93 protein-coding genes and 2 pseudogenes (2 of these 95 cut by a window edge) are annotated in these 115,343 nt (G+C 74.1%); 67 read left to right on the top strand and 28 right to left on the bottom strand.

Features of this window, described 5'->3' with window-relative positions:
- Nucleotides 1–159, bottom strand: partial view of a 50S ribosomal protein L28 gene (rpmB, locus tag B124_RS03690; RefSeq protein ID WP_180929172.1) — the 5' portion only. 27 nt of this gene lie to the left of the window's left edge; the window shows 159 of its 186 coding nt (coding positions 1–159); it begins with the start codon at nt 157–159; the stop codon falls past the left edge of the window.
- Between the two features lie 238 nt (nt 160–397).
- On the opposite strand from rpmB, the gene B124_RS03685 reads away from it, so the two are divergent.
- Nucleotides 398–2,197: a DAK2 domain-containing protein gene (locus B124_RS03685; protein ID WP_496501153.1), complete on the top strand. Its 1,800-nt coding sequence runs from the start codon at nt 398–400 to the stop codon at nt 2,195–2,197.
- Between the two features lie 47 nt (nt 2,198–2,244).
- Here the strand turns inward: B124_RS03685 and B124_RS03680 are convergent, their stop codons facing one another.
- A complete protein-coding gene (locus tag B124_RS03680) occupies nt 2,245–5,508 on the bottom strand; it encodes a tetratricopeptide repeat protein (protein ID WP_496501152.1) in 3,264 nt (1,087 codons plus the stop codon).
- Nucleotides 5,505–7,436: an HSP90 family protein gene (locus B124_RS03675; protein WP_496501151.1), complete on the bottom strand. Its 1,932-nt coding sequence runs from the start codon at nt 7,434–7,436 to the stop codon at nt 5,505–5,507. The genes B124_RS03680 and B124_RS03675 overlap by 4 nt, the downstream gene beginning before the upstream one ends.
- 162 nt (nt 7,437–7,598) lie before the next feature.
- Here B124_RS03675 and recG point away from each other — a divergent pair, with 162 nt between their 5' ends.
- The 8 genes from recG to mutM all read left to right on the top strand — a co-directional run bounded on the left by recG (nt 7,599) and on the right by mutM (nt 15,160).
- Nucleotides 7,599–9,869, top strand: a complete 2,271-nt coding sequence (gene recG / locus B124_RS03670; RefSeq protein WP_496501150.1) for an ATP-dependent DNA helicase RecG — start codon at nt 7,599–7,601, stop codon at nt 9,867–9,869.
- A 201-nt stretch (nt 9,870–10,070) separates the two neighbouring features.
- A complete protein-coding gene (gene rsmD, locus B124_RS03665) occupies nt 10,071–10,646 on the top strand; it encodes a 16S rRNA (guanine(966)-N(2))-methyltransferase RsmD (RefSeq protein ID WP_496501149.1) in 576 nt (191 codons plus the stop codon).
- Between the two features lie 70 nt (nt 10,647–10,716).
- Entirely contained in the window at nt 10,717–11,196 is a 480-nt protein-coding gene (gene coaD, locus B124_RS03660) for a pantetheine-phosphate adenylyltransferase (protein WP_496501283.1), read from the top strand.
- A gap of 24 nt (nt 11,197–11,220) precedes the next feature.
- Nucleotides 11,221–12,399 (top strand): F0F1 ATP synthase subunit B, encoded by a 1,179-nt coding sequence (locus tag B124_RS03655; RefSeq protein WP_496501148.1) that lies wholly within the window; start codon nt 11,221–11,223, stop codon nt 12,397–12,399.
- A 117-nt stretch (nt 12,400–12,516) separates the two neighbouring features.
- Complete coding sequence (locus B124_RS03650) at nt 12,517–13,197, top strand: YceD family protein (RefSeq protein ID WP_496501147.1); 681 nt, start codon at nt 12,517–12,519, stop codon at nt 13,195–13,197.
- A gap of 2 nt (nt 13,198–13,199) precedes the next feature.
- Complete coding sequence (rpmF, locus tag B124_RS03645) at nt 13,200–13,373, top strand: 50S ribosomal protein L32 (protein WP_018844671.1); 174 nt, start codon at nt 13,200–13,202, stop codon at nt 13,371–13,373.
- Between the two features lie 18 nt (nt 13,374–13,391).
- Complete coding sequence (gene rnc / locus B124_RS03640) at nt 13,392–14,297, top strand: ribonuclease III (RefSeq protein WP_496501146.1); 906 nt, start codon at nt 13,392–13,394, stop codon at nt 14,295–14,297.
- Between the two features lie 8 nt (nt 14,298–14,305).
- Nucleotides 14,306–15,160 (top strand): bifunctional DNA-formamidopyrimidine glycosylase/DNA-(apurinic or apyrimidinic site) lyase, encoded by an 855-nt coding sequence (mutM, locus tag B124_RS03635; RefSeq protein ID WP_496501145.1) that lies wholly within the window; start codon nt 14,306–14,308, stop codon nt 15,158–15,160.
- A gap of 28 nt (nt 15,161–15,188) precedes the next feature.
- Here mutM and B124_RS03630 read toward each other — a convergent pair whose 3' ends face one another.
- Nucleotides 15,189–16,142, bottom strand: a complete 954-nt coding sequence (locus tag B124_RS03630; RefSeq protein WP_496501144.1) for a CAP domain-containing protein — start codon at nt 16,140–16,142, stop codon at nt 15,189–15,191.
- Nucleotides 16,143–16,474: 332 nt separating this feature from the next.
- Here B124_RS03630 and B124_RS03625 point away from each other — a divergent pair, with 332 nt between their 5' ends.
- From B124_RS03625 to ftsY, 4 genes are all read left to right on the top strand, one after another.
- Nucleotides 16,475–16,756, top strand: a complete 282-nt coding sequence (locus tag B124_RS03625; protein ID WP_496501143.1) for an acylphosphatase — start codon at nt 16,475–16,477, stop codon at nt 16,754–16,756.
- Between the two features lie 288 nt (nt 16,757–17,044).
- Nucleotides 17,045–17,245, top strand: coding sequence for a hypothetical protein (locus tag B124_RS03620; protein ID WP_018839639.1), 201 nt, complete (start codon nt 17,045–17,047; stop codon nt 17,243–17,245).
- Nucleotides 17,246–17,487: 242 nt separating this feature from the next.
- Nucleotides 17,488–21,060, top strand: a complete 3,573-nt coding sequence (gene smc, locus B124_RS03615) for a chromosome segregation protein SMC (protein WP_496501142.1) — start codon at nt 17,488–17,490, stop codon at nt 21,058–21,060.
- A 204-nt stretch (nt 21,061–21,264) separates the two neighbouring features.
- A complete protein-coding gene (gene ftsY, locus B124_RS03610; protein WP_496501141.1) occupies nt 21,265–22,485 on the top strand; it encodes a signal recognition particle-docking protein FtsY in 1,221 nt (406 codons plus the stop codon).
- Nucleotides 22,486–22,542: 57 nt separating this feature from the next.
- On the opposite strand, the gene B124_RS03605 is transcribed toward ftsY, so the two are convergent.
- Nucleotides 22,543–23,232, bottom strand: a complete 690-nt coding sequence (locus tag B124_RS03605) for a bifunctional DNA primase/polymerase (protein ID WP_496501140.1) — start codon at nt 23,230–23,232, stop codon at nt 22,543–22,545.
- A gap of 413 nt (nt 23,233–23,645) precedes the next feature.
- Between B124_RS03605 and nsdA the strand changes: the two genes are divergently transcribed.
- The 22 genes and pseudogenes from nsdA (at nt 23,646) to B124_RS03495 (ending at nt 47,593) form a co-directional block, all read left to right on the top strand.
- Nucleotides 23,646–25,172: a transcriptional repressor NsdA gene (gene nsdA / locus B124_RS03600; protein ID WP_496501139.1), complete on the top strand. Its 1,527-nt coding sequence runs from the start codon at nt 23,646–23,648 to the stop codon at nt 25,170–25,172.
- A gap of 263 nt (nt 25,173–25,435) precedes the next feature.
- On the top strand, nt 25,436–26,767 hold the full coding sequence (locus tag B124_RS03595; RefSeq protein ID WP_496501138.1) for an ammonium transporter: 1,332 nt from the start codon (nt 25,436–25,438) through the stop codon (nt 26,765–26,767).
- The gene (locus B124_RS03590; RefSeq protein WP_496501137.1) at nt 26,764–27,102 is read left to right on the top strand and encodes a P-II family nitrogen regulator; all 339 of its coding nucleotides are present in this window, start codon (nt 26,764–26,766) and stop codon (nt 27,100–27,102) included. Before B124_RS03595 ends, B124_RS03590 begins: the two co-directional genes overlap by 4 nt.
- Nucleotides 27,103–28,347: 1,245 nt before the next feature.
- Nucleotides 28,348–30,828 carry a [protein-PII] uridylyltransferase gene (locus tag B124_RS03585; protein WP_496501282.1) on the top strand — a complete coding sequence of 827 codons (2,481 nt, stop codon included), beginning with the start codon at nt 28,348–28,350 and terminating at the stop codon, nt 30,826–30,828.
- Between the two features lie 99 nt (nt 30,829–30,927).
- Entirely contained in the window at nt 30,928–32,475 is a 1,548-nt protein-coding gene (gene ffh / locus B124_RS03580) for a signal recognition particle protein (RefSeq protein WP_496501136.1), read from the top strand.
- A gap of 78 nt (nt 32,476–32,553) precedes the next feature.
- Nucleotides 32,554–33,981 carry a proline--tRNA ligase gene (gene proS, locus B124_RS03575; RefSeq protein WP_496501135.1) on the top strand — a complete coding sequence of 476 codons (1,428 nt, stop codon included), beginning with the start codon at nt 32,554–32,556 and terminating at the stop codon, nt 33,979–33,981.
- 229 nt (nt 33,982–34,210) lie between these two features.
- Nucleotides 34,211–34,801: a hypothetical protein gene (locus B124_RS03570; protein WP_496501134.1), complete on the top strand. Its 591-nt coding sequence runs from the start codon at nt 34,211–34,213 to the stop codon at nt 34,799–34,801.
- 354 nt (nt 34,802–35,155) lie between these two features.
- Nucleotides 35,156–35,626 (top strand): 30S ribosomal protein S16, encoded by a 471-nt coding sequence (gene rpsP, locus B124_RS03565; RefSeq protein ID WP_496501133.1) that lies wholly within the window; start codon nt 35,156–35,158, stop codon nt 35,624–35,626.
- A 2-nt stretch (nt 35,627–35,628) separates the two neighbouring features.
- Nucleotides 35,629–35,868 carry an RNA-binding protein gene (locus B124_RS03560; protein WP_027771538.1) on the top strand — a complete coding sequence of 80 codons (240 nt, stop codon included), beginning with the start codon at nt 35,629–35,631 and terminating at the stop codon, nt 35,866–35,868.
- A gap of 165 nt (nt 35,869–36,033) precedes the next feature.
- Complete coding sequence (gene rimM, locus B124_RS03555) at nt 36,034–36,621, top strand: ribosome maturation factor RimM (protein ID WP_496501132.1); 588 nt, start codon at nt 36,034–36,036, stop codon at nt 36,619–36,621.
- The gene (gene trmD, locus B124_RS03550) at nt 36,618–37,427 is read left to right on the top strand and encodes a tRNA (guanosine(37)-N1)-methyltransferase TrmD (protein WP_496501131.1); all 810 of its coding nucleotides are present in this window, start codon (nt 36,618–36,620) and stop codon (nt 37,425–37,427) included. Before rimM ends, trmD begins: the two co-directional genes overlap by 4 nt.
- Nucleotides 37,428–37,562: 135 nt before the next feature.
- Complete coding sequence (rplS, locus tag B124_RS03545) at nt 37,563–37,910, top strand: 50S ribosomal protein L19 (RefSeq protein ID WP_047018333.1); 348 nt, start codon at nt 37,563–37,565, stop codon at nt 37,908–37,910.
- A gap of 46 nt (nt 37,911–37,956) precedes the next feature.
- A complete protein-coding gene (gene lepB / locus B124_RS03540; protein ID WP_496501130.1) occupies nt 37,957–38,682 on the top strand; it encodes a signal peptidase I in 726 nt (241 codons plus the stop codon).
- Nucleotides 38,683–39,001: 319 nt separating this feature from the next.
- Nucleotides 39,002–39,950, top strand: a pseudogene (lepB, locus tag B124_RS03535) (signal peptidase I).
- Nucleotides 39,862–40,995, top strand: coding sequence for a signal peptidase I (gene lepB / locus B124_RS03530; RefSeq protein ID WP_496501129.1), 1,134 nt, complete (start codon nt 39,862–39,864; stop codon nt 40,993–40,995). Before lepB (B124_RS03535) ends, lepB (B124_RS03530) begins: the two are co-directional and overlap by 89 nt.
- Nucleotides 40,996–41,304: 309 nt before the next feature.
- On the top strand, nt 41,305–42,063 hold the full coding sequence (gene lepB, locus B124_RS03525) for a signal peptidase I (protein WP_496501128.1): 759 nt from the start codon (nt 41,305–41,307) through the stop codon (nt 42,061–42,063).
- Nucleotides 42,060–42,377 carry a DUF2469 domain-containing protein gene (locus B124_RS03520; RefSeq protein ID WP_018839619.1) on the top strand — a complete coding sequence of 106 codons (318 nt, stop codon included), beginning with the start codon at nt 42,060–42,062 and terminating at the stop codon, nt 42,375–42,377. The genes lepB (B124_RS03525) and B124_RS03520 overlap by 4 nt, the downstream gene beginning before the upstream one ends.
- A 117-nt stretch (nt 42,378–42,494) precedes the next feature.
- Entirely contained in the window at nt 42,495–42,857 is a 363-nt protein-coding gene (locus B124_RS03515) for a YraN family protein (protein WP_496501127.1), read from the top strand.
- Nucleotides 42,857–44,479 (top strand): YifB family Mg chelatase-like AAA ATPase, encoded by a 1,623-nt coding sequence (locus tag B124_RS03510; RefSeq protein WP_496501126.1) that lies wholly within the window; start codon nt 42,857–42,859, stop codon nt 44,477–44,479. The genes B124_RS03515 and B124_RS03510 overlap by 1 nt, the downstream gene beginning before the upstream one ends.
- A complete protein-coding gene (dprA, locus tag B124_RS03505; RefSeq protein WP_496501125.1) occupies nt 44,476–45,858 on the top strand; it encodes a DNA-processing protein DprA in 1,383 nt (460 codons plus the stop codon). Before B124_RS03510 ends, dprA begins: the two co-directional genes overlap by 4 nt.
- Nucleotides 45,859–46,177: 319 nt before the next feature.
- Nucleotides 46,178–46,987, top strand: a complete 810-nt coding sequence (gene whiG, locus B124_RS03500) for an RNA polymerase sigma factor WhiG (protein ID WP_496501124.1) — start codon at nt 46,178–46,180, stop codon at nt 46,985–46,987.
- A gap of 51 nt (nt 46,988–47,038) precedes the next feature.
- Complete coding sequence (locus B124_RS03495; RefSeq protein ID WP_496501281.1) at nt 47,039–47,593, top strand: TetR/AcrR family transcriptional regulator; 555 nt, start codon at nt 47,039–47,041, stop codon at nt 47,591–47,593.
- Between the two features lie 41 nt (nt 47,594–47,634).
- Here B124_RS03495 and B124_RS03490 read toward each other — a convergent pair whose 3' ends face one another.
- Complete coding sequence (locus B124_RS03490) at nt 47,635–48,354, bottom strand: murein hydrolase activator EnvC family protein (RefSeq protein WP_496501123.1); 720 nt, start codon at nt 48,352–48,354, stop codon at nt 47,635–47,637.
- Nucleotides 48,355–48,950: 596 nt separating this feature from the next.
- Between B124_RS03490 and rpsB the strand changes: the two genes are divergently transcribed.
- The 5 genes from rpsB (at nt 48,951) to B124_RS03465 (ending at nt 53,578) form a co-directional block, all read left to right on the top strand.
- Entirely contained in the window at nt 48,951–49,967 is a 1,017-nt protein-coding gene (gene rpsB / locus B124_RS03485) for a 30S ribosomal protein S2 (RefSeq protein WP_496501122.1), read from the top strand.
- A gap of 45 nt (nt 49,968–50,012) precedes the next feature.
- Entirely contained in the window at nt 50,013–50,846 is an 834-nt protein-coding gene (tsf, locus tag B124_RS03480) for a translation elongation factor Ts (protein WP_496501121.1), read from the top strand.
- Nucleotides 50,847–51,129: 283 nt separating this feature from the next.
- Nucleotides 51,130–51,921, top strand: coding sequence for a UMP kinase (pyrH, locus tag B124_RS03475; RefSeq protein ID WP_496501120.1), 792 nt, complete (start codon nt 51,130–51,132; stop codon nt 51,919–51,921).
- A 98-nt stretch (nt 51,922–52,019) separates the two neighbouring features.
- Complete coding sequence (frr, locus tag B124_RS03470; protein ID WP_496501119.1) at nt 52,020–52,577, top strand: ribosome recycling factor; 558 nt, start codon at nt 52,020–52,022, stop codon at nt 52,575–52,577.
- 71 nt (nt 52,578–52,648) lie between these two features.
- Nucleotides 52,649–53,578, top strand: coding sequence for a phosphatidate cytidylyltransferase (locus tag B124_RS03465; RefSeq protein WP_496501118.1), 930 nt, complete (start codon nt 52,649–52,651; stop codon nt 53,576–53,578).
- Nucleotides 53,579–53,852: 274 nt separating this feature from the next.
- Here the strand turns inward: B124_RS03465 and B124_RS03460 are convergent, their stop codons facing one another.
- The 4 genes from B124_RS03460 to B124_RS03445 form a co-directional block, all read right to left on the bottom strand.
- Entirely contained in the window at nt 53,853–53,978 is a 126-nt protein-coding gene (locus B124_RS03460; protein ID WP_496501117.1) for a hypothetical protein, read from the bottom strand.
- Between the two features lie 13 nt (nt 53,979–53,991).
- Nucleotides 53,992–56,205, bottom strand: a complete 2,214-nt coding sequence (locus B124_RS03455; RefSeq protein WP_496501280.1) for an autotransporter — start codon at nt 56,203–56,205, stop codon at nt 53,992–53,994.
- 72 nt (nt 56,206–56,277) lie between these two features.
- Nucleotides 56,278–57,990: an RNA polymerase sigma factor gene (locus tag B124_RS03450; protein WP_496501116.1), complete on the bottom strand. Its 1,713-nt coding sequence runs from the start codon at nt 57,988–57,990 to the stop codon at nt 56,278–56,280.
- Nucleotides 57,991–58,033: 43 nt separating this feature from the next.
- Entirely contained in the window at nt 58,034–59,287 is a 1,254-nt protein-coding gene (locus B124_RS03445) for an alginate lyase family protein (RefSeq protein ID WP_496501115.1), read from the bottom strand.
- Between the two features lie 419 nt (nt 59,288–59,706).
- Here B124_RS03445 and rlmN point away from each other — a divergent pair, with 419 nt between their 5' ends.
- From rlmN to B124_RS03425, 4 genes are all read left to right on the top strand, one after another.
- Entirely contained in the window at nt 59,707–60,825 is a 1,119-nt protein-coding gene (rlmN, locus tag B124_RS03440) for a dual-specificity RNA methyltransferase RlmN (protein ID WP_496501114.1), read from the top strand.
- 162 nt (nt 60,826–60,987) lie between these two features.
- On the top strand, nt 60,988–62,040 hold the full coding sequence (locus B124_RS03435; RefSeq protein ID WP_496501113.1) for a thiamine ABC transporter substrate-binding protein: 1,053 nt from the start codon (nt 60,988–60,990) through the stop codon (nt 62,038–62,040).
- Nucleotides 62,041–62,141: 101 nt separating this feature from the next.
- Nucleotides 62,142–63,746, top strand: coding sequence for an ABC transporter permease (locus B124_RS03430; RefSeq protein ID WP_496501279.1), 1,605 nt, complete (start codon nt 62,142–62,144; stop codon nt 63,744–63,746).
- Nucleotides 63,746–64,786 carry an ABC transporter ATP-binding protein gene (locus B124_RS03425; protein WP_496501112.1) on the top strand — a complete coding sequence of 347 codons (1,041 nt, stop codon included), beginning with the start codon at nt 63,746–63,748 and terminating at the stop codon, nt 64,784–64,786. Before B124_RS03430 ends, B124_RS03425 begins: the two co-directional genes overlap by 1 nt.
- Nucleotides 64,787–64,977: 191 nt before the next feature.
- Here B124_RS03425 and B124_RS03420 read toward each other — a convergent pair whose 3' ends face one another.
- The 6 genes from B124_RS03420 to B124_RS03395 all read right to left on the bottom strand — a co-directional run bounded on the left by B124_RS03420 (nt 64,978) and on the right by B124_RS03395 (nt 71,557).
- Nucleotides 64,978–66,081: an LOG family protein gene (locus B124_RS03420; protein WP_496501111.1), complete on the bottom strand. Its 1,104-nt coding sequence runs from the start codon at nt 66,079–66,081 to the stop codon at nt 64,978–64,980.
- Nucleotides 66,082–66,090: 9 nt separating this feature from the next.
- Nucleotides 66,091–67,257 (bottom strand): serine hydrolase domain-containing protein, encoded by a 1,167-nt coding sequence (locus B124_RS03415; protein ID WP_496501110.1) that lies wholly within the window; start codon nt 67,255–67,257, stop codon nt 66,091–66,093.
- 152 nt (nt 67,258–67,409) lie between these two features.
- Nucleotides 67,410–68,657: a hypothetical protein gene (locus tag B124_RS03410; protein ID WP_496501109.1), complete on the bottom strand. Its 1,248-nt coding sequence runs from the start codon at nt 68,655–68,657 to the stop codon at nt 67,410–67,412.
- A complete protein-coding gene (locus B124_RS03405) occupies nt 68,639–69,487 on the bottom strand; it encodes an ABC transporter ATP-binding protein (RefSeq protein ID WP_496501108.1) in 849 nt (282 codons plus the stop codon). The genes B124_RS03410 and B124_RS03405 overlap by 19 nt, the downstream gene beginning before the upstream one ends.
- A 187-nt stretch (nt 69,488–69,674) precedes the next feature.
- Nucleotides 69,675–71,078 carry an aspartate aminotransferase family protein gene (locus tag B124_RS03400; protein ID WP_496501278.1) on the bottom strand — a complete coding sequence of 468 codons (1,404 nt, stop codon included), beginning with the start codon at nt 71,076–71,078 and terminating at the stop codon, nt 69,675–69,677.
- A 5-nt stretch (nt 71,079–71,083) separates the two neighbouring features.
- The gene (locus B124_RS03395; protein WP_496501107.1) at nt 71,084–71,557 is read right to left on the bottom strand and encodes an Lrp/AsnC family transcriptional regulator; all 474 of its coding nucleotides are present in this window, start codon (nt 71,555–71,557) and stop codon (nt 71,084–71,086) included.
- A gap of 256 nt (nt 71,558–71,813) precedes the next feature.
- On the opposite strand from B124_RS03395, the gene B124_RS03390 reads away from it, so the two are divergent.
- The 4 genes and pseudogenes from B124_RS03390 to B124_RS03375 all read left to right on the top strand — a co-directional run bounded on the left by B124_RS03390 (nt 71,814) and on the right by B124_RS03375 (nt 76,512).
- Entirely contained in the window at nt 71,814–73,244 is a 1,431-nt protein-coding gene (locus tag B124_RS03390) for a gamma-aminobutyraldehyde dehydrogenase (RefSeq protein WP_496501106.1), read from the top strand.
- Nucleotides 73,245–73,421: 177 nt separating this feature from the next.
- The gene (locus tag B124_RS03385; RefSeq protein WP_496501105.1) at nt 73,422–74,516 is read left to right on the top strand and encodes a hypothetical protein; all 1,095 of its coding nucleotides are present in this window, start codon (nt 73,422–73,424) and stop codon (nt 74,514–74,516) included.
- 17 nt (nt 74,517–74,533) lie between these two features.
- A pseudogene (locus tag B124_RS03380) lies at nt 74,534–75,324 on the top strand (aldehyde dehydrogenase family protein); the annotation flags it as partial.
- Nucleotides 75,325–76,512, top strand: a complete 1,188-nt coding sequence (locus tag B124_RS03375; protein ID WP_496501277.1) for a polyamine ABC transporter substrate-binding protein — start codon at nt 75,325–75,327, stop codon at nt 76,510–76,512. It begins immediately after the preceding pseudogene.
- Here B124_RS03375 and B124_RS03370 read toward each other — a convergent pair.
- From B124_RS03370 to B124_RS03360, 3 genes are all read right to left on the bottom strand, one after another.
- The gene (locus B124_RS03370) at nt 76,445–77,617 is read right to left on the bottom strand and encodes a DUF6531 domain-containing protein (protein ID WP_496501104.1); all 1,173 of its coding nucleotides are present in this window, start codon (nt 77,615–77,617) and stop codon (nt 76,445–76,447) included. The two genes, B124_RS03375 and B124_RS03370, sit on opposite strands and share 68 nt — an antisense overlap.
- Before the next feature lie 250 nt (nt 77,618–77,867).
- Nucleotides 77,868–78,563, bottom strand: a complete 696-nt coding sequence (locus B124_RS03365; RefSeq protein ID WP_496501103.1) for a glycerophosphodiester phosphodiesterase — start codon at nt 78,561–78,563, stop codon at nt 77,868–77,870.
- Entirely contained in the window at nt 78,560–79,597 is a 1,038-nt protein-coding gene (locus B124_RS03360; RefSeq protein WP_496501102.1) for an adenosine deaminase, read from the bottom strand. Before B124_RS03360 ends, B124_RS03365 begins: the two co-directional genes overlap by 4 nt.
- Nucleotides 79,598–79,698: 101 nt before the next feature.
- Here B124_RS03360 and B124_RS03355 point away from each other — a divergent pair, with 101 nt between their 5' ends.
- On the top strand, nt 79,699–80,112 hold the full coding sequence (locus B124_RS03355) for a DUF4190 domain-containing protein (RefSeq protein WP_496501101.1): 414 nt from the start codon (nt 79,699–79,701) through the stop codon (nt 80,110–80,112).
- A gap of 973 nt (nt 80,113–81,085) precedes the next feature.
- On the opposite strand, the gene B124_RS03350 is transcribed toward B124_RS03355, so the two are convergent.
- From B124_RS03350 to B124_RS03340, 3 genes are all read right to left on the bottom strand, one after another.
- Nucleotides 81,086–81,919 carry a phosphatase PAP2 family protein gene (locus B124_RS03350; RefSeq protein ID WP_496501100.1) on the bottom strand — a complete coding sequence of 278 codons (834 nt, stop codon included), beginning with the start codon at nt 81,917–81,919 and terminating at the stop codon, nt 81,086–81,088.
- On the bottom strand, nt 81,916–83,274 hold the full coding sequence (gene gabT / locus B124_RS03345; protein WP_496501099.1) for a 4-aminobutyrate--2-oxoglutarate transaminase: 1,359 nt from the start codon (nt 83,272–83,274) through the stop codon (nt 81,916–81,918). Before gabT ends, B124_RS03350 begins: the two co-directional genes overlap by 4 nt.
- A gap of 221 nt (nt 83,275–83,495) precedes the next feature.
- On the bottom strand, nt 83,496–84,380 hold the full coding sequence (locus tag B124_RS03340) for a sigma-70 family RNA polymerase sigma factor (RefSeq protein ID WP_496501098.1): 885 nt from the start codon (nt 84,378–84,380) through the stop codon (nt 83,496–83,498).
- A 478-nt stretch (nt 84,381–84,858) separates the two neighbouring features.
- Between B124_RS03340 and B124_RS03335 the strand changes: the two genes are divergently transcribed.
- Complete coding sequence (locus B124_RS03335) at nt 84,859–86,898, top strand: hypothetical protein (protein WP_496501097.1); 2,040 nt, start codon at nt 84,859–84,861, stop codon at nt 86,896–86,898.
- Nucleotides 86,899–87,149: 251 nt separating this feature from the next.
- Nucleotides 87,150–89,030, top strand: a complete 1,881-nt coding sequence (locus B124_RS03330) for a helix-turn-helix domain-containing protein (RefSeq protein WP_496501096.1) — start codon at nt 87,150–87,152, stop codon at nt 89,028–89,030.
- Nucleotides 89,031–89,084: 54 nt separating this feature from the next.
- Here the strand turns inward: B124_RS03330 and B124_RS03325 are convergent, their stop codons facing one another.
- Nucleotides 89,085–89,441: a phospholipase D-like domain-containing protein gene (locus B124_RS03325; RefSeq protein WP_496501095.1), complete on the bottom strand. Its 357-nt coding sequence runs from the start codon at nt 89,439–89,441 to the stop codon at nt 89,085–89,087.
- 375 nt (nt 89,442–89,816) lie between these two features.
- On the bottom strand, nt 89,817–91,265 hold the full coding sequence (locus B124_RS03320; protein ID WP_496501094.1) for an aldehyde dehydrogenase family protein: 1,449 nt from the start codon (nt 91,263–91,265) through the stop codon (nt 89,817–89,819).
- 281 nt (nt 91,266–91,546) lie between these two features.
- On the opposite strand from B124_RS03320, the gene B124_RS03315 reads away from it, so the two are divergent.
- From B124_RS03315 to B124_RS03280, 8 genes are all read left to right on the top strand, one after another.
- Complete coding sequence (locus B124_RS03315) at nt 91,547–93,523, top strand: acyl-CoA dehydrogenase family protein (RefSeq protein WP_496501093.1); 1,977 nt, start codon at nt 91,547–91,549, stop codon at nt 93,521–93,523.
- Between the two features lie 223 nt (nt 93,524–93,746).
- Entirely contained in the window at nt 93,747–94,721 is a 975-nt protein-coding gene (locus tag B124_RS03310; RefSeq protein ID WP_496501092.1) for a sulfite exporter TauE/SafE family protein, read from the top strand.
- A gap of 17 nt (nt 94,722–94,738) precedes the next feature.
- A complete protein-coding gene (gene dxr, locus B124_RS03305; RefSeq protein ID WP_496501091.1) occupies nt 94,739–96,007 on the top strand; it encodes a 1-deoxy-D-xylulose-5-phosphate reductoisomerase in 1,269 nt (422 codons plus the stop codon).
- Nucleotides 96,008–96,041: 34 nt separating this feature from the next.
- Entirely contained in the window at nt 96,042–97,358 is a 1,317-nt protein-coding gene (locus tag B124_RS03300; protein ID WP_496501090.1) for a M50 family metallopeptidase, read from the top strand.
- Nucleotides 97,359–97,605: 247 nt separating this feature from the next.
- Nucleotides 97,606–98,760, top strand: a complete 1,155-nt coding sequence (ispG, locus tag B124_RS03295; RefSeq protein WP_496501089.1) for a flavodoxin-dependent (E)-4-hydroxy-3-methylbut-2-enyl-diphosphate synthase — start codon at nt 97,606–97,608, stop codon at nt 98,758–98,760.
- 62 nt (nt 98,761–98,822) lie between these two features.
- A complete protein-coding gene (locus B124_RS03290) occupies nt 98,823–99,668 on the top strand; it encodes a GNAT family N-acetyltransferase (RefSeq protein ID WP_496501088.1) in 846 nt (281 codons plus the stop codon).
- Nucleotides 99,669–99,814: 146 nt separating this feature from the next.
- A complete protein-coding gene (locus B124_RS03285) occupies nt 99,815–100,348 on the top strand; it encodes a GNAT family N-acetyltransferase (RefSeq protein ID WP_496501087.1) in 534 nt (177 codons plus the stop codon).
- A 94-nt stretch (nt 100,349–100,442) separates the two neighbouring features.
- Nucleotides 100,443–102,158 carry a proline--tRNA ligase gene (locus B124_RS03280; RefSeq protein WP_496501086.1) on the top strand — a complete coding sequence of 572 codons (1,716 nt, stop codon included), beginning with the start codon at nt 100,443–100,445 and terminating at the stop codon, nt 102,156–102,158.
- A 118-nt stretch (nt 102,159–102,276) separates the two neighbouring features.
- On the opposite strand, the gene B124_RS03275 is transcribed toward B124_RS03280, so the two are convergent.
- From B124_RS03275 to B124_RS03260, 4 genes are all read right to left on the bottom strand, one after another.
- Nucleotides 102,277–104,241 (bottom strand): penicillin-binding transpeptidase domain-containing protein, encoded by a 1,965-nt coding sequence (locus B124_RS03275; RefSeq protein WP_496501085.1) that lies wholly within the window; start codon nt 104,239–104,241, stop codon nt 102,277–102,279.
- A 96-nt stretch (nt 104,242–104,337) separates the two neighbouring features.
- Nucleotides 104,338–105,258: an aminoglycoside phosphotransferase family protein gene (locus B124_RS03270; RefSeq protein WP_496501084.1), complete on the bottom strand. Its 921-nt coding sequence runs from the start codon at nt 105,256–105,258 to the stop codon at nt 104,338–104,340.
- A 42-nt stretch (nt 105,259–105,300) separates the two neighbouring features.
- Nucleotides 105,301–105,777: a DUF4439 domain-containing protein gene (locus tag B124_RS03265; protein WP_496501083.1), complete on the bottom strand. Its 477-nt coding sequence runs from the start codon at nt 105,775–105,777 to the stop codon at nt 105,301–105,303.
- Nucleotides 105,778–105,870: 93 nt separating this feature from the next.
- The gene (locus tag B124_RS03260; protein WP_496501276.1) at nt 105,871–106,389 is read right to left on the bottom strand and encodes a hypothetical protein; all 519 of its coding nucleotides are present in this window, start codon (nt 106,387–106,389) and stop codon (nt 105,871–105,873) included.
- Nucleotides 106,390–106,525: 136 nt separating this feature from the next.
- Here B124_RS03260 and rimP point away from each other — a divergent pair, with 136 nt between their 5' ends.
- From rimP to B124_RS03220, 8 genes are all read left to right on the top strand, one after another.
- Nucleotides 106,526–107,026, top strand: a complete 501-nt coding sequence (rimP, locus tag B124_RS03255; RefSeq protein WP_496501082.1) for a ribosome maturation factor RimP — start codon at nt 106,526–106,528, stop codon at nt 107,024–107,026.
- Between the two features lie 2 nt (nt 107,027–107,028).
- On the top strand, nt 107,029–108,015 hold the full coding sequence (gene nusA / locus B124_RS03250) for a transcription termination factor NusA (RefSeq protein ID WP_496501081.1): 987 nt from the start codon (nt 107,029–107,031) through the stop codon (nt 108,013–108,015).
- A gap of 219 nt (nt 108,016–108,234) precedes the next feature.
- Entirely contained in the window at nt 108,235–108,525 is a 291-nt protein-coding gene (locus tag B124_RS03245; protein WP_496501275.1) for a YlxR family protein, read from the top strand.
- Nucleotides 108,526–108,686: 161 nt separating this feature from the next.
- Entirely contained in the window at nt 108,687–111,686 is a 3,000-nt protein-coding gene (gene infB / locus B124_RS03240) for a translation initiation factor IF-2 (protein WP_496501080.1), read from the top strand.
- Between the two features lie 99 nt (nt 111,687–111,785).
- On the top strand, nt 111,786–112,082 hold the full coding sequence (locus B124_RS03235; RefSeq protein ID WP_496501079.1) for a DUF503 domain-containing protein: 297 nt from the start codon (nt 111,786–111,788) through the stop codon (nt 112,080–112,082).
- Between the two features lie 24 nt (nt 112,083–112,106).
- Complete coding sequence (rbfA, locus tag B124_RS03230; protein WP_496501078.1) at nt 112,107–112,652, top strand: 30S ribosome-binding factor RbfA; 546 nt, start codon at nt 112,107–112,109, stop codon at nt 112,650–112,652.
- Nucleotides 112,649–113,551: a tRNA pseudouridine(55) synthase TruB gene (gene truB / locus B124_RS03225; protein WP_496501077.1), complete on the top strand. Its 903-nt coding sequence runs from the start codon at nt 112,649–112,651 to the stop codon at nt 113,549–113,551. Before rbfA ends, truB begins: the two co-directional genes overlap by 4 nt.
- Before the next feature lie 205 nt (nt 113,552–113,756).
- Nucleotides 113,757–115,343: the 5' end (the start) of a trypsin-like peptidase domain-containing protein gene (locus B124_RS03220; protein WP_496501076.1), read on the top strand. It continues 2,361 nt past the right edge of the window; 1,587 of the gene's 3,948 nt are visible here — the first part of the coding sequence; it begins with the start codon at nt 113,757–113,759; the stop codon falls past the right edge of the window.

Genomic DNA, 115,343 nt, shown 5'->3' with positions numbered 1-115,343 from the left:
GCACGAGGTGCAGGCGTTGAGGCGCTTCGGCGTTCCCCCGACCACGGCGCGCACCCGCTGGATGTTGGGGTTCCAGCGGCGGCGGGTGCGGCGGTGCGAGTGGGAGATGCTGTTGCCGAAGCCCGGCCCCTTGCCACAGACGTCGCAGTTGGCAGCCACGGGTCACTCCAAGCTTCTGATGCACGTACGGATGGATCCCGGCAGCGCGCCCTTCTCCCGCGGAGGGAGCAGGTCGGCCGAGCCGGGGAAGGAAGGCCCGGTACGGGACCGGGCAACCTGTGCAGCATACTACGGCGCTTCCCGGCGGAGGAAATCACCGGTCCAGCGGCTACGCTGCGGCTACACCGTACCCGGCCGTGCCGTCGTCCGTTCCGAGAGGTCCGAGGGGGTTCCGCAGGTGCTCGACGCCGCTTCCGTGCGGGCCTGGTGCGCCCTGGCCCTGGAGGCGCTGGGCCGCGGCCGGGAGGAGATCGACGCGGTCAACGTCTTCCCGGTCGCCGACGGCGACACCGGGACCAACCTGTATCTGACGGTGGAGTCGGCGGCGCAGGCGGTGGACGCGGTCCACGGGGCGTTCACGGCGCCGGGCGCGACCCCCGGCGCGGGTGGCGGCGGCGGGCAGCCGGCGGTGGCGGACGTGCTGCGGGCGATGGCGCACGGGGCGCTGATCGGGGCGCGGGGCAACTCGGGGACGATCCTGGCGGAGCTGCTGCGGGGGCTGACGAGCGCGGTGGTGGCGGCCGGCGGGGACGCCGGGTCCGGGGCTGGGCCTGAGTCCGGGGCTGGGTCTGGATCCGGGTCCGGGCCCGGGGCCGTTGCCGGTGCCGCGGACGGGGAGTTGCTGGCCGTTGCGCTGCGGCGGGGCGCGGACGCGGCGCGGGCCGCGGTGGAGCATCCCGTCGAGGGCACGATGCTGACGGTCGCCGACGCCGCCGCCGCGGCGGCCGAAGCGGCGGCGGAACCGGCGGCGGAATCGGCTGCCGAGGGCCGCGCGGCGCGGGCGGCGCAGGTGGCGCGCGGTGCGTACGACGGCGCCCGGGAGGCGCTGGCCGCGACGACCGGGCAGTTGGACGTGCTGCGCCGGGCGGGCGTCGTGGACGCCGGGGGCCTGGGTCTTGTGGCGGTGCTGGGCACGCTCGCCGACGCCCTGAGCGGCGCCGCCCGCCCCACAGAGCTGGGGCCCGACGGACCGGCGGGCCGCGGCCCCGGAACCCGCCGGACTGCCGCCCGCCACGACGGCGGCGCGTGCGCGGTGCCGGGCGGGGGCGGGCCCGCGTACGAGGTGATCTACCTGCTGGAGGCCGACGACGACGCCGTCGCCCGGCTCCGGCCGCGGCTCGACGGGCTCGGCGACTGCCTCGTGGTCGTCGGCGGCGACGGGCTGTGGCGGGTGCACGTGCACGTCGACGACGCCGGTGCCGCGGTCGAGGCGGGCGTCGAGGCCGGGCGCCCGTACCGCATCCAGATCACCAGTCTCCCGGCCGATGCCGCCGCCCCCGCGCCCCCGGACGAGGCCGCCGACGGCGGCGAGCCCGCGGGCCGGGCGGTCCTCGCCGTCGTGCCGGGCGACGGGCTGGCGGCGCTGTGCGCGCAGGCGGGTGCCGCGGTGGTGACCGTACGGGAAGGGGAGCCGCCCGCGAGCGGGGAGCTGGCGGAGGCGCTGCGGCGGACGGGCGCGCGGGAGGTCGTCCTGCTGCCGAACGACGCGGAGTTGCGGCACACCGCCGCGGTGGCGGTGGCCCAGGTGCGTACCTCCGGCGTGCGCGCGGCCTTCATCCCCACGCGCGCGGCGGTGCAGGGGCTGGCGGCGCTGGCGGTGCACGACCCCGGGCGGCGGTTCGACGAGGACGTGGTCTCCATGACGGCCGCGGCCGGCGCCACGCGGCACGCGGAGCTGGCGGTCGCGGAGCAGGAGGCGTGGACGACGGCGGGCATCTGCCGCCCCGGCGACGTGCTCGGGGTGGTGGAGGGCGACGTGGCGGTGGTCGGCAGCGGCCTCGCCGAGACCGCGGAGGCGGTGCTGGACCGGATGCTGGCGGGCGGCGGCGAACTGGTCACCCTGGTGCTGGGCCCGGACCTGCCACCGGGCTTCGGCGCGCGTCTTGAGGCGCACGTACGGAGCGGGCATCTGGCGGTGGACACGGTGGTGTACGACGGCGGGAGCCAGTCGGCGCCGCTGCTGATCGGGGTGGAGTAGCGGGCGCGGGGACGCACGCGGCGCTCCGCTCCGGGGCCCGGCGGCCCTCAGCGCTCCGCGTAGTCCAGCAGCGCCTGGGCCTCGTCGCGGCGGGACTTGGCGGTCTCGGTCTCGGCGCCCCCGTCCGGGTACGCGGCGAGCACCGCGCGGGCGCGCCGCGCCGCCGCCTCCCGGCGGCCGAGGTCGGTCTCCAGCCAGGCGGCGAGCAACTGGGCCCCGGTGTGCTCGTCGAGGCACTCGGGGCCCAGCTCGGCGAAGCCGGCCACGGCGCGTAAGACGTGGCTCAGACCCTCTTCGTACGCGGCACGCGCGGTGGCGGCGGCGGCCTCGTCGGGGTCGTGCGGAGTGCTGTCGGAGGCGGCGGTGATGAGGTCGCCGGTCTGCCGGTGCGTGGTGGCGAGTTCGGCGAGCAGCACGTCGCGACGCCCGCCGCGGACCGGGGCACCGGCGGCGGACGCACCGCCCGCCGGGCCGTCCGGCGCGGGTCCGGCGGCCGTGGCGGTGCCGGCTGTGTCCGGGTCGCTGGCCGTGGCCGGTCCTCCCTCTGCTGTTCCGGGACCGTCCGCCGACGTGGCTGGATTGCGTCGGTCGCCCGGCTCGGCCGTCGTCGCCAGGGCCGCCGCCAGCTCCCGTTCCGCCGCCGCCATCAGCGCCCGCCCCGCCGCCGCCCCCGACCCGCCCGGCCGGAGCGCCAGCCACGCGCGGGCCCTGACCGTGCGGCTCAGCGCCGGGACGTCGCCCAGCTCCCGCCACAGCGCGCCCGCGCGCTCGTACGCGCGGTCGGCCTGGGCGTCGAGCTCCGCCGCGTTCAGCGCCTGCGCGGCCAGCGTCGCGAGCATCGCGTGGTCGCGGGCGCCGTCGTGGTCCCAGCCCGCGGCGATCGCCGCGGCCAGCACGTACTGCTCGGCCGCCTGCTTGTGCTCCCTGAGCTGCCCCATGGCGTCACCCAGCCACCAATGGGTCTGGACCATTGATCGTTCGCCGTGCAGCGCCGGGTTCAGGTCGGCGAGCGCGTCCTCCAGCACCGCCGCCGCCTCCGCCGAGCGGCCGAGGCGGAGCAGGGTGCCGCCGAGGTGGTGGCGGGCCCAGGCGCCCATGGCGTCGGAGTCGCCGGCCTCGTCGGCCCAGAGGGCGGCTTCGAGCAGGTGCTCGGCGCCTTCGGCGTCGCGGCCGGTGTTGCACAGGATGTCGGCGAGCTGCAGGTGCAGGCCCGCCTGCCCGGCGGGGCGGGCGGGCCCGGCGCTGTGCGCCAGCGCCCCGCGCACGGCGCGCTCCGCGGTCTCGCGGTCGCCGAGCCGGGAGGCGATGCCGGCCAGCGCGGACTGGGCGCGTACCGCGTGCCAGGGGACGCCGGCGGCGGTGTACCCGGCGATGGCCTGCTCGTACAGCGCGGCGGATCGTTCCGTCTCGCCGTGCCGGTCGGCGAGTTCGGCCTGGAGCTGGTACGCCTCGGCGGCCCGGCCGGCGACGTGCGGGTCGTCCGGGTACGGCGCGGCGAAGGCCAGCACCGCGGCCACCGCTTCGGCGGCGGTACGGGGAGCGTCCACGGGCGCGGCAGCGCCGGTCCCGCCGGGCGGCGGATCCGTCCGCACGGAACCGATCCCCCGCCCGGCCGGTGCCGCGCCGTCGCCGTGCCTGGCGTGGATACGGGCCCGGCAGATCAGCGCCGTCGCCGCCTGGGCGGCCGTGGCGCGGCCCTCGGTGTGCAGCGCCAGCGCGCGGGCGCAGGGCTCCGCCACCGCCGCCAGGGCCTCGTCCGTACGGCCCGCGCGGGCGAGGGCGAGCGCCGCGCGGGCGCGCGCGGCCGCGGCCTGGCCGGGGTCGTCCGCGGCCTCGAACAGCCCGGCCGCCGTCCGGAACAGGGCCGCGGCCTCGCCGGGTTCGGTGTCCGGGGCCATCGCGCGGTGGGCGGTGACCTCCGCGCGGTCGCGCGGGGGCAGTTCGGTGCCTTCCTGTGCCGCCGCGTGCGCGGCGTCCGCCCAGGCCCGTACCGCGTCGGGGTGGCGGGCCGCCGTCCGCTCCCGGGCCGTGCCGAGTAACTCCGCCACCCCGGGCCGTACGGCCGCCGTCCCGGCCGCTGCCTGTGCGGCGGGCTCCGCCACTGCCTCTGCCCCGGGCTGTGCCGCCGGCCGGGCCGCGGGCGCCGCGCCCCGTCGCGCGCGCAGCCCCAGCGGCAGCCGGTCCACCAGCGGCTTCCGGGTCATCCGCTCGCGTACGCCTCCCGACACCGCCGCCGTGCCGTTGCGCGCGTCGAAGCGGCCCGCCAGCGCCAGCGCCTCCCGCTCCGCGTACGCCCTCAGCTCCGCGGCAGTCCACTCCCGGCCCGCCCCGCCGACGCCCGGCGGGCCCACCACCCGCTCCCCGCCCAGGCCCAGCACCGCCAGCCGCCGCGTCAGCAGCGCCGTCACCGCCAGGTACGCCATCAGGCTCGACGGCTCACCCCGGGCCGTCAGATACGCCGGGCGCTCCGCCAGCAGCTCAAGACCCCGCGCCTCGTTGCCCGTCAGCGCGCAGAACTCCACGTGCCGCGCGAACGCGGACCGCATGCTCTCCATCCGCCGCACCAGCCGGTGCCCGCGCAGATGGGCGGCCCGCGCCTCGTCGGCGCGGCCCAGCCGCAGCAGCGGCAGCAGCGACTCCGCGAGCGTGGCGTGCGGCTCGTGCGCGCAGGCGTGCACGCCGTCGAGCACCGGCCGCCACAGCTCCAGCGCCGCGGCGTCGTCGCCGTGCCCGGCCTCCCAACTGCCCTGGCCGCGCAGCTCGCAGGCGTGGCAGTCGCTCGTGGCGTCGCGCTCCGCGGCCCGCCAGGCGGCGTACGCGCGGGCGGCGCGCGCGTCGTCGCCGACGTGCTCCGCGATGTGGTACTCCGCCTGCCGCACGGCGCGTTCGCTGTGGCCCGCGAGACGGTAGCGGCGCTCCATCTCGGCGAGCCACTTCTCCATCGCGGCCAGCGGGATGTGCGGCTGGTCGGTCATCCCGGAGGAGACCCACTTGAACATCCAGAAGAGCTGGTGGGCGTCCTCCTCGCCGAAGTCCTCGGGACGCTCGTCCCACATGCGCAGCAGCCGCGCGAAGGGGACGAACATCTTGTCCTGCTCGGAGCTGAAGTTGTACGTCTGCAGCAGGTGGATCAGGCTCTCGACGACGAACGCGGCCTGTCCCGTGCGCTCCGCCTCGGCGAGCAGCCGCTCCGCGCCGGCGTTGCGGCCGGGGCCCTCGGGCTCCTGCGCGTTGTCGTGCATCGCCCGGCGGAACGCGTAGATGTCGGCGGGAGGCCCGGCGGGGGAGGGGGCAGGGGCACCGGCGCTCATCTGCCGTCCTCCCCCGTGTCCTCCCCCGCGTCTTTCCCGGAGTCCCCGCGTGCGCCGCGGTCGCCGCCGCCGGGGTCCGCATCCCCCGGCGGGTGCACGGCCCACTCCAGCAGACCGGCGAACGCCCGGTTCAGCAGCGCCGAGTCGGCCGGCCGCAGCGGGCGCTGCGCCATCAGCAGCGCCTGCCCGTACAGCGCCTCGATCGCGCTGCCGGCCAGCTCGGGGGCGCCCAGGGCGCTGATCCGGCGCACCAGCGGACTGCGGTGGTTGAGGACGAGCCGGGCGCGCGGCGTGCCGCCGCGCAGGCTGCCGAGGATGCCGGCCCACAGCTCGTCGGCCTGCTCCTCCTCGTCCGCGCGGGCCCGTTCGTGCCGGGCGGCACGGTCGTCGAGGTGGAGCGCGGGCACCGTCAGCGGGTGGAAGGCGCGGAGTACGACGTCGCAGGCGAGCGGGTCGAGGCGGGCGCGGGCGACGCCGAGGAAGCCGGACAGGGCCAGCTCCTCGGCCGGGTCGACGGTGTCCAGGTGCGCGGTGACGGTGTCCGGGTCCAGCTCGGCGACCGCGGCCCCGGGGCGCACCCGGGGGAGCAGCTCGACCAGCTCCGCGTCGTAGGTGTAGCCGCCGTTGACGACGCCGATGCCCTGCGCGGAGGCGATCGGCGCGACCTGCCGGAACTCCTCCACGCTGCGGGTGAAGTGCACCACCGGGTGGCGCTGCGCGAACTCCGCCAGGGACACCTGCCCGTCCGTGGTCTCGAACGGCAGCCACGGCAGCATCGTGCGCAGCATCTCCTCGTCGTGCCTGGCCAGCGACTTCACGCCCAGGTGGTGCACGGACAGGAACTGCGTGAGCCGGTCCGGGTCGCCGGCGGCCAGCGACGTCAGCCAGTCGCGTACGGCGCCGCCGAGCGCCTCGCGTACGGCGAGGAGCGTCTCGTCCTCGTACAGCGCCTCGCGCGAGGCGGTCGGGCGCAGGCTGTCGGTGTCGACGACGCAGCGGACGAAGAACGCCCAGTCGGGCAGCAGCCCTTCGGCACGCGCGGTGAGCAGCATGCCCTTCAGATGCACCCGGTGCCCGGCGCGCTGGGCGGGGCTGACGGCGGACGGCAGCACGTACGCCACCCCGCGCACGCCCGCGAGCGGCACGTCCAGCTCGACGGCGTCGAGCGGGGTGAAGCCGAAGACGTCGCGGCAGTGGCCCGCGAGCGCCACCCGGCGGGCGGCCGGGCTCGGATACGGGCGGTCCCAGACGGCGGGCAGCTCGGTGACCGGCGTCTCGCCGACGCGCACGTCGTACGGCAGGAGCGAGCCGAAGTCGCGGGCGAGGTCCGCGACGCGCGCGGGCTCGAACCACTCGGTGCAGCCGGGCCGCGGCGTCAGGTGCACGGTGGTGCCGGGCTCGGGGCGGGCGGCCGGGGGGAGGGTCCGTACCGTGTACGAACCGTCGTCGGCGGCCGTCCACTCCACCGGCGGCGCCTCGGGATCACGGGCCGACCTGCTGACCACCCGGATCCGCTCGGCGACCAGGAAGCAGGCCAGCAGGCCGATGCCGAACTGGCCCAGGAACCCGGCCCGCGCCGACTCCAGGTCCCCGGTGCGCTTGGAGCTGCGGCCGATGGTGGCGAGCAGCTCGTGCACCTCCGCCTCGGTGAGCCCCACGCCGCTGTCCTCGACCCGCAGGCCGGCGGCCGGGCCGCCGTGGTCCCCGGGCGCGCCGCCGGCCCGGGGCCCGGCGTACAGCCGGATCCGGTCCGGTGCGCCCGCGTCGGCCACGCGGCGGGCGGTGACGGCGTCGACGGCGTTCTGCAGCAGCTCGCGCAGGTAGACCCGCGGGCTGGAGTAGAGGTGGTGGGAGAGTAAGTCCACCAGGCCGCGCAGGTCGACCTGGAAGGTGTGGGACGCGGTGTGCGCAGCGTTCTCAGGTGTCATCACGAGAGCGCCGGCGGGGGGCGGACAGCGGCGCGGGTCGGGCGATCCCGATCAGTATCGGCGATCGCGAGCGGCAGTTCGGGGCGGACCATCGTAGGAGGGGTGGGCCCCGGTTACCAGGGCTTGCCGCGCTCTGTCGGCCCGATGGTGTGCAATGGACGCGTGTCCGTGCTGGAAGAGCCCCTGAAAACGACCGTCGGCGACCGGACCGCCAAGGCCATGGCGGAGCACCTGGAGCTGCACACGGTCTCAGACCTGCTGCACCACTACCCCCGGCGGTACGCCGAGCGCGGCGAGCTGACGCGGCTGGCCGACCTGGAGACCGACGAGCACGTCACGGTCGTCGCGCAGGTGGAGAAGGCCGCCATGCTCGGTACGGGCCGGGGGCGCCGCCTCGAAGTGGTCATCACCGACGGCAGCGGCCGGCTCACCCTGGTGTTCTTCGGGCGCGGCGCGTACCACCCGCAGAAGGAGCTGCTGCCCGGCCGGCGCGCCCTCTTCGCCGGCAAGGCCACCGTCTTCAACCGCAGACGCCAGCTCGCCCACCCCGACTACAAGCCGCTGGCCGGCCAGGACGACGCGGGCGACGGTGCCGCGGCCGACGAGTGGGCGAACAAGCTCCTCCCGCTCTACCCGGCGTGCCGGCAGCTCGCGTCCTGGCAGCTCCAGCAGGCCGTCGACACGGTGCTGGACGGCCTGGAGGCCACGGACTGGGCGGGTGTCGCCGACCCGCTGCCCGCGGCGCTGCGGACCGAGCGCGGGCTCGTACCGCTGCGTGAAGCGCTGCTGAAGGTGCACCGGCCGAAGACCAAGGCCGACCTGTGGGCGGCGCGCGAGCGGCTGAAGTGGGACGAGGCGTTCGTCCTCCAGGTCGCCCTGGCCCGGCGGCGGCACGCGGACGGGCAGTTGCCCGCGGTGCCGCGCGTGGCGCCCGCCACGGGGCTGCTCGCGGACTTCGACGCCCGGCTGCCGTTCACCCTCACCGAAGGGCAGCGGCGGGTCTCCGCCGACATCTTCGCCGACCTGGCCACCGACCACCCCATGCACCGGCTGCTCCAGGGCGAGGTGGGCTCCGGCAAGACGCTCGTGGCGCTGCGCGCGATGCTCGCCGTCGTGGACGCGGGCGGACAGGCGGCGTTGCTCGCGCCGACCGAGGTGCTGGCCCAGCAGCACCACCGGTCGATCACGGAGATGATGGGCGAGCTGGCCGAGGCCGGCCTCCTCGGCGGCGCCGAGCACGGTACGAGGGTCGAGCTGCTCACCGGCTCCTCCGGTGCGGCGGCCCGCCGCCGGGCGCTGCTCGACCTGGCCACCGGCGAGGCCGGGATCGTCGTCGGGACGCACGCGCTGATCGAGGACAAGGTGCACTTCCACGACCTGGGCCTGGTCGTCGTCGACGAGCAGCACCGCTTCGGCGTCGAGCAGCGGGACGCGCTGCGCGCCAAGGGCAACCGCGGGGACGACAAGCGCACGCCGCACCTGCTGGTCATGACCGCCACGCCCATCCCGCGCACGGTCGCCATGACGGTCTTCGGCGACCTGGAGACCTCCGTGCTCGACCAGCTCCCGGCCGGGCGTTCGCCGATCGCCAGCCACGTCGTGCCGGCGGCCGACAAGCCGCACTTCCTCTCCCGCGCCTGGGAGCGGGTGCGCGAGGAGGTCGAGGGCGGCCACCAGGCGTATGTCGTCTGCCCGCGCATCGGCGACTCCGCGGAGGAGACGGAGACCGGGGGCGGCAAGGGCGCGAAGGGTTCGAAAGGCGAGAAGGGCGCGGAGGGAGCCCCCTCGCCCGAGGACGAGGCGGAGAAGCGGCCCCCGCTGGCGGTCCTCGATGTCGCCGCGCAGCTCTCCGCCGCCTCCGGGGCGCCGCTGGCCGGGCTGAAGGTCGAGGTGCTGCACGGGCGGATGCAGCCGGACGCCAAGGACGACGTGATGCGCCGGTTCGCCGCCGGCGACGTGGACGTGCTGGTCGCCACGACCGTCATCGAGGTCGGCGTCAACGTCCCCAACGCCACCGCCATGGTCATCATGGACGCCGACCGCTTCGGCGTCTCCCAACTGCACCAGTTGCGCGGCCGGGTCGGCCGCGGCGCCGCCGCCGGGCTGTGCCTGCTGGTCACCGAGATGCCGGAGGGCACGCCGGCCCGGAGCCGGCTGGACGCGGTCGCCGCCACGCAGGACGGCTTCCGGCTCTCCCGTATCGACCTGGAGCAGCGCCGCGAGGGCGACGTGCTGGGGGAGGCGCAGTCCGGGGCCCGCTCCAGCCTGAAGATGCTCGCGGTCATCGACGACGAGGACGTCATCGCCGAGGCCCGGGACGCCGCGGCGGCGATCGTGGCGCAGGACCCGGAGCTGGCCGCGTACCCGGAGCTGCGCGGCGCGCTGGCGAGCCTGCTGGACGACGAGCGGGAGCAGTTCCTCGACAAGGGCTGAGACGGGACCTGAGACGGGACCTGAGAGGGGGCCTGAGAGGGGGCCTGAGGCAGGGGCTGCGGCAGGACCGGGAGCCTGCGGCCGGAGCGGTGCCGGGCTGTGACGGCCCCGCCGCCCGCCGGCCACCGGGCGGCACCGCGGCCGTCACCCCGGAGGCATATCGTGGGAGGGACCGCGCCCGTGAGGACAAGGACAGCAGCCATGACCCGCGTGATCGCCGGCACCGCCGGCGGGCGGCGCCTGGCCGTGCCGCCCGGCACCGGCACCCGGCCCACCTCCGACCGCGCCCGCGAGGGTCTCTTCTCCACCTGGCAGACCCTGCTCGGTCCGCTCGACGGCCTGCGCGTCCTCGACCTGTACGGGGGCTCAGGCGCCGTCGGCCTGGAGGCGCTGTCCCGCGGCGCCGGGCACGCGCTGCTCGTCGAGGCCGACGCCCGCGCCGCCCGCGTCATCCGGCAGAACGTCCGCGCCCTCGGCCTGCCCGGCGCCGAGGTGCGCGCCGCCCGCGCCGAACAGATCGTCGCCGGACCGCCGCCGGAGGACCCGTACGACGTGGCCTTCCTCGACCCGCCGTACGAGGTGGGCGACGCCGGGGTGGGCGAGATCCTCGTCACACTCCGTGCCCGCGGCTGGCTGTCGGCGGGCGCGCTCGTCACCGTGGAGCGCAGCACCCGAGGCGGTGAATTCCCCTGGCCCGACGGGTTCGAGGGGCTGCGGGCCAGACGCTACGGCGAAGGCACGCTCTGGTACGGTCGCGCCGCCTCACCGCCCTCATGACATCCCCACCACCACCGAGCCGACTGGCACCGACACCCTCATGACCGGAACCGAGAGCGAGGAACCTCCGTTGCGCCGCGCCGTCTGTCCGGGGTCCTTCGACCCCATCACCAACGGACATCTCGACATCATCGCCAGAGCCTCGAAGCTCTACGACGTCGTGCACGTCGCCGTGATGATCAACAAGTCGAAGAAAGGGATGTTCACCGTCGAGGAGCGGATGGACCTCATCCGCCAGTGCACGGCGGAGTACGGCAACGTGGAGGTCGAGAGCTTCCACGGCCTCCTCGTGGACTACTGCAAAGAGCGCGACATCCCCGCCATCGTCAAGGGGCTGCGCGCCGTCAGCGACTTCGACTACGAGCTGCAGATGGCCCAGATGAACAACGGCCTGTCGGGGGTGGAGACGCTCTTCGTCCCCACCAACCCGACCTACAGCTTCCTCTCCTCCAGCCTGGTCAAGGAGGTCGCCACCTGGGGCGGCGACGTATCCCACCTCCTGCCCCCGGTTGTCAACCAGGCACTTGTCGAACGCCTCACCAACTCCTAGCCGGGCGCCGTAGAGTCTGTCCCCATGGACGTGCAGAGGAAGCTCGACGAGATCGCGGAGGCCCTCCAGGGCGCGCGGTCCATGCCCATGTCGGCGTCGTGCGTGGTCAACCGCGCCGAGCTGCTCGGCATGCTGAACGAGGTGCGCGAGGCCCTGCCCGGGTCGCTCGCCCAGGCGCAGCAGTTGCTCGGCGGGCGCGAGCAACTGGTCGAGGAGGCACACCGCGAAGCCGAGCAGATCCTCGAAGGGGCGCAGAACCAGCGCAGCGCGCTGATCTCCGACACCGAGGTCGCCCGGCACGCCCAGGCCGAGGCCGACCGGATCCTCGGCGAGGCCCGCCAGGAGGCCGAGCAGATCAGCGCCGAGGCCGACGACTACGTCGACAGCAAGCTGGCCAACTTCGAGGTCGTCCTCACCAAGACCATCGGCTCGGTCGACCGCGGCCGGGACAAGCTGCTGGGCCGCGCCCCCGGCTACGACGACCCGCAGGGCTTCGACGCCGGCCAGGACGAGGGATTCGAGGCGGCGCCGGAGCGCAGCGCGGACCCGCAGGAGCAGCGCAGGCGCGCGGACACGTACGTGGAGGCGCAGTTCCAGGCGTTCCAGTCGGTGCTCACCAAGACCCTGGAGGCGGTCGGCCGCGGCCGGCAGAAGCTCCAGGGCGCGCGGCCCACGGACCAGCTCGGCGAGACCTTCGGGCAGCCGGGCCAGGGGCACGCGGGCACGACGGACGAGAACTACCTCGCGGAGCTGGCCGAGCTCGCCGACCCCCCGGCGCACCGCCCCGGCGGCGCACCGGAGCCCGCGATCCCGCAGCAGCCCGCCCAGCAGCCCCCGCACGCCGTCCCGCAGCCCGCCGCGGCCTACTACGACCCCGCCGCCGCGCAGGGCTACGCCCAGTCCGGCTACCCGCAGCCGGAGCAGCCGGACTACCCGCAGGACTACGGCCAGGGCTACCAGCAGGGCTACGAGCAGCCCGACCCCGGCTACGGCTGGCCGCAGCAGGCCGGGCAGCCGGAGCAGCCCGGGGCCGGCGCGTACGCGGACGGCGGGCAGCAGATGCCGTACGGCCAGAGCGAGGCGCACCTGCCGCAGCAGGGCGGCTACACCCCCGCGCCCGCCGCGCTGGACGAGACGAGCCTCTTCGACACCAGCATGATCGACCTGGAGCAGCTCAGGCAGTACGACGACCGCGGACGCTGAGCCGCCGGGAGTCCCCGCCGGGGCCCGGTCGCGGACGGACGCCCGGATTGGGTCTTGGGCGGGGTCTCAAGTATTCTGGACCCTCGCCCCATCGCGCCGCGCCCGTCCCTGCCCGTCATGTGCAGGGTGCACGAAAGCAGGAAAGCCCTGAAAGCCCATCCGGACCACCGCGCCCCGCTCGTGTTCGACACACGGGACCTGGGCCGCCGTCCCGGTACGCTCAAGCGGCTGACCCGCACCGTGCCGGCGCCCAAGGACCTCGGCAACGAGGTGGTGGGCGTGCCGGAGGGCGACCCCGTCGAGCTGGAGCTGCGGCTCGAGTCCGTGATGGAGGGCGTGCTCGTCACGGGTACCGCCCGGGCACGGGCGGCGGGCGAGTGCGTAAGGTGTCTGGAGCCGCTCGGGCAGGAGCTCGAAGTGGACTTCCAGGAGTTGTACTCCTACCCGGAGACCGACGCCCGGGGCCGGGTGGCCCGCGGCGGCGGCTCCGGCGCGGACGCCGAGGAGGCGGACGCGGAGGAGGAGACGCTGTACCTCGAGGACGACATGCTCGACCTCGAACCGGAGCTGCGCGACGCGGTGGTGCTCGCACTGCCGCTGCAGCCGGTGTGCCGGGAGGACTGCCCGGGCCTGTGCCCCGACTGCGGGGCGCGGCTCGCGGACGACCCGGACCACCGGCACGACGTCGTCGACGCCCGGTGGGCGGCGTTGCAGGGACTCGCCGAGACCGTCTCGGACGGCGAGAAGGACGATACGAGCGGCGCTGACGACGGCGCCGGCGAGAAGCAGGAGAAGTAGCCGTGGCCGTTCCGAAGCGGAAGATGTCGCGCAGCAACACGCGCCACCGCCGGTCGCAGTGGAAGGCTGCGGTCCCGCACCTGGTGGCATGCGAGCGCTGCCACGAGCCGAAGCAGCAGCACATCGCATGCCCGAACTGCGGCACGTACAACCGCCGCCAGGTCCTCGAGGTCTGAGCGACGGGGAGAAGGCTCATGTCAGATGCCACTGCGCCGCGGAAGTCGCCGGCTGGACATCCGGATACAGCCTCGTCCCCCCAGATCCTGGAAGGGCGGCTCGGGTACGAACTCGAGCCCGCCCTTCTGGTGCGCGCCCTCACCCACCGCTCGTTCGCGTACGAGAACGGCGGTCTGCCCACCAACGAGCGGCTTGAGTTCCTCGGGGACTCGGTGCTCGGCTTGGTGGTGACCGACACGCTGTTCCGGGGCCACCCCGACCTGCCCGAGGGCCAGTTGGCCAAGCTGCGGGCCGCGGTGGTCAACTCGCGTGCGCTCGCCGAGGTCAGCCGCGGGCTCGACCTGGGCGCGTTCATCCGGCTCGGCCGGGGCGAGGAAGGCACGGGCGGCAGGGACAAGGCGTCGATCCTCGCGGACACGCTGGAGGCCGTCATCGGGGCGGTCTACCTGGACAAGGGACTGGAGGCGGCGTCGGAGCTGGTGCACCGGCTGTTCGACCCGCTGATCGAGAAGTCCTCGAACCTCGGGGCCGGCCTGGACTGGAAGACCTCGCTGCAGGAGCTGACGGCCGCCAGGGGACTGGGCGTGCCGGAGTACCTGGTCAGCGAGACCGGCCCGGATCACGAGAAGACCTTCACGGCTGCCGCCCGCGTCGGTGGTGTCACGTACGGCACCGGCACCGGCCGCAGCAAGAAGGAAGCGGAGCAGCAGGCCGCGGACACCGCGTGGCGCGCGATCAGCGCGACCGGGGCGGACGGCGAGGCGGGCAAGGGCGCGGAGAGCAACGGCACCGCGGTCGCGGCGCCGGAGTCCGCGCCGGCCGGCACGTCTGCCCCTGCCGTTGCGCCGGCGGACGCGCCGGACTCCGCGGACGGTGACGTCGCCGCGGGCCCGGCCGGGGCGGCGCAGGCCGCCGACCGGTAAGCCCGGCGATGCCGGAGCTGCCGGAGGTCGAGGTGGTCCGCCGCGGCCTGGCGACGTGGGTCGCGGGCCGGACGGTCGCGTCCGTCGAGGTGCTGCACCCCCGGTCCGTACGCCGGCACGCCGCGGGCCCCGCCGACTTCGCCGCCCGGCTGACGGGGCGCCCTCTGGGGGAGCCGCGGCGGCGCGGCAAGTACCTGTGGCTGCCGGTGGCCGACGGCTCGGAGTCGGTGCTCGCGCACCTGGGCATGAGCGGCCAGTTGCTGGTCAAGACCGAGGACGCGCCGGACGAGAAGCACCTGCGGGTCCGGATCCGCTTCGCGGATGAGCCGGACACCGAGCTGCGCTTCGTCGACCAGCGCACGTTCGGCGGCCTGTCGCTGCACCCGGACGCGGCTGGCGGCCTGCCCGACGCCATCGCGCACATCGCCCGGGACCCGCTGGACCCGGCGTTCGACGACGCGGCTTTCCACGCGGCGCTGCGCGGCAGCCGGACCACGATCAAGCGGGCGCTGCTGAACCAGTCGCTGATCAGCGGCGTCGGCAACATCTACGCGGACGAGGCCCTGTGGCGCTCCCGCATCCACTACGAGCGCCCCACCGCCGGCTTCACCCGCCCCCGTACCGCAGAACTGCTCGGCCACGTCCGCGCGGTGCTGAGCGCCGCGCTCGACGTCGGCGGCACGAGCTTCGACAGCCTCTACGTCGACGTCAACGGCGAGTCCGGCTACTTCGCCCGCTCACTGGACGCGTACGGCCGCGAGGACGAACCCTGCCGCCGCTGCGGCACCCCGATCCGCCGCCGCCCGTGGATGAACCGCTCCAGCTACTTCTGCCCGCGCTGCCAGCGCCCGGCGCGCCGCTGACGCGCGCCGGGGGCGCGCGGGCGACCCCTCAGAAGCCGAAGTTCTGCGTCCACCAGGGGCCGCCGTCGGCGAAGTGCGCGCCGACGCCCAGGGTGCGGAAGTCGCAGTTCAGTATGTTCGCGCGGTGGCCTTCGCTGTTCATCCAGGCGTCCATCACGGACTGGGCGTTGGCCTGGCCGCGGGCGATGTTCTCACCGCCGAGGTCGGCTATGCCGTACTCCTCGGCGCGCTCCCAGGGGTCGTTGCCGTCGGGGTCGGTGTGGTCGAAGAAGCCGCGCGCGGCCATGTCCTGGCTGTAGTCGCCGGCGAACTCCGCCAGCTCCGGGTCCTTCGTCAGCGGGCGGCAGCCCGCCTGCTCACGCTCCTGGTTGACCAGCCGCAGCACCTCCGCCTCCGCGGCGCTGGCCGGGTCGGCGGTGGCGGTCGGCTCCGCGGAGCGGGTGGGCTCGGCGGTCTCCGTCTTCGTCGGGGACGGCGACTTGGACGCCGTACGGGACGGGCTCGGGGACTCCGACGGCTCCTCGGACTCCGGCTTCTGGCTCTCGGAGGCCGACGCCGACGGCGAGGCGCTCTTCGACCCCTCGCCCTTCCCGTCGTCCTTCCCGCCGGTCTTCCCCGCCTCCGGCGACCCGCTCTCCGGCCCTTGCGAGCCGCGGCTCCCGGACGGCGACGACTCCGGCGTCGGCGGCTCCGAGCTGCCCATCGTGCTCGGTGCCGGCGGGTCGCCCGCCTCGACGTGGCCGGCGGGGCCGCCGTCGCCGCGGTCGAGGTCGAAGCCGCTGCCGAGGACCCCGGAGGCCATCGCCACCGCGCCCACGGCCAGCGCCGCCGACGTACCGAGCAGCCCGGCCCTGGCCGGGCTCTGCTTGCGGTGCTGCCCCCGCGGCCGGCCGTCGCCGTGCGCCTCGTGCCCGCCGTGCGTACCGGGCGCTTCCCGGCGGCGTATCGGGGGCTGGGGCTCCGAGCGTCTGTGGCGGCCCATCCGGCTGACCCCTCACGTCCGACGACAACGACTGCACACCTGCACTCGCACACACGAGTGATATTGCTGTCGGCAGACTGTACGCCATGTCCCAGTCCCGCACATGTCTGCGGGCCGATCTGGTAGCGTCCCGGTCGTGGGTTGCGAGAACCAAGCCGCCCGCGCGTGCTGATCGAGAACCAAGACAGCACATGCACGTCCAACGAGCATTGCCGTATCAACCGGGCTGGTTTCAACCCGGCTGGTGTTGATCGTGGAAGACCTGTCGGGTCGCTGGCCCCTCAGGCAGCGTGAGCCAGGAATCCCCCTGCATCGGCTGGGGGAGGATTCAAATGAGTGCGGACGTCCGCATGACGGCATGGGTGCGCGGTGTGGTCCAGGGGGTCGGCTTCCGCTGGTTCACCCGCGCCCGGGCGCTGGAGATCGGCGGCCTCAGCGGCTTCGCCGCCAACCTCGCGGACGGCCGGGTCCAGATCGTCGCGGAGGGGCCGCGGGCGCAGTGTCAGGAGTTGCTGGAGTGGCTGCGCTCCGGCGACACGCCGGGCCGCGTGTCGGGTGTGACGGAGATCTGGGACGAGCCGCGCGGCGGATATCACTCTTTTGACGTCCGCTGAGCACGCTCCGCCATACGGGCTGGTCCGACAGGGATGACCAGCGGGTTGCCAACGGCTTCCGCGCGTGCAAAGCTCCTCACACCAGACGGGTCCCGTCACCCCCCGTGGCCGGCAATTGGCCGGGCCGTGCCCGATACGGGGTGTGATCGTGTTGACCGTCAAACTATTTGGTGAGACGCTTGAAGCCCCGCGCACCCTAGCTGTTTGTGCCATGGGCAGACACGCGGGTGCGAATCCCTCACGACCCACACCGCTCGGTCGGTCACTCAGTGTGGAGGACCTGCAATCATGGCAAAGGCGCTTCTCGGTTACGTCGGCGGCACTGACCCGCGACTCCTCGCCGAGATGCGACGGCTGCAGCAGCGTGTCCAGGACCTGGAGTCGGAGCTCGTCCGCGTCCAGGCCGAGAACGACATGCTCGCCGCCGCCGCTGCTCACAACAGCGAGTCACTGCTCGACGTATCCCAGGCGGAGCCTGCGCTTACCTGACAATCATGCGAAACCGTCAGGTCTGCACCTCAACCGCTTGAGATAACTGCCAAGGGACGCTTAACCGCGTCCCTTCGTCGTTTCTCCCGTGCTCTTACGGATCCCCGACAGGGAACCCGCCCCGGAGCCGCCACCCCCGGGGTGATGCTCCGTAATTGATGTGCCCCGGCGGTTACCCAGTGAAACCGGCTAGCGCGATAGAGTCTCCGGCACAAGTTTCGTCGCCGGAGGAGAGCTCGCCAGTGCACTTGAAGGGCCTCACGCTCCGGGGGTTCAAATCCTTCGCCTCCGCCACCACCCTCCGCTTCGGGCCGGGTATCACCTGTGTCGTCGGCCCGAACGGCTCCGGAAAGTCCAACGTGGTGGACGCGCTGTCCTGGGTGATGGGAGAGCAGGGGGCGAAGTCCCTCAGGGGCGGCAAGATGGAGGACGTCATCTTCGCCGGCACCACCGGCCGGCCGCCGCTCGGCCGCGCCGAGGTGTCGCTGACGATCGACAACTCCGACGGCGCGCTGCCCATCGACTACTCCGAAGTCACCATCACCCGGACGATGTTCCGCAGCGGCGGCAGCGAATACCAGCTCAACGGGGACACCTGCCGCCTCCTCGACATCCAGGAACTGCTGTCCGACTCCGGTATCGGCCGCGAGATGCACGTCATCGTCGGCCAGGGCCAGCTCGACTCCGTTCTGCACGCCGACCCCTCCGGCCGCCGCGCCTTCATCGAGGAGGCCGCCGGCGTCCTCAAGCACCGCAAGCGCAAGGAGAAGGCGCTGCGCAAGCTGGACGCGATGCAGGCCAACCTCGCCCGCGTCCAGGACCTCAGCGACGAACTCCGCCGCCAGCTCAAGCCGCTGGGCCGGCAGGCCGCCGTCGCCCGCCGGGCCGCCGTCATCCAGGCCGACCTGCGCGACGCCCGGCTCCGGCTGCTCGCCGACGACCTCGTCACCCTGCGCGCCGCGCTCTCCGCCGAGATCGCCGACGAGGCGGCGCTGAAGGAACGCAAAGAAGCCACCGAGGCCGAGCTGACCGCCGCCCGCACCCGCGAGGCCGCCCTGGAGGAGCAGGTACGCGCCCTCACCCCGCGGCTCACCGAGGCACAGGGCGCCTGGCACGAACTCGGCCAGCTCGCCGAACGGGTCCGCGGCACCGTCAGCCTCGCCGACGCCCGCGCCAAGCACGCCACCGCTGCGCCCGAGGAGGAGCGCCGCGGGCGCGACCCGGAGGACCTGGAGCGCGAGGCGGAACGCATCCGCCAGCAGGAGGCCGAACTCGAAGCCGCCCTGGAGGCCGCGGAACGGGCACTGGAAGACACCGTCGCCCACCGCGCCGAACTGGAGCGCGAACTCGCCGCAGAGGAGCGGCGGCTGAAAGACGCCGCCCGCGCCGTCGCCGACCGCCGCGAACGGCTCGCCCGGCTCAGCGGCAAGGTCACCGCCGCCCGCGGGCGCGCCGCCTCCGCCCAGGCCGAGATCGACCGGCTCGCCACCGCGCGCGACGAGGCCGCCGAGCGCGCCGCCGCCGCGCAGGAGGCGTACGAGACCCTGCAGGCCGAAGTCGACGGGCTGATCGGCGACGAAGGCGAACTGGCTGCGGAGCAGGAGGCCGCGAAGCGCGCCCTGGCCGCCGCCGAGGCCGAGCTGACCGCCGCCCGCGACGCCGCCGCCGAAGCCGAACGGGCCCGCGCCGCCACCACCGCCCGCCGCGACGCGCTCGCCCTCGGCCTGCGCCGCAAAGACGGCACCGGCACCCTCCTGACGGCCCGCGACAAGCTCACCGGCATCCTCGGCCCGGCCGCCGAACTGCTCACCGTCGCCCCCGGGTACGAAGTCGCCGTCGCCGCCGCGCTCGGCACCGCCGCCGACGCCCTCGCCGTCTCAGGGCCCGCCGCCGCGGCCGACGCGCTGCGGCTGCTGCGCAAGCACGACGCCGGCCGCGCCGCGCTGCTCCTCGGCGACGCCCCGTACGAGCCGGCCCCCGACGGCGAACTCCCGCCCGGCGCCCGCCACCTGACCGCCCTGGTCTCCGGCCCCGACCAACTGCTGCCCGCCGTACGCCGGCTGCTGGCCCGTACCGTGTACGTCGCCACGCTGGAGGACGCGGAAGACCTCGTCTCGGCCCGGCCCGAGCTGACCGCCGTCACCGCCGAAGGCGACGTCTTCGGCGGCCACTTCGCCCACGGCGGCTCCGCCGGCGCCCCCAGCCTGCTGGAGGTGCAGGCGTCCGTCGACGAGGCGGCGGCCGAGCTGACCGAGTTGGACGCCCGCTGCGCGCAGTTGCGCGAGCGGCAGGAGGCCGCCGCCGCCCGCCGCGCCGAGTGCGCCGCCCTCGTCGAGGAGCTCGGCGCCCGGCGCAGCGCGGCGGACCGGGAGAAGTCCCGCGTCGCCGGCGAGCTGGGCCGGCTCGCGGGGCAGGCCCGCGCCGCCGCCGGCGAGGCCGAGCGCAGCGCCGCCGCGGCGGCCCGCGCCGAGGAGGCCCTGGCCCGCGCCGGCGCAGAGGCGGAGGAGCTGGCGGCGCAGTTGGAGACCGCCGAGGAGGAGGCCGGCGCGGCCGAGGACGGCGACGACGGTTCGGACACGTCCGTACGGGACCGGCTCGCCGCCGACGGCGCCAACGCCCGGCAGACCGAGATGGAGGCCCGGCTCCAGGTCCGTACCCACGAGGAGCGCGTCAAGGGCCTCGCGGGCCGCGCCGACGGACTCGACCGCGCCGCCCGCGCCGAGCGCGAGGCGCGCACCCGCGCCGAGCGCCGCCGCGCCCGGCTGCGGCACGAGGCGGCCGTGGCCACCGCGGTCGCCGCCGGCGCCCGGCAGCTCCTCGCACACGTCGAGGTCTCCCTCGCCCGCGCCGAGGACGAGCGCGCCGCCGCCGAGCGGGCCCGCGCCGAGCGCGAGCAGGAACTCGGCCGGCAGCGCCGGCTCTCCCGCGAGCTGGCCGACGAGCTGGACAAACTGACGGACTCCGTGCACCGCGGCGAGGTGCTGGGCGCCGAGAAGCGGATGCGCATCGAGCAACTGGAGAGCCGGGCGCTGGAGGAGCTGGGCGTCGAGCCCGCCGACCTGGTGGCGGAGTACGGTCCCGACCAGCTCGTACCGCCGTCGCTGCCCGCGGAGGGCGAGGAGCTGCCCGACGATCCGGAGCACCCGCGCAACAGGCCGCGGCCGTACGTGCGCGCCGAGCAGGAGAAGCGGCTGAAGGCCGCGGAGCGGGCGTACACCAGGCTCGGCAAGGTCAATCCGCTGGCGCTGGAGGAGTTCGCGGCGCTGGAGGAGCGGCACAAGTTCCTCACCGAGCAGCTCGACGACCTCAAGCGCACCCGCGCCGACCTGCTGCAGGTGGTCAAGGAGGTCGACGAGCGCGTCGAGCAGGTCTTCACCGACGCCTTCCACGACACCGCCCGGGAGTTCGAGGGCGTCTTCTCCCGCCTCTTCCCCGGCGGCGAGGGCCGGCTGGTCCTCACCGATCCGGACGACATGCTGAACACCGGCGTGGAGGTGGAGGCGCGCCCGCCGGGCAAGAAGGTCAAGCGGCTGTCGCTGCTCTCCGGCGGCGAGCGGTCGCTGACGGCGGTGGCGATGCTGGTGGCGATCTTCATGGCCCGGCCGAGCCCGTTCTACGTCATGGACGAGGTCGAGGCCGCGCTCGACGACACCAACCTGCAGCGCCTGGTGCGGCTGATGCAGGAGCTGCAGCGCACCTCGCAGCTCATCGTGATCACGCACCAGAAGCGCACGATGGAGGTCGCCGACGTCCTCTACGGCGTCTCGATGCAGGGCGACGGCGTCTCGAAGGTGATCAGCCAGCGGCTCAACTGAGGAGACGGGCTTGCGCGGCTGCCCCGGCCCGGAGGGCCGGGGATCTGCGCCTGCGCGCGCGCCGCCGATACTAGGGAGCGCTGTGACTCCGCCCGTAGCGGGCTTCTCACTCTGCCGCCGGAGCAGCTTCGTGACGGTCAAGCCCTGACCGCTTCCTGGGAAGGCGGCCAGATTAGCACTCGGCAGGGCTGCGATGATGGGGCCGTGGACATCATCCTCATCGTCATCGCCATTGCCGTCGTCGCAGTCCTCGCCGTGGGCGGCCTGGTCGTCGGCTCCCGCCGCCGGAAGCAGGCAACCCCGCCGCCGCCGTCGCCTGGCCCCCGGACCACCGCCGAGCCGCAGGTCGGCGAGGAGGCGGGGGAGCCCGGCGACGAGGAGCGCAGGACCATCGAGGAGGTGGGCCTGCCCGGCGAGCCCGCGGCCGGCACCGCTGCCGGCACCGCCGTCGCCGAGCCGCCGGCGCCGCCGGAGCTGGAGGTCCCCGCGCCGTCGGCGGGCCGGCTCGTACGGCTGCGCGCCCGGCTGGCCCGCTCGCAGAACTCCCTCGGCAAGGGCCTGCTCGGCCTGCTCTCCCGCGAGCACCTCGACGAGGACACCTGGGAGGAGATCGAGGACACGCTGCTGACCGCGGACGTCGGCGTGCAGCCGACGCAGGAGCTGGTGGAGCGGCTGCGTGAGCGCGTCAAGGTCCTCGGTACGCGCACCCCCGAGGAACTGCGTACGCTGCTGCGCGAGGAGCTGCTGGCGCTCGTCGGCACGGAGGCCGACCGGACGCTGGACACCGCCGAGTCCGTCGGCCCCGAGGGCGGGCAGGTGCCGGGCATCGTGCTGGTCGTCGGCGTGAACGGCACCGGCAAGACCACGACCACCGGCAAGCTCGCCCGGGTGCTGGTCGCCGACGGCAAGTCGGTGGTGCTGGGCGCCGCGGACACCTTCCGGGCCGCCGCCGCGGACCAGCTCCAGACGTGGGGAGAGCGGGTCGGCGCCCGTACCGTGCGCGGTCCTGAGGGCGGAGACCCGGCGTCCGTCGCGTACGACGCGGTGAGGGAGGCCGTCGACGAGGGCGCGGACGTGGCGCTCATCGACACCGCGGGGCGGCTGCACACCAAGACCGGGCTCATGGACGAGCTGGGCAAGGTCAAGCGGGTGGTGGAGAAGCACGGTCCGGTCGGCGAGGTGCTGCTCGTGCTGGACGCCACGACCGGGCAGAACGGTCTTGTGCAGGCGCGGGTCTTCGCGGAGGTCGTGGACATCACGGGGCTGGTGCTGACGAAGCTGGACGGCACCGCCAAGGGCGGCATCGTGATCGCCGTGCAGCGGGAGCTGGGCGTGCCGGTCAAGCTCGTGGGCCTGGGCGAGGGCGCGGACGACCTGGCGCCGTTCGAGCCCGAGGCGTTCGTGGACGCGCTGATCGGCGACTGAGCCCGGCGGCCGGGCGGGTACGCCGTCGGCGGCCTCCGCGGTACGCGGGCGCCGGTGTCAGCCCGAGCGCAGCCAGGAACTCTGCGCGTACGCCAGCGTGCCCAGCAGCAGCCGGGCCGGGGGCGGGCCGCCCGCCGTGTCCAGCGTCGGCGGGCGCAGCCAGCGCACCGGGCCGAGGCCGTGCAGGTCGCTGGGCGGGGCGAGCAGATGGTCGCCGCTGCCGAGGCAGCGCAGGTCGAGCCGGGCGCCGTCCCAGCCCATGCGGTACAGCAGCCGGGGCAGCTCGGCGGCGGCGCCCGGGGCGACGAAGAAGTGCGCCCGCCCGTCGGGAGCGGCGCAGACGGGGCCGAGCGGCAGCCCCAGGCGCTCCAGCCGGGGCAGCGCCCGCCGGCCGGCGGCGGCGCTGACCTCCAGGGCGTCGAACGACCGGCCCGCGGGCAGCAGCACCGCGGCCCCGGGTGTCCCCGCCCAGGCGTCCGTGACCTCGTCCAGCGGGGTGCCGGCGGGGACGGGGCGTGCGTCGGGCAGCGGATGCTGGCCGGGGGCGGGGCAGGCGGCGCCCTGCGCGCAGGAGCAGACGCGCCCGCCGCCGGGGGCGCGCACGAGGGGCGCGGCGGGCAGCACGTCCCAGCCCCACAGGCCGGTGTACTCCGCCACCGCCGTCAGCGCGTGTCCGGCGGACGTACGGGCGCGCCGGACGGATCCGCTGTCGCGCCGGCCGTGGATGCCGCCGATCGTGAAACCCATGCCCCCTCCAACGGCTCGCCGGTGCGGTTGGTTACTCCGCTTGTCTCACTCAGAGCAGTTTGCTTGTCACATTGTGTCGTCGGGGAGGTGTATTCGGGGTGTGATGGCGTGCCCAGGGGTAGCGTGGTCCGTGGTTCGCGCCCCCGCCGGGACTCATTTCGCCCGCCGCTTTACCGCCGCGATGTGGTCCCTCGTCAAGTCAACCGCGTGTCCGTGGCACGGCGTTCACCCGTAGGGGTGGCGAATGGTGGCGTTTCCGGGATCGCGCTCGCGAAACCGTGATCGTAGGATTACTTTTGGTGCCGGCAGCGGCGGCATGCGACAGGTGGATATGCCAACGGCAGTAATTCCCACCGGGCTTCGGGGGCTTCGGTTCCGGGGATAATCCGGGGCACCACGACGGCCGAGGCGGGATGGGGGCGTTGGAGTTGGACGGCACGGGCGGCAGCCGGACCGGTGCCACCGGCGCAGGCAAGGGTCCCAACGAGGAGCTGGCCTCCTGGTTCCTGCGCAGCGGCTGGTCCAAGGGCGAGCTGGCCAGACAGGTCAACCGCCGGGCCCGCCGGCTCGGCGCGCACCACATCAGCACCGACACCTCCCGCGTCCGCCGCTGGCTCGACGGCGAGCAGCCGCGCGAGCCGATCCCGCGGATCCTCTCCGACCTGTTCTCCGAGCGCTTCGGCTGCGTCGTGGGCGTCGACCAGCTCGGACTGCACGCCGCCCGCCCCCTTCCCGCCGCCTCCGGCGTCGACCTGCCGTGGACCGCCGCCGAGACCGTCGAGCACATCAGCGAGTTCTCGCGCAGCGACCTCGTGCTCGCCCGCCGCGGCTTCCTCGGCGCCTCCCTGAACGTCGCCGCGGGACCCGTCCTCGTCGAGCCCATGCAGCGCTGGCCGGCGCAGCCGCCCGCCCCTCCCGGCGGTGCCGCGGCCCCCGCGCCCGCCCCGGCCGCCGCCTCCGCGGCGCGCGGCGGTGCCCCGCCCTGCGCCCTGTCCGCCCCCGAGCTGGAGCTGCTGGAGACCACCACCGCCAAGTTCCGCCAGTGGGACGCCCAGTGCGGCGGCGGGCTGCGGCGCAAGGCCGTCGTCGGGCAGTTGCACGAGGTCACCGACCTGCTGCAGGAGCCGCACCCGCCCGCGGTCGTCGAGCGGCTGTTCCGTATCACCGCCGAACTCTCCCAGCTCAGCGGCTGGATGAGCTACGACGTGGGCCTCCAGCCCACCGCGCAGAAGTACTTCGTCCTCGCCCTGCACGCCGCCAAGGAGGCCGGCGACCGCCCGCTCGGCGCGTACGTCCTGTCCAGCATGGCCCGCCAGATGATCCACCTCGGCCGCGCCGACGACGCCCTGGAGCTGATCCACCTCGCGCAGTACGGCAGCCGTGACAGCGCCACGGCCCGTACCCAGTCGATGCTGTATGCGATGGAGGCGCGCGCGTACGCCAACCTCGGCCGCCCGGACCGCTGCCACCGGGCCGTGCGGATGGCCGAGGACTGCTTCGCCGAGACCGGCCCCGGCAGCCCCGAGCCCGACTGGATCCGCTTCTTCTCCGAGGCCGAACTCCACAGCGAGAACGCCCACTCCTACCGGGACCTGGCCTACGTCGCGGGCCGCAGCCCCACCTACGCGGCCCTCGCCCGGCCCGTCATGGCGCGCGCCGTCGAGCTGTTCGCCGCCGACGCCGAGCGCCGCCGTTCGTATGCGCTGAACCTCGTCGGCCTGGCCACCGTTCACCTGCTGGAAGAGGAGCCTGAGCAGTGCGCCCTGTGCGCCGGCGAGGCGCTGACCGTCGCCAGCCAGATGCGCTCCGAGCGGGTCAGCACCCGGCTGCGCAAGACCGTCGACACCGCCGTGCGCCGCTACGGCGCCGTGGGCAAGATCGCCGACCTGGCCGACCGGCTCGCCCGCGAGCTGCCCGAGACCGTGGAAGCCGCCGGCTGACGTCACCCGCGGCTTCCCGGTACCCGACCACCTTGGCCCGTCCCCCGGACGGGCCGCCCCCGTGGTGCGGTCGAGAGTAATCGCACCCTCCCGTGCTCGTGGGAAATTCACCGCTCCGTAACACCTCCGTGGCCTTCGTCACGTGCCTGAAACACCGGGGGGCGGTGGCGGAAACCCCGCTGCGCCAGCCTCGTGCACATTCCGGCCCGTACCACTTCAGCCCGTACGGGCCGCGCGGGCCCGCACGAGGAGGAGACGCGACGTTGAATGGCGCCGACACCGCATTTGTACTGATCAGCGCGGCGCTGGTCATGTTGATGACGCCCGGTCTTGCCTTCTTCTACGGGGGCATGGTGCGGGTCAAGAGCACCCTGAACATGCTGATGATGAGCTTCATCTCGCTGGGGATCGTCAGCATTCTGTGGGTGCTCTACGGATACAGCCTCACCTTCGGTGACGACATCGGCGCGGGCGTCCTCGGCGACCTCGACCACGTCGGAATGGCCGGGATCACCCCCGAGACGCTGACGGGGGGCGACGAGGGCATCCCGGTGCTGGCGTTCGCCGCCTTCCAGTTGATGTTCGCCATCATCACCCCCGCCCTCATCAGCGGTGCCCTCGCGGACCGGGTGAAGTTCACCGCCTGGGCCCTGTTCATCGCCCTGTGGGTCACGATCGTCTACTTCCCCGTCGCGCACTGGGTCTGGGGCCCGGAGGGCTTCATCGGCCTCAACGGCGACATCAAGGCGATCGACTTCGCGGGCGGCACCGCCGTGCACATCAACGCCGGCGTCGCGGCCCTGGCCGCCGTGCTCGTCGTGGGAAAGCGCATCGGCTTCAAGAAGGACCCGATGCGACCGCACAGCCTGCCCTTCGTGCTGCTGGGCGCGGCGCTGCTGTGGTTCGGCTGGTTCGGCTTCAACGCCGGCTCCGAGCTGGCCGCCGACGGCGTCGCCGCGACGATGCTCTTCAACACCCAGGTCGCCACGGCCGCCGCGGTCGTCGGCTGGCTGATCTACGAGAAGGTGCGGCACGGCTCCGTCACGATGCTCGGTGCCGCGTCCGGCGCCATCGCAGGACTGGTGGCGATCACCCCCTCCGGTGCGTCGGTGAACGCCGTGGGCGCGCTGGCCATCGGGGTCATCGCCGGGGTCGTCTGCGCCTGGGCCGTGGGCCTGAAGTACAAGCTGGGCTACGACGACTCGCTCGACGTCGTCGGCGTCCACCTCGTCGGCGGGATCGTCGGCACGCTGGCCATCGGCTTCTTCGCCATCGACGACGTCGGCCTGTTCTACGGCGGCGGGCTGGAGCAGCTCGGCCGGCAGGCGGCAGGGGCGGGCGTGGTACTCGTGTACACGTTCGTCGTCACCTGGCTGCTCGCCAAGGGCATCGACCGGCTGATGGGCTTCCGGGTCGGCGAGGACGAGGAACTGGCGGGCGTGGACCGGTCGCAGCACGCGGAGAGCGCGTACGACTTCAGCGGCGTGGGCTCGGCGGCCGTGTCCGCGGCACCGGTGCCGGCGCCGGCGGGCGGCCAGGCACCGGGCGCGGACAGGGCGGTCACTGACAAGACGGACAAGAAGGTGGACGCGTGAAACTCATCACGGCAGTGATCAAGCCGCACCGGCTGGACGAGGTGAAGGAGGCCCTGCAGGCGTTCGGCGTGCAGGGGCTGACGGTCACGGAGGCCAGCGGCTACGGCAGGCAGCGCGGCCACACCGAGGTGTACCGGGGCGCGGAGTACACCGTGGACCTCGTACCGAAGGTGCGTATCGAGGTGCTGGTGGCCGACGACGACGCCGAGCAGTTGGTGGAGGTCGTGGTGAAGGCGGCGCGGACGGGCAAGATCGGTGACGGCAAGGTGTGGAGCGTACCGGTCGACACGGCGGTACGGGTCCGCACGGGCGAGCGCGGCCCCGACGCGCTCTGACCTCGCGGTCGGCGACCACCGCCCGCGACGGCCCCGCGGCGCGGCGGGCCGGCCGGGGACGCACCAACTGGCGGGAGTACGCGGGTGACGGAGACCGGACGACAGCAGCCGGGGGGACACGGAGAGCCCACGCACGCGGGCAGGGAGCCCGGGCCGGCCGGCCCGGCACCCGCGGCGCTGGCAACGGATCGCGAGCACCCCGGCGGAGTGCCCACGCCCGCAGCGCGGGCCGAGGGCCGGGCGCCCGGCGGGGGCGCCCGGCGTGACGTGGCTGGCGGGAGGGCGGGCGGACCGGCGGCTGAGGTTCTCGAGGGAGGCGTCGCGCCCGGTGCGCCGGCCCCGGAGCAGGCGCCGGGGGAGCGTCCAGCCGGGATGCCGGCAGGCGTGCGGCGGCGCGCGGAGGACGCGTCCGGTGCGTCTGCGGCCGGTACGGAGCCGGGGGAGCGGTCGCCTGCGGAGCGGGCTTCGGGAGGGGCGCCCGCACAGGCCGCCCGGCCCGGTGCGGGGGCGGACGGCACCGCGGGAGGGTCCGCCCCCGCGCCCGCGGCCGGGACACCCGGCACGGCCCGGCGGGGCGCGGGAGCGGTCATGGTGACGGCAGGGCCTTCGGCCGAGGGCTTCCCCGAGGCTGCCGCCCCCGCAGGTCCGGGGTCGGCCGCGGCCCGTGCGGAGCAGGGCGAGCGTGCTGCGCAGGCGCAGGCGGCTGCGGAGAGCGGCTCCGGCGGCGGGGCTGCGGCCGGGTTCGTACCGTCGGCCGGTGCGGATGGCACGCAACGGGCGGGCCGTGCCGCGCAGTTCGTACCGGAAACCGGCGGTCCCGGTGCGTCGCGCCCCGGGGAGGCATACGCCGCGACCCGCGTGCGGCTGCTGGGCGCCGAGGGCGGCGCGGCGCGGCGGGCGGCGCTGGCGCGGGCAACCGACCGGTGGCTCGCCGGGCTGCTGCACGAGGCGGCCGGCGGCGAGGGACCCGGCGACGCAGGCGGGCCCGGGGCACCGGGGAAGGCCCGTCCGCCGCACGGGCCCGCCCAGACCGGTGAGTTCAGCGGAGCCGGGGATACCGGGGAACCGGGCGCGCCCCGAGACGACAGCGGATCCGGCGAACCCGGCCAGGTCCGCGGCGCCCGTCACGCCCGTGGGCCCCACGGACCCGGTGATGCCGACCGTACCCACGCCCCCGGCGACGGCCGCGGATCCGGCGAACCCGCCGACGGCCGCCGCACCCGTGGACCCGGCGACGCCCGCGGCATGCGCGGCGTGGCGCTCGTGGCCGTCGGGGGCTACGGGCGCGGGGAGTTGTCCCCCCGCAGCGATCTCGATCTCCTTCTCCTCCACGACGGCTCCCTGCGGCCCGCCGCCCTCGCCGCCCTCGCCGACCGGCTCTGGTACCCCGTCTGGGACATGGGCCTGGCCCTCGACCACTCCGTACGCACCCCCGCAGAGGCGCTGCGGACCGCCGGCGACGACCTCAAGGTCACCCTCGGCCTGCTCGACGCCCGCCACGTCGCCGGCGACGCCGGCCTCACCTCCGCGCTGCGCACCGCCGTCCTCGCCGACTGGCGCAACCGCGCCGCCCGCCGGCTCCCCGAGCTGCGCGAGCTGGGCCGGGAGCGGGCCGAGCGCCACGGGGAGCTGCAGTTCCTGCTGGAGCCGGACCTCAAGGAGGCCCGCGGCGGCCTCCGCGACGCCATCGACCTGCGCGCCGTCGCCGCCTCCTGGCTCGCCGACGCCCCCCGCGCGGGCCTGGACCGCGCCCGCGCCCGGCTTCTGGACACCCGCGACGCACTGCACCTGACCACCGGCCGCGCCACCGACCGCCTCGCGCTGCAGGACCAGGACCAGGTCGCCGCCGCCCTCGGCCTGCTCGACGCCGACATCCTGCTGCGCGAGGTCTACGAGGCCGCCCGCACCCTCGCGTACGCCACCGACGTCACCTGGCGCGAGGTCGACCGCGTCCTGCGCGCCCGCGGGGGCCGGCGCGGGCGCGCCCGCCTGCGGAACCTCATCGGCTCCGGCCAGCGCGGCCCCGCAGAGCGCACGCCCCTCGCCGACGGCGTCGTGGAACAGGACGGCGAGGTCGTCCTCGCCCGTACGGCCCGGCCCGCCCGCGACCCCGTGCTGCCGCTGCGCGCCGCTGCCGCCGCCGCGCAGGCGGGGCTGCCGCTGTCGCCGCACGCCGTACGGCTGCTGGCCGCGCAGGCGCCGCCGCTGCCCGTACCGTGGCCCGACGAGGCGCGCGAGCAACTGGTGACGCTGCTCGGCGCCGGCGAGGCGACGGTGCCGGTGTGGGAGAGCCTGGAGGCGGAGGGGTTCGTCACGCGGCTGCTGCCCGACTGGGAGCGGGTGCGCTGCCGCCCCCAGCGCAACGCCGTGCACCGCTGGACCGTCGACCGCCATCTCGTCGAGACTGCGGTGCGGGCCGCCGCACTCACCCGCCGCGTCGGCCGGCCTGACCTGCTGCTGGTGGCCGCGCTGCTGCACGACATCGGCAAGGGCTGGCCGGACGGCCCGGGCGGGCACAGCGTCACCGGCGAGACCATCGCCCGCGACATGGCCCGGCGCATCGGCTTCCCGCCCGCCGACGTCGAGGTCGTGGCCGCTGTCGTACGCCACCACCTGCTGCTCGTCCAGACCGCCACCCGGCGCGACCTGGACGACCCCGCGACCGTACGCCTCGTGGCCGACGCCGTCGGCGCCCGTGGCACGCTGGAGCTGCTGCACGCGCTCACCGAGGCCGACGCGCTGGCCACCGGACCGGCGGCGTGGAGCGCCTGGCGGGCCTCGCTGGTCGCCGGTCTCGCCGGGCGGGTCGGCGCCGCGCTGGCCGGCGAGCAGCCGGGGGGCGCGGGCGGGCCGGCCGGGCGGACGCCGGGGGCGGCCGAGGAGCGGCTGGCGGTCGAGGCGTGGCGTATCCGCGGACCGGTGCTGACGTTGCGCGCCGGAACCGGGGAGCACGGGGAGCACGGGGAGCAGCCTCCGGCGGTGGGTGGGACACGGACCGGTGACGCCGTGCCGGTCGGCCTGGAGCTGCTGGTGGCCGTCCCCGACCGGCCGGACGTGCTGGCCGCGCTCGCGGGCGTGCTGGCGCTGCACCGTCTGACCGTACGCACCGCGGAGCTACGCCCCCTGCGGCTGCCCCGGGGCGTAGCGGACGGCCCACGGCCACCGCAGGACCCGGAACCGGCACCACTGCCCGCCGCTGAACCCGGCCCCGCCGCCGAGCCGGGCACCGCCGCTGAACCCGGCCCCGCAACCGCCGTCGAAGACCCCGCCGAAGCCTCCGACGAAGACGGCTCCGCCCCCCACGTCCTCCTCCTCAACTGGCGCGTCGCCGCCGAGTTCGGCTCCGTCCCCGCCGCCGACCGTCTCCGCGCCGACCTCCTGCGCGTCCTGGACGGCACCCTCGACGTCCCCGCCCGTCTCGCCGAGCGGGAGCAGGCGTACCGCCCCCGCCGCGGCACCCCCGCCCCGCCGCCCCGCGTGACCGTCGCCCCCGGCAGCTCCCGGCTCGCCACCGTCATCGAGGTGCGCGCCCAGGACGCCCCCGGCTTGCTGCACCGCATCGCCCGCGCCCTGGAGGCGGCCGGCGTGCGGGTGCGCGGCGCGTACGTCAGCACCCTCGGCGCCAACGCCGTCGACGCCTTCTACGTCACCGACCCCGCCGGCCGCCCGCTCGCCCCTCGCGACGCCGACGAGCTGGCCGGGAGGCTCCAGGCCGCGCTGGTCTGAGGCGGTCCGCCGCGCACCGCCGGTCCGCACGCGCCGCCGGGCGGATACCCTGGAGAGCCGACATCGCCTCACCACCCGAGCCAAGGAATCGCGAACACCGTGTTCGATACGCTCTCCGACCGCCTCGCAGCGACTTTCAAGAACCTCCGGGGCAAAGGCCGCCTGTCCGAGGCGGACATCGACGCCACCGCGCGGGAGATCCGCGTCGCCCTGCTGGAGGCGGATGTCGCGCTGCCCGTCGTACGGGCCTTCATCAAGCAGGTCAAGGAGCGCGCGCTCGGCGCGGAGGTCTCCCAGGCGCTCAACCCCGCCCAGCAGGTCATCAAGATCGTCAACGACGAGCTCGTCGGCATCCTCGGCGGCGAGACCCGCAGGCTCCGGTTCGCCAAGACCCCGCCGACCGTGATCATGCTCGCGGGTCTGCAGGGCGCGGGCAAGACGACCCTGGCGGGCAAGCTCGGCAAGTGGCTGGCGGGTCAGGGCCACACGCCCATGCTCGTCGCCGCCGACCTCCAGCGCCCCAACGCCGTCAACCAGTTGCAGATCGTCGGCGAGCGCGCGTCCGTCGCCGTCTTCGCCCCCGAGCCGGGCAACGGCGTCGGCGATCCGGTCCGGGTCGCCAAGGACTCGATCGCCCACGCCCGTGACAAGCAGTACGACGTGGTGATCGTCGACACCGCGGGCCGCCTCGGTGTCGACGCCGAGATGATGCAGCAGGCCGCCGACATCCGGGACGCGGTCGGCCCCGACGAGATCCTCTTCGTCGTCGACGCGATGATCGGCCAGGACGCCGTCAGCACCGCGGAGGCGTTCCGCGACGGCGTCGGCTTCGACGGCGTCGTGCTCTCCAAGCTCGACGGCGACGCCCGCGGCGGCGCCGCGCTGTCGATCGCGCAGATCACCGGCAAGCAGATCATGTTCGCCTCGAACGGCGAGAAGCTGGACGACTTCGACGCGTTCCACCCGGACCGCATGGCGTCCCGCATCCTCGGCATGGGCGACATGCTGTCGCTGATCGAGAAGGCGGAGCAGACCTTCAGCCAGCAAGAGGCCGAGGCGATGGCGGCCAAGCTGGCGAAGGGGCCGAAGGAGTTCACGCTCGACGACTTCCTGGCGCAGATGGAGCAGGTCCGCAAGATGGGCTCCATCTCCAAGCTGCTCGGCATGATGCCCGGCATGGGCCAGATGAAGGAGCAGATCAACAACCTCGACGAGCGGGACGTGGACCGTACCGCGGCGATCATCAAGTCGATGACGCCGGGCGAGCGCCACGACCCGATGATCATCAACGGCTCCCGCCGGGCCCGTATCGCGCGCGGCTCCGGCGTCGAGGTCAGCGCGGTCAAGAACCTGGTGGAGCGGTTCTTCGAGGCGCGCAAGATGATGTCGCGGATGGCCCAGGGCGGCGGCATGCCGGGGATGCCCGGCATGCCCGGGATGCCGGGCGCGGCCGGCGGCAAGCGCAAGGGCAAGCAGCAGAAGAAGGCCAAGGGGCGCCAGCGCAGCGGCAATCCGATGAAGCGCAAGGCCGACGAGCAGGCCGCGGCCGAGCGCCGCGCCGCCGCGGGCAGCCCGTTCGGCGGTGGCGGCGCGGGTCAGTCCCCGCAGGACTTCGAGCTGCCGGAGGAGTTCAAGAAGCTGCTTTGACGGCAGCGCCCGGCGGGCCGCCGGCGGCCTCGTAAAACCCGTACCTGCGGCCCGCGGGCAAGCTCTACGATCTGCGCCATGGCAAAGACACCCGTACTCACTCCCCAGGCGGACGACTTCCCGCGCTGGTACCAGGACCTCATCACCAAGGCCGAACTGGCCGACAACGGTCCGGTGCGCGGCACGATGGTCATCCGACCGTACGGGTACGGGCTGTGGGAGCGCACGCAGCGGGAGATGGACGACCGGATCAAGGCGGTGGGCGCGCAGAACGCGTACTTCCCGCTCTTCATCCCCGAGTCCTACCTGGCCCGGGAGGCCGACCACGTTGAGGGCTTCGCGCCCGAGCTGGCCGTCGTCACCCACGGCGGCGGCAAGGAGCTGCCGGAGCCGGTCGTGGTCCGGCCCACCTCCGAGACGATCGTCAACGACTACTTCGCCAAGTGGGTGCAGAGCCACCGCGACCTGCCGCTGCTGATCAACCAGTGGGCCAACGTGGTGCGCTGGGAGCTGCGCCCGCGCATGTTCCTGCGGACGACGGAGTTCCTCTGGCAGGAGGGGCACACCGCCCACGCCAGGTACGAGGACGCGCGGGACTTCGCGGCCCGTATCCAGCGCGACGTGTACGCCGACTTCATGGTGAACGTGCTGGCGGTCGACGTGGTCCCGGGCCGCAAGACCGCCGCCGAGCGGTTCGCCGGCGCCCTCAACACCCTCACGCTCGAAGCGATGATGCGCGATGGCAAAGCGCTGCAGATGGGCACCAGCCACGAACTGGGCCAGAACTTCGCCAAGGCGTTCGGCACCCGGTACCTGACCGCGGACGGCACCCGCGAGCACGTGTGGCAGACCTCCTGGGGCTCCACGACCCGCATGGTCGGCGGCATGATCATGGTGCACGGCGACGACGACGGGCTGCGCGTCCCGCCGCGGCTGGCGTCCGTGCAGGCCGTGGTGGTGGCGGTGAAGGGCGACGAGGCCGTGCTCGCCAGGGTGCGCGAGGCCGGCGACCGGCTGGCCGCCGCCGGCGTACGGGTCCGGGTCGACGACCGCGCCGACGTCCCCTTCGGGCGGCGGGCCGTGGACTGGGAGCTGAAGGGTGTGCCCGTACGGATCGAGATCGGCCCGCGCGACCTGGCCGCGGGCACGGCGACGCTCGTGCGGCGCGTACCCGGCACCAAGGAGCCGGTGGCGCTCGACGCCCTGCTGGACGAGCGGGCCGGCATGCTGCCGCTGATCCTCGAAGAGGATCAGGAACGGTTGCTGGCCGAGTCACGTCGAATGCGTGAGGAGCGGACGGCAGACGTGCGCACGGTCGCTGAGGCGGCCGAGGCCGCGGCGGCCGGCGGCTGGGCCCGTATCCCGTGGGCGGACCTCGGCCCCGAGGGCGAGGCCGAGCTGGCGGAGCAGGCCGTGTCGGTGCGCTGCCTGGTCGCGGCGGACGGGTCGGTGCCGGGGGCGGATGACGAGCCCGGTACGCTCGCCGTCGTCGCCCGGGCGTACTGATCGCCGGGGCGGGTGCCGGCGGCGTGGACGGACGGTGCGAAGGGTGCATGACGGTGCACATACGGTCACGTACAACTTTGTTGTGACCTGCTCACTTAAGTGGCAGACCTCCGCAGATCAGCACAGGCGCCCCCTCCCAACCGCATCATTGTGAACTGACGGGTAGGAGCAAATTATTTGGGATGCCGGGAATCGGAACACCGAAGGCCTCCCGCTCGTTAGTCCCGACGTGAGCACGACACCACTTGTACTTGCCGCAGAGCTGGCAGCCGCGTGGGCCGAGATTCAGCGGAACCACCCGGAGCTGCCGGATCTCGCCGCGCCGGAATCACTGATCGGGGAGTCCTCGTCCGCCTGCGGGGCGGAGCTTTCCTTCGAGCGACTCCTGCACGAAGCCGTTCACGGCATCGCCGCAGCCCGCGGGGTCAGAGACACCTCCCGGGCCGGCCGCTACCACAACAGACGTTTCCTTGCCATCGCCGAGGAGCTGGGCCTCGACCACCCCGACGAGCCGCACCCCAGCAGCGGGTTCTCCCTGGTCACCCTCACCCCGGCCGCCAAGAAGCGCTATCGCGCGGCCGGCGAGCGCCTGCGCAAGGCGCTGCGGGCCCATGACGCGGCCACCGCCGCCGACAGCCCGCGCAGCTTCCGCGGTCCCGCGGCCCGGCACGGGTCGTCGGGCGGCGGCGTGCGGGTGAAGGCCGTGTGCGACTGCGGGCGGAACGTCCGCGTCGTGCCGTCGGTCCTGGCCCAGGCCCCGATCGTCTGCGGCGGCTGCGGCAAGCCGTTCCGCATCCCGGAGCCCGCCGCTGCGGCCTGACCCGGCCGCCGGACTCCCGATCTCCTGACCCCGATCCGTCCGTGCGCCGGCCACCGCCGCCCCGCCGGCCGGATCGCGGAGTCGGCCGCCTGAAGCGGCGTGAGCCGCCCCATACGGATACGCCGCGCAGCCGCCCGGTCCGGCCGCCCCCGCGGGCGCCGGCGGGCGGCGCGGAGGCGTGCGACCGCGCGGGCCGGGGCGTCGGGGCCGTGTGGCACAATGGTGAGCTGAACTCGACAGCCGCACAGGAACCCTCTCTCCTCCGGCTGGCGCGTCCATCGGGCGCCTGGGCACTGCAACCCCACGCAGCACCTCGGTGGCCCAATCACGTCAACTTCAGGAGACACCACTCCCGTGGCAGTCAAGATCAAGCTGAAGCGCCTGGGCAAGATCCGGTCGCCGCACTACCGCATCGTCGTCGCCGACTCGCGTACCCGCCGTGACGGCCGGGCCATCGAGGAGATCGGGCTGTACCACCCGGTCCAGAACCCCTCGCGCATCGAGGTCGACTCCGAGCGGGCACAGTACTGGCTGGGTGTCGGCGCGCAGCCGACCGAGCCGGTCCTCGCCATCCTCAAGGTCACCGGCGACTGGCAGAAGTTCAAGGGCCTGCCGGCGCCCGAGCCGATGAAGGTCCCCGAGCCGAAGGCCGACAAGCGGGCCCTCTTCGAGGCCGCCGCCAAGGACGCCGCCGACGAGCCCAAGGGCGAGGCGGTGACCCCCAAGGCGAAGAAGGCCGAGAAGAGCGACAAGGCCGAGAAGAAGGCCGAGAAGAAGGCCGACACCGAGTCCGGTGAGGCCCCGGCCGAGGCCGCCGGGGCCTGACGATGCTCGAAGAAGCCCTCGAGCACCTGGTGAAGGGCATCGTCGACAACCCCGACGAGGTCGAGGTCAGTTCTCGCAACCTGCGCCGCGGGCGGGTGCTGGAGGTCCGGGTGCACCCCGAGGACCTCGGCAAGGTCATCGGCCGCAACGGCCGCACGGCCCGCTCCCTGCGCACCGTCGTCGGCGCGCTCGGCGGCCGGGGCATCCGCGTCGACCTCGTCGACGTGGACCAGGTCCGCTGACCGCCGTCGCGCGGACGGACGGAGCAGTCGTCACCGGCACGGGCCGGGGAGGCCGGCAGGCGCCCCGGCCCGTCGCCGTACGCCGGCGGCGGGCCGTCCCGTACGGCCGGCAGGGCCCGGCGCGTACCGGGTGACGGCCGAGGACGTACGAACAGGAAGGCACCCGTGCAACTGGTAGTCGCGCGGATCGGCCGCGCCCACGGGATCAAGGGCGAGGTCACCGTCGAGGTACGCACCGACGAGCCCGAGCGGCGGCTCGCCCCCGGCGCCGTCCTGACCACAGAACCGGCCGCCGCCGGGCCGCTGACCATCGCCACCGGGCGGGTGCACAGCGGGCGGCTGCTGCTGCGCTTCGAAGGCGTCACCGACCGCACCGCCGCCGAGGCCCTGCGCAACACCCTCCTCGTCGCCGACGTGGACCCCGAGGCCACCCCGGAGGACCCCGAGGAGTTCTACGACCACCAGCTCGCCGACCTCGACGTCGTCCTGCGCGACGGCACCCCCGTGGGCCGCATCGCCGAGGTGGCGCACCTGCCGTACCAGGACCTGCTGGTCGTCGCCCGCCCGGAGGGCGGCGAGGTGCTGATCCCGTTCGTCACCGAGATCGTCCCCGAGATCGACCTCGACGCACAGCGCGTCGTCGTCGAGCCCCCGCCCGGCCTGCTGGACACGGCCGTCACCGGCACCGGCACCGGCACCGGCGACGGCGACGGCGACGGGGACCGGGACAGCGGGGGAGGGGGCGCCGCGTGAGGATCGACGTCGTCTCGATCTTCCCCGCGTACCTGGAGCCGCTGCGGCTCTCGCTCCTCGGCAAGGCCATCGAGCGCGGCGTGCTCGACGTGCGCGTCCACGACCTGCGGCAGTGGGCGTTCGACCGGCACAGCACCGTGGACGACACCCCCTACGGCGGCGGCCCCGGCATGGTCATGAAACCCGAGCCGTGGGGCGCGGCCCTCGACGCCGTCGCCGGCTCCGGGCCCGGCGACCCCGTGCTCGTCGTCCCCACCCCCAGCGGCCGGCCCTTCACCCAGGAACTGGCCGTGGAACTGGCCGCCGAGCCCTGGCTGGTCTTCGCCCCCGCCCGGTACGAGGGCATCGACCGCCGCCTCGTCGAGGAGTACGCCGGCCGCTACCGGCTGCACGAGGTGTCCATCGGCGACTACGTCCTCGCCGGCGGCGAGGCCCCCGTCCTCGTCATCGCCGAAGCCGTCGTACGCCTCCTGCCCGGCGTCCTCGGCAACGCCGCCTCCCACCAGGACGACTCCTTCGCCCCCGGCGCCATGGCCGACCTCCTCGAAGGCCCCGCCTACACCAAGCCCCCCGACTGGCGCGGCCGGCCCGTACCCGACGTCCTGCTCAGCGGCGACCACGGCCGCATCGCCCGCTGGCGCCGCGACCAGGCGCTGCGCCGCACCGCCGAGATCCGCCCCGACCTGATCGAACGGGCCGAGCCCGGCGCGTACGACAAGCACGACAGGGCGCTGCTCGCCTCCCTCGGCTGGACCGAGGGGCCCGACGGACGATTTTGGCGTACAGGCGACGACGTGGAAGAATAGGCGGCTGCTGCCTGCCGTCCGACGCGGCGCCCCTGCCACAGGGGGACACGACGCCCGTACGACGCTGCAGCATCCTCTGTCCCACTTCGGACTCTTGTCGATGACCTGTGGCATCGGCGAAGAAAGCAGACGGTCATGAACCTTCTCGAAAGCGTCGACGCAGCCTCCCTGCGCGACGACATCCCGCCCTTCCGGCCCGGTGACACGGTCAACGTGCACGTGCGCGTCATCGAGGGCAACCGCTCCCGTGTCCAGCAGTTCAAGGGTGTCGTCATCCGCCGGCAGGGCGCCGGGGTCCGCGAGTCCTTCACGGTCCGCAAGGTCAGCTTCGGCGTCGGCGTCGAGCGCACCTTCCCCGTACACACCCCGGTCGTCGAGAAGATCGAGCTCGTGACCCGCGGCCAGGTCCGCCGCGCCAAGCTGTACTACCTGCGCGACCTCCGCGGCAAGGCCGCGAAGATCAAGGAGAAGCGCGAGAGCTGACGCGGCCGGTCCACGCGGGCGAACCGCCATATTAGGCTTCGCTGCGATGGACACTGAGCTGCGGCCCGAGGAGCGCGACGACTCCTCCTCCCCGGAGTCCGGGCGGGAGGAGACATCGCGCTCCTCTTTCGTACGTCTGCTGCGCTGGGCCCTTGTGCTCGCAGCCCTCCTCACCGTCACCGGGCTGCTCGTCAGCGCCTTCATCGTCCAGCCGTTCCTGGTGCCGAGCAGTTCCATGGAGCCGGTTCTCCAGCCCGGCGACCGGGTATTGGTCAACAAGCTCGCTTACGCGTTCGGGGACGAACCGAAGCGCGGGGACGTTGTCGTCTTCGACGGCTCCGGAACCTTCGCCGCCGCGGACGGCGGCGGCGGGGGACCGGTGCCGGGGCTGCTGCGCAAGGCCGGCGCGGCTGCCGGACTTGCGGAGGCCGACGGCACCGACTACGTCAAGCGCGTCATCGGTGTCGGCGGCGACCGGGTGACCTGCTGTGACGCACGGGGGAGGGTGACGGTGAACGGAAAGCCGCTCGACGAGCGGGAGTACCTGTATCCCGGCGACGCCCCGTCGGTGATCGACTTCGACATCGTCGTGCCGGAGGGGCGGCTGTGGGTCATGGGCGACCACCGCAGCGACTCCCGCGACTCCCGGGACCACCTCGGGTCGCCGGGCGGCGGCACGATCGCGGTGGACAAGGTCATCGGCAGAGCGGACTGGCGGGGGTGGCCGCCGGACCGCATCGGCTCGCTGGGGCGGCCCGGATATGGGGGGTAGCCACGCGCGGCACGCGGGCGGCGGTCAGGAGGACCGGCGCGGCGCGGGGGGCGGGCGGGGGCGCCGTGATCCGTACGGGGGCGGTGGCGGGCAGGGCCCGTACGGACCGGGAGGCGGGGGGCAGGGCGCGTACGGACCGGGAAGCGTCGGCCGGGGCGCGTACGGACCGGGAAGCGTTGACCAGGGCGCGTACGGACCGGGAGGCGGGGGCCAGGCGTCGTATGAGCCGGGAGGTGCGGGCGGCGACGGTCCGTATGAGCCGGACGGCGGGCGCGGGCCGGAAGGCGCGCGCACGCGCGGCGGTGAGCCGGGGCCGCGGATCGGCGGGCGCGCGGAGCGCCGCAAGGCGGCCAAGCGGGCGCGGCGGCGCAGGACCCGTTCGCGGATAAAGGAGATCCCGCTCATCATCGGCGCGGCCATGCTGATCGCGCTGGGCGTCAAGACGTTCCTGGTGCAGGCGTTCGTCATCCCCTCCGGATCCATGGAGCAGACCATCCGGATCGGCGACCGGGTCGTCGTGGACAAGCTCACGCCCTGGTTCGGCTCGAAGCCGGAGCGCGGCGACATCGTCGTCTTCAAGGACCCCGGCGGCTGGCTCAAGAACCAGGAGGAGGACCGGCTCGACGACCCGGTGGGCATCGCGCAGGCCAAGGACGTGCTGACGTTCATCGGGCTGCTGCCCTCGGAGCACGAGCAGGACCTCATCAAGCGGGTCGTGGCGCTCGGCGGCGACCGGGTGGTCTGCTGCGACGACTCCGGGCAGGTCACGGTCAACGGCAGGGCGCTGGTGGAGCCGTACCTGCACCCGGGCGACAAGCCGTCGCGGGACACCTTCGACGTCACCGTGCCGGACGGCCGGATCTTCGTCATGGGCGACCACCGCTCCAACTCCGCGGACTCGCGGTACCACCTGAAGGGCCCGTACCACGGCACGATCGACGAGGACGACGTGGTCGGCAGGGCCATAGGCATCGCCTGGCCGCTCGGCCACTGGGACAAATTCGACTCACCGGACACCTACGCCTCGGTTCCGGAGTCGGACGCGCAGGCGAATAAGGTGTCCTCGAAAGAAGTGGGCCGAATGGAGCCCCTCCCGACTCCTGCGGAACTCTCGCTCGTTATGGGAGTGGTGGGCCTGCACCTGACCAGGGGCAGGCAGCGGCAAGGTGAGGAGTGGATGTGGGGGACGTGGCAGTCAGCGCCCGGTCCGGTCACGACGGTCCCGAAGACCGGAATGGTCAGGGGGGGCGTACGCAGAAGGCGGCTGACGGCCCTCCTGGCAGCCCTCCGGAGCAGGCGGCCGACGGTCCGGCCACGGTCCCCGGGGACGACGCCCACCGGCCCTCACTCGCCCAAGGCGACGTCCCGCAGGACGCTGCGCCGGGTGCGCCCGGTGCTCCCGGCGGCCCTGCGGCGACGGAAGCGGGAGCGATGAGCGACGGCGGCGGCGACGGTACGGACGGCGGCACCGGAAGCGGCGACAGCGGCGACAGCGGCAAGGACGCGGACGGCTCCGGCACGGACGGCGCCCGACAGAAGAAGCAGCGTTCCTTCTGGAAGGAGCTGCCGATCCTCATCCTGGTCGCGCTGGGGCTCGCGCTGCTCATCAAGACCTTCCTGGTCCAGGCGTTCTCCATCCCCTCCAACTCCATGCAGAACACGCTGCAGGTCGGCGACCGCGTGCTGGTGGACAAGCTCACGCCCTGGTTCGGTGCCGAGCCGGAGCGCGGCGAGGTCATCGTCTTCGAAGACCCGGGCGGCTGGCTGAACGAGGCGCCGCCGTCGGACTCCGGGCCCGTACTCGAAGCCATCCAGACGGGCCTGAGCTTCATCGGCCTCATGCCCTCGGCGGAGGAGCAGGACCTCATCAAGCGCGTCATCGCGGTCGGCGGCGACACGGTGGAGTGCAAGGGCGTCGGCCCGGTGAAGGTCAACGGCAAGGCGCTGGACGAGACGTCGTACATCTTCCCCGGTGACACCCCCTGCGAGGACAACGACTTCGGGCCGGTGAAGGTGCCGGAGGGCAAGCTGTGGGTGATGGGCGACCACCGGCAGGACTCGCTCGACTCCCGTTACCACCAGAAGTCGCCGGGCAAGGGCTTCGTCGACGAGGACCTGGTCGTCGGGCGGGCCATCGCGCGGGCCTGGCCGCTGGACCGCTGGGGCACGCTGCCGGTGCCCGGCACCTTCGACCAGCCCGGGCTGAACGCCGCCGCGGGGGCGGCGCCGGCGGCGCTGGGGCTGGCGGGGGCGGTGCCGCTGGTGCTGTGGCGGCGGCGCCGGCTGATCCGCAAGGCGGACCTGAACGACTGAGGCGCGGGGCCGGGTCTGGCCGGACTGGGTCCGGCTGGGTCTGGTCTGGCTGGGTCTGGTCTGGCCGCCGGGTCTGGCCTGGTGCCGGGGCTGGCCGCCTGGCGCCGTATTCGCGGGGGGTGCAGGGGCGCAGGGGCCGTCCGGGTGACGTGATCGTCGGGGCGGCTGTGCCGTCCGTGGCGTACGCGACCTTCCTGGCCTGCGTTTTCGCCTTCATGGGCCGGGTTAGCGGCGTGACAGGGCGTCGCTGGCAACGGAAGATCACCGAGCGGGCTGACTGCCTCCCGGACCTCTGGGTAGTGTGCGGCCATGAGCAGCAGCGGAGCCGGTCGCCGGGGGAAGGTGCTGTCGGGCCTGGCCGTGGCCGTCGGGTGCGTGCTGTTCCTCGGCGGCTTCACCTGGGGCGCCGTGGCGTACGCGCCGTACACCGTGCCGACGTTCTCCATGGAGCCCACCGTCGCCGCCGGCGACCGGGTGCTGGCCGAGCGGATCTCGGGCGACGAGGTGCGCCGCGGCGACATCGTGGTCTTCGAGGACGCGGTGTGGGGTGACCAGCCGATGGTCAAGCGGGTCGTCGCGGTCGGCGGGGACACGGTCGGCTGCTGCGACGGACAGGGGCGGCTGACGGTCGACGGCACGCCGGTCGCGGAGCCGTACGTCACGGACAGTGAGCGGGCGGCACAGCAGGACTTTCCCGCGACCACCGTGCCGGAGGGGATGATCTTCCTGCTCGGCGACCACCGCCTCGCCTCCGTCGACTCCCGGAGCCATCTGGCCGAGCCCGGCGGCGGCGCCATACCCCGCGACGCCGTCACGGGCCGGGTCGACGCCACGGCGTGGCCGCTCGGCAGCGCGGGCATGGTGGATCGCCCGGACGGCTTCGCGGCGCTGCCCGGCGGGATCTCCGGGCCGGGGCCGCTGCGGATGCTGCTGTTCGCGGTCGTCACCGGGGCGGCGCTGATCCTGGGCGGCGCTGCCTACGGGCCGGTTTCCGGCTATGCCCGGGCCCGTCGCGCCCGGGCGACGCACAATGGGGTCACGCACAGGCGGAAGGGGAACGTGCCATGAGCGCCGAGGACCTCGAGAAGTACGAGACCGAGATGGAGCTGAAGCTCTACCGGGAGTACCGCGACGTCGTCGGCTTGTTCAAATACGTGATCGAAACCGAGCGGCGTTTCTACCTCACCAACGACTACGAGATGCAGGTCCACTCCGTCCAGGGCGAGGTGTTCTTCGAGGTGTCCATGGCGGACGCCTGGGTCTGGGACATGTACCGCCCGGCCCGCTTCGTCAAGCAGGTGCGGGTGCTCACGTTCAAGGACGTGAACATCGAGGAGCTGAGCAAGTCCGACTTGGAGCTGCCCTCCGACGACCTCGGCTGAATCCCCTCCGCCCTCACCCTCCTGGGTGAGGGAGTTGTCCACAACCCGTCGGTTATCCACCAAGATCAACAAGTTCTCCCGCGGCACGGCACAGTCGGACGCGGGAGGTGGTGCCGGATGCCGAAGCAACGGCAGGCGCTCGGACAGTACGGGGAACGGATCGCGGAGCGGCGGCTCGCCGAGGCGGGAATGACCGTCCTGGCGCGGAACTGGAGGTGCCGCGACGGCGAGATCGACATCGTCGCGCTCGACGGCGAAGCCCTCGTCGTCTGCGAGGTCAAGACCAGACGGGCAGGCGGCTGGGAGCATCCGATGGCCGGCGTCCCGCCGGCCAAGGCCGACCGGCTGCGGCGGCTCGCCGAAGCCTGGATCCTGCGGCACGGCGGCGCCCCGCCGGGCGGCGTGCGGATCGACGTCGTCGGCGTGGTGCTGCCCGAGCGCGGCGCTCCCGTCGTCCAGCACGTACGGGGGGCCGCCTGATGGCCTTCGCCCGGACATGCTCGGTCGCCCTCGTCGGCGTGGAAGGCGTCGTCGTCGAGATCCAGGCCGGCCTGGAGCCCGGTGTCGCCACGTTCACGCTGGTCGGGCTGCCCGACAAGAGCCTGACGGAAAGCCGCGACCGCGTGCGCGCGGCCGTCGTCAACTCCGGCGTCGACTGGCCGCAGAAGAAACTCACCGTCGGCCTCAGCCCCGCCGCCGTACCCAAGTCCGGCAGCGGATTCGACCTCGGCATCGCCTGCGCCACCCTCGGCGCCGCCGGCCGCATCGCGCCCGACGCCCTCGCCGGGCTCGTCATGGTCGGCGAGCTGAGCCTCGACGGCCGCGTCCGGCCCGTGCCCGGCGTGCTGCCCGCCGTGCTCGCCGCCGCGGACGCCGGCTGCCGCCAGGTCGTCGTACCCGAAGCCGCCGCGGGCGAGGCCACCCTCGTGCCCGACGTCTCCGTCCTCGGCGTGCGCAGCCTGCGCCAGCTCATCGCCATCCTCAACGACGAGCCGCCCCCCGACGAGCCCGCGGACCCCGACACCGACCCGGCCGTCCCCTCGGCCCGCCTCGCCGTGCCCGGAGCCGGCTGGTGCACCCCGGCGGCCGTCGGGCCCGGCGCGTACCGGCCCGACCTCGCCGACGTCGCAGGACAGCACCGCGCCCGCTTCGCCCTCGAAGTCGCCGCCGCGGGCGGCCACCACCTCTACTTGAAGGGACCGCCAGGAGCAGGCAAAACGATGCTCGCCGAACGGCTGCCCGGGCTGCTGCCGCCCCTGACCGAGACCGAGGCGCTCGAAGTGACCGCCATCCACTCGGTGGCCGGCACCCTGCCCACCGGCCAGCCCCTCGTCGGCGACGCCCCCTACGCGGCCCCGCACCACTCCGCGACCCTGCCCGCCCTCATCGGCGGCGGCAACGCCCTGCCCAAGCCGGGCGCGGTCTCCCTGGCCCACCGAGGGGTGCTGTTTCTCGACGAAGCCCCCGAATTCAGCGGCCGGATCCTGGACGCCCTCAGACAGCCGCTGGAGTCCGGGCACGTCGTGGTGGCCCGGTCGGCGGGCGTCATCCAGTTCCCCGCCCGCTTCCTCATGGTCCTCGCCGCCAACCCCTGTCCCTGCGGCCGCTTCGCCCGCCAGGAAGGCGGCTGCGAATGCGCCCCCACGGCCATCCGGCGCTACCAGGGCCGGCTCACCGGCCCGCTCCTCGACCGCGTCGACCTCCGGGTCAGCGTAGACGCCGTCAGCCGCGCCGAACTCGCGGACGCCGGCGAACGCGCCGAGCCCACCGCCGACGTCGCCGCCCGGGTGCGGGCCGCCCGCGACCGCGCCGCCGCGCGCTACGCCGGCACCGCCTGGCGCACCAACGGCGAAGTCCCCGGCCACGAGCTGCGCCGCAACTGGCACCCCGCACCCGGCGTCCTCGCCCCGGCCGAACGCGACTTGGAGCGCGGCCTGCTGACCGCCCGCGGCCTCGACCGGGTCCTGCGCGTCGCCTGGACCATCGCCGACCTCGCGGGCCACGACCGCCCCGGGGCCGAGGACGTGGCGGCGGCCCTGGAACTCCGCACCGGGGTGCCCCGCGGGGCCCGTACCCCCGCGATGAGGGAGCCCGTGGCATGAACGTGACCCCCAAGCCCGCGTGGAAGCCGCGGAGCGGACTGCCGAGCGCGCCGGGGAGCGGGGCGGCGCCCGGGCCGCCGCCGGGACCGCCGGCCGGGCCGGGCGGTCCGGTCGCGGGACCGGCGCCGGGAGCGATGCGGAACCCGGCGGCATGGCCGGGGCACGGCGCCGACCACGGCGTCCCGCCGGAGGGCCGCAGCCCGCGGAGGATGCCGGCGCCACCGGCACCTCCTGCCGCCACCGGGGACCGGGACGCCGAGCGGCTGGCGCGGGTGGCGCTGACCCGGCTCGTCGAGCCGGGGGACGAGGCCGCCGGACGGTGGCTGCGTACGCACGGGGCCGTGACACTCCTGAGCTGGGTGACCGGCGACGCCCCGCCGCCCTCACCGCAGGCTAAGACCCGGCTGGCCCGGTACCGGCGCCGGCTCGGCGGACCCGACGCCCGGCAGGACCTCGCCGCCGCCGAGGCCGTCGGGGCGCGGTTCGTCTGCCCGGGAGACCCCGAGTGGCCCCGGCAGCTCGACGACCTCGCCGCCGCCCGGCCCCTCGGCCTCTGGGTCCGGGGCCGCGCCGACCTGCGGCTGTGGGCGCTGAAGTCGGTCGCCGTCGTCGGCGCCCGCGCCTGCACCGAATACGGCGCGCACGTCGCCGGCACCCTCGCCGGCGGTCTCGCCCACGCCGGCTGGGCCGTCGTCTCCGGCTGCGCCTACGGCATCGACGCCGCCGCGCACCGCGGCGCACTCGCCGCCACTGGAGCCACCGTCGGCGTGCTGGCCTGCGGCGTCGACCGGGTCTACCCGCCCGGCCACACCGAGCTCCTCGGCCGCGTCGCCGAGCAGGGCCTGATCGTCGCGGAGCTCGCCCCCGGCGACCACCCCACCCGCTCGCGGTTCCTCCTGCGCAACCGCGTCATGGCCGCCCTCACCCGCGGCACCGTCGTCGTCGAAGCCGAGCGCCGCAGCGGCTCCCTCGTCACCGCTCGCTGGGCGCAGCGCCTCGGCCGTCCGAGCATGGCCATCCCGGGTCCGGTGACTTCAGGGCTCTCCGCAGGGGTGCACGAGCTGCTGCGCGGTGAGGCGGAGCTCGTCACCGATGCCGCCGAGGTCGTCGAGCTGGTCGGCCGGATCGGCGCGGACCTCGCCCCGGCCCGCCGCGGCCCCGTCGTACCACGCGATCTGCTCCCGCCCGCCGCCGCACGGGTGCTCGAAGCCGTCCCCGGCCGGGGCAGCGCCCGGCCGGAACAGATCGCACAAGAGACGGGTACGGAGCGCGACGAAGCCTTGGGCAGGCTTCATGAGCTGCAGTCCCTCGGCTTCGTCGCCCGTGACGGCGCCGGCTGGCGGCTGGCCCCGCGCTCCAGTGAGCACCCCAAAAGGTGACGAGCCGTTCCTTGACCTGGGACGTTCGGGTGAAAGGGTGGGAGAGATGCAAACCGACCCCCACCCGGTGCCGCAGCAGCCGTCCCCCCGCTGTGACCTCCCGATAACCCGCAGGTGCGGTGAGCGGAACGAACCTGCGTACTCATGAAGAGCCGTCAGTCGCAGAATGCGACGGTACGGTCACGCTACGCTCGCGGAACGTTCCCGCACTCCTCACCGCTTTACCCTTCCCGTCCCGTTCCCTCCCCCTACCCCCCCTCACTCCCCTCAGCCCCACCCGAACCCAGGCCCCCACCAGAACGGTTCAAGGCGACGACGCATGCCCCAGCACATCTCCGGGTCCGACCGTGCCGCACCACGCACAGCACCCTCCTCGGTGGACGAGCTGTGGCGGTCGTACAAGGAGACGCGTGACGGCCGGCTGCGCGAGCAGCTCATCCTGCACTACTCACCCCTGGTGAAGTACGTCGCCGGGCGCGTCAGCGTCGGCCTCCCGTCCAATGTGGAACAGGCCGACTTCGTCTCCTCCGGAGTCTTCGGGCTCATCGACGCCATCGAGAAGTTCGACCCCGAGCGCGCCATTAAGTTCGAGACATACGCCATCACCCGCATCCGCGGCGCGATGATCGACGAACTCAGGGCGCTGGACTGGATCCCCCGCTCCGTACGGCAGAAGGCCCGCGCCGTCGAACGCGCCTACGCCACCCTCGAAGCCGCCCTCCGCCGCACCCCCTCGGAAGCCGAGGTCGCCGCCGAGATGGGCATCCAACTGGAAGAGCTGCACGGGGTTTTCAGCCAGCTTTCCCTGGCCAACGTCGTCGCCCTCGAAGAACTGCTGCACGTCAGCTCCGACAACGGCGACCGCCTCAGCCTCATGGACACCCTCGAGGACACCGCCGCCGACAACCCCGTCGAGGTCGCCGAGGACCGCGAGCTGCGCCGGCTGCTCGCCCGCGCCGTGAACACCCTGCCCGACCGGGAGAAGACCGTGGTCACCCTCTACTACTACGAGGGCCTCACGCTCGCCGAGATCGGCCAGGTGCTCGGCGTCACCGAGAGCAGGGTCAGCCAGATCCACACCAAGTCCGTCCTGCAGTTGCGCGCGAAGCTGGCCGACTCCAGCGGCTGAAGGACATCCACGGTCTAAAGTTGGACCGTGCCGAAGATTCGAGCAGCCTCCGTGGCCGAGCACCGGACCATGCAGCACAGCGCGCTGCTCGACGCCGCGCGCGAACTCCTCGGCGAAGGCGGCACCGAAGCCCTGAACTTCACCGCGCTCGCCGAGCGCACCGGTCTCGCGCGCTCGTCGGTGTACGAGTACTTCCGCAGCCGGGCCGCCGTGGTCGAGGAGCTGTGCGCCGTCGACTTCCCGCGCTGGGCGGCGGAGGTGGAGACCGCCATGGAGTGCGCCGACACCCCCGAGGCGAAGGTCGAGGCGTACGTACGCACGCAGCTTGCGCTGGTCGGCGACCGCCGCCACCGGGCCGTCGTCGCCATCTCCGCCGGCGAACTGGACGCCGGCGCCCGGGAGAAGATCCGCGCCGCGCACGGCGGGCTCGTCACGATGGTCGTCAAGGCCCTCGCGGACCTCGGCCACGACCAGCCCCGCCTCGCCGCCGCCCTGCTGCAGGGTGTCGTCGACGCAGCCGTCCGCCGCACCGAACTCGGCATCGAAGCCCCGCAGACCGTCGCCGACACAGCCGTCGCCGCAGCCCTCCACGGCATGGCGGACTGACGCGCCGCCCGGCCCTTTGTGCCCGCCGGGGAGCTGCGCCGTCAGTCGCCGCCCGCCGGCGGCGGGACGCCGAACACCGGCAGCAGACGGGCATGGCCCGCCGTGAGCAGCCGGGGCGGCAGCAGCGACAGCGGATCGAGATAGGACGGACCGCGGCGCAGCCCCCAGTGCAGGCACGCCACCGCGCAGTGGTACGCGCCGCCCTGCAGATACCCCACGACCTGCCCCGCCTCGACCCGCTCCCCCTCGCGCACCGCGGGCAGCACCGGCTCGTACGTCGTGCGCAGCGGCGGGCGGCCGGTGCCCGGATGGTCGACTGCCAGCACCCCGCGCCCCGCCACCCGGCCCGCGAACGACACGCGGCCGCCCGCCGCGGCCCGCACCGGCTGCCCCGCCCCGGCCCGCAGGTCGACCCCCCGATGCCCCGGCCCGTACGGCGAACTCGGCGGCTCGAAACCCCGCTCCACCACGGGCCGCCCCCGCGCACCCCCGGCCACGGGCCACGCCACTCCGCCCACGCCGGCAACCCCGCTCTCCTGCACCGCCCCGGCCCGGCCGCCCCCGGCCACCGGCCGCCCGCCGGACACCGCCGCGCCGGCCAGCGCCTCTCCCGCCGTCCGCGCCTCTCCCGCCGCCCACGGCGGCCCCGCCCCCTCCCCACCCGCCTCCGCCTTCGTGCTGGTCGTCGTGAACGGGGGCGTGGGCCACGTGCCCGTCGCCAGGGCCGCGGCGAGCCCGGCGGCGAGCAGCCCCCGCGGCACGCGCCCCGTGGCGCCGCCAGGCCGGCACGGGCCCCGCGTCACCGCCCGCGTCGGCCGTGCCACCGGCCGCCGCGGCCCTGACCGCCGGGCCCCTGACCGCCGGGCCCCTGACCACAGCGCACCTGACCACTGGGCCCCTGCCCGCCGCGCCCCCGGCCGTGGCGGCCGTGCCGCCCCGGTTACGTGTCCCGTCGCGTCCGCCGTCCGCGCGGTGGCGGCAGTCGCCCCGTCCTGTTCGCCGGCGGCGCGGCGTTCGCGTCGTCCGTTCATGGGCATAGCGTGGCCGGGAGCGGGGGTGGCTCGGGGATCATGGACGGATTCTGTGGATAACCGGCGGGTTGTGGACAAAGGGCGCCGGGCGCCCCCGGGACGCCGCCCCGTGGCCGGGCTCCGTGGCGCAGGCGGGTGACGCCGTCCCGTACACTTCAGGTGGCGACCCGGCACTCCGGGTCGACTTCGCACGCCCCGCCACCTGCCTGAAGGTGGCCGCGTCACTCGGTCCCCCGGCTCCCCGCCGGAGGCGCGACGCGCAGGGGCGTCAGGAGCGGTGGCCGGCCGGCCGCCGCGCACAACCGAGACACACGAGGAGTACGGCCATGGCCGTCGTCACGATGCGGGAGCTGCTGGAGAGCGGCGTCCACTTCGGGCACCAGACCCGCCGTTGGAACCCGAAGATGAAGCGCTTCATCTTCACCGAGCGCAACGGCATCTACATCATCGACCTCCTGCAGTCGCTGTCGTACATCGACCGCGCCTACGAGTTCGTGAAGGAGACCGTCGCGCACGGCGGCACCATCATGTTCGTGGGCACGAAGAAGCAGGCCCAGGAGGCCATCGCCGAGCAGGCCACCCGGGTCGGCATGCCGTATGTGAACCAGCGCTGGCTGGGCGGCATGCTCACCAACTTCTCCACGGTCCACAAGCGGCTGCAGCGCCTCAAGGAGCTTGAGGCCATCGACTTCGAGGACGTGGCCGCCTCCGGCCTGACCAAGAAGGAGCTGCTCGTCCTCTCCCGCGAGAAGGCCAAGCTGGAGAAGACCCTCGGCGGCATCCGCGACATGCAGAAGGTGCCGAGCGCCGTCTGGATCGTGGACACGAAGAAGGAGCACATCGCCGTCGGCGAGGCGCGCAAGCTGCGCATCCCGGTCGTCGCGATCCTCGACACCAACTGCGACCCCGACGAGGTCGACTACAAGATCCCGGGCAACGACGACGCGATCCGCTCCGTCACGTTGCTGACCCGCGTCATCGCCGACGCCGTCGCCGAGGGTCTGATCGCCCGCTCCGGTGCCGCGGCCGGTGACGAGAAGGCCGTCAAGTCCGACGCCGAGCCGCTCGCCGAGTGGGAGCGCGACCTGCTCGCCGGCGAGAAGGACGCCAAGGCCGCCAAGGCTGCATCGTCCGAAAAGGCGGCCGAGAAGGCGGCCGAGGAGGCAGCCGAGAAGCCGGCCGAGAAGACCGACGAGGCCGCTGCCGAGGCCGAGGTGCAGACCTCCGCCGAGACCGCCGAGGTCGCCGCCGCCGAGCAGGCCGACGAGACCCCCGCCCCGGCCGCGGAGTCCGCCGAGGCCGCCGAGGGCACGCAGCCCTCCGGCGACGCCCCGCAGGTCTGATCCGCCGATCCCAGTCACCCGTCGAGAAGAGAAAACCACCGAATCATGGCGAACTTCACCGCCGCCGACGTCAAGAAGCTCCGGGAGCTCACCGGCGCCGGCATGATGGACTGCAAGAAGGCGCTGGAAGAGGCCGAGGGCGACGTCGACAAGGCCGTGGAGCTGCTCCGCGTCAAGGGCCAGAAGGGCGTCGCCAAGCGTGAGAGCCGCACCGCCGAGAACGGCGCCGTCGTCTCCCTGATCGCCGACGACAACTCCTCCGGTGTCCTGCTGGAGCTGAAGTGCGAGACCGACTTCGTCGCCAAGGGCGAGAAGTTCGTCGCCGTCGCCAACGCGCTCGCCGAGCACGTCGCGGCCAGCAAGCCCGCCGACCTGCAGGAGCTGCTCGCCTCCGAGATCGACGGCAAGACTGTGCAGACGTACGTGGACGAGGCCAACGCCACGCTCGGCGAGAAGATCGTCCTTGAGCGCTTCGCGCGCTTCGAGGGCGCCTACGTCGGCACGTACATGCACCGCACCTCGCCGGACCTGCCGCCGCAGGTCGGCGTGCTCGTCGAGCTGGACAAGGCCGACCCGCAGACGGCCAAGGAGGTGGCGCAGCACATCGCCGCCTTCGGGCCGCGCTGGCTGTCCCGCGAGGACGTCCCGGCCGACACGGTGGAGAGCGAGCGCCGCGTCGCCGAGGCCACCTCGCGCGAGGAGGGCAAGCCGGAGGCCGCCCTGCCGAAGATCGTCGAGGGTCGCGTGAACGGCTTCTTCAAGGAGAACGTGCTGCTGGACCAGCCGTTCGCCAAGGATCCCAAGAAGTCGGTGCAGAAGGTGCTCGGCGAGGCCGGCGCGCAGGTGGTCCGCTTCGCGCGCATCCGCGTCGGCGCCTGAGCCCCGGCGCCACCGGCGTGCACCGCGCCGCCCGGCGCGCGCACGCGCGGCCGGACGGCGCGTACCGCCGTGGTACGCGCCGCAGGGCGCGTCGCCGCGGCGAACGGTGTGCACGGTGTACGGCGAACGGCCGCCGGCCCCGCTAGGGTCGGGTTGAGTTGTAGCGGGCCGGCGCGGGGGGACCGTGACCGGGCTGCGGAAGTGACGAGGAGGCCATTGCCGGGAATGGGTGGATGAGAACCCCACGGCGATGGCCTCCTTCGTATGCGCACGAGGAGACTTCATGAACGAGGACGCCGACGCGGGCCACGGCCGCCACGAGCAGGCGGACCACGGCCACCACACGAAGAGGGACAGCTCGCGCTTCCTGCTGAAGCTGTCCGGCGAGGCGTTCTCCGGCGGCGGGGATCTCGGCGTCGACCCGGACGTCGTACACGCCATCGCCCGAGAGGTCGCGGCCGTCGTCCGCGACGGGTACGAGATCGCGGTGGTGATCGGCGGCGGCAACTTCTTCCGCGGCGCCGAACTGCAGCAGCGCGGCATGGACCGGGCCCGCTCCGACTACATGGGCATGCTCGGCACGGTCATGAACTGCCTCGCCCTGCAGGACTTCCTGGAGAAGGAAGGCATCGACTCCCGGGTGCAGACGGCGATCACGATGGGCCAGGTCGCCGAGCCGTACATTCCGCTGCGCGCCATCCGGCACATGCAGAAGGGCCGCGTCGTCATCTTCGGCGCCGGCATGGGCATGCCGTACTTCTCGACGGACACCACCGCCGCGCAGCGCGCCCTGGAGATCCACGCCGAGGCCCTGCTCATGGGCAAGAACGGCGTCGACGGGGTCTACGACGCCGACCCCAAGAAGAACCCCGACGCGGTGAAGTTCGACGCGCTCGAATACGGCGAGGTCATCACCCGTGACCTCAAGGTCGCCGACGCCACGGCCGTCACCCTGTGCCGCGACAACGAACTGCCGATCCTCGTCTTCGAGCTGCTCAAAGAGGGCAACATCGCCCGCGCGGTGCGGGGTGAGAAGATCGGTACGCTCGTGAGCGCGCACGGCAGCCGGGTCTGAGGGATGGACAACGGCCTGCCGGTCGGACACCGTGCAGGCATGGTACGGCCGGACGGGGGCACTCCCGATCCGCCCACAGAAGAGACCAGGAGCCAGTGGTGATCGAAGAGACCCTCCTCGAAGCCGAGGAGAAGATGGAGAAGGCCGTCGTGGTCGCCAAGGACGACTTCGCCGCGATCCGCACCGGGCGGGCCCATCCGGCGATGTTCAACAAGATCACGGCGGATTACTACGGCACCCAGACGCCCATCAACCAGTTGGCGTCCTTCTCGGTGCCGGAGCCGCGCATGGCGGTGGTGACACCGTTCGACAAGAGCGCCCTGCGCAACATCGAGCAGGCGATCCGGGACTCCGACCTCGGCGTCAACCCCTCCAACGACGGCAACATCATCCGGGTGGTCTTCCCGCAGCTCACCGAGGAGCGCCGCCGGGAGTTCATCAAGGTCGCCAAGGCCAAGGGCGAGGACGCACGGATCGCCATCCGCTCCGTACGCCGCAAGGCCAAGGAGACCCTCGACAAGGCCATCAAGGACGGTGAGATCGGCGAGGACGAGGGCCGCCGCGCCGAGAAGGAGCTCGACGACACCACCCACAAGTACGTGGCCCAGGTCGATGAGCTGCTCAAGCACAAGGAAGCAGAGCTGCTCGAGGTCTGATGAACGACTCCTCCAGGGGGGCCCCGGCGGGTCCCGTGTACGGCAGGGGTGAAAGGGCGCAGACTCCGCGCATGCCCACCATGTCCGGCGACGCCCCTGCCGACGAACCCTCCCCAGGTCCCTCCGGGGGACCCGGCGTCCCGGGCGACGCCTCCTCCGCGCCGCCGCCCGCCCCGAAGCGGCGCCGCGGCGGCCGGGACCTCGGCGCGGCCATAGGCGTCGGGCTCGGCCTCGGCGCCATCGTGCTGGCCACGCTCTTCGTCGTGAAAGTGCTCTTCATCGGCGTCATCGTCGTCGCCGTGGCGGTCGGGCTGTGGGAGCTGACGTCGCGGCTGGCGGAGTGCCGCGGGATCCGCACACCGCTGGTGCCGCTGGCGGCCGGCGGCGTCGCGACGGTCATCGCCGGGTACGCGGCCGGTGCCGAGGGCGCCGGGGCGGGGCTCGCGCTGACCGCCCTCGCCGTCCCCGTCTGGCGGCTGAAGGGCCCCGCGGAGAACTACCTCCGCGACGTCACCGCCGGCGTCTTCGCCGCGTTCTACGTGCCCTTCCTCGCCGCCTTCGTCGCACTGATGCTCGCCGCGGACGACGACGGGCCGCAGCGGGTGCTGACGTTCCTGATCCTCACGGTGATCAGCGACACCGGCGCGTACGCCGTGGGCTACAAGTTCGGCCGCCGCAAACTCGCCCCGCGCATCAGCCCCGGCAAGACCCGCGAGGGCCTGGGCGGCGCGCTGGCCTTCGCGATGGCCGCCGGCGCGGTGTGCATGGAACTCCTCGTCGACGACGGCCGCTGGTGGCAGGGCCTCCTGCTGGGCGCCGCCGCAGCCGCCAGCGCCACGCTCGGCGACCTCGCCGAGTCGATGATCAAACGGGACCTCGGCATCAAGGACATGGGCACGCTGCTCCCCGGCCACGGCGGGATCATGGACCGGCTGGACTCGCTGTTGCCCACGGCGCCGGTGGTGTGGCTGCTGATGGTGATCTTCGTGGGAGGGGGCTGACCACCGCCGTCTCCGAGGTGTTTCGGCGAGGGCCGAAACACCTGGAGCCGCGCCGCGAGGGTGGGCCACGGCGGCGGAGAGGAAGCTTCCCGTCTGCGCACACGGACGGGCTCGGCCACCGCGCCTCCAGCGGTCGGACCGGACGTCACCGCACATCCAACCGCCACGACCGCCACGACCGTCACCCCGGCGCACCTATGCGGTCACAGCACTGGCAGGGCTTCAGCTCCGGGGCTCGATCATCTGGATCTGCACTCTCCGCCCCACCACGTGATCACGACTCCGAACAGGCCGTCTTCGTCTCGACAGCGGCGTGCTGGTTCCGCCGGAGGAGTTGGCGGCGGATCATGCCGCCCTGCTCTTGGCGGTCGGCGTGGCCGGTGCCGTCGAGTGTGATCACCGGGGCGGAGTGGTCAGCGGGCGCGGTGCCTGCCGCGACGGGGGCCGCCGCGACGAGGGCTGTGGAAGAGCCGCAGGGCGAGTGCCGCGGCCGCCAGGGTCGCGGCGGCGAGGGCGGCGGTGCGGCCGGGCGAGAGGAAGCCGCCGGAGGAGTCGGCGGTCGTGCTCGACGGCGCCGCCGCCGGCCGGTCAGCGGTGGCGGCGTCCGTCTCCGGGGAGTCCGTGCGGACCAGCGCGACGTCGTTGCCGTCGCCGCCCTGGTAGGTGAGGGCGCACGCGTCGCCGTCCACCTTCACCGTTGCGCCCTCCCTGTGACCGGTGAAGGTGCCGGAGACCTTGTCGGAGCCGGAGTTGGAGATGAGCACCGTCTCTCTGCTTCCCGTGGGCGGCTTCGCCGCCGGGTCGATCTCCAGCTCCCCGGCGAGCGTCACCGCGCCGGTGACGCGCAGCGGCTTGCCGTCGGCCCGGGTGGTGAGGTGTGCATCCCGGGTCTGGGAGTAGTCGCCCTTGACGGCGATCGCCCCGGTCATGCTCCCGGTGGCCCGCAGGGTCCCGCCCTGGAAGGTGCCGGACAGGCCGCTGCCCGTGGTGCGGGGACGGATGTCGGAGACGGTCAGAGTCGCGTCGTCTCCGTAGCGGACTGTGGCGCCTTTCACCAGGCTGACGTTCCGCAGCGTCTGGTCACCGGTCCCGGTCAGGTCCAGCTCGGTGCCCTCCTCGGTGAGCGACACCGCGCGGCTCGACTTCAGGCTGCCCCCGGTGAGGGCGAGGGTACCCCGGGTGACCTTCGTCGGGCCCGTGTAGGACAGTGCCCCGGTCAGGCGGGTGGTGGCCGCGCCGGCCTGGGTGAAGGAGCCGCTGCCGCTGATCTTCGACAGCGAAACCGGTGCGTCGGTGTTCTGCACCGTCAGCGAGCCGTCGTTGACGACCCGGTACAGCCCGGCGTCGGTCAGCAGGCTGCCGTCCCCGCCCGGCTTCCCGCTGCCGAGCCGGAGCGCGGCGCCCTTCTCGATGGTCGTGGAGCCGTCGTAGTACTGGTCGGCGGCGAAGGTGACGTCGTTGCCGTCGACGCCCTTGACGACGATGTCGCCCTGGCCCGGGGCGGACAGCGTGTCGTGGAACACGCCGCCGCCGATCGGTGCGCCCAGCGTCACAGGACCGTCGTAGGCGAAGGTGAGCGTGGAACGGGACCTGGCCGCCAGCAGGTTGATGTAGACGGTCTCGGCGGTGCCGGGCATGAAGATCTCGTGGGTGGTGCCGTCGCCCCACTGGACGTTCGCGCCTTTGATGTTGGTGCCGCGTTTGTTGACGTTCTTCGCCACCGGGCGCCAGTTGATTCCCGGGTCGCTGAGCGTGGGGTCGGTGTCGCCGCCCTGGTCGGTGTGGCTGTACTGGCCGGTCAGTACCACCTTGCTGCCCGGCCGGGACTGGACGTTGATGTCGCTGCCGTACTCGCGCTGGTAGAAGTTCTGCCGCAGCGTGACCGTGTGGCCCAGCGGGGTGTCGACGGTCCAGGTGCCCTGGTTGAGGACGGCGCGGGCGTTCGGAAGCGACGCAGGGAACTCCGGCGCCCCGGCGTCCATCTGCGTGCCGTTGTCGATCACACCGGAGAACGGATGGGTCCCGGCTAGCTGGAGCTTCCCCCACATGCCGCGGGGCTGGGTGACGAGCCCCGCACCGCTGATGGTGCCGAGGTTGAAGGTCCGCGTCAGCGAAAGACGCAGGGTGCCGTCGACGCGGATGTTGTTCTGGTTGAGCGCGAAGCCGGGAGTGTCGTACGGGAAGCTGCCGATCAGGCCGCTTGCGCCACCGGTCCCGTACTGGAGTGTGGCGCCCCGGTCGACGGTGACAGCCGGCGGGTCGGGGTCGCCGACCGTCACATACGGGTGGTTGCCGCCCTCGATCCGCACGGACTGCCGCTGCCGCGTGCCGGGCAGAGTGAAGTTGCTGTCCCTGGTGAGGATCAGGGTGCCGGTGCCGCCGATCCGCAGCGTGCCCTCGCCGCTGATGACGCCCTCGTACGTGGTGGTCCCGGCCGGGACGTTCACCACGGCGTCGCCGGTCAGCGTGACGTCGCGGCCCGCCAGGATCTCGGCGGTGATGTCACCGCTGCCGCCCGCCGCGTGCGCACTGTGCCACGGCAGCGCCGGCGGGACCAGTGCCCCCAGGACGGCGAGCAAGGCCGCCGCCCGGCCGCGGAGTGCGCGCCGCCGTCCCGTCGGGTCCATCACAGGTGTCGCGGGTGCCACAGATGTGCTCCTCTTCATCGTCGTCGCCTGCCCTGCCGTCCCGATCTCCCGCTACCCGACGCGGGAGTGCTGCGGGACGGCGGCCGGGTCGGCGGGGCGGGCGCGGGTGAGGTACTGCGGCACGGGGGTGCGGTTGTCGCCGGTGTCGCGGACGAGGCCGTAGCGGACGATGCCCGTCGCCGGGTCCGGCGCGGTGTGCAGGTCGCGAACGATGGAGTCGCGGTCCGTCGGCTGGACGAAAACGTTGTAGTCTTCGCCGTTCTCGTTCTGGTGGAGGGTGACCTCGCCGTCGAGCCAGAAGAACTCGCTCTGCCACATCTGCTGGGTGCCCTCCGGGAGCACCGTGCTGCCGATCTCGGGTGACTCCATCCAGGTCTCGCCGGCTCCGCCAGGCACGGCGTCGTCCATGCGCCGGCCGCCGCCCGAGGCCACGTGGAAGAGCCTGCCCTCCAGGCCGATCCAGGTGGGCATGGTCAGGTGGCCGCCGGGTTCGGCAGTCACGATCTGCCAGCGGACCAGAAGGTAGCCCGTGCCGCGCAGGGTCGCGCTCTCCCCGCGGTGGGTGAGGGTGAAGTCAGGTGCGACGGTGCTGCTCACGTCCCGCTCCGGCCGGCGGGGCAGCGGGCCGGGCGGCTGGCCGGGGTCGGGTGGGGCGTCGATGGCGTCCACCACGCTGCCGTAGCGGGCGGCGGGAGTGGCCGTCGGGGTCGTGGTGCCCGGCGGGGCGGACGGCGAGGCGGACGGCGGTGCGCTCGTCGGCGGCGGGCCGGAGGGCCGGGACGTGGACGGGGCCGGGGCCGAGTGGGCGGTGGCCCGGGGCGGGGGGTCCGCGGGCCGCTCGTAGACGTACAGCGCCGCGCCGCCCGCGGCGAGCGTCGCCCCGGCCGTGACCGCCGCCACAGGCTTGCCGAGTGCCGCGAGCGCCTTGGCCGACCAGCCGACACCCGCCGCGGCGGCCGTGGTCTTGCCGCCCAGCGCCAGGGATATCGCGAACCCCGCCGGGAGCGGCACCAGGGCCAGGCCCACCAGCAGCCGCTCCGCCGGCACGATCTCCTCGCGCGGTGCGGCACACCGGGCACAGCCGCGGATGTGCCGGGCCAGCCGCTTGCGCCAGACGGAGCCGGGCCGTCCGTCCCAGCCATCGAGCAGGGCACGCAGGCCGTCGCAGTCGGCGCGGCGCGGATCGTTCGCCTCGGCCAGCACGCGGACGATGCCGCGCACCGTCTCCAGCCGCTCCTTCATCCGCTGGACGCGCACGGCGGCGTGCGCCCGGCTGACGCCGAGAGCCGCCGCCAGGTCGCGGCGGCTCAGCTCGCCGGCCACCTCCAGCCACCACAAGGAGAGCAGCTGCCGGTCCTCGTCATCCAGCCAGCGCGCCGCCTCGGCGACCTCCCGCCGCTGGCCCTGCAACTGCAGCTGCAGCACGGTGGCCTCGGCGAAGTCGACGGCCTCGGCCGGGAGGGCAGCCGTCGCGCGGGCCGCGCCGGCCTGCCGCTCCCGGCGCCGTGCCCGGTCCCGTATCTGATGCATCGCGATCGCGACCAGCCAGGAGCGGAAGCTGTCCGGGTCGCGCAGTGCGGGGAGCTGCTCGACGGCGCGGAGCATCGTCTCCTGGACCACGTCGTCGACGTCGGCATGGCCGCCCAGCGCCCGCCCGACGATGTTGTAGACCAGCGGCAGCCAGCCGGCCACCAGCCGCTCCATCGCCTCCCGGTCCCCGGCCTGTGCGGCCGTGATCACCGCGCGCCACTCACGGGCCTCCACCGTCACTCCTCGCGTTGCCGGACCCGCCGCAGCCGCGGCGAGGTTACTGAACGTAGAGCAGGGTGCCGAAACCCAGCTCGTCGAAGCCGCCGCTGTTGCCGCCGTAGTCGCCGCCGCCGCCCTCGGGGGAGTTGGCGCGGACCATCTCCAGCATGTTCGGGCAGTCTTGGTCCAGCCGGACCCCGTAGTGGTGGAAGACCCGCTCCCAGACCGGGCGCCCCTGGCCGCGGCCCCCTTCGCCGGGGACGGTCTGGTTCACGTTGTCGCAGTTGTTGTAGGTGGTGTACGGCACGTCGTCGTGGCCGAGGTTGTACCGGGCCACGTACTCACACGCCTTGCGGAACCTGTGATCGTCCGCGGCGTAGAGGTCGACCCCCTGGCTGAGGGCCATCTCGCACAGGGTGCCCATCAGGCCGATGCCCATCATGCTGTGGGCCTGGTCGCGGCCGGACTCCTGCCACTGGGCCAGGGCGTGGCCGTCGACGGAGTCGTAGACGAAGGGGATCGCGTTCGCGAGCGCGCCGTTGCCCGCGCCGTTGTGGAAGTAGTCCACCGCCTCGTCGAACTGAGCCTGGTCGTCGCGCAGGATCCCGATGGCCATGATCGATGCCATGTTGCACAGGTCCCAGTTGGCCCAGTAGTGGCCGTCGCAGGTGCCGTTGTGCCGAACCAGGAAGTCGCTGTTCAGCGGGTAGAAGACGGCGGTCATCAACTCCTGGAACCGGGCCAGGTCGAAGCCCTCGTAGTCGCGGATGATCTCGCCGGCGTTGGCGAACTGGTACCCGTAGATGCCGGACGCGAGACGGGACTCGGAGTAGGTGGGATCGAGGGACGTCAGCGTCTCCGACCAGGCGTTGCAGATGTCCCGCGCCGTGTCGGCGTGGGCGGTGTCACCGGTGATCTTCCAGCGCAGCGCATTCTGGTACGCGGCGTGGACGTCGTTATAGAGGATCCAGTAGTTCTCGCCCTCTCCCCCGCCGCGGATGATCGTCTCCTGCGGATTGGGCACCCAGCCCGACGCGGAATGGGAGTTGGCGGTGAGCCGGTTCCAGCCGGAGAGCCACGGCTCGTCGCCCGCGGCGACCTTCTGCGCCATCCGGTCGAACGCCTCCTGGGTGTGCAGCGCCCCGGGGTGGGTGAAGGCGGGGGCCCCGGCCACCCCGGCCTCGGTCGTGGCGCCGGCGGAGCCGCCGCTCCAGGCCGTGGCCGCGCCGCCCACGGCCCCGGCCGCAGCAACCCCTCCGGCGATCTGCAGGGCGCTGCGGCGGCTTATGCGGTGTGCGTTGCGGTGACCCATGTACGGCTCCTGTGTGTGGGGGGGGAGCGCGCCCAGCGGCGCACCCGTTACAGGTGACGCAGGAGCAGGCCGGCGATAACACTTTTCCACGCCTGCCGGTCCGCGGACGGAGCCGTCCGCCGACGACGGCCGGTTACGCCCGGCTGTCTGATGCCCGGCGTGCCGTCAGGACAACGCCGCAGCCGTCGGCAACATCGCAGGTCACGACGGCCAAGACTGTTCCGGCGCCTGGTCGCGCAGCTCGCGGGCCACGTCCAGGAAGGCGCGGGTCGTCGGCCCCGGGGCGTGGCGGTGCCACAGCGGCGAGGCTGCCAGTCACCTGGCCACCGACCTGCCCGGCCTGCTCTTCCTGGCCTGCAAGGGCTATGCGAGCCCGCGGGCGCAGGTCAGGGAGATTCATCTGCGACACTGGTACGGCTATGCCCAAGCCAGGAGAGCTCACCTTCGCCGTCCCCCGTGGTGCCAAGAAGCCGCCGCGGCACCTCGCCGACCTCACCCCCGCCGAGCGCCGCGAGGCCGTGGCGGAGCTGGGCGAGAAACCGTTCCGTGCCGCGCAGCTGTCGCGGCACTACTTCGCGCGCTACGCCACCGACCCGGCCGCCTGGACCGACGTGCCCGCCGGGTCCCGGGCGAAGCTCGCCGAAGGGCTGCTGCCCGAGCTGATGACCGTCGTACGGCATCTGAGCTGCGACGGCGACACCACCCGCAAGACCCTGTGGCGGCTCTTCGACGGCACGATGGTCGAGTCGGTGCTCATGCGCTACCCGGACCGGGTCACCATGTGCATCTCCTCCCAGGCCGGCTGCGGCATGAACTGCCCGTTCTGCGCCACCGGCCAGGCCGGGCTCACCCGCAACCTGTCCACCGCCGAGATCGTCCACCAGATCGTCGACGGCATGCGCGCCCTGCGCGACGGCGAGGTCCCCGGAGGGCCGGCCCGGCTGTCCAACATCGTCTTCATGGGCATGGGCGAGCCGCTGGCGAACTACAACCGGGTCCTGGCCGCCGTACGCCGCCTCACCGACCCCGAGCCCGACGGCCTCGGGCTCTCCCAGCGCGGCATCACCGTCTCCACCGTCGGCCTCGTGCCCGCCATGCACCGCTTCGCCGACGAGGGCCTGAAGTGCCGCCTCGCCGTCTCCCTGCACGCGCCCGACGACGAGCTGCGCGACACCCTCGTGCCCGTCAACAACCGCTGGAAGGTCCGCGAGGTCCTCGACGCCGCCTGGGAGTACGCGGCACGCTCCGGCCGCCGCGTCTCCATCGAGTACGCGCTGATCAGGGACATCAACGACCAGGCATGGCGCGCCGACCTCCTCGGCCGCCTCCTCAAGGGCCGCCGCGCACACGTCAACCTCATCCCGCTCAACCCCACCCCCGGCTCGAAGTGGACCGCCTCCCGGCCCGAGGACGAGCGGGCGTTCGTCGCCGCCCTGGAGGCCCACGGGGTGCCCGTGACCGTCCGCGACACCCGCGGCCAGGAGATCGAGGGGGCCTGCGGCCAGCTCGCCGCCGCCACGGCCGCCACACCCGCCTGATATCGTTCATTTGTACACACCGACAGGGGAGCGCTCGCAGCGCTGAGAGTGCGGCACCGTCCAGGCCGCAGACCCTCGAACCTCGCCCAGGTCATTCTGGGTAGGAAGTTCGGTCGACACTCTGCTGCTGCCCGGGCTGCCCGCGTGCCACGAAAGCAGCCCATGAAGCGCATCGTCACCACCGCCCTGGCCGCGTCCCTCGCCCTGGGCCTGGCCGCCTGCGGCTCTGACTCCGGCGACGGATCCGGCTCAGACGGCAAGAGCGTCACCCTCGTCACCCACGACTCCTTCGCCGTCTCCGACGGCGTGCTGAAGGCGTTCGAGAAGCAGTCCGGGTACAAGGTCGACATCCTCAAAGGCAAGGACGCCGGCTCCGCCGTCAACCAGGCGGTGCTGTCCAAGGACAACCCGCAGGGCGACGTCTTCTTCGGCATCGACAACACCCTGCTCTCCCGCGGCCTCGACAACGGGATCTTCACCCCGTACGAGGCGAAGGGGCTGGCCCGTATCCCCAAGGAACTCCAGCTCGACGCGGGCGAGCACCGCGTCACCCCCGTCGACTACGGCGACGTGTGCGTCAACTACGACCGCGCGTACTTCGAGGAGAAGAACCTCGACCCGCCGCAGACCTTCGACGACCTCGCCGACCCCCGCTACAAGGACCTCCTCGTCACCGAGAACGCCGCCACCTCCTCCCCGGGCCTGGCGTTCCTCCTCGCCACCGCCGACGAGTACGGGGACACCGGCTGGGAGGACTACTGGGGCGAGCTGCGCGACAACGGCGTCGAGGTCGTCGACGGCTGGGAGCAGGCGTACTACGAACGCTTCTCCGGCGCCGGCAAGGGCGACAAGCCGCTCGTCGTCTCCTACGCCTCCAGCCCGCCCGTCCTCGACATGGAGTCCATGCCGGAGGAAGCCACCACCGGCGTCGCCACCGGCACCTGCTTCCGCCAGACCGAGTTCGCCGGGCTGCTCGCGAACGCCGGCAACCCCGAGGGCGGCAAGGCCCTCATCGACTTCCTCATCAGCGAACGGTTCCAGAAGGACATGCCGCTGCAGATGTTCGTCCACCCCGCGCGCGAGAACACCGAGCTGCCCGAGGTGTTCACCCGCTACGGCGAGGAGATCGCCGACCCGCACACCCTCGACCCCGCGGCCATCGACGCCAACCGGGAGCAGTGGATCAAGACGTGGACCTCGCTGGTCGTGAGGTAACCCGCGCCGCCGGCCCCGAGCCGGCGGGCGCCGGGAAGCCGGGAACGGGAGCGGGCGCGGGCCGGCGGCGGATACCCGGGGCCGCCGGGCGGCTCGCGCTCATGGCCGTCCCCGCCGCGTTCTTCGCCGTCCTGTTCGCCTACCCCGTCGGCGCCATCGTCGCCCGCGGCCTGCGCGAGGACGGCCGCTGGCAGTTCGGCCGCATCCCCGACGTCCTCGGCGACCCCGGCATCCTCGACGTCCTGTGGTTCACCCTCTGGCAGGCCGCCGCCTCCACCGGGCTGACCCTCCTCCTCGCCCTGCCCGCCGCCTACGTCTTCGCCCGCTTCGACTTCCCCGGCAAACAACTGCTGCGCGCCCTGGCCACCGTGCCGTTCGTGATGCCCACCGTCGTCGTCGGCTCCGCGTTCCTCGCCCTCCTCGGCCGCGGCGGCGTCCTCGACGGCTGGTGGGGCGTGCGGCTGGACACCACCGTGTGGGCGATTCTCCTGGCCCACGTCTTCTTCAACTTCGCCGTCGTCGTACGGACCGTCGGCGGCCTGTGGGCCCAGCTCGACCCCCGCCAGGAAGAAGCCGCCCGCGTCCTCGGCGCCGGGCGCCTCGCCGCCTGGCGGCACGTCACCCTGCCGGCGCTCGGCCCCGCCGTCGCCGCCGCGGCCCTCATGGTCTTCCTCTTCACCTTCACCTCCTTCGGGATCATCCAGATCCTCGGCGGCCCGTACTACGCGACCCTCGAAGTGGAGATCTACCGCCAGACCGCGGACTTCCTCGACCTGCCCACCGCCGCCGTCCTCACCCTCCTCCAGCTCGCCGCCGTCGCCGCGGTCCTCGCCGTGCACGCCTGGACCGTACGGCGCCAGGAGACCGCGCTGCGCCTCGTCGCCCCCGAGACCACCGCCCGCCGCCCCCGCACCCCCGGCGAACGCGCCCTGCTCGGCGGTGTCGTCGCCGTCGTCGCCGTGCTGCTCCTCGCCCCCCTCGCCGTCCTCGTCGAACGCTCCTTCGCCACCCCCGGCGGCCACGGCCTCGGCTTCTACCGCGCGCTGCAGGAGAGCGACGGCACCTTCGCCGTCCCGCCGCTCGAAGCCGTCGGCAACTCCCTCGCCTACGCCGCCGTCGCCACCGTCATCGCCGTCCTCGTCGGCGGCCTCGCCGCCGCCGCCGTCACCCGCCGCGCCGGGCCCCTCGTCCGCGGCTTCGACGCGCTGCTGATGCTGCCGCTGGGCACCTCCGCCGTCACCGTCGGCTTCGGCTTCCTCATCGCCCTTGACAGCCCGCCGCTCGACCTCAGATCGTCCTGGATCCTCGTGCCGCTCGCGCAGGCGCTGGTCGGCGTCCCCTTCGTCGTACGGGCCATGCTGCCCGTGCTGCGCGCCGTCGACGACCGGCTGCGGGAAGCCGCCGCCGTCCTCGGCGCCTCACCGCTGCGGGCCTGGCGGGAGGTCGACCTGCCGCTGGTGTGGCGGGCCGTGCTCATCGCCGCCGGCTTCGCCTTCGCCGTCTCCCTCGGCGAGTTCGGCGCCACCGTCTTCATCGCAGGACCCGACCGGCCGACCCTGCCCGTCGCCGTCGCCCGGCTCCTCGGGCGGGCCGGCGAGACCAACTACGGGCAGGCGATGGCGCTGAGCACCATCCTCATGGCCGTGTGCGCGGCGGCGCTGCTGCTGCTGGAACGCGTCCGCAAGAACCAGGCGGGAGAGTTCTGATGCTCGTACTCGACGATGTCACCTTGCGCTACGGCTCCCGGGTGGCGGTCGATGGCATCGGCCTCGACGTCGCCGACCACGAGATCGTCAGCGTGCTCGGGCCCAGCGGCAGCGGCAAGTCCACGCTGCTGCGGGCCGTGGCCGGGCTCCAGCCGCTGGCCGGCGGGCGGGTGCTGCTCGGCGGGCGGGACCTCGCGGGGGTGCCGGCGCACCGGCGGGGGGTGGGGCTGATGTTCCAGGACCAGCAGTTGTTCCCGCACCGGGACGTGGGCGGGAACGTGGCCTTCGGCCTGCGCATGCACGGGGCCTCGCGGGCGGCGGCCCGGGAACGGGTCGCGTCGCTGCTGGAGCTGGTCGGACTGCCGGGGGCGGAGCGGCGGGCGGTGGGGGCGCTGTCCGGCGGGGAGCAGCAGCGGGTGGCGCTGGCGCGGGCGCTGGCGCCGTCGCCGAAGCTGCTGATGCTCGACGAGCCGCTGGGGCAGTTGGACCGCTCGCTGCGGGAACGGCTGGTGGTGGAGCTGCGGCAGCTCTTCGGGCGGCTGGGGACGACGGTGCTGGCGGTCACGCACGACCAGGGGGAGGCGTTTGCGCTGGCGGACCGGGTGGTGGTGATGCGCGAGGGGCGAGTCGCGCAGACGGGCACGCCGGTGGAGGTGTGGGAGCGGCCGGCGGACGAGTTCGTGGCGCGGTTCCTGGGGTTCGCGAATGTGGTGCGGGGGACGGTGCGGGGGGAGGTGGCGGACACGCCGTGGGGGCGGGTGGGGGTGTCTGGTGCGGTGTCTGGTGCCGGGGCGGGTGCGGCTTCGGGGGAGCGGACGCTGCTGGTGCGTCCGGAGGGGGTGCGGGTGGGGCCCGCGGGGTCGGGGCTGGGCTGTGAGGTGGTGGGGCGGACGTTCCGGGGGGAGCGGGTGCTGCTGGTGCTGCGGCCGGAGAGGGGGCCGGAGCTGGAGGCATCGGTGGTGCCGCGGGAGGCGCCGGGAATCGGGGAGCGGGTGGGGGTGGGGTTCTCGGCGTCGGAGGTGGTGGTGCTGTCGGGGTGAGCGGGGGGCGCTGCGCGGGTGGGGGTTGTTCCCCGACCCCGCCCCTTCCCGAAACTCGGGGGCTCCGCCCCCGAGACCCCCGCGGGGCTGCGTCCCGGACCCCGCGGGGCTGCGTCCCGGACCCCGCGGGGCTGCGTCCCGGACCCGCTCGGCTGCGTCCCGGACCCGCTCGGCAGGCCGCGTGTGGTCGGCTACGCTGCGGCGCCCAGGCGCAGCAGGGCTTCCGGGGCCTCTTCGACCGTGTCGACCAGGGCGATCCGCGGTGCCATCCTGCGGCCCGACGCCAGTGCCGACAGCAACTGCCATGCCGGCAGCCGCTTTGACCAGTGGGTGCGGTCCACCAGGACCATCGGCCGGGGTGTGCCGCGCGACTCGTAGTAGTTGGGCGTCGCCGCGTCGAAGACCTCCTGTACCGTGCCCGCCGCGCCCGGCAGGAACACCACGCCCGCGGTGCTGCGGGCCAGCAGGCCGTCCTCGCGCAGCGCGTTCGCGAAGTACTTCGCGATGTGCCCCGCGAAGGCGTTCGGCGGCTCGTGGCCGTAGAACCAGGTGGGGATGCCGATCGAGTCGCCGCCGCCCGGCCACCGTTCCCGTACCGCGAACGCGGCGCCCGCCCACTCGGCCACGGAAGGGGTGAACGACGGTGCCTTGCCGAGCATCCGCACCGCCTCGTCCAGCGTCGCGTCGTCGAAGTCCGCGCCGTACGCGCCCAGGTTGGCCGCCTCCATCGCGCCGGGGCCGCCGCCCGTGGCCACGTCGAACCCGGCGCGCACCAGCGCCCGGCCCAGCCGGGCCGCGCCCGCGTAGGCCTCGCCGCCGCGCTCCAGCGCGTGCCCGCCCATGACGCCGACGACGGGGCGGCCGGCGCGCAGCCGCTCGTCCAGCGCGTTGGACATCGACTCGTCGTGCATGCCGCGTATCACGGCGGCGAATATGTCGTGCTCGGCGCGGGTGCGCTGGAACCAGGCGTACGAGCGGGCGTCCGGCGTCTGTTCGTACCCCTGCGCCAGGCCCGCGAACAGCTCGTCCGGGGTGTACAGCGCGCCCCGGTACGGATCGAACGGCAGGTCCGGCACGACGGGGAAGACCAGCGCGCCGTGGCGCTGCACCCGGCGCGCCGCCTCCTCGGCCATGGGGCAGCCGAGGAACACCGCGCCGTGCACGTCGGTGGTGAGCAGCAGCCGCGTACGGTCCGTCAGATCGACGGACTGCACGCGGAAACCGCTGATGGAGCCGGAGGCGACGGCGGTGTCGAACTCGGCGAGGGACTCGATCTCGAACGGCGAGTGAGGCATGCGCCCACCCTAGGCGCGTTCGCGCACCCGTTCGGCGATTCCGGTGATCAGCTCCCGGTCCCCGGCGGCGACGTCCCACTTCCCGGCGCGCGCCACGTGGTTGCTGATCCAGAAGACCAGCACGCCGTCGTCCAGGTAGCGGGCGACCCGGCCGCCGGACCAGTCGTTGCCGCCGTCGTGGGTGGCGAGGCGGGAGCCGTCGAGATCGAGGATGCTCCAGCCGTAGCCGTAGAAGGACTCCAGGCCACCGGCCTCGCCCTCGGAGACGTACGGCTTGAAGAGCAGGGACTTGGCGTGGTCGTCGAGGACGCGGTCGCCGAGCAGGGCGCGGTGCCAGCGGAGTATGTCGCGGGCGGTGGAGAGCATGCCGCCGTTGCCGCGGAGGTTCCAGTACGGGCCGTCGTCGGCCCAGGGGTGGTCCAGCGGGGTGCCCTGGGGGCGGCCGTTGCGGTCGTACTCGACGGCGATGCGGCTCGCGTCCCAGTCGGGCAGGACGTAGCCGGTGTCGGTCATGCCCGCGGGGCGGAAGAGCCGGTCGGCCAGGTACGACTCGTAGTCGGTGCCGGACGCCTCCTCCACGACGGCGGCGAGCAGGCTGTAGCCGGTGTTGGAGTAGGCGTAGGTGTCGCCGGGCGGGGACTGGAGGGGGGCGGCGAGGGCGGCGCTGACCAACTCGGAGCGGGAGAGGGGGTCGTAGTCGTCGCCGAGGGCCTCGGGGAGGCCGGCGGTGTGGGTGAGGAGGTGGTGCAGGGTGATGCCGCGCTTGCCTGCGGGGACGCCGTCGAAGTACCGGCCGATGCGGTCGGTGACCCGCAGCCTGCCCTCGGTCTGGAGCTTGACGATGGCGGCGGCGGTGAACTGCTTGGTCATCGACGCGATGTCGTACACGGTGCCGCAGCGGGCGCGGGTGCCGGCCTCGCGGTCCGCGAGCCCGCGGCCGGTGCAGACCACCGGCCTGCCGCCGCGGGCGGCGGCGACGGTGCCGGGGGCGCCCGCGGGCCAGACCTCGTCGAGGTACCTCTCCACGGCGCGCCCCTGCCCATGCGCTCCCGCGGCGGCGCCGTCATCCCGCACGTCCCGGTCCCGGTTCTGGTCCGCGCCGCACGCGGACAGGGCGGCGAGCACCAGGAGTACGGCGAGGGCGCGCCGGGCGGGGGTGCCTGTGTACGTCGTCATGCGGGGAGGCTAGGCAGCGGGACCCCGCCGGGTCGTCACGCGGCCGAGCGAACCGGGGGCGCTCGGCCGGGGGAGGCGCAGTCCCCCGTGCGGGGGAGGGGCGCGCGCCGGGGCCGGGCGGCTCACGCACGTACGGACCGTGCGTACGCGCCTTATTGCAGCGGCAGCGACGCCAGTTCGCCCAGTCCGGCGGCCAGCGGGCCGAAGACCGCCAGGAGCACCGCCGTGCGCAGCAGGGCCGCGCGGCGCAGGAAACGGGGGGAGGCACCGAGGCGGAGGAGGGCCGTCGTGGTGTGGGAGCGGGCGCGCTTGGCCTCCAGCGCCGCCATGCACACCGTCGCCAGCGCGCAGCCCACCACCAGCCCTGCGCCCAGCGACGTCAACGGGCCCAGCGGCCGGGCGTCGTCGCCGTCCGGCCACACCAGCACGCTCAGCACCCCGCCCGTCGCCACCGCGCACAGCGCGCCCACCGGGCGGCCCACGCGCGGGGCCTCCTGCTGGAGCACCCGTCCGGCGAGCAGCCGCAGCGCACCCGGGCGCAGCACGCACAGCAGCCGGCCGCACAGGTGCACGATGCCGGGGCCAGCGAGGATCAGCCCGGCGGCGACCAGCGCCCAGCTCGCGACGACCGCGGGCGCCGCGTCGCCGGAGCCGCCGGGCAGCGGCAGCTTCAGCGCCGCGTCCTCGCCGGCGCCCGCGAAGCCGCCCGCGTACGCGCCGAGGGCCAGGCCCGTCGACGCCAGCGCGGTGCCCCACGGCAGGTCGGCGGGGATCAGCGGGTCGTCCCCCTGGGCGCTGCCCGGCCGCGGGACGTCCACTGCGCCGTCCGCAGGACCGCCCGACGCGTCGGCCGCCTCGCGCCGGGCCCGCAGCCGGGCCGCCGCCGCGGCGGAGCCCTGGGCCGCGGCCCTGCGGTGCCGCCGCGGGCGCAGGCTCGCCGCGCTCGCCGCCGCGGCCAGCGCCGGCACAAAGGCCAGCAGCGTGAGTGTGCCGACGACGGGCAGGGGGCCGCCGGCGCCGAGCGGCCCGGCGGCGGCACCGTCGAACGGCAGCCCCGACAGCTCGCCGCGCAGGTGCAGGAAGAGCAGCAGCGCCAGCAGGCTGCCCAGCAGGCAGGACGCCGCCGTCGTCACCGCGGCGACCACCGGCGCCGCGGCCGGTCCGAAGCCCGCGGAGGACAGCCCCGGCGACGGCTTGGCGTACGGGTCGGTACGGGCCACGGCCACCGCGAAGTGGACGGTGGCGGCCAGCGGCGCCGCGCACCACAGCAGTTGCCCGGGCGAGGCGTGGCCCAGGGCGGTGAGCAGCAGGAAGCCGACGCCGGCCGAGGCGCATGCGACGAGCAGCCGGCGCAGCAGGACCAGCGGGTGGGAGCCGCGGGCTAGGCGGAGACTGAGCACGAGTCCTCCGTGTCCGCCGCCGCCCCTGCCCGCCGTGCGGCGCCCGCTTCCGTCCCCCTGTCCCCGTCCCCGTCCCTGTCCCTGTCCCTGTCCCAGGGCCCCTGGATCTCCGCCGCGGCCGTCCGCGCGCCGCCCGCCGGGCGCCCGTCGACCAGCGGGAACGTCCGGTCCGCCGCCCCGGCGACGGCCGGGTCGTCCTCCGGCCCCGTCAGCACGACGCTGATGCCGTGCGAGCGGGCCGCCGCGACGAGCGTACGCAGCGCCTGCACCCCCTCCGCCCGCCGCAGCGGCGCGGTCGGCTCGTCGGCGAAGACCACGTCGGGCCCGGCGACCAGCGCCCGGGCGATCGCGACGCGCTGGCGCTGCTCCTGCGGCAGCATCCCCGGCCGGCACCGCGCGATGTCGCCGGCGTCCAGCCGCTCAAGCCACTCCACCGCCGCGCGCCGCGCCGCGCGGTGCGTCTCGCCGGCCAGCAGCAGCGGCAGCGCCGCGTTCTCCCAGGCCCTCAGCTCCGGGACCAGCTCGGGGCGGGTGCCGATCCAGCCGAAGCGGTCCCGCCGCAGCCGCTCGCGGGCGCCGGCGGACAGGGTGTGCACGGGGCCGCTGTTGAACCACACCTCGCCCTGCTGCGGCAGCAGTTGCCCGGACAGGCACTTCAGCAGCGTCGTCTTGCCGCTGCCGCGGGGGCCGGTGACGGCGAGGATCTCGCCCTGCGCGACGCCGAGGGAGACGCCGGCGAGCGCCGGGGTGCCGCCGTGGGCGTAGTGCAGGGAACGGGCCCACAGAACGTCGTCGTCGGGCGGGGCGCTCCGAGTCGTCGTCGCGGTCATCGCACACCTCTCTCCCTGGGAACCCGGGTCCCCACGAGGGGAACGAGGACGGAGGGGATCCGGTCACTCGCACCCTAGGAAGGGGCGGCGGGAGGGCAGGCGAGGCGGCGGGCGGCGCGCCGGGCGGTCCGCTCGTACGGGCGGACCGCCCCGCGCGTATGCGCAGGCAGACCCGGCGGGCGTCGCGTCAGAGCAGCGCCCAGGCGTCCGTGAGGACGCCCCGCAGGATCTGCTCCGCCTCGTCGAAGACCGCCTGGCCGGCGACGAGCGGCGGGGCGAGCTGCACGACCGGGTCGCCGCGGTCGTCGGCGCGGCAGTACAGGCCGTTCTCGAAGAGCGCCCCCGACAGGAACCCGTAGAGCACCCGCTCGGTCTCCTCGGCCGTGAAGGTCTCCTTGGTGGCCTTGTCCTTCACCAGCTCGATGCCGTAGAAGTAGCCGCTGCCGCGCACGTCGCCGACGATCGGCAGGTCGAGCAGCCGGCGCAGGGTGGCGTGGAACGCCTCCTCGTGCGCGCGTACGTGGCCGTAGAGGTCCTCACGTTCGAGGATGTCGAGGTTCGCGAGCGCGACCGCGCACGAGACCGGGTGGCCGCCGAAGGTGTAGCCGTGGGGGAAGGTGCTGCCGCCGGCGTAGAAGGGCTCGGCGACGCGGTCGGAGACCAGGCAGGCGGCGAGCGGGGAGTAGCCGGAGGTCAGGCCCTTGGCGCAGGTGATGAGGTCCGGTACGTAGCCGAACTTCTCGGAGCCGAACATGTGGCCCAGCCGGCCGAAGGCGCAGATGACCTCGTCGGAGACGAGCAGCACGTCGTACGTGTCGCAGACCTCCCGCACCCGCGCGAAGTAGCCCGGCGGCGGCGGGAAGCAGCCGCCGGCGTTCTGCACCGGCTCCAGGAACACCGCGGCGACGGTCTCCGGGCCCTCGAAGAGGATCTGCTGCTCGATCTGGTCGGCGGCCCAGCGGCCGAAGGCCGCCGGGTCCTGCGGGGCGCCCGGCTGCTCGTGCGCGCGGTAGACGTTGGTGTTGGCGACCTTGTGGGCGCCCGGGACCAGCGGCTCGAAGGGGGCCTTGATGTCCGGCAGGCCGGTGAGGGACAGGGCGCCCTGCGGGGTGCCGTGGTAGGCGACGGCGCGGGAGATCACCTTGTACTTGCCGGGCCGGCCGGTGAGCTTGAAGTACTGCTTGGCCAGCTTCCAGGCGGTCTCGATCGCCTCGCCGCCGCCGGTGGAGAAGAAGACCTTGTTCAGGTCGCCGGGGGCGCCGGCCGCGAGCCGCTCGGCGAGTTCGACGGCCTTGGGGTGGGCGTAGGACCAGATCGGGAAGTACGCCAGCTCCGCCGCCTGCTTGGCGGCGGCCTCGGCCAGCTCGGTGCGGCCGTGGCCGGCCTGCACCACGAACAGGCCGGCGAGGCCGTCGAGGTAGCGCTTGCCGGTCTCGTCGTAGACGTAGGCGCCCTCGCCGCGGACGATGGTGGGCACGGGGGCGTTCTCGTACGACGACATGCGGGTGAAGTGCATCCACAGGTGGTCGTACGCGGCCTTCGAGGCGGCCGAGGGGGCGGCGCCGGTTGCGGCGGTGCTGTCCTTGCCCACGGTTATCAGGTCCCCCACGAGTAGGTCTGCTTGCGCAGCTTCAGGTACACGAAGCTCTCGGTGGCGCGGACGCCGGGCAGGGCGCGGATCCGCTTGCTGATCAGCTCCAGCAGGTGGGCGTCGTCGTGGCAGACGACCTCGGCGAGCAGGTCGAAGGAGCCGGCGGTCACCACCACGTAGTCGACCTCGTCGAGGCCGGCCAGCGCGTCCGCGACCGGCTCGACGGCGCCGTCGACCGTGACGCCGACCATCGCCTGTCTCATGAAACCGACCGTCAGCGGGTCGGTGACGGCGACGATCTGCATCACACCCTGCTCCAGCAGCTTCTGCACCCGCTGGCGCACGGCCGCCTCGGACAGGCCGACGGCCTTGCCTATCGCGGCGTACGAGCGGCGGCCGTCCTGCTGCAACTGCTCGATGATCTTCAGCGAGACCTCGTCCAGCGCCTGGCCCGTCTGCTTCTTGTCATGTGTGGCCACGCCGTCACTCTGCCCGAGCGCCGGAGCCCGCCGCAAGGGGTTTGGACACTGAATCCGTGGCTCAGGCGCGTACATGCGAGGGATTCGCTTGTTCCAGCGTGTCTGAGCTGTCAATCTCGTACGAGGACGGCGAACGGGCCGCGTCGGCGAGGCCGCGGGCGGCAACGGAAGTCTTCCTGTCCAGGCGCCCCGTGACGGGCAAATCTCCCGCAGCTAGGGTGGGGCGCATCAGCGGACCGACCACTGGAGGGTCGCAGTGACCAGCGAACCGCGCCGTCTGCGCAACTACATCAACGGGGAGTTCCGGGACGCCGCCGACGGCCGGACCATGGACGTCGTCGACCCGGCCACCGAGGAGGTCTACGCGACCGCGCCCCGCTCCGGCGCAGCCGACGTCGACGCCGCCATGCAGGCCGCGGCGGCGGCGTTCCCCATCTGGCGGGACGCCACCCCCGGGGCCAGGCAGCTCGCGCTGCTGAAGATCGCCGACGCCCTGGAGGCGCGGGCGGACGAGCTGCTGGAGACCGAGTGCAAGGACACCGGCAAGCCGCTGGAGCTCACCCGCGAGGAAGAGCTGCCGATGATGCTGGACCAGATCCGGTTCTTCGCCGGCGCGGCCCGCATGCTGGAGGGCAAGTCCGCCGGCGAGTACATGGACGGCCTCACCTCGTACGTGCGGCGTGAGCCGATCGGCGTCTGCGCCCAGGTCACGCCGTGGAACTACCCCGTGATGATGGCGATCTGGAAGTTCGCCCCCGCGCTGGCCGCGGGCAACACGGTGGTGCTCAAGCCCTCCGACACCACCCCGGCCGCCACCGTGCTGCTCGCCGAGGTCATGGGCGGCATCCTCCCCAAGGGCGTCTTCAACGTCGTCTGCGGCGACCGCGACACCGGCCGCCTGATGGTCGAGCACCCGACCCCCGCGATGGCCTCCATCACCGGCTCGATCAGGGCCGGCCGGGAGGTCGCGGGCAGCGCGGCGAAGGACCTCAAGCGGGTGCACCTGGAGCTGGGCGGCAAGGCGCCGGTCATCGTCTTCGACGACGCCGACATCCCCAAGGCCGTCGAGGACATCGCCGTGGCGGGCTACTTCAACGCCGGCCAGGACTGCACCGCCGCCACCCGCGTGCTCGTCCACGAGACCGTCCACGACGAGTTCGTCTCCGCCCTGGCCAAGGCCGCCGCCGACACGAAGACCGGCCCGGGCGAGGCGGACGCGCTCTACGGCCCGCTGAACAACGCCGCGCAACTGGAGCGCGTCGCCGGCTTCGTCGACCGGCTCCCGGCGCACGCGCGCGTCGAGGCCGGCGGCCAGCGTGTCGGCGACAAGGGCTACTACTACGCCGCGACCGTCGTCTCCGGGCTCAACCAGGACGACGAGATCATCCAGAACGAGGTCTTCGGCCCCGTCATCACCGTGCAGTCCTTCACCGACGAGGAGCAGGCCCTCGCGTACGCCAACGGCGTGCAGTACGCGCTGGCCTCCTCGGTGTGGACCAAGGACCACGGCCGCGCGATGCGGCTGTCGAAGGCGCTGGACTTCGGCTGCGTGTGGATCAACACCCACATCCCGCTGGTCGCCGAGATGCCGCACGGCGGCTTCAAGCAGTCCGGCTACGGCAAGGACCTCTCGTCGTACGGGTTCGACGACTACACCCGCGTCAAGCACGTGATGACCGCTCTCTGAGCACCGCTTCACCGCCGGCCCCGCGGACGTACGTAGGTACGCCGCGGGGCCGGCCCGCGCGGATACGTATACCGATCCGCGCCGGCTACCGATGCCCGCGGCCGTCCGGCGGGGCAGGCTGATCTCCGCAATGACACGGAGTCGCAGAGACACGGCCTGGACGATGGGCACGGGTAGATGACGCTGATCGGGCGCCGGGCGGACACCGCACGCCTCGGGGAACTCTTACGTGATACGCGGCTGGTGACGGTGACCGGCCCCGGCGGGGTCGGCAAGAGCGCGCTCGCGGCCGAGGCGATCGGCCGCCTCGGCCGCGGGCGTTCCACGCCCGAGGTGCTGCGCGTCGACATGGCGCAGGTGCGCGAGGCGGCGGCGGTGCACCGGCGGCTGGCGGAGGCCGCGCGCCGGCTGCCGGACAGCGGGCGGCGGGCGGCGGTGCTGCTCGTGGACACCTGCGAGCACGTCGCCGGGGCGGTGGTCGAGGGTCTCGAGGCGCTGCTGCGGCAGCGGCCGGGGCTGCGGGTGGTGGCCACGACCCGGGTGCCGCTGGGCCGCGGTGCGGCCGGTGGCGAGGGTGTGCCCGCCCCGTCGGGAGCCGGCGGCGGGGCGCGGCGGCGGCCGGGGCCGCGCGGGGCGACCCTGCGGCTGGCGCCGCTGGCGCCCGCGGACTGTGTGGCGCTGCTGGAGAGCCTGGCGCCGCGCGCCGTGCTCGCCGACGACGCCCACCGCGAGGCCCTGCGCGCCACCTGCGACCTGCTGGAGGGCCTGCCGCTGGCGGCCAGGATCGCCGCCTCCCAGCTCGCCCGGCACTGCCCCGACCGGCTGCTGGAGTGCATCTCCCGGCCCGCCGGCTGCCTCGACCTGGCCGTCGAGGAGCCCCGCTGGCCGGCCCGGCAGCGCTCGCTGCGGGCCTCGCTGCGCTGGACACACCGTCTGCTCACGCCGCCGGAGCAGTTGCTGTGGGCCCGCAGCAGCGTCTTTCCAGGAACGTTTCGGCTCTCGGACGCGACCGAGGTCTGCGCCGACGAGCGGCTGCCGGCAGGCGTGCTGCCCGCCGTCTTCCGCGTGCTCGTGCACCAGGGCGTCCTCGCCGTACGGGAGCGGGGCTGCGGCGACCCCGCCGCGGTGGGCGCCGCGGACCGGCCGGTGCGGATGGCGCGGGCGGTGCGCGCGTACGGAATGGAGCAGTTGGTCCGGCTCGGGGAGGAGGCGGCGTTCCAACGCCGCTGCCTGGACTGGACGATGGTCACCGAAGACCTCACCGATGACTGATTCCGTCGCCTCTTCAAATGAAAACGACGGAATCCCTTGTCGGATGGGGAAGCTCCTGTCATGATCGGCCATCACCTCCTGCCGAAACTGCATCCTGCCGAATCGACATCCGGAGTGGTTCGATGGCCTCTCGCCCCGATGCGGCGGCACGCTTCGCACCCGGCGCGCAGTTCGTCGCCGGCCGCCTCGTCCCCGGCACGTCCGGACGCACGCAGACCGTCACCGACCCGGCCACCGGCGAGGAGGTCCTGCAGTACGAGGCGGCCGGCCCCGCCGACGTCGACGCTGCCGTCGCCGCGGCGGCGCAGCCCGGCTGGGGCGCCGCGACCCCCGGCGAGCGCGCCGAGGCGCTGCACCGGCTGGCGGGGCTGCTGGCGGAGCGGGCGGAGGAGTTCGCGTACGCCGAGTCGCTGCAGTGCGGCAAACCGATCCGGCTCAGCACGGAGTCCGACGTGCCGGGCACCGTCGACAACGCCGCGTTCTTCGCCGGCGCCGCCCGGCTGCTGCAGGGCACGGCCGCCGCGGAGTACAGCGCCGGCCGCACCTCGGCGGTCCGCCGCGAGCCCGTCGGCGTCGTCGGCTCGCTCGCCCCCTGGAACTACCCACTGCAGATGGCCGCGTGGAAGGTGCTGCCGGCCGTCGCCGCCGGGAACGCCATCGTGCTCAAGCCCAGCGAGCTGACGCCGCTGACCTCGCTGATGTTCGCCGAAGCCGCCGCCGACGCCGGCATCCCGCGGGCGTCGTCAACGTCGTCTGCGGCACCGGGCCCGACGCCGGCGAACACCTCGCCGCACACCCCGACGTGGCGATGACCCCGTTCACCGGTTCCACCGCCGTCGGCCGCCGCGTCGCCGCGCTGGCCGGCGCCGCGGCGCTGCCCGCGCTCGGCGGGTGCGCCATCCCGGCCGCCGACACCGGCGGCCGGGATGGCGAAGCCGACGCCGCGAAGGACTACTCGAAGAAGGAGAGGGAACTCGCCTTCTCCAACTGGCCGCTGTACATCGACGTGGACGACGAGAACGAGAACGTCCGCCCCACCCTGGAGCGCTTCCAGGAGCGCAGCGGCATACGCGTCACGTACACCGAGGACGTCAACGACAACGTCGAGTTCTTCGGCCGCATCAAACCGCAGCTCGCCGCCGGCCAGGACACCGGCCGCGACCTCGTGTGCCTGTCGGACTTCATGGCCGGCCGGCTCATCCGGCACGGCTGGGCGCAGCGCCTGGACCCGCGCAACCTGCCGCACGCCAACGTCAACCTCGAACCGCGCTTCCGCAACGCCGCGCACGACCCGGGGCGGCAGTTCACGATGCCGTGGGCGGGGCTGGCGACGGTCGTGGCGTACAACAAGAAGGCCACCGGGGGCCGCGAGGTCTCCTCCGTCGCCCAACTGCTGGAGGACGACTCGCTCAAGGGCAAGGTGTCGCTGCTCACCGAGATGCAGGACACCATCGGCATGACGCTCACCGACATGGGCAAGTCGCCGACGAAGTTCACCGACGACGACTTCGACGCCGCCCTCGCCCGGGTCCAGCAGGCCGTGGACGACGACCAGCTCCGCCGCTTCACCGGCAACGACTACACCGAGGAACTCGTCAAGGGCGACATCGCCGCGTGCCTGGCGTGGGCCGGGGACATCGTCCAGCTCCAGTTCGACACCGACGACATCGAGTTCGTGATCCCCGCCAAGGGCTGCCTCTACGCCACCGACGACCTGCTCGTCCCCGCCAGGGCCCGGCACAAGACCAACGCCGAGAAGCTGATCGACTACTACTACCGGCCCGACGTCGCCGCCGAGCTGGCCGCCTGGGTCAACTACATCTGCCCGGTCGTCGGCGCCCGGCAGGAGATGAAGAAGATCGACAAGTCGCTCGCCGACTACCCCCTGATCTTCCCGGACGCGCAGATGATCGAGAAGGGCCGGGTCTTCATGTCCATGGACGACGACAAGGAGACCGCCTACGAGGACAAGTGGTCCAAGGTGATCGGGGCGTGAGCGCGGTGACGGAGCAGCAGGCGGGGCAGCAGGCGCGGCAGCGGGCGGGCGTCACGCTCACCGGTATCAGCAAGAGGTTGCAGCGGCCCGCGGCGTCGTACTCGTAGCGGTAGCGGGTGCCGTTGCGGTCCTCCCAGCCGGTGATGCGGTGCTCGTCGTCGTAGGAGAGCCGGAACGGTTGGCCGTCGCTGTCGAAGACCGCGGCGAGGTTGCAACGGCGGTCGTACCCGTAGCGCCGGAGTACGGGCTCGCCGGGGGCGCTGCGCAGGGTCAGGGCGGTGACGCGGCCGGCCTCGGTGGTCCGCCCCAGCCGGTAGCCGCCGCTGTGCCGGAGTTCGACGGGGCGGCCGGCCTCGTCGTAGTCGAGGCAGACCGTGTTCCCGTTGCGGTCCTCGATCCGGGCCAGGTCGAGACCGGATCCCGCGTCGCCGTGCGGCTCGAAGCGGAAGGTCCGGCCGTCCTCGGGCCGGTGCACGGATATCGCGCCGCCCGGCTCGCCGCTCCAGGTCAGCGGCCACTGCGGCCCGGTGACCGGCTGGGCGGGGGCGCCGGGGTCCGGCACGGGGTAGAAGAGCACCATGCCGTCCTCGGCGGCGTAGCGGATGCCGTCCGCGTCGAGAAGCAGGCGCTGGTCGAGGGTGGACGCCCGACTGGGGCCGAACCAGCGGCCGGTGCGCAGGCCGGACCTGTGGTGGCGTTCGAAGAGCAGCGGCAGGATGCCCGGCAGTTCGGCGTCGGTCTCGGACATGACCATCTGCCCGGTCGCGACGTCGATCGGGTCGCCGCAGGTGAACAGCGACTTCATGTTCCGGCTCATGGAGCGCAGGCCCTTGGCCAGGCCGGTCACCGCGGCCTTCATGCCCTTCATGCCGCCCTTGACGGCGGCGAGGCCGCCTTTGAGGCCCTTGGCGAGGCCGCCGAGGGTGGTCAGGCCCTTCATGCCCGGGATGCAGTCGAGCGCGGCGAACGCCACGTCCCACAGGGAGGCTTCGCCCTTCATGTACTTGTAGAGCGTGTCGGCGAGAACGACGAGGGCGGCGGCCAGGACGACCCTTGATCTGGCGTAACGCGTCGGCGACGTCGTCCGCGAAGACGTGCGGCTCACGGGCGAGTTGCTTCACCCGCTCCGGGTCGCCGGGCACCGGGTCGTCGTCGAGGTCGAGTACGTGCCAGTCGGTCGGACGATTGTTCATCGCCACACCCCTCGCTATCGACGCCTCGACTCGTGACCGCGGTTCCGGAACCGATATGTCGACACGGTAGTGGGGTCTGTCACGCCCCGTCGAGCAGGAGGCACTTCGGCGGAGCCGTGTGGCGGGGGAGCCGGGCACCCGCCGTCCGCGGCGGGTGCCCGCTCAGGAGCCCAGGTGGCGGCGGAGGCCCGTGATGCGGTTGCTGGTGATGGCGTCCACGCCCATGGCCGTCAGCCGGCGCCAGTTGCGGGGCCAGTCGACCGTCCAGCACGACACCCGGTAGCCCGCCTCGTGGTCCTCGCGGACCGTGGCCTCGTCGAGGAGGCCGAAGCGGTAGTTGAGCCACTGCGGACGCAGCCGCCGCAGCAGGCCCGCCCGGTACGGGACGGGGGAGGAACAGGTCAGCGCTATCTCCGCGGTGGGATCCGCGTCGCGGATGGTGAGCAGGGCCGCCGTGCCGCCGCAGTAGTACGTACGCGCCGCCGCGTCGCTCTGCAGCACCTCGGCGACGGCGTGTCCGGCCGCCGCCGGTTCTGGAAGGTCGATGAACGAGCGGACGCCCGGGCTGTCCGCCATGACCTTCAGCGCCTCGCGCAGCGTCGGGATGCCCCCGGCGGAGCGCTCCTCGACCTCGGCGTACGTCAGCGCCGCCAGGGCCGCTTCCTGTCCCCACAGCCGCTGCAGCGTACGGTCGTGCAGCAGCACCGGCACGCCGTCCGCCGTCAGCCGGACGTCGAACTCCACCGCGTCCGCGCCCGCCGCCACTGCCGAGCGCAGCGAGTCGAGGGTGTTCTCGCGGACGACGTACGGGTCGCCGCGGTGGGCGACGGCCAGCACGGCGGGCGCGGTGCCCGTCACCGGGCGGGCGAGGTCGCGGGCCAGGCGGCGGCGTACGCGTCGATCTCCGCCGCCAGCGCCGCCTTCGCGGCCGGCTCCATGAACGACGCCGTGACCGAGTTCTTCGCCAGCGCCGCTGTCCCCGCCTCGTCGAGGCCGAGGAGGCGGGCGGCCACCGCGTACTCCGTGTTGAGGTCCGTGCCGAACATCGGCGGGTCGTCGCTGCCCAGCGCCACCAGCACGCCCGCGTCCACGATCTGCCGCAGCGGGTGCTCGTCCAGCGACGGGACCGCCTTCGTCGCGACGTTGGAGGTCGGGCAGACCTCCAGCGCGATCCCCGCGTCCGCGAGGTGAGCCAGCAGCTCCGGGTCCTGCGCCGCGCTCGTGCCGTGCCCGATGCGCTCGGCGCGCAGCTCGGTGACCGCGTCCCAGACCGTCTGCGGGCCGGTCGTCTCGCCGGCGTGCGGGACGCTGCGCAGCCCGGCGGCCACGGCCCGGTCGAAGTACGGCTTGAACTGTCCGCGCGGCACGCCGATCTCGGGGCCCCCGAGGCCGAAGGCCACGAGCCCCTCGCAGCCGATGTCCAGCGCTATTCGCGCGGTCTCCTCGGCCGCCTCGAGCCCCGCCTCGCCGGGGATGTCGAAGCACCAGCGCAGCACGACGCCGAGCTCGGACTCGGCGCTGCGCCGGGCGTCCTCCAGCGCGTCGAGGAAGGCGCGGTCGGGGATGCCGCGGCTCGTGGAGCCGTACGGCGTGACGGTCAGCTCCGCGTAGCGGATCTGCTGGCGGGCCATGTCGCGGGCGATCTCGTACGTCAGCAGGCGCACGTCCTCGGGGTCGCGGACGAGGTCCACGACGGCGAGGTAGATCTCGATGAAGTGGGCGAAGTCGCGGAAGGTGAAGAAGTCGGCGAGCGCGGCGGGGTCGGCGGGCACCGCGGAGTCCGGGTGCCGCGCGGCGAGCTCGGCGACGATGCGGGGCGACGCGGAGCCGACGTGGTGGACGTGGAGCTCGGCCTTCGGCAGACCGGCGATGAAGGAGTCAAGATCGGCCATCGCCTCATCGTAGGCCAACCGAATGACGGCGCCGCCCCGGCTCCGTAGCATGTGCGAACGCGCGGCATGCGGCGCGTCACAGGGGAGCGGAAGGAGCGGACATGGCGGCGAGCAGTCCACCGGCGCCGGCCGCCGCCGGAGCGCGGTGGGGACCGGCCGGTCTGGGCACGAAGGCGATGGTGTGCGGCATCGTCGGCGTCACGCTCCTGGCCACGGTCTACGGCGTGGTCCTCTCGGTGCTGCTCGGCCCGGCGGCGCTGGCGCTCGGCGTCGCCGCGCGCAGGCGCGCGCGCCGCGAGGGGGTGGGCGCCGGGCGCAACGCGGTCATCGGCATCGCGACGGGCGCGGTGGCGTTCACCGTCGCGGCGGTCGTCATCGTGCTGACGCTGACGGGCGTGATCTTCTCCGCGGACGAGGAGGAGGAGAAGCCCGCGGACCGCCGGGAGGGACCGAGCGTGCAGGTCATGGCGGACCGGCCGGAGACGCTGCCCCTGGCGGCCGGCGGCCCGGGGTGAGCCGGTCCGACGGGATACGGGCGGCTCGTACAGTTGAGCCCATGGAAACGGACCGGCGGGACGACGCGGCGGGGCGGGGTGCGCTCCGCCTGGAGGCGGGCCGGGAGCATCCCGCCGGGGTTCCCGCGGGGGTCTCCGGCGGGGCGCAGGGCCCCGCGGGGGCCGGCGGGGACGGCGCGGACGAGAGCGCGGACGCTTCCGGCCCCGCGGACCCCGCGGCGGGCGGGCAGCCGGACCTCGCGGCGTCCCCCGGCGCCGCCGTTCCGCCCCTGCCCGACGGCAGTGCGCCCGTGCCCGACGGCGGTCCCTCCCAGCCCGGCGGCGTTCCGCCCGTGCCCCTCGCGCCCGGCTGGCAGCGTCCGCAGCCGGGGCCCGACCCCGGTCCGTACGGCCCGAAGCCCTACCTCCCCGGTCCCTACGCCTGGGTGCCTCCCGCCGGGCCGCGCAACGGCTCCGGGATCGCGGCGGTGATCCTCGGCGTCATCGGCGCCGTGTTCGCGTTCACGCTCCTCCTCAGCCCGCTCGCCGTCATCCTCGGCGGCCTCGCCGTCGGCTTCGGCGTCGTCACCCTGCGCCGCGTGCGGCGCGGCGAGGCGAGCAACAGGGGCTCGGGGCTGACGGGGATCTGGCTCGGCGGCGTCGCGACCGTCGTCGGTATCGGCATGAGCATCCTGCTCATCGTCCTGGCGCTCGACTTCTTCGCCCCCGTCTCACCCGAGACGGACAGCGCGATCCAGGCCGGCGAGACCCTCTCGTACGAAGACGGCCTCGAAGTGACCCTCGACACGGCGCCCTCCCCGGGCGGCTTCCTGGAGGTACGGCTCCAGGTCGAGAACGGCACCGGTGAGCTGGTGACTCTCGCGAACAGCGAGGTCAGCGTGTACCCCATCGGCTCCGACGGCGAGAACCTGACGCTGGAGAGCGGCGACGTACTGCCGCTGACCCTCGGCGAGGACCGCGTCGCGCTGGCCCGCTACCGCTTCGAGCTGCCGGAGGGGGCGGGAGAGCTCGAGTTCGAGGTGTCGCCGGGCGGGCCGTACGAGTACGGGTACTGGTGGACGGACCTCGACGGCCCCGACGACGGGCAGCCCGCCTGACGCTGCGCGGTGAGCCGGCCGGCTGCGTACCAGCAGCCGGCGAGCAGCACCCCCGCCACGCACCACCCCGCCAGCACGTCCAGCGGCCAGTGGTACTCCCGCCACACCAGCCCCGCCCCCGCTCCCGGCACCACCGCCCCCGCCGCGGCGACCAGCAGCCGCCGGGCGGCGCGGGAGCGCAGCAGCGGCAGCAGGAGCAGCACGACGGCCCCGTAGGCGACGGCGGCGGTGGTGGAGTGGCCGGAGGGGAAGAAGCCGGCGTAGTCGTCGGCGAGCGGGCCCTTGGGCCCCGGCCGGGCCTGCACGGACTTCAGCGGCAGGACGACGGCGGGCAGCACCGCGAAGGCGGCGGCACTGGCGAACAGCGGGATCCGTGCCGCCCCTGTGCGCAGCGGCCGGCGCCACACCGCGAACAGCATCGCCGCCGCCAGCACCGGCAGCGCCACCCACACCCCGCCCAGGTCGGCCAGCAGCTCCGCGCCCGGCGGGTCGTGCCGGGCCAGCGCGGGGCCGGTGCGCTCGTCCAGTTCGCGCACCGGCCCGTCCACGGCGACCTGCCAGGCGAGCAGCCCGTACAGCACGGCGCAGCCGAAGACGGTCCACGCCGCGGCGGCCCGCCGCCGCGGCGCGGGCGCCGGGTGGTGCGCCCGTTCCGTATCCCGTGCCGCGGGCCGGCGCGGGGTGCGCCGTGCCCGTACCGCCTGCCTCACACGTTCCGCGAGAGCGCCCCTTCCAGAATGTCCAGCCCCTCGGCCAGCAGATCCTCGCCGATCACCAGCGGCGGCAGGAAGCGCAGCACGTTCCCGTACGTCCCGCAGGTCAGCACCAGCAGCCCCTCCGCGTGGCACGCCTTGGCCACCGCCGCCGTGAGCTGCGCGTCCGGGTCCTTCGTGCCCGGCTTGACCAGCTCGATGGCCAGCATCGCACCGCGCCCGCGCACGTCGCCGACGGCGTCGTGCTTCTCCTTGAGCGCTGCCAGCCGGCCCTTCATGATCTCCTCGATGCGCTTGGCCTTCGCGTTCAGGTCCAGCTCGCGCATCGTTTCGATGGCGCCGAGCGCGGCGGCGCACGCCACCGGGTTGCCACCGTACGTGCCGCCGAGGCCGCCGACGTGCGGGGCGTCCATGATCTCCGCGCGGCCGGTCACCGCCGCCAGCGGCAGCCCGCCGGCGATGCCCTTCGCGGTGGTGATGAGGTCGGGCACGACGCCTTCCTCCTCGCAGGCGAACCAGCGGCCCGTACGGCAGAAGCCGGACTGGATCTCGTCCGCGACGAAGACGATGCCGTTGTCCTTCGCGAACTGCGCGATCCGCGGCAGGAAGCCCGGTGCCGGCTCGATGAAACCTCCCTCGCCGAGGATCGGCTCGATGACGATCGCCGCCACGTTGGCGGCCCCGACCTGCTTGCTGATCAGGTCGATGGCCTGTGCCGCGGCCTCCTCGGCGCAGTTCTCGGGGCCGGTCAGCCAGCGGTAGGGGTAGGCGACGGGCACGCGGTAGATCTCCGGCGCGAAGGGCCCGAAGCCGTGCTTGTACGGCATGTCCTTGGCGGTGAGCGCCATGGTGAGGTTCGTGCGCCCGTGGTAGCCGTGGTCGAAGACGACGACGGCCTGGCGGCCCGTGTACGAACGGGCGATCTTGACGGCGTTCTCGACGGCCTCGGCGCCGGAGTTGAACAGCGCCGACTTCTTGGCGTGGTCACCGGGGGTCAGCTCGGCGAGCTGCTCGCAGACCTCCACGTAGCCCTCGTACGGCGTGACCATCATGCAGGTGTGCGTGAAGTCGGCCAACTGCGCCGACGCGCGGCGGACGACGGCCTCGGCGCTGTTGCCGACGGACGTGACGGCGATGCCGGCGCCGAAGTCGATGAGCCGGTTGCCGTCGACGTCCTCGACGACGCCGCCGGCGGCGCGGGCGGCGAAGACGGGCATCACCGTGCCCACGCCCTGCGCGACGGCGCCGTTCTTGCGCGCCATCAGCTCCTGGGACTTCGGCCCCGGGATCGGGGTGACAAGCCGCCGCTCCTGGGGGAGCGCGGCGCCTGTGGTGGCGGAAGCGCTGGTCATGGGGGATCTCCTCCGGGTCCGGACGACGATGTTCTTTCCCGCAGGCTAGGGCCGGGCGCCGGGCGGGGGCATGCTACGCGGGGGAGCGGTGTGCCGTGTCGCTTTGTCCACGGTGGACAGGGGGCGGTTGAGCTGGGGAAACGCGGGGGCGCACGGCGGGGAGGGTACGGGCGTACGGCGGAGCGGGGGCGGGTGCGGCGGCGCGCGGTCCGCGCTGCCTGTCAGCGGGCCGAGGTCAGCTTCCCCGGGTTGCGCCGCACGTCGATCGCCGTGATCCGCCCCCCGCTGACGGTGAACGCCGCCACCGCCACCTCCCCCTCCGGCCCGTACCACACGAGCCCGGCGGACCCGTTGACGCTGCTCACGCGCAGCGTGCCGGGCGGCAGCGGCCCGCGGCCGAACGCGAGCAGCCGGCGCGCCACCCGCTCCGCGCCCTGCACCACCCCCGGCAGCGACGAGACCGGCCCCCCGCCGTCACCGCGCCACGCCACCTCCGGATCGAGCAGCCGCACAAGACCGTCCCGATCGCCGTCCCGGCAGGCGGCGGCGAACGCGTGCACCAGCCGCCACTGCTCCGCGCACGGCGCGGGCGTGTGCGGGCGGCTCTGCTCGACGTGCCGCCGTGCGCGGGCGGCCAGTTGGCGCACGGCGGCCGGGGTGCGGCCGACGGCCTCGGCGGCCTGACCGGCGGTCAGCCCGAAGCCGTCGCGGAGGAGGAAGGCGGTGCGCTGCGCGGGGGACAGCTCGTCCAGCGCGACGAGCAGGGCCATGCTCACCGACTGATCGAGCGTCACCTGCTCACCCGGGTCGGACGCGCCGCCCCGGGCCGGGTCCGGCGGCGGCGCGGGCAGCCAGGTGCCCATGTGCCGCTTGCGCCGGGGCCGGACGCTGCCGAGCGCGTCGACCGCGAGCCGGCCGACGGCGGTGGTGAGCCAGCCGCGCAGGTCGCGTATCGCGGTGGGGTCGGGCACGCGCCGCAGCCGCAGGAAGGATTCCTGCACGCAGTCCTCGGCCTCGGCGAGGGAGCCGGTGGTGGAGTAGGCGACCCGCAGCAGGCGGGGACGCTCGTTCTCGAAGGCCTGGACGAGGTCGTCGTCCTGTGGCACGCGCACCGCCTCCTTCGTGGGGTGGCCTGGGCGGTTGGCGGGCGGGTGTGCCCTTGAGGTGGGGGGTCTCATGTCTTGAGGACGTGGCGGGGCGCGGATATGTGACTTCAGCGGGCACACGTGTGCGTACGGGAGCGGTTGACGCGTGCCCCGGAAGGGCACCGGGTCGGTGGGCGGCACGCGCTAAGTTGGGCGGGATGGCGCCGAGTTGCCGGCCGGCGGCACGCTGGGCGCGGGGACGCAAGGTCAGGGCTGGATCAGGAACGGGGCCGGGCCCCGCGGAAGGGAAGAGCGGAACATGGGCGAGGACGGCCGACTCGGGCCGCGGAAGTCGGGACCGGAGCACGGGGACCGGCCCCGCCGTCCCGTGCGGCCCACGCAGCCGCCCATCGGCCCCGCGGTGCCCCCGCAGCCCAGGGGACCGGCCCCGGGTGCAGCGCCTGGGGCCGAAGCGTGGGAGAACCCGTTCGTCCAGTGGATGCGCACGCCGCGGCCGAAGGCGGGGCCGGGGATCTGGCGGTACGGGCACGTGCCCCGGCCGCCCGACGACGCGGACCGGATCTCCGATCGGCAACTGCTCGGCGGCGCCGCGCTTGCGCTGCTCAGCGGGTTGCTCGTGTGGTCGCTGTGCTGGAACGGCGTCATCACCATCTGGCTGTGGCCACTCGACTGGATCACCCTGGACGCCTGGCGGGACACCAGTGCGATGGTGGTAGCGGGGTACATCTACTACGGCCTGTTCATCCTGCTGCTCGTGTACGTCTTCGGCCGCATCGGGCGGTGGCACGAGGTGTGGACCCGCTTCCTGGAGCCGGTCCTCAGCTCCCAGCAGCCTGACCCGGACCAGAAGGACCCCGGGGGCGAAGACCCCGTGGCGTGGCCTGAGTTGCGGGCTGCCGGGTTGGTGGGGGAGGCCGAGGTGCTGGGCGGGGCCGCGCGGGGCGGGGGGATGAACGACGTGGATCTGGCGCGGATAGCCCGGGCCTGGGAGTCCGTACGGGCCCGGCCCGAGCGGCTCGGGAAGTTCGCCGACTCCGTGCGGCGCGACGGGCCCGCCGCCTGTCCGCACCCCTCCGGGCTGCGCGACATCGGCCGGCGCGCCCACCGGCACGACCTCGTCACCGGCCAGGTCCGCATCGGCGCCGCCCCCGACGACAAGCGCAACCCCCACGCCTACCGCGGCGGCGGCATCGCCCTGGAAGCCGCCCTCCTCGGTACCGGGCTGCTCGCCGTCGGCCCCGCAGGCAACGTGGTCAGCGACCGCGTCACCGGCCCCGTCGCCGAGCTGCTCTGCCTGCAGGCCCTTGCCGGGCGGGCCGCCGTCGTCGTGGTCGGGGCGGCCGGCGCGCCGCTCGGCGACGACGACGCGTACGACGTCGTCATCCGCATCGCCGATCCCTCCTCCCCCCACGACCTCGACCTCTACGGCGGCACCGCCGACCCCGACGAGGCCGCCGCCCTGCTCGCCGAGGCCCTGCTCGGCGGCGACGGGGCCGACTGGGCGCACGGCCGGCCGGCCGTCACCGCCCTCGGCCAGGTCATCGGCGCCTACCAGGCGGCGTACGGCGTCTTCCCCGGCGTCTCCGAGCTGCGCGCCCTCCTCGACGGCGACCGCGCCGCCCTCGCCGCCCTGCGGCGCGACTGCGGCGCCGTGGCCGAGGGCAAGCCGTACGGCGGTCCGGACGGCGCCCAGGACGCCGCTGACACCGCCGGCGCCGCCGACGACTTCGCCGCCGACCGTGCCGCCGCCGCCCTCCGCGAGCTCGACGCCCGCGAGCGCCAGCTCTCCCGCCCCGGCGACGTCGGCGCCCTCCTCGCCGGCCGGCTCGCGGTCCTGGACCGCCCCGTCTTCGCCCGGTTCTTCGACACCCGCGGCCGGGGCCGCCAGTTCTCCATGCGGGCGCTGGAGCACCCGATGCGGGTACGGATCGTGCTGCCGGAGCGTACCCACGCCGAGGCGTCCCGCGTGCTGGCCCGGCTGCTCCTCGCCCAGTTCACCGCCGTCGCCCCGGCCCGCTCCGACCGCTCCCTCTTCGCCGCCCTCGTCCTCGACGACGCCGCGCGGACCGCCAGCCCCGAGTCCGTGCGCGCCCTCGGCCGGCTGCGCGCCGCGCACGCCGGCGTAGTGCTGGGGCTGCGCGGCCTCGACGACGTGGCCGAGCCGGTGCGCGGTCCGCTGCTGGCCGCGGTCGGCTGCCGGATGGCGCTGACCGGCGTCAGCACCTGGGACGGCCGGCACTTCGCCGAGGCGTGGGGCGCCGAGTGGGTCGAGGCGGAGGACGTCACGCACGTCCCTGACGTCTCCGGCGGACTGATCCGGCGGCTGCTGAGGTGGGTACGACAGGTCTTCACGGGTACGAAAGCCATGAGCCGCTCGGTGACGGTGCGCACCGTGGAGCGGGAGCGCTGGTCGGCCTCGGAGCTGGCGAACACGCTGCCGCCCGGGCACGCGGTGCTCTCCGTGACGACGGTGGACGGTGAGCGGACGCCTCCGGTGCTCGTCGACTTGCACCACTGAGGCACAATGAGCAGAGCCGTTCATACGGAGCGTCGTAAGACAGGGCGACAGTCTGAAAGCGGTCGGAGAACCTCCGCGACGGTCGGAGGCGGTGTGGATCGTCAGGCCCCGCGGGACAGCCAGCCGGCCGGGGCCGGACGGGGGCGGTCAGGGTCGGTCGCGTACGACGCGGACCGGGCCGGCCGGGGCGGTCGCGCAGACAGTCACGAACAGCACGGCGGCTCCCGCCGCCGCAGCAGCCAGAAGGTGCTATGCCCACGCTCGCCTCGCTTGTCCGCCATCCAGCCCTCAAGCTCTCCGTCCTCACCGGCGCCGACGAGCTGGGCGTGGCCGTGCGCTGGGCGCAGACCAGCGAGTTGATAGACCCGGTGCCGTACCTCGAGGGCGGCGAGCTGATCCTGACCACCGCGCTCAAGCTCGACGTCGACGACGCCGGCGCCATGCGCCGCTACATGCGGCGGCTCGCGGACGCCGGCGTGGTCGGGGTGGGCTTCGGGATCGGCGTGAACTTCGAGACGGTGCCCGGCGCGCTGCTCGCGGCGGCCCGGGAAGCGCGGGTTCCGCTGCTGGGGGTGCCGCGGACGACGCCGTTCATCGCCATCTCCAAGGTGGTCTCCGCGGCCATCGCCGCCGACCAGTACCGCGCGCTGACCCGCGGGTTCGAGGCGCAGCGGGACCTGACCCGGGCGGCGCTCGGCGCGGAAGGACCGGCGACGGTCGTCAGCCGGCTCGCGGCGCACGTACGCGGGTGGGCGGCGCTGTACGACACGGCGGGGGAGGTGCTCGCGGTCTCCCCGGCGCGTGCGGCGGAGCGGGCGGAGGCGCTGAAGGCCGACGTGGCGCGGCTGCGGCGGCGGCCGGCACCGGCGAGCGCGGTGGTGGCGGGCGTACGGACCGAGGAGACGGCAGAGGCAGCAGAGGCAGCAGGAACAGCGGAGGCAGCAGAGACGGAGGGCGCGCAGGAGGCCGGGGCCCCGGACACGGACGACCGGACGACGGCGGCGGACAGGGCGGACGCAACGGATCTGACGGACCTCGCAGACGGGGCGGATACGGCGGACGGGGCGGCCTCCGGTCGCGCCGCGCCGGATGCCTCCCCCGGTGGTGCCCCCGCCGGCAGGACCGCCGCCGACCGCCCTCCCCGCGCCCCCGCCGGCCCCGCCGAGGACCGCGTCGAGCTGCAGTCCCTCGGCTCCGGCCGCCGCTGCTGCGGCGTCCTCGCCGTCGGTACCGGCGGCAAGCTCGCCCCCGCCGAGCGCTACGCCGTCCACGCCGCCGTCTCCCTCCTCACCCTCGTCACCGAGCGCTCCAGCGCCTTCTCCGCCGCCGAGCAGCGCCTCGGCACCGCCGTGCTGCGGCTGCTGCTCGCCGGGCAGCCCGACCACGCGCGGGCCGTCGCCGGACCGCTGTACGGGGGGCTGCTCGACGCGCCCGTACGCCTCCTGGTCGCCGAGGCCGCCTCGCCGGTGGCGCCGGTGGACGCGGGCCCCCCGGAGCCGCTGCCGGAGGCGCTGGGGGAACTGGCCGACGCGCTCGACGCGGCGGCGGCCGGGTCCGGCGAGGCGTTCCTCGCGGTGCCTGACGCCGGGCGGCTGGTGGTGCTGGCCGCGGACTGCGGTGCGGTCGCGGAGGCGGCGGCGCAGCACGCCGGGCGCGTCGAGGCCGCGCACCCGGGCGCGGTGGGGCAGGTCCGCGGGTCCGGCGCGGGGCAGGGGACGCTGCCGCTGGTCGCCGGGGTGTCGGCGCCGGCGGGCCCTGCGGTGGTGACGGTGGCGTACAAGCAGGCCGAGCAGGCGCTGTCGGTGGCGCGGCGGCGCGGGCGGGTGCTGGTGGAGCACGAGGACGTCACGGCGGGCTCGGTGGTGGACCTGCTGGCGGACGACGCGGTGCAGGCGTTCGCGGACGGCACGCTGCGGGCGCTGCGGGAGCACGACGAGCGGGGCCGCGGCGACCTCGTCGCCTCGCTGCGGGCGTGGCTGTCGCGGCACGGGCAGTGGGACGCGGCGGCGGCCGACCTCGGGGTGCACCGGCACACGCTGCGCTACCGGATGCGGCGGGTCGAGGAGATCCTCGGGCGCTCGCTGGACGACCCGGACACGCGGATGGAGCTGTGGCTGGCCCTCAAGGCGTAGGGCGCGGGGCCACGGGCCGGGCCGGGGCGCACACCCCGGCCCGGCCCGGCCGGCTCACGGCGTACGGGCCTTGCAGGTGTCGCGGATCTTGTAGAAGTACGACAGGTACATCGCGTGGTAGTCCGCGCTCGTGATCCGTACCATCGCCTCGTCCGCGGAACGCAGCCCGGACCCGGTCCAGTTGTGGCTGCCCGTGTACACGCGCGGCGTGATGCTGCCGTTGTAGTCGCCGTCCAGCAGCCAGAACTTCGTGTGCGTGCGCACGTCGATGCCCGCGCCGTTGGGGAAGTTGCAGTACTGCCGCTGGATGCCCGCGCTGTCGAGGATGCCCTCGTCCGTCGCGTCGCCCTCGCGGTAGACGACGTCGACCCAGCAGCCCTCCGCGCGCTTCTCCGCCAGCTTGTGGGCCACCTGCTTGCGGGAGCGTCAGCCGCTCTGGACGTTGTCCTGGCCCGGGTCCTCGAACTGGTCGTCGCAGACCACGATCCACGACGTCCTGGTGTCGTCCGTGCCCAGCGCCGCTCAGTGAGGTCCACGCCGCGCTGCCCTTGTCGCGGGTGTTGTCGTCGACGATCAGCTTGACGGCGACGCCGCGCCGGTGGGCGGCGACCAGGGCGTCGGCGACGGCCGAGTCCTCCAGCTCGAACACCGAGGCGCGGATGGTCTGGCCGGCGGGGGTGGCGTCGATGAGCGCGATGAGCTGGGTGAAGACGGCGGCCGGCCGGAAGGCGAGGACCCCCCGGGGATTCCCGGGGGGTCCACGCCGCCGTCAGCGCGCGGGCGCGGTCAGAGCGCGTCCAGGCCCGTGATGACCATGACCTTCTCGTACGTGTAGTCCTCCATCGCGTACTTCACGCCCTCGCGGCCCACGCCGGAGCGCTTCACGCCCCCGTACGGCATCTGGTCCGCGCGGTACGACGGGACGTCGCCGACGATCACGCCGCCGACCTCCAGCTTCCGGTGCGCCCGGAAGGCGCTCTGCACATCGTGCGTGAACACGCCCGCCTGCAGGCCGTACTTCGAGTCGTTGACCGCCGCGAACGCGGCGTCCTCGCCGTCCGCCCGGTGCACCGTCACCACCGGCCCGAATGCCTCCTCGTGGGAGATCTGGACACCGCCCGGCACGTCGGTGAGCACCGTCGGCGCGTACGCCGCACCGTCCCGCTTGCCGCCGGTCAGCAGCTTGGCGCCGGCGCCCACGGCCTCGTCGACCCACGACTCCAGCCGCTGGGCCGCGGCCTCGCTGACCATCGGGCCGACGTCGGTGGCCTCGTCCGACGGGTCGCCGGTCACCTGCGCCTCGACGGCCGCGACGATCTTGGGCACCAGGCGGTCGTACACCGAGGCGTCGGCGATCACGCGCTGGACGGAGATGCACGACTGGCCCGCCTGGTAGTTGGCGAACGTGCCGATCCGCTGCGCGGCGCGGTCGAGGTCGGCCTCGGAGGCGTAGTCGGCCAGGACGACGGCGGCGCCGTTGCCGCCCAGCTCCAGGGTGACCCGCTTGCCGGGGACGGCCTCCAGGATCGCGAAGCCGACCCGGTCCGAGCCGGTGAAGGAGATGATCGGCAGCCGGCTGTCCTCGGTCAGGGCGGGCATCCGGTCGTTCGGCACCGGCAGCACGCTCCAGCTGCCGGCCGGCAGCTCGGTCTCCGACAGCAGCTCGCCCAGCAGCAGCGCCGACAGCGGCGTGGCGGGGGCGGGCTTGAGGATGATCGGGGCGCCCACGGCGAGGGCCGGGGCGACCTTGTGGGCGCACAGGTTCAGCGGGAAGTTGAACGGTGCGATGCCGAGCACCGGGCCGTACGGGAAGCGGCGGGTGAAGGCCAGCCGGCCGGCCCCGCCCGGGTCGGTGTCGAGCCGCTGGCCCTCGCCGCTGCCCCACCTGCGGGTCTCCTCGGCGGCGAAGCGGAACGTGGACACGGCGCGGTTGACCTCACCGCGGGCCCACTTCAGCGGCTTGCCGTTCTCGGCGGAGATCAGCCGGGCGATCTCCTCGGCGCGGGCGGCGAGCTGCTTGGTCACGTGGTCGAGCGCCGCGGCGCGCACGTGTGCGGGGGTGGCGGCCAGCTCGTCCTTCACCGCGTCCGCGGCGGCGACGGCCTCCTCGATCTGGGCGTCGGTGGGAATGCTCACCGTGCCGACCTTGCGGCCGTCCCAGGGCGAGGTGACGTCTAGGGTGTCCTCGCCGGTCGCCTGCCGGCCGGCGAGCCAGAACGCTTGTGTGGAAGTCACGGCAGAGTCCCTCCGGAGTGCGTACCTCTGGTGCCCACGGTAGGCGGTCGGCGGGGCAGGGTGCGTTGTCCAGCGCGTAGCACTCGGCGGATGCGTCGCTACGGGACGGCAGGGTGGGCGGTACGGGGGTATCAGGCTGGGCGGTGCGGGCGTAGGGAGCCGGGGACGGCTGCCCGGGTGACGATTGGCGCGCGTGGGGTGGTGCCGCCCGGCCAAATCGGGTACATACGCACAAGTAGCACCGGCTGGTAACCCCAACTCAGCGGCGAGGTGAGTTCCTCATGACCGCACCATCCACACGGCCGTCCGTCTCCGAGAAGGAAGCCAGGGACGTCGCCGAGGCCGCACGCGAGAAGGACTGGCGCAAGCCCAGCTTCGCCAAGGAGCTGTTCCTCGGCCGCTTCCGCCTCGACCTCATTCACCCCCACCCCGAGCCGGCCCCCGAGGACGTGGCGCGCGGCGAGGAGTTCCTCGCCAGGCTGCGCGACTTCTGCGAGACGCAGATCGACGGGGCCGGGATCGAGCGGGACGCGCAGGTCCCCGACGAGACCGTGCGCGGGCTGAAGGAGATCGGCGCCTTCGGCATGAAGATCGACCGGAAGTACGGCGGCCTCGGCCTCACGCAGGTCTACTACAACAAGGCGCTCGCCCTCGTCGGCACCGCGAGCCCCGCCGTCGGCGCGCTGCTCTCGGCGCACCAGTCGATCGGCGTGCCGCAGCCGCTGAAGATGTTCGGCACCGAGGAGCAGCGGCAGGAGTTCCTGCCCCGGTGCGCGCGTACCGACATCTCCGCCTTCCTGCTCACCGAGCCCGACGTCGGCTCCGACCCGGCCCGGCTGGCGACCACCGCCGTCCCCGACGGCGACGGGCCCGACGCGGACTACCTGCTCGACGGCGTCAAGCTCTGGACCACCAACGGCGTCGTCGCCGACCTGCTCGTGGTCACGGCGCGGGTGCCGCCGCGCCCGGCGAAGGACGGCGCGGAGGCGCAGCGGGGCGGCATCACGGCCTTCGTCGTCGAGGCCGCCTCCGAGGGCATCACCGTGGAGAACCGCAACCAGTTCATGGGCCTGCGCGGCATCGAGAACGGCGTCACCCGCTTCCACCAGGTACGCGTCCCCGCCGCCAACCGCATCGGCCCCGAGGGCGCGGGCCTGAAGATCGCGCTGACCACGCTCAACACCGGGCGCCTGTCGCTGCCCGCGCTGTGCGTGGGCGCGGGCAAGTGGTGTCTGAAGATCGCCCGCGGCTGGGGCGGCGCCCGCGAGCAGTGGGGCCGGCCCGTCGCCAGGCACGAGGCCGTCGGCTCGAAGATCTCCTTCATCGCGGCGACGACGTTCGCGCTGGAGGCGGTGCTCGACCTGTCGTCGCAGATGGCCGACGAGGACCGCAACGACATCCGCATCGAGGCCGCGCTCGCCAAGCTCTACGGCTCGGAGATGGCCAGCCTCATCGGCGACGAGCTGATCCAGATCCGCGGCGGCCGTGGCTACGAGACCGCCGAGTCCCTCGCCGCCCGCGGCGAGAAGGCGGTCCCGGCCGAACAGATCGTCCGGGACCTGCGGATCAACCGGATCTTCGAGGGCTCGACCGAGATCATGCACCTGCTCATCGCCCGCGAGGCGGTGGACGCCCATCTCAAGGTCGCCGGCGACCTCATCGACCCGCAGAAGAACCTCTCCGAGAAGGCGCGCGCGGGCGCGCGGGCCGGCGGCTTCTACGCCCGCTGGCTGCCGAAGCTGGTCGCCGGCAAGGGGCAGGTGCCGCGGACGTACGGCGAGTTCCACCCGCCCGGGCACCGCGACCTCTCCACCCACCTGCGTTTCGTCGAGCGCGGCGCCCGCCGGCTGGCGCGCTCCACGTTCTACGGGATGTCCCGCTGGCAGGGGCGGATGGAGACCAAGCAGGGCTTCCTCGGCCGGGTGGTGGACATCGGCGCGGAGCTGTTCGCGATGAGCGCCGCGTGTGTCCGGGCCGAGATGCTGCGCACCGCCGCCGGCCGGGGCGGGCACGGCAAGGAGGCGTACGAACTGGCCGACGCCTTCTGCCGGCAGGCCCGCATCCGGGTCGAGGAGCTGTTCGGCCGGCTGTGGACGAACACCGACGACCTGGACCGCAAGGTGGTGCGGCAGGTGCTGGACGACGCGTACACCTGGCTGGAGGAGGGCATCGTCGACCCGTCCGGCGACGGCCCGTGGATCGCGGAGGCCGAGCCGGGCCCGGCGAAGACGCCGAACCTGCACCGGCCGATCCGCTAGCGGCCCCTCGCGGCCGGCCGCACCGGGACCTCAGCCGGTGCGGCCGGCCGCGCGCGTTCCCCGGGACGGGTGCCGCCCCAGGGGCGGCCTGAGCAGCGCGGGGGCACGGTCCGGCCGCTGCGGCGCGCTCCGGCCTGCCGAGTGGCGCAGCTCACGCTCCCACGGGAAAATCGCAGAAGGCTATCCCTAGCATCCCTATAGGAAATCCCTAGTATCAATGTCTATGGACTTCTCGTGGTCGATGGTCGTGGCCGGAGCCTTCGTGGGCTGCATGGTCGGCCTCACGGGCATGGGCGGCGGCGCCCTCATGACCCCCATCATGGTGACGGTCTTCGGCGTCAACCCCACCCAGGCCATCGGCAGCGACCTGGCGACCTCGGTGTTCATGAAGCCGTTCGGCGCCGCCGTGCACCAGAAGGCGGGCACCGTCCGCTGGGACGTGGTGCGCTGGCTGCTGCCCACCGGGGTGCCGGGCGCGTTCTGCGGCGCCTTTCTGCTGCAGTTCCTCGGCGAGGGCGAGGAACTGCAGAGCCGGGTGAAGATCGTCATCGGCGCGGCGCTGCTGCTCGCCGTCACCGGCATGCTCGCCCGGATGTGGCTGGACCGGCGGCGCGCCGCGCGCGACGGCGAGGAGGCCGAGGACGCGCACGTGCCCGTACGGCCCGTGGCCACGCTGCTCATCGGGCTCGTCGGCGGCCTCGTCGTCGGCATGACGTCGGTCGGCTCGGGCTCGCTGATCATCGTGATGCTGATGCTCGTGCACCCCCGGCTCAAGGCCAACCACCTCGTCGGCACCGACCTCGTCCAGGCCATCCCGATCGTCGCCGCCGCGGCGGCCGGGCACTTCATCGTCGGCGACGCCAGCATGGGGCTCGCCGCCGTGCTGCTCCTCGGCGCCATCCCCGGCGTGCTCGTCGGCGCCGTGCTCTCCACCCGCGCCCCCGGCGCCGTGCTGCGCTGGGTGCTGGCGATCATCCTCCTCGCCACCGGGCTGTCCCTGGTGCACGTGCCGGAGACGGTCATCGTCCCCGCCTGCGCCGTGCTCGCCGCGTACGCCGTGCTCAGCAGCCGCCCGCGCCGCCCCGGGCTCGCGACGGCCCCCGCCACCGCCCTGCCGGCGGACGGCGAAGCGCCGGGAGCGCCGGGGGAGCCCGCTGCGGACGGCAGTGAGAGGGCGTCTGCTCCACGCCGGGCCTGAGCGGTCACAATGGGGCGATGACCGAGACCTCTGCTGCTCCGCTCGCCGATCCGCACCTGCGCTCCGCGACCGCCCCGACAGCCGGCGACGGCCCCCGCGAGATCGTCGTCCTCGGCTCGACCGGCTCCGTGGGCACCCAGGCCGTCGACATCGTGCGCCGCAACCCGGACCGGTTCCGGGTCACCGCACTGTCCGCGGCGGGCGGCCGGGTGGAGCTGCTGGCCGAGCAGGCGCACGAGCTGCGGGTACGCCGCGTCGCCGTCGCCCGCGCGGACAAGGCCGGTGAGCTGCGCGAGGCGCTGGCCGCGCGGTACGGGGCCGGGGAGCCGCCGCCCGAGGTGCTGGCGGGCCCGGACGCCGCCGCCGAACTCGCCGCCAGCGAGTGCCACACCGTGCTCAACGGCATCACCGGCTCCATCGGCCTCGCGCCCACCCTCGCCGCCCTCAAGGCCGGCCGGATGCTGGCGCTGGCCAACAAGGAGTCGCTGATCGTCGGCGGTCCGCTGGTCAAGGAGGTGGCCCGGCACGGCCAGATCGTGCCCGTGGACTCCGAGCACTCCGCCCTCTACCAGGCCCTGCTCGGCGGCGCCCGCGGTGAGGTGCGCAGACTCCTCGTCACCGCCTCCGGCGGCCCGTTCCGCGGCCGGACGCGCGAGGAGCTGACGGACGTCACCCCCGAGCAGGCGCTCGCCCACCCCACGTGGGCCATGGGCCCGGTCGTCACCATCAACTCCGCCACCCTGGTCAACAAGGGCCTGGAGGTCATCGAGGCGCACCTGCTCTACGACGTGCCCTTCGACCGCATCGAGGTCGTCGTCCACCCGCAGTCCCTCGTGCACTCCATGGTCGAGTTCACCGACGGCTCCACCCTGGCCCAGGCCAGCCCGCCCGACATGCGGCTGCCGATCGCGCTGGCCCTCGGCTGGCCGGAGCGGGTGCCCGACGCCGCGCCGCCCTTCGCCTGGTCGGCACCCTCCACCTGGGAGTTCTTCCCCCTGGACGAGAAGGCGTTCCCGTCCGTGCCGCTGGCCTGCCACGTCGGCGCCCTCGGCGGCACCGCCCCGGCGGTCTTCAACGCGGCGAACGAGGAGTGTGTCGACGCCTTCCTCACCGGCAGGCTCCCGTTCCTTGGCATCATGGACACGGTCAGCCAGGTCGTCGCGGAACACGGCACGGACGATCCGGGAACCCGGCTGACGGTCGCGGACGTCCTTGACGCCGAGACCTGGGCGCGCGCCCGCGCCAGGGAACTGGCCGGGCTGCCGGCCGACCCGCACGACAAGTGACGACCGACCGACAACTGATGACGAAGGTGCGCCCATGACGACACTCATGACGATTCTCGGCATCGTCGTCTTCGCCTTCGGGCTCCTCGTCTCCATCGCCTGGCACGAGTTCGGCCACCTCAGCACGGCCAAGATGTTCGGCATCCGCGTCCCGCAGTACATGGTCGGCTTCGGCCCCACCATGTGGTCCCGGAAGAAGGGGGACACGGAGTACGGCATCAAGTGGATCCCGCTCGGCGGCTACATCCGCATGATCGGGATGTTCCCGCCCGGCGAGGACGGCCGGGTGCAGCAGCGCTCCACCTCGCCGTTCCGCGGGATGATCGAGGACGCGCGGCAGGCGGCGTACGAGGAGCTCAAGCCCGGCGACGAGAACCGGCTGTTCTACACGCGGGCCCCGTGGAAGCGGGTCATCGTGATGTTCGCCGGGCCGTTCATGAACCTGGTGCTGGCCGTCGTGGTGTTCGTCGGCGTGATGATGACGTTCGGCATCGCCACCCAGACCACGACCGTCGGCTCGGTGTCCGACTGCGTGATCAAGGCCGAGAAGGTCGCGGAGAACCCGGACCGCAAGTGCCGGGAGGGCGACCCCGCCGCGCCCGCGAAGAAGGCGGGACTGGAGCGCGGCGACCAGATCGTGGCGTTCAACGGCCGCCCGATCGACGACTGGGAGACCCTGCAGAACAGCATCCGTGACACCATCGGCCCGGCCACCGTGACCGTCGAGCGCGACGGCAAGCGGGTCGACCTGCACCCCACGCTCACCGAGAACACGGTCAGCAAGAGCGACGGCGACGGCGGCTATGTCGACGGCGAGTACGTCAAGGCCGGCTTCCTCGGCTTCACGCCCGCAACCGGCGTGGTCAGGCAGGACTTCGGCCAGTCCGTGGACCGCATGGGCGACATGGTGGTCGACGGCTTCGATGCCCTCGTCGCGCTGCCGTCGAAGATCCCCGACCTGTGGAACGCGGCGTTCCAGGGCGAGGAGCGCAAGGAGGACTCCCCGGTCGGCGTCGTCGGCGCGGCCCGGGTCGGCGGCGAGGTGCTGAACCTCGACATCCCGCCCGAGCAGCGGGTGGCGTCGATGCTGCTGCTGGTGGCGGGCTTCAACCTGTCGCTGTTCCTGTTCAACATGCTGCCGCTGCTGCCGCTGGACGGCGGGCACATCGCGGGGGCGCTGTGGGAGTCGGTGCGGCGCGCGTTCGCGCGGGTCTTCCGGCGGCCCGACCCCGGTCCATTCGACGTCGCCAAGCTGATGCCGGTGGCGTACGTGGTCGCCGGGGTGTTCATCTGCTTCACGCTGCTGGTGCTCGTCGCGGACGTGGTGAACCCGGTGAAGCTCACGGGCTGACCCGGCGGCGGGGCGGGACGCGCACCACCGGGTACGCGCCCGCCCCGCCGCCTGCCGGCCCCCTCGCGGCGGGCACGGGATGCCGCCCCGCCCACCGCGCGCTGAACGTACGGTGCCGGTTGACCGACACTTCCGGTGACCCGGCCGGCACCGGCCACGGGGCGGCGGGCGGTGCCGTAATCTCGGTACCCGGGCCCTCAGCTCATCCGGCGGGGGCCATGATCCGTCCAACAGGGGTTGCCGCCAGATGACTGCCGTTTCGCTGGGAATGCCGTCCGTTCCGCTGAAGATGGCCGAGCGCAGGGCGAGTCGTACGCTGCAGGTCGGTTCCGTCGCCGTCGGCGGCGAGGCACCGGTCTCCGTCCAGTCGATGACCACCACCCGCACCTCCGACGTCGGCGCCACCCTCCAGCAGATCGCCGAGCTGACCGCCTCCGGCTGCCAGATCGTCCGGGTCGCCTGCCCCACGCAGGACGACGCCGACGCGCTGCCGGAGATCGCCCGGAAGTCGCAGATCCCCGTGATCGCGGACATCCACTTCCAGCCGAAGTACGTGTACGCCGCGATCGACGCCGGCTGCGCCGCGGTCCGGGTGAACCCGGGCAACATCAAGAAGTTCGACGACCAGGTCAAGCAGATCGCCCAGGCCGCCTCCGCCGCCGGCACCCCCATCCGTATCGGGGTCAACGCCGGCTCGCTCGACCGGCGGCTGCTCGCGAAGTACGGCAAGGCCACCCCGGAGGCGCTGGTCGAGTCCGCGCTGTGGGAGTGCTCGCTGTTCGAGGAGCACGGCTTCACGGACATCAAGATCTCGGTGAAGCACAACGACCCCGTCGTCATGGTCAACGCCTACCGCCAGCTCGCCGCCCGGTGCGACTACCCGCTGCACCTCGGCGTCACCGAGGCGGGACCGGCCTTCCAGGGCACCATCAAGTCCGCCGTCGCCTTCGGCGCGCTGCTCGGCGAGGGCATCGGCGACACCATCCGCGTCTCCCTCTCCGCCCCGCCGGTGGAGGAGGTCAAGGTCGGCATCCAGATCCTGGAGTCCCTCGGGCTGCGCGAGCGCCGGCTGGAGATCGTCTCCTGCCCGTCCTGCGGCCGGGCCCAGGTCGACGTCTACAAGCTCGCCGACGAGGTCACCGCGGGCCTGGACGGCATGGAGGTGCCGCTGCGCGTCGCCGTCATGGGCTGTGTCGTCAACGGCCCCGGGGAGGCCCGCGAGGCCGACCTCGGCGTCGCCTCCGGCAACGGCAAGGGCCAGATCTTCGTCAAGGGAGAGGTCATCAAGACCGTCCCCGAGTCGAAGATCGTCGAGACGCTGATCGAGGAGGCGATGAAGATCGCCGACCAGATGGAGGCGGACGGCGCCGCCGCCGGTGAGCCCGAGGTCACCGTCGGCTGACCACCGGGCACGACGCGTACCCGCAGGAAGCAGGCGGACGCGCGCACAGGTACAGTGCCGCTGTGTTGACGACCACCACCACACGGCTGCTCGAACCCGCGGAGCTCGACGCGGCTCGCGCCGTGCTCGACCGCGAACCGGTCGCCAACGCGTTCGTCGCCTCCCGCGTCGCCGTCGCCGGGCTCGACCCCTGGCGCCTCGGCGGTGAGCTGTGGGGCTGGTACGCCGGCGGGCGGCTGGAGTCGCTCTGCTACGCCGGCGCCAACCTCGTGCCCGTCTGCGCCACCCCCGAGGCCGTACGCGGCTTCGCCGAGCGCGCCCGGCGCGCCGGGCGGCGCTGCTCCTCCATCGTCGGCCCGGCCGGGCCCACCGCCGGGCTGTGGTCCCTGCTGGAGCCGGCCTGGGGGCCGGCGCGCGAGGTGCGCGCGCGGCAGCCGCTGATGGTCACCACCTCGATGCCCGCGGACATCGAGCCCGACCCGCTGGTCCGCCGCATCCGCAAGGACGAGATGGACCTGATCATGCCCGCGTGCGTGGCGATGTTCACCGAGGAGGTCGGCATCTCCCCGCTCGACGGCGACGGCGGCCTGCTGTACCAGGCGCGGGTCGCGGAACTGGTCGGCGGCGGCCGGTCCTTCGCGCGCGTGGAGGACGGCCAGGTCGTCTTCAAGGCGGAGATCGGTGCGGCGACGGCGCACGCGTGCCAGATCCAGGGTGTGTGGGTGGCGCCGGAGCACCGCGGGCGCGGGCTGTCGGAGACGGGCCTCGCGGCGGTCCTGCGGTACGCGCTGCGCGAGGTGGCGCCGGTGGTCAGCCTGTACGTGAACGACTTCAACACGGTGGCCCGCGCGGCGTACCGCAGGGTGGGCTTCCGCGAGGTCGGGGCGTTCATGAGCGTGCTGTTCTGACCGGCGTGCCCGTCGGGGACGGGGGGCTGCCGGGCTCGTACGGACGCCTGTACGGGCGCCGTGCCCGCGGCGTACCGGCGTCGTGCCGGGGGCGTGCACACGGGGGTGGCCGGACGGCCCGCGAGCGCAGGGTAGGGTGCCCAGCCATGGATGACGTCGTCGTCGGCCCTCTCGACCTCGCCGCCCGCGTGGACGACGCGCTTGCCGTACAGGCCGTCGCCTTCGGGCTCACCGACGACGAGATCGCCGTCCGCCGCCACGTCGTGCTGCGGCACCTGACCAACGCGGGCGCCCGCGCGCTCGGCGCAACCACCGCCACCGGCCGGCTCGCCGGGTTCGTCTACGGCATGCCGAACAACCGCGTGTACTGGTGGTCCACGGTCGTTCAGCCGTATCTGCGCGCCGTGGGCGAGGACCGCTGGCTCGACGACACCTTCGTGATCACCGAGCTGCACGTGCACCCCGTCTTCCAGCAGCGCGGCATCGGCCGCGAGCTGATCACGCGCATCACCGACACCGCCGCGGAGCCCAAGAGCCTGCTCTCGGCGATCGACGTGGAAAGCCCCGCGCGCCACCTGTACCGGCAGCTCGGCTACCGCGACCTCGCCCGCCGCGTCGTCTTCCCCGGCGCCCCCAGCCCGTACGTGGTGATGGGCGCCGAGCTGCCGCTGCTGCGCTGAGCTGTCCGCGTGAGTTGTCCACAACCGGCGAGTTGTCCACAGGTTCGGCGGACGAATTACCGGCGGGCACGCCTCCGGCGCTAGAGTCCACCGCATGAGCCAGCACAGCCACGTTCAGCGCATGTCCCGGATGATGCTCAAGACGTTGCGCGACGACCCGGCCGACGCCGAGACCGCGAGCCACAAGCTGCTCGTCCGCGCGGGATACGTCCGCCGCTCGTCCGCCGGGGTGTGGACGTGGCTGCCGCTCGGCAAGCGGGTCCTGGAGAACGTGGCGCGGGTCGTCCGCGAGGAGATGGACGGGATCGGCGGCCAGGAGGTGCTGCTGCCCGCGCTGCTGCCCCGCGAGCTGTACGAGACCACGGGCCGCGCCGAGGAGTACGGCGACCTGCTGTTCTCGCTCAAGGACCGCAAGGGCGTGGAGTACGTGCTCGGTCCCACGCACGAGGAGCTGTTCGCCCAGGTGGTCAAGGATCAGTGCTCGTCCTACAAGGACATGCCCGTGATCCTCTACCAGATCCAGATCAAGTACCGGGACGAGGCCCGGCCCCGCTCCGGGGTGCTGCGCGGGCGCGAGTTCCACATGAAGGACTCGTACTCCTTCGACACCTCCGACGACGGCCTCGCCGCCTCCTACGGGCTGCACCGCGAGGCGTACCAGCGGATCTTCGACCGGCTCGGCTTCGACTACCGCATCGTCTCCGCCGTCTCCGGCGCCATGGGCGGCTCGGCCAGCGAGGAGTTCCTCGCCCCCGCCGCCGCGGGTGAGGACACGTACGTGCAGTGCCCCTCCTGCGGTTACGCGGCGAACACCGAGGCGCTGACGACCACGGTGACGCCCGGCCCGGTCGACGGGCACCCGCCGGCCGAGGAGCTGGACACCCCGGACACCCCGACGATCGAGACCCTCGCCGCGTACCTGGACATCCCCGCCTCCGCGACGCTGAAGAACCTGCTGGTGAAGGTCGACGGCGAGATCACCGCGGTCGGCGTGCCCGGCGACCGCGAGGTGGACCTCGGCAAGCTCGCCGAGCTGCTGGCCCCGGCCGAGGTCGAGGTCGTCACCGCCGAGGACTTCGCCGACCGCCCCGACCTCGTCCGGGGGTACATCGGGCCGCAGGGCATGGCCGGCAAGGCGTTCCGTTATCTGGCTGACCCCCGCGTCGCCCCGGGCACCTCGTGGGTGACGGGCTCCAACAGGCTCGGCTCGCACACGCGGAACGTGGTGTGCGGCCGTGACTTCGAAGTCGACCAGTACGTCGACGTGGTTGTCGTCGAGCCCGGCGACCCCTGCCCGCGCTGCGGCGCGGGCATCGAGCTGGACCGGGCCATCGAGATCGGCCACATCTTCCAGCTCGGCCGCAAGTACGCGGACGCCTTCGAGCTGGACGTCCTCGGCCAGGACGGCAAGCCGGTGCGGGTGACCATGGGTTCGTACGGGATCGGGGTCTCCCGGGCCGTCGCCGCGCTCGCCGAGCAGACGCACGACGAGCTGGGGCTGTGCTGGCCGCGCGAGGTGGCCCCGGCGGACGTGCACATCGTCGCGGCGGGCAAGGCCAAGCAGACGGAGCTGGCGCTGGATCTCGCGGAGAAGCTGGGCGCGGCGGGCGTGCGGGTGCTGGTGGACGACCGGGCGTCGGTGTCGCCGGGCGTGAAGTTCACCGACGCCGAGCTGATCGGGGTGCCGCAGATCCTGGTCGCGGGGCGGCGCGCGGGCGACGGCGTGGTGGAGCTGAAGGACCGGCGCACAGGGGAGCGCGAGGAACTGCCGGTGGCCGAGGCACTGGCGCGGCTGACGACGCCGGGCTGACGAAACGGGGCTGACAAGGCCGGGCTGACGACGCCGGGTACGGCGGCGGGCTGACGACGCCGGGGTGAGTGCGGCGGGGTGAGAGCGGCAGGCTGACGGCGGTGCCCGGGGCCGGGCGCTAGCCGGCGGCGGCTGCGGCCCGCAGGAAGTCTGCGGCTACCGGTCCCGCGTCCCTGCCGCCGGAGCCGCCGTCCTCGACGAGGACGCTGAAGGCGAGGTCCGCGCCCTCCAGATAGCCGATCATCCAGGCGTGGGTGCGCGGCGGGCTCTCCGTTCCGAACTCGGCGGTGCCCGTCTTGGCGTGCGGCAGGCCCGGGATCCCGCGGAGCGCCGAGCCCGACCCGTCGGTGACGGCGCCGCGCAGCAGCGCGCGGAGCTGCTCGTAGGTCCGCTTGTCGAGCGTCTCCCGCGCCTCGTACGGCTTGTCCACCGCGTCCGGCACCAGCACCGGCTGGCGGAACTGGCCGGCCTTCACCGTCGCCGCCACCGACGCCATCACCAGCGGGCTCGCCTCCACCCGGCCCTGGCCGATCATCGCCGCCGCCTTGTCGTTCTCGCCGTCGGCCGCCGGCACGCTGCCGTCGAAGGTGGCCGCGCCGACCTGCCAGGTGCCGCCGATGCCGAAGGCGCGGGCGGTGCGCGTCAGGGTGTGCGCGTCCAACTCGTCGCGCAGGCCGACGAAGGCGGTGTTGCAGGACTGCGCGAACGCCTCGGCGAAGGTGGTGCCGGGCGGCAGGGCGAAGTCGTCCTGGTTCTCGAAGCGCTGCCCCGCCACGTTCGCCGCCGCCGGGCAGGCCACGCGGTCCCCGGCGGCCAGGCCCCCGTCGAGGAGCGCGGCGGCGGTGACCGTCTTGAACGTGGAGCCGGGCGGGAAGCGGCCGGTCAGCGCGTGGCTCTCGCCGGCGCCGGGACTGTCGGCCGCGGCCAGCACCCGGCCCGTACCGGGATCGAGCGCGACGATCGAGGCGCTTCTGCCGCGTTTTCCGGGTTTACCGATGTCCCCGACCGCCTCCTCCGCGGCGCGCTGCACGCCCGGGTCGATCGTCGTGCGCACCGGCCTGCCCGCGCCCGGCTTCTTCCGGGCCAGGGTGCGCACCGGCGCGCCCGTGGCCCGGTCGGCGATCAGGACCTCGGCGCCGGGCGCCGCGTACAGCCGCCCGTCGTAGCGCGCCTGCAGCGCCGAGGCGCCCCTGTCGGTGTCCGGGGAGACGGCGCCGACCACGGAGCGGGCCAGATGCGCGACGGGCTGCGTGGAGTCGGTGAACTGCAGCCCGGGGACGGCCAGCAGCCGGTCGCGGTGCTGCCGGTAGACCTCGTCCCGCAGCGTCACCACCGGCACCGACTCGTCGGGTCCCGCGGCGGCCACGCGCTTCTTCAGCCGCGGGACGTCGAGGTCCGCGCCGAGCGCGGGGTCGGCGAGGACGTCGTACGCGCGGCCGGGGTCCGACAGTTTCGCGGGCCAGATGGAGACGGCCCACACCTTGGCGTCGCCGGCCAGTTCGGAGCCGTCGGCCGCGAGTATCGGGGCGCGCTGGGCGCGGCGGGTGGTCGTGACCAGGGTCTGGTGGCGGCGCAGCGCGGGGTGGACGAGCCGGGGCTCCCAGCGCACCCGCCAGCCGCCGTCCCTGCCGCCCGCGCCGTCGCTCTCGCCCTTGCCGTCGCCGTCGTCGCCGCCGCTGTCCGGCGGCAGGGCCGTCGCGCGGGTCTCGTACTCCCAGGTGCCGAAGCCGGGCAGGCGCAGGCGCACGGAGAACGGCACGGTGTACGTGCCGTCGTCGCCCTTCTCGGCGTCGTCCAGGGACACGAGCACCTCCCGCGGGGCCAGCCCGCGGTGTACGGAGTCCAGCAGGTCGGCCGCGGCCCGCGGCCGGTCGGTGTGGCGCGCGGCCTCCTCGTGGGCGCCGCGCGCCCAGGCGGCCACGTACGCCCGCACCTGACGCTGCGCGTCGTCCGCGGCCTCGTCGCCGCCGCTGACGTACGCGATGCCCCCGGCCAGCACCCCGGCCGCGACCACGACGGCCCCGGCGATCAGGGCCCGGGTCCTCGTCTTCGACCGCGCGCGGGGGGGCGGAGCCAGCTCCATGCGGGCATCCTAGGCCGTCGCCGCCACCGCACCGGGGACGCCAACAGGCCGTCCGTGAACGGCGGTCGGCCGCCGCCGGCCCCCCTCCGGGAGCGGTCAGAGCCAGCCCGCGTACTCCAGGTGGAGTTCGCCGCCGTTGCGTTCGCCGCGGGCCAGGGCCGTCACGCCCGTCGCGACACAGCGGAACAGCGTCCAGCCCCGCAGCCGGTCGCGGTCCACGTCCAGGGAGTCCGCCAGCTTCGTCAGCCGCCGCCGCGTCGCCGCCGCCGCGCCCGGCGCGGCCACGAGGGTGTCGACGCGGTCCCGGGCCGGCCAGGCCAGGTCGTACGCCCGCTCGCCCACCAGCGGACGCGGCCCCACCGCGAGCCACGGCATCCGCTCGGCGGCCAGCACGTGCCCCTGGTGGTAGTCGCCGTGCAGCAGCACGTCGGGTCCCGCCGCCGTCCGGTCGCCGAGCAGCGCCTCGCGGCGCTCCAGCGCCGCGTCGACCAGCTCCGCGTACGGCTCGGCGCGCAGCTCGCGCAGTTGCTCCGCGAGCCGCCCGGTGTGGTCCGCCACCGTTGGCAGCACGTGCCCCTCCGGCGGCGGGGTCCACAGCCGCTGCAGCGTCGCCGCCGCCTCCAACTGCGCCTTGGCCTCCGCCAGCGAGCGGAGGCTGACGTCCGCCTGCAGCCGCTCAAGCAGCAGCGCCCCCGAGGCGGCGTCGGCGCGCAGCAGCCGCACGGCGCCGACGCCGTTCCAGTGCTCCAGCGCGCGCTGCTCCGCCGCGATGCGCTCCGGCTCGTACGCGACCTTGAGCGCGGCCGGAGTGCCGTCCTCCTGCCGTACGAGGACGAGGATGCTGGTCCGGCCGCCCGGCGCGTGCACCCGCTCCGCGGTCAGCGCCCAGCGCCGCAGCAGGCCGTCCACCAGCTCGGACAGCCCCGCGAGCCAGGCGCGGCCCGGGTCGCCGTGGGCGGAGACGTGGCGCACCAGGCGCTCCGGCGGCTCGGGCCGGTACTGCGGTGCAAATGCCATACGGGCGGTGTCCTCTGGCTGGTTCTGGCCGGGGCGTTCGGGTCAGTCCGTGCGGCCGGCGCCCTTCTGCCGGCCCGCGGGTGCGGTGTCGGGCGTGCGTTCGGCCAGCCCAGGGAAGGCTACGCTCCCGCCGCGCCAGCGCGCCGCCCGGACCGCCGCCTCGCGCAGCGCCGCCGCCGCGTCACGGCGCAGCTCGCCCTCCGCGGCGCGGACGAGATCGGCGTAGCTGCCCGCGATCCGGTCCTCCAGCTCGGTCGCCAGCCGTACGGCGGCGGCCTCGTCCGGCACCGCGAACGGCAGCGCGTACGCGGCGGCGGCGGGCTGCGGCCGGTCGCCGAGGTCGGTGACGGCGCGGCTGAGGGCGTCGCGGCGGGCGCGGTGGGCGTCGTAGCCGGCGCGCGCCTGGTCGGCCAGGCCGCCGGCGTGGGCGCCGACGACGCCGTAGCCGTAGACGGCGGCGTGCTCGGCGGCCAGCGCGCGCTGCACGGCGGCGCGGACCTCGTCGGACGGTTCGCTCACGATGCCTCCTGGGCTAGGGCGCAGACCCTACGTGGCGGGGGCGGCCCGCCGGCCGGTTCCCGCCGCGGTGCCGGGCGACCGGCCCCGTAGCGCTCACGTCCACGTCCCGAGGAGGTAGACGTGGGCCGCGCCGGCCGCGGCGACCGAGGCCAGCAGCCCGGCGAACTCGCCCGGGGCCGTGGCCAGGGCCGCGGTGTGGGCGTCGGCGGTGCGCTTCTCGGCGGTGGCCAGCGCGGCGAGGGCCTGTGCCGCACCGGCGGGCACCGGAACGCCGCCGCGCTTGCCCGGCGTCGGCGGGGCGGCGTCGGCGCGGTCGCCGGGTCCTGCCACGCCGGGTCCCGGGGACGCCGCGCGGGTGTCCGCGGGCAGGCCGCGGGCCAGGGCGGAAACGTGCTGCGCCACCTCCGTACGCAGCGGGTCGAGCGCCGTGGCCAGGCCGGGGTGCGCCGCGGCCGTCGCGTCGTAGCGGCGCAGCAGCCCGCGCGACTCGTCCGCGGCCCGGCGCCGGAGCCGCTCGGTCCGCGCGGGGTCGGCGTCCCCGCCGTCGCCGTCGTCCCCGGAACAGCCCGCGGTGGTGCCGGTCGCCGCCAGCACGGCGGCACCGGCCAGCACGGTCCTTCTCGCCGGGAGTCCCTTGATCCGCACGAGCCGAGACTACCGGTGGGCAACGCACAGGTCGTGGAGCGGATACCCTTTGACCGGACACGTGACGTCACACAACAGCACACGCGGCCGAGGAGTCACCCGGATGAGCACCACCCAGAACGAGAGGCTGCGGGATCTGCTGGAGCCGCTCGTCAAGGAGCGCGACCTCGATCTGGAGGAGATCGCGCTCACCCCGGCCGGCAGGCGGCGTGTCCTGCGGGTCGTGGTCGACGCCGACGGCGGCGTGGGCCTGGACACCTGCGCGGAGTTGAGCCGCCGCGTCGCGGAGGAGCTGGACGCCACCGACGCCATGGGCGACCGCCCGTACGTCCTGGAAGTCACCTCTCCCGGTGCGGACCGCCCGCTGACCCTGCCGCGGCACTACCGTCGTGCGGCGGACCGGTTGGTCAGGGTGCAACTACGGGAGGGCGGCGAAGTCGTGGGACGCATCACCGCGGTGGACGACGCGGGACTGGACCTGAAGGTGCCGGGGGTGAAGGGTCGTAAGCCCGGCGCCCGGCGGCTGGAGTTCGACGAGATCGCCTCGGCCCGGGTCGAGATCGAGTTCAACCGCAAGGCGACGAAGGACGAGGAGGGCTCGTAGCCGTGGACATCAAGATGAGCGTCCTGCGCCAGGCTGCGGAGGCGAAGGAGATCTCTCTCGACCTGCTGATCGAGGCCATCGAGTCGGCCCTCCTCATCGCCTACCACCGCACGGAGGGCAGCCGCCAGCAGGCCCGCGTAGAGCTGAACCGGGAGACCGGGCACGTCACGGTGTGGGCCAAGGAGGACCCGGACGACGTGCCGGAGGGCGGCGAGGCACGCGAGTTCGACGACACCCCGTCGGGTTTCGGCCGGATCGCGGCCACCACCGCGAAGCAGGTCATCCTGCAGCGGCTGCGGGACGCCGAGGAGGAGGTCACCTTCGGTGAGTACGCGGGCCGCGAGGGCGACATCGTCATGGGCGTCGTCCAGCAGGGCAAGGACCCGAACAACGTGCTGGTCGACATCGGCCGGCTGGAGGCCATCCTGCCGGTGCAGGAGCAGGTGCCGGGCGAGGACTACAAGCACGGCACCCGGCTGCGTACGTACGTGGTGCGGGTGACCAAGGGCGTGCGCGGCCCGTCCGTGACGCTGTCGCGCACCCATCCGAACCTGGTGAAGAAGCTCTTCGCGCTGGAGGTGCCGGAGATCGCCGACGGCTCGGTGGAGATCGCGGCCATCGCGCGCGAGGCCGGGCACCGTACGAAGATCGCGGTCCGGTCCACCCGCTCCGGGCTGAACGCCAAGGGCGCCTGCATCGGGCCGATGGGCGGCCGGGTGCGCAACGTGATGGCCGAGCTGGGCGGCGAGAAGATCGACATCGTCGACTGGTCCGACGAGCCGGCGGACCTGGTCGCCAACGCGCTGTCCCCGGCCCGGGTCACCAAGGTCGACATCGTGGACCTGGCGGCGCGCTCGGCGCGGGTGACGGTGCCGGACTACCAGCTCTCGCTGGCGATCGGCAAGGAGGGCCAGAACGCGCGGCTCGCGGCCAGGCTGACGGGCTGGCGCATCGACATCCGCCCGGACACGGAGCCGGCGGCGGACTGACCACCGCCACAGCCTGCGGCGGTGCCGCGGATCCGGGCCCTGCCCGGTCCCTCGTCCCGCCTGACGGGCCGGAGCCGCCGCGGGAAAACCCGGTCGCGTCGCCGGGCCTAGATCACGTATCGTCGGGCCCGCCGCGGGCTTGGCGTTGCCCTGGGCGAAAACAGCCGTTCGATTGGCACCCCGAGGTGGGTGTCCGTCGTCGTGGAGGTAGACTTGAGCGTGTCTGGCCGGACGCGCGCCCGGGCCTGCCCCGAGCGCACCTGCGTGGGGTGCCGGGTGCGTGCGGCCAAAGGCGATCTGCTGCGTGTGGTGGAGGCCGGGGGCGCGTGCGTCCCTGATCCCCGCGGTACGCTGCCCGGCCGGGGCGCTTATCTGCACCCCGTCAAGGCATGCCTCGACCTGGCGGTTCGCCGTCGGGCGTTCGTCCGGGCCCTGCGGGCCCGGGGCCCGCTCGGCACCGCGGACGTGGACCGTTTCGTGGCGCAGCAGGCCGTGGAGGCAGAGACATGAGCACGAAGAGCACGAGTGCCGCGCGGAACACCGCGCGGCCAGGTACCTCGCGAGTCGGAAGTGGGTCGAGATTGCGATGAGCACTCGATGAGTACGCGATGAGTACGCCCATGCAGAAGTAGCGACGGTCCGGCGGACACCCCCGGACCAGAAGGAGCGAAGTGGCTAAGGTCCGGGTATACGAACTCGCCAAGGAGTTCGGCGTCGAGAGCAAGGTCGTCATGGCCAAGCTCCAAGAACTTGGCGAATTCGTCCGCTCGGCGTCCTCGACCATCGAGGCGCCGGTCGTACGCAAACTGACTGACGCATTCCAGTCCGGCAACGGCTCGGCTGCGGCCAAGCCGGCCGGCAAGCCTGCCGCGCCGAAGAAGAAGGCCGCCCCCAAGCCCGGCGTGCCCGGCGCACCCGCGGCGAAGCCCGCCCCCGTCAAGCCCGAGCAGGCCGCGGAGCGCAAGCCCGCCCCGCGCCCCGGCGCCGACGCCGGCAGGCCCGCGCCCGCCCCGGCGCCCCGTCCGGGTCCGACCCCGCCGGCGCAGAAGGCCCCGGCGCCTGAGGCACCGGAGTTCACCGCGCCGCCCGCCGCGGACCGCGGCGGTGCCCCGAAGCCCGGTGCGAAGCCGGGTCCGCGTCCGCCCGCCCCCGCGCGGGGCGGCGGTCAGGGTGGCGGCCAGCCCGGCGGCGGCCGTCCCGGCGGCGCGCGCCCCGGCGCGCCCGGCCCGCGTCCCGGTGGCAGGCCCGCGGGCCCGCGCCCGGGCAACAACCCGTTCACGTCCAGCGGCTCCACCGGCATGGCCCGTCCGCAGGCCCCGCGCCCGCAGGCCCCCCGCCCCGGCGGCGGCCAGGGCGGCGCGCAGGGCGGCGGCCCGCGCCCGCAGGCGCCGGGCGGCTCCCGGCCCACCCCGGGCGGCATGCCCCGGCCGCAGGGCGGCCAGGGCGGCGGCCCGCGTCCCGGCGGTCCGCGCCCGAACCCCGGCATGATGCCGCAGCGCCCCGCACCCAGCGGGCGCCCCGGCGCCCCGGCCGGCGGTCGTCCCGGCGGCGGTGGCCGTCCGGGCGGCGGGCCCGGCGGTCGTCCGGGCGGCGGCGGTGGCGGCGGTCGTCCCGGCGGCGGCGGCGGCTTCGGCGGTCGTCCCGGTGGCGGCGGCGGTGGCGGCGGCTTCGGTGGCCGTCCCGGCGGCGGCGGTGGCCGTCCCGGCTTCGGCGGCCGTCCCGGCGGTCCCGGTGGCCGCGGTGGCACGCAGGGCGCCTTCGGCCGTCCCGGCGGTCCCGCGCGCCGCGGTCGCAAGTCGAAGCGGCAGCGCCGCCAGGAGTACGAGCAGATGCAGGCGCCGTCCATCGGCGGCGTGATGCTTCCGCGCGGCAAGGGCGAGACGGTCCGTCTCTCCCGTGGCGCGTCGCTCACCGACTTCGCAGAGAAGATCAACGCCAACCCGGCGTCCCTGGTCCAGGTGATGTTCAACCTGGGCGAGATGGTCACCGCGACGCAGTCCGTCTCCGACGAGACGCTGCACCTCCTGGGCGAGGAGATGAACTACACCGTCCAGGTCGTCAGCCCGGAGGAGGAGGACCGCGAGCTGCTCGACTCCTTCGACATCGAGTTCGGCGAGGACGAGGGCGGCGAGGAAGCGCTCGTGGCGCGGCCCCCGGTGGTCACCGTCATGGGTCACGTCGACCACGGCAAGACGCGCCTTCTGGACGCGATCCGCAAGACCAACGTCCTGGAGGGCGAGGCCGGCGGCATCACCCAGCACATCGGCGCGTACCAGGTGGCGACCGACGTCAACGGCGAGGAGCGCCGGATCACCTTCATCGACACCCCGGGTCACGAGGCGTTCACCGCCATGCGTGCCCGCGGTGCGAAGGCGACCGACATCGCGATCCTCGTGGTCGCGGCCAACGACGGCGTGATGCCGCAGACGGTCGAGGCGCTGAACCACGCCAAGGCGGCCGACGTGCCGATCGTCGTCGCGGTCAACAAGATCGACGTCGAGGGCGCCGACCCGTCGAAGGTGCGCGGCCAGCTCACCGAGTACGGGCTGGTGGCCGAGGAGTACGGCGGCGAGACGATGTTCGTCGACATCTCCGCCAAGCAGGGCCTGCACATCGAGGACCTGCTGGAGGCCGTCGTCCTCACCGCGGACGCCAGCCTGGACCTGCGGGCGAACCCGCAGCAGGCCGCCGAGGGCATCGCGATCGAGGCCCACCTCGACCGCGGGCGCGGCGCCCTGGCGACCGTGCTGGTCCAGCGCGGCACGCTGCGTGTCGGGGACACGATGGTCGTCGGCGACGCCTACGGCCGCGTGCGGGCCATGCTCGACGACCTGGGCAACCCCCTGGGGGAGGTCGGTCCCTCGACCCCCGCCCAGGTGCTCGGTCTGACCAGCGTCCCCGGCGCCGGGGACAACTTCCTGGTGGTCGAGGAGGACCGTACGGCCCGCCAGATCGCCGAGAAGCGCGCCGCGCGCGAGCGCAACGCCGCCTTCGCCAAGCGCACCCGCCGGGTGTCGCTGGAGGACCTGGACAAGGTGCTCAAGGCCGGCGAGGTGCAGCAGCTCAACCTCATCATCAAGGGCGACGCGGCTGGTTCCGTCGAGGCGCTGGAGTCCTCGCTCATGCAGTTGGACGTCGGTGAAGAGGTCGACCTGCGCGTGCTCCACCGCGGCGTGGGTGCGGTCACCGAGACCGACATCGACCTGGCCACGGGCTCGGACGCGATCGTGATCGGCTTCAACGTCCGCGCCGAGGGCCGGGCGACGCAGATGGCCGAGCGCGAGGGCGTCGACGTCCGCTACTACTCGGTGATCTACCAGGTCATCGAGGAGATCGAGGCCGCGCTGAAGGGCATGCTCAAGCCGGAGTACGAGGAGGTGGAGCTCGGCACCGCCGAGATCCGCGAGGTCTTCCGCTCCTCCAAGCTGGGCAACATCGCCGGTGTGCTCATCCGCTCCGGCGAGGTCAAGCGCAACTCCAAGGCCCGGGTCATCCGCGACGGCAAGGTGGTCGCGGAGAACCTCAACATCGAGGGCCTGCGCCGCTTCAAGGACGACGTCACCGAGATCCGCGAAGGCTTCGAGGGCGGTATCAACCTCGGAAACTTCAACGACATCAAGGTCGACGACGTCATCGCGACGTACGAGATGCGCGAGAAGCCGCGCGGCTGATCCGCAGCACAGGCAGGGGGCGGCCCTTCACGAAGGGCCGCCCCCTCGCCGCCCCTCCATCCCGTATATCCCGTACCGGCGGGTGATCCGGATACACACGTGTACGTAGGGACGCTTTCCTGCGACTTCCTCCTCGGCGACGTACGGTCGCTCAAGGAGAAGCGCTCCGTCGTCCGTCCGATCGTCGCGGAGCTGATCCGCAAGTACGCGGTGACCGCCGCGGAGGTCGGGCACCAGGATCTGCATCGCCGAACCCTGATCGGTCTGGCGACGGTCTCCGGGGACGCCGGACACCTCACCGACACGCTGGACCGGTGCGAGCGGATGCTCGCCGCCCGGCCGGAGGTGGAGCTGCTGGCCGTACGGCGGCGGATCCATCACGAAGACGACGAGTAGACACATGGGCAAGGAGACGGACCAGTGGCCGACAACGCACGGGCGAAGCGCTTGGCGGACCTCATCCGTGAGGTCGTGGCCGAGAAGCTGCAGCGGGGCATCAAGGACCCGCGGCTCGGCTCCCGGGTGACCATCACCGACACGCGCGTCACCGGTGACCTGCGGGAGGCGACCGTCTTCTACACGGTGTACGGCGACGACGAGGAGCGGGCGCAGGCGGCGAAGGGGCTGGAGAGCGCCAAGGGCGTGCTGCGCTCGGCGGTCGGCGCCGCGGCCGGGGTGAAGTTCACCCCCACGCTGGCGTTCGTGCCGGACGCGCTGCCCGAGAACGCCAAGAACATCGACGACGTCCTGGAGCGCGCCCGGCTGCAGGACGAGCAGGTGCGCAGCGTCGCCGCGGGCGCGGAGTACGCGGCGGGGGCGGACCCGTACAAGCGGGACCGCGACGAGGCCGGTGAGGCTGACGAGGCAGACACGGCCGACACGGGCGACGCGGCCGGCACAGCGGACGCGGCTGACGCCGACGACGAGGCGCGCGGTGACGCGGACGGGGGCCCGGCGGGGGCATGAAGGGGAAGCCGACCGGCCCGGACGGGCTTGTCATCGTCGACAAGCCGCCCGGGCTGACCTCGCACGACGTCGTCGGCCGGCTGCGCCGGCTGGCCCGTACCCGACGCGTCGGCCACGCCGGGACGCTGGATCCGATGGCGACGGGCGTGCTCGTCGTCGGGGTGGAGAAGGCGACCCGGCTGCTCGGCCATCTCGCGCTCACCGACAAGGAGTACCGGGCCGTGATCCGGCTCGGCCAGACGACGGTGACCGACGACGCCGAAGGCGACGTCACCGCCTCCGCCGACGCCGGTGACCTGCCGCCCGGCGCGGTCGACGCCGGCATCGCCGGGCTGACCGGCGACCTCATGCAGGTGCCGTCGGCCGTCAGCGCGATCAAGGTGGACGGCAAGCGGTCGTACAAGCGGGTGCTGGACGGCGAGGCCGTGGAGCTGCCCGCGCGGCCGGTGACCGTCAGCACCTTCGTGCTGCACGGCGTGCGGGCGGCGACGGCCGACGACGGCACGCGCGTGACGGACCTGGACGTGACGGTGGCCTGCTCCTCGGGCACGTACATCCGCGCCCTGGCCCGCGACCTCGGCGCCGAGCTGGGCGTCGGCGGCCACCTCACCTCGCTGCGCCGCACCCGCGTCGGCCCGTACGGGCTGGACAGGGCGCGGACGCTGGCGCAGTTGGAGGAGCGGCTGGAGGTGCTGCCGATCGGCGACGCCGCGGCGGCGGCCTTCCCGCGCTGGGACGTGGACGCCGAGCAGGCCCGGCTGCTGTCGCACGGGGTGCGGGTGGCGGTGCCGGAGGGGCTGGCGGAGGGGCCGAACGCGGTCTTCGGGCCGGACGGGCGCTTCCTGGCGCTGGTGGAGCCGGCCGGGGGGCGGGCCAAGGCGCTGGCCGTGTTCGTCTAGGGCCGCGGTCCGTCCAGGGCCGCTGTCCGTTCAGGGCCGTGCGCGTCCAGCGGCTGCACCGGGGCGGGCGGCCGGTGTCGCGGTCGTGAGCGGCGGCCCGGACTCCGCCGAACGGGTGGCCTCGGGGCCGCATCGCGCCACTCCCCGTTTCCCGTGATCAGCCGGTGGCAAGCCATGCCCTGGACCCACCCGGGGAGGCTGGCCGTTGCCGCATACACCGCCGCCGCGCGCGCCCGGCACCGTCGTACGCATCCGCGACCTCGCCGGCCGCCCGCGGGGCACCGGATTCCTCGTGGACGCCGAGGGCACCGTCCTCACCAGCCACGAGGCCGTGGACGGGCTGCCCCGCCTGGTGCTGCACGCGCCCGGCGACGCGCACACGCTGCTGATCGAAGCCGCGGACGTCACGGCGCTGCCGGGCGCGGATCTCGCGGTCGTACGGGCCCGGGGGCTGGCCGGCGCCCGGCCGTTCGCGCTCGCCGCCGCGGTGCCCTTCGACGGTGCGGAGGCGGCCGTCGCGCTGCCGGGGGCACGGGTGCTGCCGGGCCGGGTGGTGGCCGCGGCCCCGGCCACGTACACCGCGACCGACCGCTACCACCTCGTCGCGGGCGTGCTGCAACTCGCCCTCGCCCCGCACGAGTCGCTGCGCGCGGGCGGTGCGGCGAGCGGCGCGCCGGTCCTGGACGCCGCGAGCGGGGCGGTGGTCGCCGTGGTCGGCACGGCGCTGCGCGCGGACGGCGGCGGAGTGGTCCACGCGGTGCCGCTGCGCGGGGCGGCGGACGACGCGGCGGGGACGCTGGCGGACGCGCTGGCCCGGGGCGGGGCGCAGGTGGCGGCGTACGGCCGGGACCTGAACCTGGCGGGGGCGCTGGAGCTGGGGGCGGCGGGGTACGGAGGGGTGGGCGGCTCGGTTGCGGGCGGCGTTGCCGCGGCCGTGTCCGGGGGCGGTGCGATGGCGGGCGCGGGCGGCACGGTCGCGGGTGGCGTCGGTGCGGCGGCAGGTCCGGCGTGTGCGGTGGACCCTGCGGCGTCGGCGGTTATCGCGGCCTCGGAGGGCCGGGGCTGGGGGGAGCCCGTCGAACGGCGGGGGATGCGGGCGGAGTACGGGCGCTTCTTCGACGGCGCCGCGCACGTGCTCGCGCTGGTCGGTGCCCCCGGCACCGGGCGCACCACCGAACTCGCCCGGCTCGGCGCCCGCCGCGCCGCCGGTGCGGCACCCGCGCCGTCGGTGCGCCTGCGCGGCGCGGACCTGAAGGTCGCGGACGCGGGCCTGCGGGATGCCGTGGCGCGGGCGCTGCGCGACGCCGCGCGTGCGGTGGCCGCGGCGGCGGGCGACGCGGGCTGCGCGGGCGACCCGGCGACGGCCACCCCGGAAGCGGCCGCCGCGCTGGCGCACGCCGCGGGGCGGCCGTTGCTCGTGCTGCTCGACGCCCCGGAGGAGATGCCGCCGGTGCTGGCGCAGGCGCTGGCGGAGTGGAGTGCGCACACGGCGGGGTGGCTGCGCGAGCACGGGGTGCGGCTGGTGCTGGCGTGCCGGCCGGAGTACTGGGAGTGGGCCGGCGCGCTGTTCCCGGCGGAGCTGCTGCACGCGGGGTGCCGGGGGCCGGAGACGCTGCCGCCGTGCGTGCCGCTGGGGGACTTCACCGCGGCGGAGGCGGCACAGGCCCGCACCCGCTACGGCATCCCCGCCACCGCCCTCCACCCGGCCGACGCCCGCCACCCGCTCACGCTGCGGCTGCTGGCGGAGATCCGCGGGGCGCTGCCGCGGGGCGGCGGGGCGGTGGAGGACGGC

It is taken from the genome of Streptomyces sp. CNP082 (assembly GCF_059570535.1).
The sequence above is the reverse complement of the archived record's forward strand: the minus strand, read 5'-3'. Positions and strand labels throughout refer to the sequence as shown.

Excerpts from the sequence above, each read along its gene's own strand:
- B124_RS03405 (WP_496501108.1), bottom strand. The coding sequence starts at position 69,487 with ATGACCGCGACGACGACTCGGAGCGCCCCGCCCGACGACGACGTTCTG.
- gabT (WP_496501099.1), bottom strand. The coding sequence starts at position 83,274 with ATGACCAGCGCTTCCGCCACCACAGGCGCCGCGCTCCCCCAGGAGCGG.
- rsmD (WP_496501149.1), top strand. The coding sequence starts at position 10,071 with ATGACCCGCGTGATCGCCGGCACCGCCGGCGGGCGGCGCCTGGCCGTG.
- nsdA (WP_496501139.1), top strand. The coding sequence starts at position 23,646 with ATGGGGGCGTTGGAGTTGGACGGCACGGGCGGCAGCCGGACCGGTGCC.
- rimP (WP_496501082.1), top strand. The coding sequence starts at position 106,526 with ATGAGCACCACCCAGAACGAGAGGCTGCGGGATCTGCTGGAGCCGCTC.
- rlmN (WP_496501114.1), top strand. The coding sequence starts at position 59,707 with ATGCCCAAGCCAGGAGAGCTCACCTTCGCCGTCCCCCGTGGTGCCAAG.
- B124_RS03355 (WP_496501101.1), top strand. The coding sequence starts at position 79,699 with ATGGCGGCGAGCAGTCCACCGGCGCCGGCCGCCGCCGGAGCGCGGTGG.
- B124_RS03375 (WP_496501277.1), top strand. The coding sequence starts at position 75,325 with ATGACCCCGTTCACCGGTTCCACCGCCGTCGGCCGCCGCGTCGCCGCG.
- proS (WP_496501135.1), top strand. The coding sequence starts at position 32,554 with ATGGCAAAGACACCCGTACTCACTCCCCAGGCGGACGACTTCCCGCGC.
- rpsB (WP_496501122.1), top strand. The coding sequence starts at position 48,951 with ATGGCCGTCGTCACGATGCGGGAGCTGCTGGAGAGCGGCGTCCACTTC.
- B124_RS03445 (WP_496501115.1), bottom strand. The coding sequence starts at position 59,287 with ATGGGTCACCGCAACGCACACCGCATAAGCCGCCGCAGCGCCCTGCAG.
- B124_RS03310 (WP_496501092.1), top strand. The coding sequence starts at position 93,747 with ATGGACTTCTCGTGGTCGATGGTCGTGGCCGGAGCCTTCGTGGGCTGC.
- truB (WP_496501077.1), top strand. The coding sequence starts at position 112,649 with ATGAAGGGGAAGCCGACCGGCCCGGACGGGCTTGTCATCGTCGACAAG.
- B124_RS03515 (WP_496501127.1), top strand. The coding sequence starts at position 42,495 with ATGCCGAAGCAACGGCAGGCGCTCGGACAGTACGGGGAACGGATCGCG.
- pyrH (WP_496501120.1), top strand. The coding sequence starts at position 51,130 with ATGAACGAGGACGCCGACGCGGGCCACGGCCGCCACGAGCAGGCGGAC.
- B124_RS03625 (WP_496501143.1), top strand. The coding sequence starts at position 16,475 with ATGAGTGCGGACGTCCGCATGACGGCATGGGTGCGCGGTGTGGTCCAG.
- B124_RS03285 (WP_496501087.1), top strand. The coding sequence starts at position 99,815 with ATGGATGACGTCGTCGTCGGCCCTCTCGACCTCGCCGCCCGCGTGGAC.
- B124_RS03280 (WP_496501086.1), top strand. The coding sequence starts at position 100,443 with ATGAGCCAGCACAGCCACGTTCAGCGCATGTCCCGGATGATGCTCAAG.
- rnc (WP_496501146.1), top strand. The coding sequence starts at position 13,392 with ATGTCAGATGCCACTGCGCCGCGGAAGTCGCCGGCTGGACATCCGGAT.
- B124_RS03315 (WP_496501093.1), top strand. The coding sequence starts at position 91,547 with ATGACCGCACCATCCACACGGCCGTCCGTCTCCGAGAAGGAAGCCAGG.
- B124_RS03585 (WP_496501282.1), top strand. The coding sequence starts at position 28,348 with ATGCGCGGCGTGGCGCTCGTGGCCGTCGGGGGCTACGGGCGCGGGGAG.
- B124_RS03435 (WP_496501113.1), top strand. The coding sequence starts at position 60,988 with ATGAAGCGCATCGTCACCACCGCCCTGGCCGCGTCCCTCGCCCTGGGC.
- B124_RS03520 (WP_018839619.1), top strand. The coding sequence starts at position 42,060 with ATGAGCGCCGAGGACCTCGAGAAGTACGAGACCGAGATGGAGCTGAAG.
- B124_RS03605 (WP_496501140.1), bottom strand. The coding sequence starts at position 23,232 with ATGGGTTTCACGATCGGCGGCATCCACGGCCGGCGCGACAGCGGATCC.
- B124_RS03675 (WP_496501151.1), bottom strand. The coding sequence starts at position 7,436 with ATGACACCTGAGAACGCTGCGCACACCGCGTCCCACACCTTCCAGGTC.
- B124_RS03680 (WP_496501152.1), bottom strand. The coding sequence starts at position 5,508 with ATGAGCGCCGGTGCCCCTGCCCCCTCCCCCGCCGGGCCTCCCGCCGAC.
- ispG (WP_496501089.1), top strand. The coding sequence starts at position 97,606 with ATGACTGCCGTTTCGCTGGGAATGCCGTCCGTTCCGCTGAAGATGGCC.
- B124_RS03560 (WP_027771538.1), top strand. The coding sequence starts at position 35,629 with ATGCTCGAAGAAGCCCTCGAGCACCTGGTGAAGGGCATCGTCGACAAC.
- B124_RS03275 (WP_496501085.1), bottom strand. The coding sequence starts at position 104,241 with ATGGAGCTGGCTCCGCCCCCCCGCGCGCGGTCGAAGACGAGGACCCGG.
- B124_RS03510 (WP_496501126.1), top strand. The coding sequence starts at position 42,857 with ATGGCCTTCGCCCGGACATGCTCGGTCGCCCTCGTCGGCGTGGAAGGC.
- B124_RS03300 (WP_496501090.1), top strand. The coding sequence starts at position 96,042 with ATGACGACACTCATGACGATTCTCGGCATCGTCGTCTTCGCCTTCGGG.
- B124_RS03430 (WP_496501279.1), top strand. The coding sequence starts at position 62,142 with ATGGCCGTCCCCGCCGCGTTCTTCGCCGTCCTGTTCGCCTACCCCGTC.
- B124_RS03360 (WP_496501102.1), bottom strand. The coding sequence starts at position 79,597 with ATGGCCGATCTTGACTCCTTCATCGCCGGTCTGCCGAAGGCCGAGCTC.
- whiG (WP_496501124.1), top strand. The coding sequence starts at position 46,178 with ATGCCCCAGCACATCTCCGGGTCCGACCGTGCCGCACCACGCACAGCA.
- B124_RS03270 (WP_496501084.1), bottom strand. The coding sequence starts at position 105,258 with ATGGCATTTGCACCGCAGTACCGGCCCGAGCCGCCGGAGCGCCTGGTG.
- B124_RS03465 (WP_496501118.1), top strand. The coding sequence starts at position 52,649 with ATGCCCACCATGTCCGGCGACGCCCCTGCCGACGAACCCTCCCCAGGT.
- dxr (WP_496501091.1), top strand. The coding sequence starts at position 94,739 with ATGACCGAGACCTCTGCTGCTCCGCTCGCCGATCCGCACCTGCGCTCC.
- B124_RS03455 (WP_496501280.1), bottom strand. The coding sequence starts at position 56,205 with ATGGACCCGACGGGACGGCGGCGCGCACTCCGCGGCCGGGCGGCGGCC.
- B124_RS03420 (WP_496501111.1), bottom strand. The coding sequence starts at position 66,081 with ATGCCTCACTCGCCGTTCGAGATCGAGTCCCTCGCCGAGTTCGACACC.
- B124_RS03630 (WP_496501144.1), bottom strand. The coding sequence starts at position 16,142 with ATGGGCCGCCACAGACGCTCGGAGCCCCAGCCCCCGATACGCCGCCGG.
- tsf (WP_496501121.1), top strand. The coding sequence starts at position 50,013 with ATGGCGAACTTCACCGCCGCCGACGTCAAGAAGCTCCGGGAGCTCACC.
- B124_RS03620 (WP_018839639.1), top strand. The coding sequence starts at position 17,045 with ATGGCAAAGGCGCTTCTCGGTTACGTCGGCGGCACTGACCCGCGACTC.
- B124_RS03425 (WP_496501112.1), top strand. The coding sequence starts at position 63,746 with ATGCTCGTACTCGACGATGTCACCTTGCGCTACGGCTCCCGGGTGGCG.
- lepB (WP_496501128.1), top strand. The coding sequence starts at position 41,305 with ATGAGCAGCAGCGGAGCCGGTCGCCGGGGGAAGGTGCTGTCGGGCCTG.
- B124_RS03650 (WP_496501147.1), top strand. The coding sequence starts at position 12,517 with ATGTGCAGGGTGCACGAAAGCAGGAAAGCCCTGAAAGCCCATCCGGAC.
- rplS (WP_047018333.1), top strand. The coding sequence starts at position 37,563 with ATGAACCTTCTCGAAAGCGTCGACGCAGCCTCCCTGCGCGACGACATC.
- B124_RS03330 (WP_496501096.1), top strand. The coding sequence starts at position 87,150 with ATGCCCACGCTCGCCTCGCTTGTCCGCCATCCAGCCCTCAAGCTCTCC.
- B124_RS03385 (WP_496501105.1), top strand. The coding sequence starts at position 73,422 with ATGACGCTGATCGGGCGCCGGGCGGACACCGCACGCCTCGGGGAACTC.
- dprA (WP_496501125.1), top strand. The coding sequence starts at position 44,476 with ATGAACGTGACCCCCAAGCCCGCGTGGAAGCCGCGGAGCGGACTGCCG.
- mutM (WP_496501145.1), top strand. The coding sequence starts at position 14,306 with ATGCCGGAGCTGCCGGAGGTCGAGGTGGTCCGCCGCGGCCTGGCGACG.
- B124_RS03415 (WP_496501110.1), bottom strand. The coding sequence starts at position 67,257 with ATGACGACGTACACAGGCACCCCCGCCCGGCGCGCCCTCGCCGTACTC.
- B124_RS03335 (WP_496501097.1), top strand. The coding sequence starts at position 84,859 with ATGCGCACGCCGCGGCCGAAGGCGGGGCCGGGGATCTGGCGGTACGGG.
- B124_RS03655 (WP_496501148.1), top strand. The coding sequence starts at position 11,221 with ATGGACGTGCAGAGGAAGCTCGACGAGATCGCGGAGGCCCTCCAGGGC.
- lepB (WP_496501130.1), top strand. The coding sequence starts at position 37,957 with ATGGACACTGAGCTGCGGCCCGAGGAGCGCGACGACTCCTCCTCCCCG.